Source organism: Paraburkholderia tropica (genome assembly GCF_914484835.1).
Lineage (GTDB): Bacteria > Pseudomonadota > Gammaproteobacteria > Burkholderiales > Burkholderiaceae > Paraburkholderia > Paraburkholderia tropica_A.
Genome location: NZ_CAJZAR010000033.1, coordinates 1 through 111,734, shown reverse-complemented (window position 1 = coordinate 111,734; position 111,734 = coordinate 1). Strand labels below are relative to the sequence as shown.

Genomic DNA, 111,734 nt, shown 5'->3' with positions numbered 1-111,734 from the left:
AGCGCGCGCGCGAGCGTCGTTTCCTTGAGCACGCGCCAGCGCCGCGACGGGACACGCGTGGCGCGCGCCTGGGCGAGCGTCCACGCGCCCCACGCCGTGGGCGCGCAGGCGATGCGCGCGGCGTGACCGCAGCTCGCGACCGTGGCCGACACCTTCGCTAGCAGCGCGCGCACGCCACCGAACAACCGCAGCCCCGAGCCGACTTCGAGCAGCAAAGTATGTGACTGCGCGAACGACACCTTCGGCGTGTAGGCGAGCAGCGCCAGTGCGAGCGCCTCGAATGCGCGCTGCTCGCGCGCCGCATCGGGTTCGAGCAGCACGAGACCGGGCGCGAGCGCCAGCGCATGCGCGCGCGTCGCGCCGGGCTGCACGCCGAGGCGGAAGGCGTCGAGATCGGGGCTCAGGATGCGCGCGTGGTCGGCGAGCGCGTAGCAGCGCTCGGGCGGCGCGGCTTCATCGTGGCCGCTGTGATCGACGCGATCGACGCGATCGGCATGCTCATCCCGCATGCCCCGCGACGACAGTGACGGCGGCGGCAGGATCGGTCTGACGGCCTCCAGCGGCAACAACGGCAAGGTGACGGCGATCCACAGCATGGTGATGAGCCCCGGGCCACGGCAGCGCCGACGCCTCGCCCGGCTGGGGCAGCAGCGACGTCTGCAACGGCAAAGTAATGACGAGTGGCTGGGCGGGCGGCGGCCCGCGGCGTTTGAAGATATCGACGGAGACGGCGGCGAACTGCATCCAGGCGCGCCGGTTCAGACGCGTGTCCGCCTCGGGCGGCGGCACCGGCGTGCAGACCATGCGCAGCGGCGCCGGCGACGACTGGTTGCGCGCGGCGGGCGGCCGCATGAGAAACGCGAGCGCCTGCGAATCCTGCGCGGCGACCTGCAGACGGCGCACGGCGTCCGCGCGCGCCTTCGGCTGCCAGAGCATCACGGCGCCGATGCCGTCCTGCTTGAGCGCCTGCTCGGCCGCCCAGGGCGCCTCGTCCTCGCTCGCGCGCACCCAGACCACGCGGTCGAGCGCGATGCCCCACGCCTTGAGCGCGCAGGCGTACGGCTGCCACGGCGGCGCGACGAGCAGCACATGACGGCCCGCCTGCGCCGTGAGCGCGCGCAACGCAGGCGCGACGAGCCGCATCTCGCCGATGCCGCCCTGCTCGACCAGCAGTTCGGTCAGGCTGCCCGCGGGCCAGCCGGCGCCGGGCAACAGGGCGTCGAGCGCGGCGTGGCCGCTCGACACCGTGCGCTCGCTCGCGTACGCAAGCTGATCGCCCTGCCAGACGCGGCTTTGCAGCCGCGACGGCAGATGCGCGGTGAGCTGAATCGCGGCGGCCATGCGTGCGCTCCGTTGCCGGGTTGCCCTGTCGATCGGGAATAGTTCGCCCTGCCCGGCAATGAAGGGGCATGGCGAAGGGAGTTGGACGGGCGCATCGGGTGGCGCCGCAATCCTGTATATTTATACAGTATTTTGGCGTCTTCCTGGAAGGGAGTTTTTGAGACCGTTAGCCGGGATAAAGGGGATGGATGGCGGTGTGGGGAGGTTGGGGAAAACGCGGCGGTCGGCGTGCATGGAGGGCCGGCGAGCCGGTGAAAAACGGTCGCAAGCCGTCGCCAGCCAAAACAAAAAGCGAACTGATTTGACGCCGACAGCATGGAGACGCTACAATCCGCGGCTCCTCGGAGCGTAGCGCAGCCTGGTAGCGCATCTGATTTGGGATCAGAGGGTCGTAGGTTCGAATCCTATCGCTCCGACCACAGCTTCAAGCAAAAAGCCCAGCCTTAACCGGCTGGGCTTTTTGTTTTTCCGGCGCTTCCCGGCAGTGTGCGCAACGCACCCGCACCATTCGCCGGCACACCCAATGCTCCCGACTCCCTACAATGGCGACAAAAGACAACCAGCGCGAAACGACGCAATCCGACGCAATCCGCGCCTCGCGCCCCGCCCATTCCACAGGAGAGCCGTCCATGAATCTCATCCTCTGGCGTCACGCCGAAGCCGAAGATTTCGCGTCGAGCGACCTCGCGCGCCAGCTCACGACACGCGGGCGCAAACAGGCGCAAAACGTCGCGCGCTGGCTGCGCACGCGTCTGCCCGACGACGCCGTGATCCTCGCGAGCCCGGCCGCCCGCACGATCCAGACCGCCGAGGCGCTCACCGACCAGTACCGCGTGGTGCGCGAGATCGCGCCCGATGCCAGCGTCGACGCCGTGCTGACCGCCGCCGGCTGGCCCGACGGCATTGCGTCGACGGTCGTCGTGGTCGGCCATCAGCCGACGCTCGGCGAAGTCGCGGCGCACCTGCTGTCGCCCGATGGCGACCGCCGCGGCTGGCCCGTGAAGAAGTCCGGCGTGCTCTGGATCAAGAGCCGCGAGCGCAACGGCGACGGCGAAGCCGTCCTGCTCGCCGCCATCACGCCCGATCTGGTCTGATCCGGGTCGCCATCGTCCTCGCCCCCATCCGCTGAAACTGCGCCGATCCCGTCTGATCGGCGCCACACACTCCATGACGGCGCGTTACGCCGCGCGCCATCGTCGCCATGCCTTCGCGCGCCGATGAACGCGGCGCGCCCTGCCCGCCAGCCCCATCCCAGCGCCGCCCACATGCGGCAAACACCCCGCTCCAGCGCAGCACAGACCCCGATTCCGCCCGTCAGGCTTACAGAGCGTCATTGAATCGTCATTGCGTTTTCATGGAAACGTAACCGCGTATTACTAAATTGCCGGGAAAGTTCTCTTACTTCCCGACCAGGACGCCCCATGCGAGATCTGCCGACGCCCACCCTGCCGTTCGCCTCGAGCCTTTTCGAGTTGAATCGGCGTCTGCCGCGTGCCGAAGAAACGGTCACCGCGCAGCACCGACTTCAGGTGGCCTGGGCTCGCAGCGACGAAGAACTGCGCGAAGCGCAGCGCCTGCGCTACCGCGTGTTCGCCGAGGAAATGGGCGCGCGTCTGACCGGCCCGGCCGGCCTCGACGTCGACGCCTTCGACCACTACTGCGATCACCTGATCGTGCGCGACCTCGACACGCTCAAGGTCGTCGGCACCTATCGCGTGCTGCCGCCGCACGAAGCCACGCGCATCGGCCGCCTGTACGCCGAGAGCGAATTCGACGTGTCGCGCCTCGCGCATCTGCGCCCGAAGATGGTCGAAGTGGGCCGCTCGTGCGTGCATCCCGACTACCGCAGCGGCTCGGTGATCATGTCGCTGTGGGGCGGTCTGGGCGCCTACATGACGCACAACGGCTACGAGACGATGCTCGGCTGCGCGAGCGTGGCGATGGCCGACGGCGGCCACTACGCGGCCAATCTGTACGCCTCGCTCGGCGCTAGCGCGCTGACCGACCCGGAATACCGCGCCTTCCCGCACACGCCGCTGCCCGTCGAGGAACTGCGCACGGGCGGCAGCGCCGTGCCGCCGCCGCTGATCAAGGGTTATCTGCGCCTCGGCGCGAAGATCTGCGGCGCGCCGGCCTGGGACCCGGACTTCAACACCGCCGACTTCCTCACGCTGTTCCGCCTCTCGGACATCAACGAGCGTTACGCGCGCCATTTCCTCGGCGACGCCGCCGCGCGCTGAGCCGTCAGGACGTCACCAAACAAAACGCCCGGCCATGAAGCCGGGCGTTCTGCTTTTCCACATCGTCAGACAGTCACATCGTCAGACGGAGCGCGCGATCACTCCTCGGTGTACACCACGCGATACGGAATGCCGATCTTGCCCCACTCCGCCGCTTCCTGGACGAGGTTGTAGTCGGTGAGCGGATTGTTCTGCACCCACGCGTTCGGCAGCAGCACCTCGAAGCCCTCGCCTTCGCGCAAGACCTTGATGTGCGGCAGGCCGACGTCGGCGCGGCGGCGGCTCAGCAGCGCGGCGAGGCGCAGGCAGAACAGCAGCGGCCATTCGACGTCGCGCGCCTGCGAGAGCTTGCCGAGCTTGCCCACGTGGCCGAGCACGAGCGCCGCGAGGCGTGCCTGATCGGTGCGCGAGAAGCCGGGCATGTCGGCGTTGCTGGCGATATAGGCCGAATGCTTGTGATACGCGCTGTGCGAAATCGACAGACCGATCTCATGCAGCGAGGCCGCCCAGTTGAGGAAATTGCGGCTTTCCTCGCGGCGCTCCGCGTCGGGCTCGTCGAACTGGTCGTAGAAGCTCACCGCGAGTTCGGCGATGCGGCTCGCCTGCGCGCGATCGACGCCGTAGCGGCGCATGAAGCCTTCCACCGTGACCGTGCGCATGTCTTCGTGCTGCGAACGGCCCAGCAGGTCGTACAGCACGCCCAGACGCAGCGCGCCGTCGGTGGTGTCGACGTAATCGATACCCAGTTCGTCGAACACGGCGATCATGATCGAGAGGCCGCCCGCCAGCACCGGAATGCGGTCGGGCTTGAGCGCGACGAGCTTCAGGCGGTTGACGTTCTCCGCCTTGATCAGCGCGCGCTTCAGACGTTCGAGGCCGCCGCGCGAAATGCCGTGCGTCACGCCCGGATCGTTGAAGCCGTTCGCTTCGACGAGTTCGGCCAGCGCGCGCGCCGTGCCCGAGGAGCCGATCGCCTGGTCCCAGCCGGTCGCGCGGTAGTCCGACGAAATGATCTGGATTTCGCGCGTGGCGGCGAGTTCGGCCTGGCGCATGGTGTATTCGTCGACGTTGCCGGCCGGGAAGAACTGGCGGCTATGGCTCACGCAGCCGATATACAGGCTTTCCATGCGGATCGGCGTGTAGTGCGAACCGATGATGAACTCGGTCGAGCCGCCGCCGATGTCCACGACGAAGCGCTTGCCCGCGCTCGCCGGCACCGAGTGCGCGGCGCCCGCGTAGATGAGGCGCGCCTCTTCGCGGCCCGCGATCACTTCGATCGGGAAGCCGAGCGCGGCTTCGGCTTCGACGAGGAATTCGCGCGAGTTCTTGGCGACGCGCAGCGTGTTGGTCGCCACGGCGCGCACGTGATCGGGATGGAAGTCGCGCAGGCGCTCGCCGAAACGCTTGAGCGCGTCCCAGCCGCGCACCTGCGAGGCGCGGTCGAGCTGTTTGTCTTTCGACAGGCCCGCGGCAAGGCGCACGGGTTCACGCAGGGCGTCGACCGGATAGATCTGGCTGCCGGCATCGGTTTCTTCGACCCGGCCAACGATCAGACGAAAGCTGTTCGAACCGAGATCGACGGCGGCAAGCAGTTGCGGATTGTTGACCATCGAGGGGGCGGGCTCCATGCGTGCGAACGCGGTCATGCGGGCTCGTTGAGCGACGGCCGCGTTGTCCAAATATGCCATTTTAAGCGTACCCGACTTCGTCATGTCGCACCTCGCGCGAGTGACGGTCAGAAACGCCCGTAACGGGACCTTCGGGGACACCCTGACCCAGTGTGCATGATTAGTGCGCAAGGTGTCGAACACGTGAAAATGCGGCGTAGAATTTATGACACACCAATTGTCACAATAAAGTCATATTACTGTGAGAATTTCCGAGCGTCCGTTCGAATCATCCCCCGAAATTCCGCTTTCACTGCCAATGTCCATCCGCTATCCCCTTCTCAACCGCGAACTGGGCATTCTGGGATTCAACGAGCGTGTGCTCGCACAGGCCGCCGACCCCTCCGTTCCCTTGCTGGAGCGCTTGCGCTTCATCTGCATCACCAGCAGCAATCTCGACGAATTCTTCGAAGTCCGCATGGCCGGACTGCAGGAGCAGATGCGCGACAACCCGGGCGTGCTCTCGCCCGACGGCATGTCGCTGCAACACGTCTACGAGCTCGTGGTCGAGCGCGCACAGCGCCTCGTGCACCGCCAGTACCGCATGCTGCACGACACCGTGCTGCCCGCGCTCGAAAACGAAGGCATCTACTTTCACGGCACCGACGCCTGGAACGAAGCGCAGACCGCCTGGGCGCGCAAGTACTTCCTCGACGAGCTGCTGCCCGTGCTCACGCCGATCGGGCTCGATCCCGCGCACCCGTTCCCGCGCGTGCTCAACAAGAGCCTGAACTTCGTGGTCGAGCTCGAAGGCAAGGACGCCTTCGGCCGCCAGGCGGTGATGGGCATCGTGCAGGCGCCGCGCGCGCTGCCGCGACTCGTTCGGATGCCGCAGGAACTGTCGGGCTTCCAGCACGGCTTCGTGCTGCTCGGCTCGCTGCTGCAGCGCTTCGTGGGCGAGCTGTTCCCGAGCCTCGTGGTGCGCAGCTGCAACCAGTTCCGCATCACGCGCAACAGCGAGCTGTTCGTCGACGAGGACGAAATCACCAATCTGCGCGTGGCGCTGCAGGGCGAGCTGCCCGCGCGCCATCTCGGCAATGCGGTGCGGCTCGAAGTATCGGCGGAGACGCCCGTGCATCTCGTTCGGCGTCTGCTCGACGAAAGCGGCCTGGACGAGAAGGACTGCTACTACGTCGACGGCCCCGTGAATCTCGTGCGCCTCATGCAGCTGCCCGAGATGGTCGATCGCCCCGATCTCAAGTTCGTGCCGCACGTGCCCGCGATTCCGCAGCGCATCGCCGCGAACAGCAATATGTTCGACGTGATCGATCAGGGCGACGTGCTGCTGCATCATCCGTACGAGAGCTTCCAGCCCGTGCTGGAACTGCTGCTGCAGGCCGCCAACGATCCGAACGTGGTCGCGATCAAGCAGACCATCTACCGCACCGGCACCGACTCGCCGCTGATGGACGCGCTCATGCAGGCCGCGCGCAACGGCAAGGAAGTGACGGTGGTCGTGGAGCTGCTCGCGCGCTTCGACGAAGAAACCAACATCAACTGGGCCTCGCAGCTCGAAGCCGTGGGCGCGCATGTGGTGTACGGCGTGGTCGGCCACAAGTGCCACGCCAAGATGATGCTGATCGTGCGCCGCGTGCCCGTGAACGGCCGCATGCAGTTGCGCCGCTACGTGCACCTCGGCACCGGCAACTATCATCCGCGCACGGCGCGTCTCTATACCGACTTCGGCCTCATGACCTCGGAGCCCAGGACCTGCGAGGACGTGCATCACGTGTTCCAGCAGCTCACCGGCATCGGCGGCGAACTGCAACTGCACGAGCTGTGGCAGTCGCCGTTCACGCTGCATCCGAAGCTCATCGAGTCGATCCGCGCCGAAGCCGAGGCCGCGCGCCAGGGCAAGAAGGCACGCATCGTCGCGAAGATGAACGCGCTGCTCGAACCGACGGTGATCGATGAGCTATACGAAGCTTCGCAAGCCGGCGTGAAGATCGATCTGATCGTGCGCGGCGTGTGCTCGCTGCAGCCGGGCGTGCCGGGACTCTCGGAGAACATCACGGTGCGCTCGATCGTCGGGCGCTTCCTCGAACACCATCGCATCTACTACTTCTACGCGGGCGGCGCGGAAAACGTCTATCTGTCGAGCGCCGACTGGATGGATCGCAATCTGTTCCGCCGCGTCGAAGTCGCGTTCCCGATTCACGACCGGCGTCTGAAGCGCCGCGTGATCGCCGAAGGGCTGTCGTGCTTCCTCGGCGATAACCAGTCGGCGTGGCTCATGCAGAGCGATGGCCATTACAAGCGCCGCCGCGCGGGCAAGGCCGTGCGCAACGCGCAGATGAGCCTGCTCACGAAGTTCTGCTCGTGAGGGTTTAATTAAGCCTGGGCCTTCGCTCAAGGCGTAAAAAAAGCCGCTTCGATCGAAGCGGCTTTTTTATTGGGCGCCGGAAAAACGATACGCCGTGAACGACACTGCGCTCAAACCGGCGCGGGCTGACGCCGCGTCGTGCGCGCGGACGGAAAGCGCACCGTGAACGTACTGCCGCGCCCTTCCTCGCTTTTCACTTCGAGCGCCGCGTCATGGCGCTGCAGCACATGTTTGACGATGGCGAGGCCCAGCCCCGTGCCGCCCGTGTCGCGCGAGCGGCTGCGGTCCACGCGATAGAAGCGCTCGGTCAGGCGCGGAATGTCGTTGGCCGGAATGCCGAAGCCGGTATCGGTGACCGAGAACACCGCCTGCCCGCCTTCCGCGCGCCAGGCCAGATGCACCTTGCCGCCTTCCGGCGTGTAGCGCACGGCGTTGGTCGCGAGATTGCCGAGCGCGCTGAGAATTTCGGTTTCCGAACCGGTCAGCGAGAGCCCGTCGTCGAAATCGAAGCTGATCCGGTGATGGCCGCCCGAGAGGCTTTCCGCGTCCTCGCGCACATGGCCGAGCACCGCGCGCATGTCGATCATCTGATCGCCCGGCGAACGCCCTTCGCCTTCGAGTTTCGCCAGCACGAGCAGATCGGTCACGATGTGACGCATGCGCGACGCCTGCTGCTCCATCAGGTCGAAATAGCGGTTGCGCTCGTCTTCGGAAAGCGGCAGCTCGCGCATCGTTTCGAGGAAGCCCGAGAGCACCGTGAGCGGCGTCTTCAGTTCGTGCGAGACGTTGGCGACAAAGTCGCGGCGCATGGCGTCGGTGCGTTCAAGCTCGGTGATGTCCTGCGAGAGCACGAGCTTGCGGTTGTCGCCGTACGGAAACACCTGCACGGAAAGCACGTTCTGCCGCTTCGCGCCCATGCCGCGCATGATCAGCATGTCCCGATAGTCGTGCGAATTGAGGTAGCGCACGAAGTCGGGCTGACGCACGAGATGCGTGATGTGCTGGCGCAGATCGCGTTTGGCGTCGAGGCCGAAATGGACTTCGGAGATCGCGTTGCACCACTCGATCTGATCGTGATCGTCGAGCATGGCCACGCCGTTGGGCGAGGCCTGGATGGCCTGGATGAAACGCGAGTGCTGCTGCTCGACCTGGCGCACCTGGGCATGCCAGCGCTTCGCGAGCTTGTGCAGACGGTAATAGATTTCGCCCCACACGCCCGGCGCGCTCGGCACTTCGCCGTAGACCGGCGCGTCGAGCAAACGCCACAGGCGCTGTTTGTGGAAGGTGCTGAAAACCATTTGCGCGGACAGCGCCAGCACGGCGACGACCAGCGCGAGCTTCACGCCGAACAGCACGCCGACGCCCGTGCAGAGGAGCGCGAGCAGCACGATCGAGACGAGGGCGCGCCCCCAGATGATGTTCATGTTCCTGCGATCGATGAGAAGAGGAGACCGGACCGGGGCGCGGCGGATACGGAAAGCACCGGAGTGCGCGAGTCAGACTGAAGTCAGCCTGACGTCAGCCTGGAGCCAGCCCGAAATCGGCTTGACGTCAGCCGAAATCGCGACCGCCACCGGCGTACTGCGGCCCGGCCTCAGGCGGCCGGGCACCGGAGCGGCGAACCGCCCCGCTTCCTCAGATGCCCGCTCAGTGTCAGCTTCAGGCGCTCTTGGCGAGACGGTAGCCGCTACCGCGCACCGTTTCGATCATAGCATCGCAGCCCGCGGGCTTAAGCGCCGCACGCAGACGTTTGATATGCACGTCGACGGTACGCTCCTCGACGAACACGTGGTCACCCCAGACCTGATCGAGCAGCTGCGTGCGGCTGTGCACGCGCTCCGGGTGCGTCATGAAGAAGTGCAGCAGGCGGAACTCGGTCGGGCCGAGATCGAGCTTGATCTCCGAGCCTTCGGCGGCGGCCGCGACGCGGTGCGTGGCCGGATCGAGCTTGAGACCGTTGATGGCGACCACGTCTTCCGTGAGCTGCGGCGCGCGGCGGCGCAGGACCGCCTTGATGCGCGCCATCAGTTCCTTCGGCGAAAACGGCTTCGTGACGTAATCGTCGGCGCCGATTTCGAGGCCGAGCACCTTGTCCTGCTCGTCGCCGCGCGCGGTCAGCATGATGATCGGAATATGCTTCGTGCGCTCGTTATTGCGCAGATCGCGCGCGAAATTGACGCCCGACTTGCCCGGCAGCATCCAGTCGAGCAGGATGAGGTCGGGCAGCACGTCGCTGATCAGGTTCTGCGCCTGTTCCGCGTTATACGCGCGGATCGGGCAATGACCCGCGTGTTGCAGGTTCACGGAAATCAGCTCGGAAATCGCGGGCTCATCTTCGATGACGAGAATGCTGCTGGGCATCGGCACCTCTGGCACTAAGACCTGTTAAACCGTTGTTACGTAATGTGAAGGATCAGCTCAACGCTTCGCGTTCGAGCGCGTCGCGCGACTTGTGGCGCACGTCGGTGCCCTTCACGATGTAGATGATGAATTCGGCGATGTTCTTCGCGTGGTCGCCGATCCGCTCGATCGCCTTGGCGATGAACAGATAGTCGAGGCCCGCGGAAATCGTGCGCGGATCTTCCATCATGTAGCTCACGAGCTTGCGCACGAACGCACGGAATTCCTCGTCGATCGCCTTGTCGTCGCGCACGATCTGCGCGGCGGCCACGGTGTCGAGGCGCGCGAACGCGTCGAGCGCGCGGCGCAGGATCGACACGGCCATCTCGCCCGAGACCTTGATCTCGGCGATATTGACCGCGCGCGAGGCGCCGTCTTCCATCAGCCGCTTGGTGCGCTTGGCGATCTTTTCGGCTTCGTCGCCGGCGCGCTCGAGGTTCGTGATGGTCTTCGAGATCGCGAGCACGAGACGCAGGTCGCGCGCAGCCGGCTGACGGCGCGCGATGATGTTGCTGCACTCCTCGTCGATCTCGACTTCCATCGTGTTGAGGCGGTCTTCGGCGGCGATCACGCGCTCGGCGGCTTCGCCGTCGAACTCGTTGAGGGCCTGCATCGCCGTGATGATCTGCGATTCCACGAGGCCGCCCATTTCGAGCACCTTCGAGGAAATCAGGTTCAGGTCGGCGTCGAACTGGCTGGACAGATGCTTGTCGGACATGTCGTTTCTCCCTTCTTGCGCTGGCTGGATCACCCGACGGTGATTAGCCGAAGCGGCCGGTGATGTAGTCTTCCGTTTCCTTGCGGACCGGCTTGATGAAGATCTTCTCGGTGTCGCCGAACTCGATCAGCTCGCCGAGATACATGTACGCAGTGTAGTCCGAGCAACGCGCGGCCTGCTGCATGTTGTGGGTGACGATCACCACCGTGTAGTCGCTCTTGAGTTCCGCGATCAGTTCTTCGATGCGGCCCGTCGAGATCGGGTCGAGCGCCGAGCACGGCTCGTCGAGCAGCAGCACTTCGGGACGGATAGCAATGCCGCGCGCGATGCACAGACGCTGCTGCTGGCCGCCCGAGAGGCCGTAGCCGCTCTGGTTGAGCTTGTCCTTCACTTCGTTCCAGAGCGCCGCCTTGGTGAGCGCCCATTCGACGCGGTCGTCCATTTCCGGGCGCGACAGCTTCTCGAACATCTTCACGCCGAACGCGATGTTGTCGTAAATCGACATCGGGAACGGGGTCGGCTTCTGGAACACCATGCCCACGCGCGCGCGCAGCAGCGAAATGTCCTTGTTGTAGGTGAGCAGGTTCTCACCGTCCATCAGGATCTCGCCTTCGGCGCGCTGCTCGGGATAGAGCGCGTACATCTTGTTGAAGGTACGCAGCAGCGTGGACTTGCCGCAGCCCGACGGGCCGATGAACGCCGTCACCTTGCCTTCGGGAATCTGCAGGTTGATGTTCTTGAGCGCGTGGTACTTGCCGTAGAAGAAGTTCAGGTCCTTCACTTCGATCTTCGGCTTGCCGAGCATGAGACCGCTTTTGCCCTGGGCGGGGTCGAGGCCCGAAGGGGCGGTGCCGTTTGCAGCGGGATTGAGGTGACTCTCTGCCATATTCATCGGATGACTCCGCCCTTACTTTTTCGAAAAGATGGTGCGCGCGAGGATATTCAGACCCAGCACGCCCAACGTGATCAGGAACACGCCGGCCCAGGCAAGCAACTGCCACTGCGAGAACGGGCTCATCGCAAACTTGTAGATGGTGACCGGAAGGTTCGCCATCGGCTGATTCATGTCCATGCTGAAGAACTGGTTCGACAGCGCCGTAAAGAGCAGCGGCGCGGTTTCGCCGGCGATACGCGCCACGGCGAGCAGCACGCCCGTCACGATGCCCGCGATCGACGCCTTGAGCGTGATCGACAGCACCATTTTCCACTTCGGCGTGCCGAGCGCGAAGGCCGCTTCACGCAGCGCATTCGGCACCAGCTTCAGCATGTTTTCGGTCGTGCGGATCACGATCGGGATTTCCAGCAGCGCCAGCGAGATCGCACCGGCCCAGCCGCTGAAGTGGCCCATCTTCGCGACCACGAGCGCGTAGACGAACAGGCCCACGACGATCGACGGCGCCGACAGCAGAATGTCGTTGATAAAGCGCGTGATGCTCGCGAGCCAGCCCTTCTGGCCGTATTCGGCGAGATAGACGCCCGCCAGGATGCCGATCGGCGTGCCGACGAACGTCGCCAGCGCGACCAGTTCCAGGCTGCCGACGATCGCGTTGGCGAGACCACCGCCATCGGTGTTCGGCGGCGGCGTCGACTGCGTGAAGAGTTGCACCGACAGACCGCCCACGCCGAGCGAGAGCGTCGTGTAGAGAATCCACACGAGCCACAGCAGACCGAAGGCCATGGCACCGAGCGACGCCGTCAGCGCGATGGCGTTGGTCACGCGGCGGCGGCTTTGCAGCTTGCCGCGCATGCGTTCGAGTTCGGGGCCGTAGATGGCGCCCGGGATTTTCAGCATCGGCTCGCTCATCGCGCACCCTCCGACTTTTCAAGGCGCAGCAGCATGATCTTCGAGATCGCCAGCACGATGAAGGTAATCACGAACAGGATCAGGCCCAGCTCCATGAGCGCGGCGGTATGCAGACCCGGGCTCGCTTCGGCGAACTCGTTGGCGAGCGCCGAGGTGATGCTGTTGCCCGGCGAGAACAGCGAGACGTTGTCGAGCAGGTTCGTATTGCCGATCACGAACGTGACGGCCATGGTCTCGCCGAGCGCGCGGCCGAGGCCGAGCATCACGCCGCCGATCACGCCGGTCTTGGTGAAGGGCAGCACGATCTTCCACATCACTTCCCACGTCGTGCAGCCGATGCCGTAGGCCGACTCCTTGAGCAGCACGGGCGTGACTTCGAACACGTCGCGCATCACCGAGGCGATGTACGGAATGATCATGATCGCGAGAATGACGCCCGCGCACAGAATGCCGATGCCGATCGGCGGGCCCTGGAACAGCGGGCCGATCAGCCAGACGTCGCCGAGCAGATGGCCGAGCGGGCGCTGGAAGTATTGCGCGAAGATCGGCGCGAACACGAGCAGGCCCCACATGCCGTACACGATCGACGGGATCGCGGCCAGCAGTTCGATGGCGATGCCGAGCGGGCGGCGCAGCCAGGCCGGCGACAGCTCAGTGAGGAACAGCGCAATGCCGAAGCTCACCGGCACGGCGATGATCAGCGCGATGAGCGACGTAGCGATCGTGCCGTAGATGGGCACGAGCGCGCCGAACTGGTCGCTGGGAGGATCCCAGTCGGCCGTCCAGAGGAATGAGAGACCGAACTTCTGGATCGTCGGCATCGAAGCGACGATCAGCGACACGATGATGCCGCCGAGCAGCAACAGCGTGACGATGGCGGCGCCGCGGGTGAGGCCGCCAAAAATGATGTCCCCTGCCGGGCTGGGCGCTTTCTGCTGCGCGGCGTTGCCGGGCGGGTTCGAGACGAGCGGGACGTCGGACATGATGACCTGTTTCCAGTTGCCGCAAGCGAGGCTCGCGACGTTGATGCGGTTCCAGAACCGCCAACCGCCCTGCGCCGGTCCAGCGACCGGTCGATCAGCACGCAGGGCGGCACATCGTAGCGGGTGTATTTACGGAAATATTGCAGAATTATTACAGCTGCATAACCAGTATCCCGGAAGCAGCACGGGCCGCACGCGCGAAGCGGGCGGCCCGGTGAGCTACACGGTCGGTCCGCTTACTCGGCGATAGCCTTGCCGCTTGCGTCCTTGACCTTTTCCTTCCACTGCGACTTGATCTCGCTCACGACCGATTGCGGCAGCGAGATGTAGTCGAGGCTGTCGGCGGCCGGCGTGCCGTTCTTGAACGCCCAGTCGAAGAACTTGAGCGTTTCCTTGCCTTGATCCGGCTTGTCCTGTGCCGTGTGCAGCAGCACGAACGTGGCGCCCACGACCGGCCATGCTTCCTTGCCCGGCTCGTTCGTCAGGATCTGGTAGAACGACTTCTTCCAGTCGGCGCCGGCGGCAGCGGCCTTGAACGTGTCCGTGCTCGGCTCGACGACCGCGCCCGATTCGTTCTTCATGGCAGTGTAGACCATGTGATTTTGCTTGGCGTACGCCCACTCGACGTAGCCGATCGCGCCCGGCAGACGCTGCACGAAGGCGGCGACGCCGTCGTTGCCCTTACCGCCCGTACCCGTCGGCCAGTTCACGGTCGAGCCTTCGCCGACCTTGCTCTTCCACTCGGTGTTGACCTTCGACAGGTAGTTCGTCCAGATGAAGCTGGTGCCCGAACCGTCTGCGCGGCGAACCACGGCGATGTCCAGATCCGGCAGCTTGACCTTCGGGTTCAGCGCGGCGATCGCCGGGTCGTTCCACTTCTTGATCTTGCCGAGGTAGATGTCGCCGAGCACCTGGCCCGACAGCGTGATTTCACCCGCCTTGATGCCCGGCACGTTGATCGCCGGCACGACGCCGCCCACCACCGTCGGGAACTGGAACAGGCCTTCCTTCGTCAGTTCGTCGTCCTTCAGGGGCGCGTCCGAACCTGCGAAGTCAACCGTCTTGGCGACGATCTGCTTGATACCGCCCGACGAGCCGATGCCTTGGTAGTTCACCTTGCCGCCGCCCGACTTTTGATAGGCATCCGCCCATTTCGTGTAGATCGGTGCTGCGAAGGTGCTGCCCGCGCCGGTGATGTCAGCAGCGTGGGCTGCCATCGCGAAGAGCGCGCCAGCAACGCCAGCGAGCGCGGTTTGCATCAATTTCATGAGACCTCCAAGTGTGTGAGCGGATGAACGACAGGGCGAAGAATAGGGCCTCTCTGTGACAGTACTGTGACGATTCATGAAGCGTTCGTGACAGTACGATTACCGCCTGAAAGTCGGGACCTGGAGAAGTTAGGCGTTTGCTTCAAAACCGTGAAACCCCCGCCGGCAAGCCGTTGCGGCCGCCCTGCCCCGTCTGGCGGGCGTTTGGCCGCGCAGCGGGGTCCGAATGCATCAACCGCCGAGGGACGGATGAAAGCGATTTGAAAACGCGCGATTAGCGTTCGCAAACGTTTTGGAACGTTCGCTCGAACTGCGAAATTTCTGCTGAAGAATGCGGTGCGCCGCACATGAAAAAAGCGATGCGCGACGCATTGTCGCGCCGTGCATCGCTTCTTTTTGACGGCCTCGCGTACCTCAACCGCATCGGTCGAGTCCGCTCAGGCCAGGTGACGCTGTCCTGGGTCCAGGATCAGGCGATCGCGCGCTTCACCGTGTCGGCGATCGACTCGGCGTAATGGAGCGTGTCGCGCTCGTCGCGCGCTTCCACCATCACGCGCAGCACCGGCTCCGTGCCCGAGGCGCGGATCAGCACGCGGCCCTTGCCCTTGAGCTCGGCTTCGGCGTCGGCGATCGACTTCTGGATGGCCGCGTTGCCCTTCCAGTCGGCGCCCTGCGCGATGCGCACATTGATGAGCTTCTGCGGAAACAGCGTGACGCCGTCGATCAGCTGATCGAGCGTCTTGCCGCTGCGCTTGATGGCCGCGAGCACCAGCAGCGCGGACACAATGCCGTCGCCGGTCGTGTGGCGGTCCAGCGAGAGGATGTGACCCGAGCCTTCCGCGCCGATCTGCCAGCCGCGCTCGCGCAGTTGCTCGAGCACGTAGCGGTCGCCCACGTTGGCGCGCACGAACTGCACGCCGAGGCGGTCGAGCGCCTGCTCGACCGCGAGGTTGGTCATGAGCGTGCCGACCGCGCCCTCCACCTTGCCGTCGGTCGCGATACGGTCCTTCACGAGCACGTAGAGCAGTTCGTCGCCGTTGTAGAGACGGCCCTGGGCGTCGACCACCTGGAGACGGTCCGCGTCGCCGTCCAGCGCGATGCCGAGGTCCGCGTGATTGGCGCGCACCGCGCGCACCAGCGCGTCCGGCGCCGTCGCGCCCACGCCGTCGTTGATGTTGAAGCCGTTCGGCGACACACCGATCGGCACCACATCGGCGCCCAGCTCGTGGAAGACGTGCGGCGCGATGTCATAGGCCGCACCGTTCGCGCAGTCGATGACGAGCTTCATGCCGCGCAGATTGAACGCCTGCGGGAACGTGCTCTTGCAGAACTCGATATAGCGCCCGCCCGCATCGTGCAGGCGGCGCGCGCGGCCGAGTTGCTCGGACGGCGCGCAGTCGAGCGGCAGTTCGAGCTGCTCCTCGATCTGCGTTTCGACGTCGTCGGGCAGCTTGTTGCCGTCGGCCGAGAAGAACTTGATGCCGTTGTCGTAGTACGGATTGTGCGAGGCGCTGATCACGACGCCCGCGGCAAGACGCAGCGCGCGCGTGAGATAGGCGATGCCCGGCGTGGTCATCGGCCCGGCCAGCATCACGTCGATGCCCGCGGCCGACAACCCCGCTTCCAGCGACGCCTCCAGCATGTAGCCCGAAATGCGCGTGTCCTTGCCGATCAGCACGGACGGACGCGGCCCCGACACCGGCGCGGCGCCGGCCAGCACCTTGCCCGCCGCGTAGCCCAGCCGCAGCACGAAATCAGGCGTGATCGGCGCGACACCCACCTTGCCGCGCACCCCATCGGTTCCGAAATAACGACGTCCCATACCTCAAACCTCTCTTTGGTTCTATTTTGCGGCGCCTGCGCGCCGCGTTTTCATGCTGCCGTGCTGCCCTGTACTGCGCGATGGCGGCCTTCTTCAAGGCCTTCCTGATCGCCTGCTTCTCGCCCGCTCTCTCGCCCGCTCAAGCGCGTTCGGCGGCGCGCATGGCGCCCCACACCTTGAGCGCGTCGACGGTCGGCGCCACGTCGTGCACGCGGATGATCGCCGCGCCCTTCTGCGCCGCGCAGACCGCCGCGGCCACGCTGGCCGCCACGCGCTCCGGCGCGGGCCGGTTCACGAGCGCGCCGAGCATCGACTTGCGCGACATGCCCGCAAGGATCGGATACGGTGCGACGCCTTGCGGCACCGCCGGCGCGGTTTGCGGCAACTGCGCCAGCAGCGCGTAGTTATGCTCGATCACCGACTTGCCGAAGCCGAAGCCCGGATCGACGCTGATGCGCGCCTTCGCGACGCCCGCCGCTTCGAGCTCGGCGCAGCGTCCGGCCAGAAACTCGCGCACCTCGCGCACGACATCGTCATAGTCGGGCTCGCCGACCTGCATCGTCTGCGGCTCGCCGAGCATGTGCATCACGCACAGCCCGCAGTCGCTTTCGCGCACGGCCTCGACGGCGCCGGGCATACGAAAGCCCCAGATGTCGTTGATCAGGTCCGCGCCCGCCGCAATCGCGTGGCGCATGACGTCCGGCTTGTACGTGTCGATCGACAGCGGGACATTCGCGCCCTTGAGCCGTTCGATCAGCGGGATCACGCGTTCGAGTTCTTCATCGAGCGGCACGGGCGGCGCGCCTGGGCGCGTCGACTCCCCGCCGATATCGATGATGTCCACGCCGTCGAGCATCATCTGCTCGGCGCGGCGCAGCGCGTCGTCGAATGCCACATAGCGGCCGCCGTCGGAAAACGAATCGGGCGTCGCGTTGAGAATCCCCATCACGAGCGGTCGCTCGAAGGTCAGCGTGAAACGGCCGCAGGCGAGCGGCTCCGGGGCAAGCTCAGGGTGAAGATTATTACCCTGTGAGGTCAGATTGGGCACGTCAAGAAACGTCAGAGGTGTAACGAAATGCGGTCGCCCGCAAACGCCAGCCCGAAGGCTCGCGCGGCGCGGCGACCATCAATGCAGCCAGAAATGCAAAACGGGCCGATGTGAAGATCACACCGGCCCGCAACTTTACTCGATCTGACGCACTACCGGCGATCAGGCCGGCGCAGTGGCGCTGCTACCGGGCTTGACTTCGGTGCCCGTGCTGCTGCCACCCGAGGAAGCGTCGCCCGCGGAGGACGGGCTGCTCTTCGGCGAGCGCGGCGGACGGCCGGCCATGATGTCATTGATCTGATCGGCGTCGATCGTTTCCCACTCCATCAGCGCGGCGGTCATGGCTTCGACCTTGTCGCGGTTTTCGTCGAGCAGACGCTTCGCGAGGCTGTACTGCTCGTCGAGCACGCGGCGGATTTCCGCGTCGACCTTCTGCTGCGTGGCTTCCGAAATCACACGCGTGAAGCCCTTGCCGAATGCGCCGCCGTCGTTGTCGTCGTCGGCGTAGACCATCGGTCCGAGCGCGTCGGTCATGCCGAAGCGCGTGACCATTGCGCGGGCCGTCTGCGTTGCCTTGTTGAAGTCGTCCGAGGCACCCGTGCTAATCAGGTTCATGAACAGCTCTTCCGCCACGCGGCCGCCGAACAGAATCGCCAGACGGTCCAGCAGATAGTCCTTCGAGTACGTTTCGTTGTCGTGCTCGGGCAACTGCCACGTCACGCCCAGTGCACGGCCACGCGGAATGATCGTGACCTTGTGGACCGGATCAGCCTTCGGCAGCAGCTTCGCGATCACGGCGTGACCCGACTCGTGATACGCCGTGGCACGCTTCGCTTCTTCGCGGATGACGGCCGACTTGCGCTCCGGACCCATGAAGATCTTGTCCTTCGCGTCTTCGAAGTCCTGCATTTCGACGATGCGCTTGCCGCGACGCGCCGCAAACAGCGCAGCTTCGTTCACGAGGTTCGCGAGGTCGGCGCCCGAGAAGCCCGGCGTGCCGCGCGCGATGACCGCTGCGTCCACGTCGTTGGCGATCGGCACCTTGCGCAGGTGAACCTTCATGATCTGCTCGCGGCCGCGGATGTCCGGCAGACCGACGTAGACCTGGCGGTCGAAACGGCCCGGACGCAGCAGCGCCTTGTCGAGCACGTCCGAACGGTTGGTTGCCGCGATCACGATGACGCCCGAGTTCGCCTCGAAGCCGTCCATTTCCACCAGCATCTGGTTCAGCGTCTGCTCGCGCTCGTCGTTACCGCCGCCCATGCCAGCGCCACGATGGCGGCCGACCGCGTCGATTTCGTCGATGAACACGATGCAGGGCGCGTGCTTCTTGGCCTGCTCGAACATGTCGCGCACGCGGGCCGCGCCCACGCCGACGAACATTTCGACGAAGTCCGAACCCGAGATGCTGAAGAACGGCACCTTCGCTTCGCCGGCGATGGCGCGCGCGAGCAGCGTCTTACCGGTACCCGGAGGGCCGACCAGCAGCACGCCGCGCGGGATGCGCCCGCCCAGCTTCTGGAATTTTTGCGGATCACGCAGGAAGTCGACGAGCTCGGACACTTCTTCCTTCGCTTCGTCGCAGCCCGCGACGTCGGAGAAGTTGACCGCGTTGTTGTTCTCGTCGATCAGACGCGCGCGCGACTTGCCGAACGAAAACGCCCCGCCTTTGCCGCCACCCTGCATCTGCCTCATCATGTAGAACCAGAACACGATGATCAGGAGCGTAGGCCCGAGGTAGTACAGCGCCGAGACAAGCGCGTTCGGCTCTTCGTCGGCCTTGCCGCTCACCTGCACGCCGTATTTCATCAGGTCGCCGACCATCCAGATGTCACCGGGGGAGACGATCTGGTATTTCTGGCCGTCGGCCGGAGTGACCGTGAGGTTCCGCCCCTGCACCACGACGCTCTTGACCTTGCCGTTCTTCGCGTCGTCCATGAACTGCGAATAGGAAACGCCTTCCTGGACACGGGGCTTGTCGAACTGCTTGAACACCGTAAACAGCACCAGTGCGATTACCAACCACACCGCTGCCTTCGAAAACATGTTGTTGTTCAAAGCACCACTCCTTCACTCATAGACGGGCGCCTACATTTGCCTTGCGACACCACCAAAGCATTCTAATCCAGTACGCAGGGGCTCGCCATAACGTTTCGCTAAGGTCGGGATAGCCCGCGCGCCTTGTCGGAACTGCCTTTCGGGGCGGCGCGAAGCTTTTTCGCACCGCTTTATGACAGTTCTTGCAAAACGCCTGCTGCACTGGAACCGATTCTTTCGCGTTGCCCGGTTTAACGGGGTCGCTTCAGATGTTTGCCCAATATAAACGTTTCGGACGATTTATCGCGCGAAGCCTTCGGTTTGCGCGCGGCCACGACCTTGAACTGATGCTTGAAGTTCTCGACGATCTGGCTGTAACCACTGCCGTGAAAGCATTTTACTAAAAGGGCACCATCGGATTTCAGATGATTCTGCGAAAACTCGAGCGCGAGATCGCAAATATGCTCGATGCGCGCGGCGTCCGCAGACGCGACCCCCGATAGATTGGGTGCCATGTCCGAAATTACAAGGTCCACCGGACGGCCGGCCAGCGTTTCTTCGAGTTGCGCGAGCACGGAGTCTTCGCGGAAGTCGCCTTGCAGGAACTGGACGTCGGCGATCGGCTCCATGGGCAGGAGGTCGAGCGCAATGATCGTGCCGTCGATGCCGCCCTGACGCTGCTCGTCGCGCTTCGAGCTCTGCACGAGCTTGTTACGTGCGTACTGGCTCCAGCTGCCGGGCGCTGCGCCGAGGTCGACGATCACCATGCCAGGACGGATCAGTTTGTCCTGCTCGTCGATTTCCTTCAGCTTGTAGGCGGCGCGGGCGCGATATCCCTCCCGTTGCGCCATCTTCACGTACGGATCGTTAATATGGTCGTGCAGCCACGACGTGTTGAAGCGGTTTTTTGCCATTAAAGATGAACTCTTGCTGCGTGATGTCGCGCTTTTAGCGGATAATACGCGTTTAATTCGTGCGGCCGTCGCGGCCCGTCCGGTTTCTGTGGCGTGTTTGCACCGCCGCGCCTGCCGGTCTCTGCCCGCGCCGCGCCGTCCTCCACGGTTTTTCCGTTGTTTCCGACGCGCCTTTCGCCCGGCGGCCCCTCGTTGTGTGGCCGCGATTCATGGCGAGCGCCGTCATTTTAGTCGAGTCTGCCACATCCCATGCCCGCCCTCACTCTTACTGCCGAACAGCGCTCCGAATTTCGTTCCGCGGCTCACGCGCTCAAACCGGTCGTGCTCATCGGCGCCGAGGGACTGACCGACGCCGTCCTCAAGGAAATCCAGGTTCACCTCGACGCGCACCAGCTCATCAAGGTGCGCGTGTTCGGCGACGAGCGCGAAGAGCGCCTCGCGATCTACGAAGAGATCTGCGACCGCCTGAACGCGGCGCCCATCCAGCACATCGGCAAGCTGCTGGTGATCTACAAGCCCGAGCAAGCCAAGCCGAAGACCACCCTGGCCCGCGCCGGCGCGCGCGGCACCGTGTCGCGTCCGGCCGGCGATGTGCCGAGCGCGCGCGAAGCCGGCAAGCGCGGCGCCTCGCCGCGCGTCGTGAAGGTCGTCAAGCCGTCGGACAACCCGATGCGCAAGCCGAAGAAGCAAAGCGTCACGGTCAAGGGCAACGAGCGCGTCACGCAAGGCGGCAACGTCAAGCGCGCCAAGAAGCGTCAGACCAGCGCGAAGCGTTCGCATCAGAACGCCAAGTAAGCGGGCTCGGGCGGTACATCGCCCGACTGCCTGAAATAAAAAAGCGCGGCACGCATGCCGCGCTTTTTTCATTGCGCGAGATCGCGTCGCGCGCACCCGACTTATCGGCGCACACCGCGCGCCGAAGGCAGCAGCCACACAAGCCACGCACCCAGCAGGCTCTGCACCAGATAGAACAGGCTCGAAATGCCGTGCAGCATGCCGAAGCGGCTCGCATAAGCCGAATGCGCGATGTCGATGCCGGCCTGCGCCGCGTTCATGCGCATGGCGTTCATGAACGGTTGCAGCGCGTAATAGCCGACCACCACGCACAGCAGCATGCCGATCAGCAGCCAGCGCAGCCGGCGATACCCCACCTCGCCGCGCTTCACGAACACGTTCGCGAGCACCAGCAGCAGCACGCCGCTCACGAGCCCGATCATGCCTTCGATGCGAAATACCTGCGCCGCGATCGCGCCCGCCGACATGCGGTCGAGCGACGCGAACAGCACGGGCGCCACCGCATAACCGATAGTCAGCTGGCTGCCGACCCACAGCATCGCGATCAGCGCGAACAGCCTGTGCGGCACGAGCGACGCGCCCGGGCGGGCAGCAGCAATGTCGGCGCTCACGTCATTCTTCACGTCGTGACCCATGATCGGCGCCTTCTCAGATGTAACGAACCTCGATGACTTCGTACTCGCGCACGCCGCTCGGCGCCTGCACCGCGGCCACGTCGCCTTCCGACTTGCCGATCAGCGCGCGCGCGATGGGCGAGCTCACCGAAATGAGACCGTGTTCGAGGTCGGCTTCGTCGTCGCCGACGATCTGGTACGTGACGGTATTGCCCGATTCGAGGTCTTCGAGATCGACGGTCGAACCGAACACGACGCGGCCTTCGGCCTCCAGCGTCGACGGGTCGATGACCTGCGCAGCCGCCAGCTTCGATTCGATTTCAGCGATGCGGCCTTCGATGAAGCCCTGCTTTTCCTTCGCGGCGTCGTATTCCGCGTTTTCGGACAGATCGCCCTGGGCGCGCGCTTCGGAGATCGAATTGATGACCGCCGGACGCTCGACGGATTTCAGGCGCTGCAGTTCTTCGCGAAGTTGATCTGCGCCGCGCTTGGTCAAGGGAATCGTGCTCATAAACAACTCGTTCAGCCGCTTGGGGCCGTATTGATGCCGCCCGCACATGCGCGGACGGCCATAAAAAAAATTCCGCGGTTAAGTGCATCCCGCGAGGGCGGCGGCGCACATTAGCGCAGCCTGAAAACCCTGTTGGGACGCCGCTTAACCGCGGCACATTCAGCTTTTTGCCTGCCTCGTTCCGTATTGGGCAGGCAAAGGTAGCCTTAGTTTAGGCGAGCGTGGAGGCCTTGTAAATCATAGACTTCCAGGTTCTTCAGGTAGCGCAGACCCTCGACGGCGGCGCGCGCGCCGGACATCGTGGTGTAGTACGTGACCTTGTTCGCCTGCGCGCTCATGCGGATCGAACGCGAGTCGGCGATCGCCGCGCGGGTCTCGTCGACGGTCGTGAACACGAGCGAAATCTCACCGTTCTTGATCATGTCGACGATGTGCGGACGGCCGTCCTTCACCTTGTTGACGACCTTGACCGGCACGCCGGCCGCTTCGATCGCCGCAGCCGTGCCGCGCGTCGCGACCAGACCGTAGCCGAGTTCGTGCAGCATGCGCGCGACTTCGACGGCCTTCGGCTTGTCCGAATCCATCACCGTGATGAAAACGGTGCCCGACTCGGGCAGGCGCGAACCGGCTGCGAGCTGCGACTTGAACAGCGCTTCGCCGAAGGTCTTGCCCACGCCCATCACTTCGCCGGTCGAACGCATTTCGGGTCCGAGCACCGGGTCGACGGTCGGGAACTTGATGAACGGGAACACCGCTTCCTTCACGCTGAAGTACGGCGGCACGACTTCCTTCGTCACGCCCTGCTCCGCCAGCTTCTGGCCGACCATCGCGCGCGCCGCGATCTTCGCGAGCGGCAGGCTGGTCGCCTTCGACACGTACGGCACCGTACGCGAAGCGCGCGGGTTCACTTCCAGCACGTAGATGATGTCCTTCTTCGAACCGTCGTCCTGCGGCACTTGCTGGATCGCGAACTGCACGTTCATCAGGCCGACCACGTTCAGCGCCTTCGCCATTGCGGCGGTTTGACGCTTCAGTTCCGTGACCGTTTCCTGCGACAGCGAGTACGGCGGCAGCGAGCAAGCCGAGTCGCCCGAGTGCACGCCTGCCTGTTCGATGTGCTCCATCACGCCGCCGATGAACACGTCCGTGCCATCGGAGATGCAGTCGACGTCGCATTCGATCGCGTCGTTCAGGAAGCGGTCGAGCAGCACCGGCGAATCGTTCGATACCTTCACGGCCTCGCGCATGTAGCGTTCGAGGTCGCGCGGCTCGTGGACGATTTCCATTGCGCGGCCGCCCAGCACGTACGACGGACGCACGACGAGCGGGTAGCCGATTTCGTCGGCGAGCTTGAGCGCTTCGTCTTCGGCGCGCGCGGTGCGGTTCGGCGGCTGGCGCAGACCGAGGTCCTGCAGCAGCTTCTGGAAGCGCTCGCGGTCTTCGGCCGCGTCGATCATGTCCGGCGAGGTGCCGACGATGGGCACGCCGTTCGCCTCGAGGTCGAGCGCGAGCTTCAGCGGCGTCTGGCCGCCGTACTGCACGATCACGCCAACCGGCTTTTCGAGGTCGACGATTTCGAGCACGTCTTCGAGCGTGAGCGACTCGAAGTACAGACGGTCGGACGTGTCGTAGTCGGTCGAAACGGTTTCCGGGTTGCAGTTGACCATGATCGTTTCGTAGCCGTCTTCGCGCATCGCGAGCGCAGCGTGAACGCAGCAGTAGTCGAACTCGATACCCTGGCCGATCCGGTTCGGGCCGCCGCCCAGCACCATGATCTTCTTGTTGTTCGTCGGGTTCGCCTCGCACTCGTCCTCATAGGTCGAGTACATGTAGGCGGTCTTCGTGGCGAACTCGGCCGCGCACGTGTCCACGCGCTTGTAGACCGGGCGCACATTCAGCTCGATACGGCGCTTGCGCACGTCGGCGGCGTTCGAACCGAGCAGCTTCGCCAGACGGCGATCCGAGAAACCGCTTTGCTTGAGGTAACGCAGCTCGTCCTTCGAGAGGCTTTCGAGCGTGCGGCCCTTCGCCGCTTCTTCCTTCTGGATGATCTGTTCGATCTGCGCGAGGAACCACGGATCGATCGCGGTTTCTTCGAAGATCTCTTCGCGCGTCATGCCCACGCGGAACGCGTCGCCCACATACCAGATGCGGTCCGGGCCGGCTTCGCCGATCTCGCGGATGATCTCGTCGCGGCTCGTGGTCTTTTCGTCCAGACCGTCGACGCCGACTTCGAGACCGCGCAGCGCCTTCTGGAACGACTCCTGGAACGTGCGGCCAATCGCCATCACTTCGCCGACCGACTTCATCTGCGTCGTGAGGCGCGAATCGGCTTCGCGGAATTTTTCGAACGCGAAACGCGGAATCTTCGTGACGACGTAGTCGATGGTCGGTTCGAACGAAGCCGGGGTCGCGCCGCCGGTGATTTCGTTCTTGAGCTCGTCGAGCGTGTAGCCGACGGCCAGCTTCGCCGCGACCTTGGCGATCGGGAAGCCCGTGGCCTTCGAGGCCAGCGCCGACGAACGCGATACGCGCGGGTTCATTTCGATCACGATCATGCGGCCCGTGCGCGGGTCGATCGAGAACTGCACGTTCGAACCGCCCGTGTCCACGCCGATTTCGCGCAGCACCGCCAGCGAGGCGTCGCGCAGGATCTGGTATTCCTTGTCGGTGAGCGTTTGCGCCGGCGCGACCGTGATCGAGTCGCCGGTGTGGATGCCCATCGGGTCCAGGTTTTCGATCGAGCACACGATGATGCAGTTATCCGCCTTGTCGCGGACCACTTCCATCTCGTATTCCTTCCAGCCGAGCAGCGACTCTTCGATCAGCAGTTCGCGCGTGGGCGAGAGGTCGAGACCGCGCTTGCAGATCTCTTCGAACTCTTCGCGGTTGTACGCGATGCCGCCGCCCGAACCGCCGAGCGTGAACGACGGACGGATCACGACCGGATAGCCGCCCGTGCCGGTCTGCTCGGCGATCTCGCCTTGCACCTTGAGCGCCTCTTCCATCGAGTGCGCGACGCCCGACTTCGCCGAACCGAGACCGATCTTGGTCATCGCGTCCTTGAACTTCTGGCGGTCTTCGGCCTTGTCGATCGCTTCCGGCGATGCGCCGATCAGCTCGACGTTGTACTTCGTCAGCACGCCGTGGTGATGCAGGTCGAGCGCGCAGTTCAGCGCGGTCTGGCCGCCCATCGTCGGCAGGATCGCGTCCGGGCGCTCCTTCTCGATGATGCGCTCCACCACTTCCCACGTGATCGGCTCGATGTAGGTGACGTCGGCCGTGTTCGGGTCGGTCATGATCGTCGCCGGATTGCTGTTGACGAGGATGACCTTGTAGCCCTCTTCACGCAGCGCCTTGCATGCCTGCGCGCCCGAATAATCGAACTCGCACGCCTGGCCGATGATGATCGGACCCGCGCCGATGATGAGAATGCTCTTGATGTCTGTCCGCTTGGGCATAACGCTCTCGCTAAATATTCCTGTGTCTTTTACGTCTGGCGGCTCGCCTGCTCTGCTTGCCGCCGGGTGCGCGCGTGGGCCGGTCTGGATTCCGGCTCGCTGCGCACCCTGCTCTGCTCGTTCCTGCGGGCCTCGGGCTTACGCCTTGGCCTTGTCCATCAGCGCCGTGAAGCGGTCGAACAGATAGCCGATGTCCTGCGGGCCGGGCGACGCTTCCGGGTGGCCCTGGAAGCAGAATGCCGGCTTGTCGGTCAGCTCGAAACCTTGCAGCGTGCCGTCGAACAGCGACACGTGCGTGACGCGCGCGTTGGCGGGCAGCGTGGCGGCGTCGACCGCGAAGCCGTGGTTCTGCGACGTGATGACCACGCGGCCATCGGTCAGATCCTTCACCGGATGGTTCGCGCCGTGGTGGCCCGTCTTCATCTTGAGCGTCTTCGCGCCGACGGCGAGGCCCATGATCTGGTGGCCGAGGCAGATGCCGAACGTGGGGATGCCGCGCTCGATGAACGCCTGCGCCGCCTTGATCGCGTAGTCGCACGGTTCCGGATCGCCGGGGCCGTTCGAGAGGAACACGCCGTCCGGGTTCAGCGCGAGCGCGTCTTCAGCCGTGGCTTGCGCCGGCAGCACCGTGACGTCGCAGCCGCGCTCGGCGAGCATGCGCAGGATGTTCTGCTTCACGCCGTAGTCGAACGCCACGACCTTGTACTTCGGCGCCGACTGCGTGCGGTAGCCTTCGCCCAGACGCCATTCCGTGGTGTTCCACGTATAGGACTTGTCGGTCGAGACGACCTTCGCGAGGTCCATGCCCGCGAGGCCCGGGAACGAGCGCGCGAGTTCGATAGCCTTGGCTTCGTCGTCGGAACCGGCGAGGATCGCGCCGTTCTGCGCGCCCTTGTCGCGCAGGATACGCGTGAGCTTGCGCGTATCGATACCGGCGATGGCGACCACGCCTTCGTCCTTCAGATAGTCGCCGAGCGTGCGCTCCATGCGGAAGTTGGAGGCGAGCACGGGCAGGTCACGGATGATCAGACCGGCGGCATGGACTTTCGTGGCTTCGACGTCTTCGGCGTTGACGCCGACGTTGCCGATATGCGGATACGTCAAGGTGACGATCTGGCGAGCGTAGCTCGGGTCGGTCAGGATTTCCTGATAACCGGTGATGGCCGTGTTGAACACGACTTCACCGATCGTATGGCCGGACGCGCCGATCGAATAACCACGAAAGACCGTGCCGTCGGCGAGCGCGAGCAGAGCGGGAGAGAATGACGGCAACACGGGAGACTCCTTGGGGGAGCACCCTGTGCCGACCTGTTATCCGACGTTGCGATCTTGCGACCTGGAGCGGCTGCGGCGTCGGCATCCTGTCTGGTGGGATCGGGACGCGCGCGCGGCGCACTCGTTGCGCGGCTCAACCGTGCGTCTGGCAGTCTGGGCGCCGGGCCTGAAGGTGCGTTTGTGACGCTCGATCGGGCGGCAGCCGGCCATTTTGACGGTAAAGCGCGGGCGGCGGATGAACGGATGGGGGGAGGTAGGCGCTAGGGTGCGGGTTGATAAGCTCAAACCTTGAAATTATAGCGCGAAATTGCCCTTTCCTTCAAATTTCGAGATGACGCCGGACGAGCGGCGCGGCGGCGAGCGCCGGATCGGCGCCCTTTCGAGTGCCCTTTCGAGTGCCCTTTCGTGCACCCTTTCCACCGCCGTTTCAAATATAGGCGGCGCGGCGCGCACGGCAAGGGGATGCCGGATCGGGTACGACCCGCGGACGCCGAACGCCGACAGGCTCGCGCCCTTCCATCTCGCGGCCGCTTGCGCTTATTGCAATAACGGACCCACCAACGAAAACGCCGCCACCTGGCGGGGTGACGGCGTCAAAAGGCTAGTAGTGATCGGAGCGAAACACCATGCGTTGCCCCCGCAACACATGGCTGAGCACCCTACGCGGCCGCTATTTGGACGTGTGCTTCTGCGTGTGGGTGTCGGCCTTCGAGCGGCTCGCCGTACCCTTCGACGCCTTGCTGGGCGCTGCGCTGGAGGACTTCGCCTTGACCGGTTCGGAAACCTTGACGACATCGTTATGCGCGCGACCGTGCTTCTTATCGTAGCGCGACTTCGAGCCGGTGTCTGCAATACGGGTGCCGATGCGCTGCACGCCACCACCGGAAACGTTCGTTGCCAGACGCTCGGGGCCCGGCTCGCTCGGTATCGACTTGCCGACCGGCACGTGCAGCACCAGCACCTGACCCGGCGAAACCAGGTCGCGATGCGTACGGTTCCACGCCTTGAGCTGGCCGACCGAGACGCCATAGCGGCCCGCGATCGTTTCCATCGACTGCTTGCGGCGCACGCGGATCAGCATCTTGCGCGTGTCGGGCACGTCCGGCTCCATCGCGAGCACGGCGCTTTCCGCGACGTCGGCGCTGATGTCTTCGTCGTCGCCGTCGTCGGTGCGCGGCACCACGAGCGTCGAGCCCGCCTTCAGGCGCATGCCCGACGGAATCTTGTTGACCGACATGAGCGTGTCCGCGTCCACGCCGATCTTCTGCGCGATGGCCGCCGGCGTGGCGCGCGAGTCGGTCGTGTAGACGGTCCACGACGAAAGCTGGCCCGAATACGACTTCAGGTTGCGCTCGAACGCGCTGGCGTTATCGAACGGCAGCAGGATCTGCGGATCGGTCGCGCCGAGAATGACCGGCTTCTTGAACGACGGATTGAGCGAGCGGAACTCGTCCGGCGCCATGTTCGCGAGCTTGGCGGCGACGTCCACGTCGATGTCGTGCGACGTGGTGACGGTGACGAAATACGGGTGGTTCGGGATCGAAGGCAGCGTGAGGCCGTACTGCTGCGGATTCATCACGATGTTCTTGACCGCCTGGAGCTTCGGCACGTAGTTGCGCGTCTCGTTGGGCATGCGCAGGCTCTGGTAGTCGGTCGGCAGACCGGCGGCCTGGTTGCGCGCGATGGCGCGCTGCACGTTGCCCTCGCCCCAGTTGTACGCGGCGAGCGCGAGATACCAGTCGCCGAACATGTCGTGCAGACGCGAGAGGTAATCGAGCGCGGCGCTGGTCGAGGCCAGCACGTCGCGGCGCTCGTCCTGCCACATGTTCTGCTTGAGGTTGTAGGTGCGGCCCGTGCCCGGCACGAACTGCCACATGCCCGCGGCCTTCGCGACCGACAGCGCCTGCGGGTTATAGGCGGATTCGATGAACGGCAGCAGCGCGAGCTCGGTCGGCATATGACGCGCTTCGAGCTCCTCGACGATGTGGTACAGATATTTTTGCGAGCGCTCGGTCATGCGCGCCACGTAGTCGGGGCGCTCCGCATACCACTGCGCATTCATGTCGACCAGATCGCTTTGCAGATCGGGCATCTGGAAGCCGCGACGAATGCGGCCCCAAAGATCGGCGTCGGGACTCGTGAGCTGATCGACCGAGCCGTTATCGACGTTAATCGTTTCTTTCGCTGCGGAAGTCTTACGGATCTGGTCGGCGCGCGCCTGGGGATCGGCGGGAGAAAGTGAGCTGGCTGAATTCGCCGCAGGCCCGCCGCTCGCGCACGCGGCGAGCATGAGGACCAGCAGCGCACTGAGGATAAATCGCATGAACGTCTACATCCGCAAGGCTGGAATTTGCAGCCGATAGTACGGAACGCACACGTTTCCGTCAATCGGAATAATTGGAAAAAGCCATGAAAATCCGCAGCTTGGGTGCAGTTCCATACGTTTGGGATGAGCATACCCACGCATGGCGCTGGGTCAGCGGAACCTGTTCTTCCACTCGCGCATCAGCGTGAATGCGGCCAGGCGGTCGGGCACCGTTTCATGCAGCGCTTCGGCCAGCGTGGCCTGCACGGCGGGATCGTCGGCGCGCAGAAAGGGATTCACGGCACGCTCGTGAGCGATCGTGGTCGGCAGCGTCGGCACGCCGCGTTCGCGTAGCGCGGAAGCCTTCGCGCTCCAGTCGCGCAGCGCGGCGTTGCCGGGATCGCAGGCGAGCGCGAAACGAATGTTAGAGAGCGTGTATTCGTGGGCGCAATGAACCTGGGTGTCGCCAGGCAGCGCCGCGAACGAATCGAGCGATGCGAGCATCTGCGCGGGCGTGCCTTCGAAAAGGCGGCCGCAGCCGCAGGCGAACAGCGTGTCGCCGCAAAAGAGATGGGGCACGGCGTTGCCCGCCCCCGCCGCCTGGAAATACGCGATGTGGCCGCGCGTGTGGCCCGGCACGTCCATCACCTTCAGGTCGAGCGCGGACGCCTGCGGGGCGAGCCCGATACGCACCGTGTCGCCGCCACGCACGCGCGTGACGAACGGATCGAGCGGGCCGAGCGCCTCGCCGACCGGGCCGTAGACGGGCACGCGCTCATCCGAAAGGAGATCGGCCACTCCGCCGACGTGGTCGTTGTGGTGATGGGTGAGTAAAATAGCGCAGAGCCGCCAGCCTCGTTTCGCCACATAATCGCGAACCGGCGCGGCGTCGCCCGGATCGACGGCCACGGCATTGCGGCCATCCGACACGACCCAGATGTAGTTATCTTCAAAAGCCGGAACCGGCACGTATTCGAGCGCAGCGGATGGTGCGCCTGCGTGCTCAAGCGGACTCTTCATGGGGCGACGTACTCTTCGACATGTCTGACCGAACGATTATAGACTGGCCCGCCTGGACTGCTTCGCCCGCCGGAAGGTACGTGCTCGACTGGGAGCAGGAGCAACTGGACCGCATGGTGTCGAACATTTTCGGCTACCATGCGCTGCAAATCGGCCTGCCGCAACTCGACGCGCTGCGCGAAAACCGCATGTCGTGCCGCGCGCTCGTGCTCGACGGCGCCAGCGCGGCCAGCGCGCCTTATGTCGTGCCGGGTGCTGCATCTGGCACGACAATCAACGGCGGCCGCATCGACACGAGCGCCGCGCCCTCGCTGCATGCCCCCGCCGGGCGCAGCACCGTCTGGTGCGATCATCTCGATCTGCCGTTCGAGGCGCAGAGCGTCGACCTGATCGTGATGCCGCACACGCTCGAATTCACGAGCGACCCGCACCGTCTGCTGCGCGAAGCCGAACGCGTGCTGATGCCCGAGGGCCAGCTCGTGATCGTCGGCTTCAACTCGCTGTCGCTGTGGGGCGCGCGCCAGTCGGCGGGCAAGCTCACGGGCCGCCCGTTCCTGCCCGCGCGCCAGGATCTGATCGCGTTCACGCGCCTGAAAGACTGGATCAAGCTGCTCGGCTTCGAGCTTGAGCGCGGGCGCTTCGGCTGCTATCGTCCGCCGCTTTCGACCGACAAATGGCTCGGCCGCTATGGCTTCATGGAAGCCGCGGGCGACCGCTGGTGGGCGATTTTCGGCGCCGTCTATATGGTCACGGCAATCAAGCGTGTGCGCGGCATGCGTCTCGTCGGATCGCTGAAGGTCAAGAAACCGGTGCTGGCGCCGAGCCTGAAGGCCGCGGCCACCACCCCTTCCCCTACTCGCAACAAGGACTCATGAGCACACCCGACTTCGTCGAAATCTTCACGGACGGCGCCTGCAAGGGCAACCCCGGCCCCGGCGGCTGGGGCGCGCTGCTGCGCTTCGGCGCGCAGGAAAAGGAACTGTTCGGCGGCGAGGCCGGCACGACCAACAACCGCATGGAGCTGATGGGCGTGATCGCCGCGCTCGAGGCGCTCAAGCGTCCGTGCAAGGTGATCGTGCACACCGATTCGCAATACGTGCAGAAAGGCATCAGCGAGTGGATCCACGGCTGGAAGAAGAAGAACTGGATGACCGCCGCGAAAACGCCGGTCAAGAACGACGACCTCTGGAAGCGCCTCGACGCGCTCGTCGCGCAGCACGAGGTGGAATGGCGCTGGGTCAAGGGCCACGCCGGCCACCCGGAGAACGAGCGCGCCGACGCGCTCGCGAACCGCGGCGTCGCCACCCTCAACGAACTCTGAGCCACTAGAACGCCGCGCGCCCTGGCTCCGGCCGCGCGCGCCGCCCACGCAATCCTGTTTCAAACGCCATGCGCCAGATCATTCTCGATACCGAAACCACCGGCCTGAACGCCCGCACGGGCGACCGCATCATCGAAATCGGCTGCGTCGAGCTGCTCAATCGCCGGCTCACCGGCAACAACCTGCACTTCTACATCAACCCCGAACGCGACAGCGATCCGGGCGCGCTCGCGGTGCACGGCCTGACCACCGAGTTCCTCTCGGACAAGCCGAAGTTCGCCGAAGTCGCGAACGAGATTCTCGACTTCATTCGCGGCGCGGAACTCATCATTCACAACGCGCCGTTCGACATCGGCTTTCTCGATGCCGAGCTTGCGATGGTCGGCAAGCCGCCGCTCAAGCAACATTGCGGCGACGTGATCGACACGCTCGTGCAGGCCAAGCAGATCTTCCCGGGCAAGCGCAATTCGCTCGACGCGCTGTGCGACCGCTTCGGCATCAGCAACGCGCACCGCACGCTGCACGGCGCACTGCTCGACTCGGAACTGCTCGCCGAAGTCTATCTGGCGATGACGCGCGGCCAGGAAAGCCTCGTGATCGACATGTCGAGCGCACACGATGCCGACGACGCGACCGCCACGCCGCGCGTGCGCTTCGAGACGCTCGCGCTGCCCGTGATCGCCGCGAGCGCCGACGAGATAAGCGAACACGACGCCCTGCTCGACGGTCTCGACAAGCAGATCAAGGGCACCTCGGTCTGGCGCACGCAGCCCGTCGTCGAAGAAAATTCGGGTACTGTGCAAAATACTTAAAAAAGGGCTTTACAAGACTGAAAATGCCCGGCATAATTTGAATCTCTTCGGGTGGTTAGCTCAGCGGTAGAGCACTGCCTTCACACGGCAGGGGTCACTGGTTCGATCCCAGTACTACCCACCAGGATTCTGGTGTTGGTAAAGACAAGCACCGAAGATAAAAAGCCCCGTTGCGCAAGCAACGGGGCTTTTTTCATTGCCGCTCGCGTTCGGCAATCGTCGCGTCGATCATCGCTTCGGATTGCTGATGAATCACTTCCACGCGAGCGCCCCGCTACGACGCGCCATCCGCATCCATGCCCGCCAGCCCGATGCCGCGCGCCATACCCGTCGCGGCAAACACCATCACGATGAGCAGCAGCGTCTGCCACCGCCCGATGCGCGCGTACTGCGGCGCGCGCGTGAGATCGGGCACGTCGCCGTTTTTGACGGCGTTGCGCCAGCGCAGCAGCGCCATCATCGGCACGATTTCCAGCGCGAGGATCAGCACGAGCGCGCCCATCTTCACGTGAAAGAGCGGTTCGTGGAGATAGTAGTCGGCGCCCTTTTCAAAACCGCCGAACGCGCGCATCGCGCCCGTGATGATCAGCACGACCGCCGAGCCGCCCCAGCCGTTATCGGCGCTGAAGATGGCGGGCAGCGCTTCGGTCGAGGTGCAGCGGCGCAGGCCGCGCGAGCGCCGCACGATCGAGGCGAGCGCGAAACCAAAAGCCAGCAGATGGATGGCGGCAAGCAACCAGCGGACAAGCATGGCGACTCCTTCGAAGCGACGATGGATCGGCAAGCTGCGGCGGAGCGCGCTCCGCGGATACGGCAGGAATCGGATCGGCCGGAAGTGAATCGACTGAAAGCCGAGCGACGGCAAGCACAACGAATAGCAGAAACGCGAAAAGCGCGGCGGCGAACCGCGCTCGCGGATCAGACCTGCTTCAGCGCGGCATCCAGCGCGCGAGCGGCCACGCGGTCGCCTTCGGTCATGAGACGCAGGCGGAACACGGTCTGACGATTGTGGCCCGCCGCCGCCGGCGAGTCCCACATCAATTCGATTTTCGGACGGCGTTCGTGCGTTGGCGCGGCCGAGGCCGCCTGAACCGGCACGAGCGCGGTAATCGGGGCAGCCTGCGTGACGGGTTCAGTCGACGACGCGGCGATCGCGGCTTCGGATTCGAGCGGCGCGGCCGTCGTCACCGGCGCGCGATCCGGGACACCCTTCCCCGCCTGCGCGCCATGCGGCCAGCGCACCGACAATTCGCGCGCGTCGTACTGGCCGAGCTTGCGGCTTTCGAGCCAGACCACCGTGGTGCGCGTCGCGACATCGATCGACACGGCATAGCGCCCGATCGCAAAGCGCCGCGCCGCGAAATTCGACCGCCACAGCGCGCGCGGACGGCAGATCCACACGACGGCTGCGTACAGCGCGGGCAACACCACGAGCCAGCCGTTGGTCTCGGCGGCCGCATGCACCGCGCGCCGCCAGCCCGCCAGCCACGCGAAGGCGCCAATCGACCAGAGCGCGAACAGGCAGCCGAAAATGCCGAAGACACGCAGCGCCTGGCGCAGCCACTGCGGCAGCGGATGGAACGGCCGCTCCATGCGCGCCTTGGCGCCCGGCAGCACGATCAGCAGAAACAGGAACACGAGATTCAGGCACGCGACCGGCGACGAGGCCATCCCCTCGAGCGCCGCGATGAAATTCATCTGCGCCATCGAGTGGAGCCAGCGCGCAAGGATCACGAGACCGATCGCACGCAACGCGAACATCGTGCCGGCACCAGGAACGGTGACGGCGCGCGTCGGTCGGGTTCTTGCCAAGGCACTTCTCCTGTGTCGCTGTCGTAAAAAGAGGCCGCCCAATTTCGCGGAACGGCCATTATAGGGACATTGCCGCCGCGCCTCCCACTCGTCGCCGGTGAGGACCGTTGTGTGCGGCGTAAATGTAACAACGCCCCAGTGCGAAGCACTGAGGCGTTGTGAAAATCCGTGCGAGCCGTCCGGGGGACGGCTCAAACCACACGCTTAGCTGGCGTTGACTTCGCGCAGCACGGTGCGGCGCTTCTGGCGCAGCATTTCTTCGTACACGGCGACGTAGTTCTTCGCCATGACCTTCGACGAGAAACGCGATTCGAACGCGCCACGCACCTTCTCGCGCGACAGCGTCGGCAGGCGCTTGACTGCGGCGACTGCGCTGATTTCGTCTTCGACGACGAAACCCGACACGCCGTTGTCGATCACTTCCGGCACCGAACCGCGCTTGAACGCGATGACCGGCGTGCCGCAAGCCATGGCTTCGATCATGACCAGACCGAAGGGCTCCGGCCAGTCGATCGGGAACACCAGCGCGTGCGCGTTGCCGAGGAATTCACGCTTTTCGTGCTCGCCGATTTCGCCGATGTACTCGACGTGCGACTGCGCCATCAGCGGCTTGATGACTTCTTCGTAGTAGGCGCGGTCGGCCTTGTCGATCTTGGCGGCGACCTTGAGCTTCATGCCAGCCTGACCGGCGATGCGGATCGCCTTGTCGAGACCCTTCTCCGGCGAGACGCGGCCGAGGAACGCGAGGTAGCCCGGCTCGACGTTGTCGATCGGACGCAGCACGTCTTCCGGCAGGCCGTGGTAGACGGTCTGCTGCCAGTTGGCTTGCTGCAGCGGCAGGCGCTGGTTGTCCGAGATCGAGACGACCGGCACGTCGCTGAACGCGTTGAAGATCGGCTGCAGTTCCGGCAGGTCCAGGCGGCCGTGCATCGTCGTGACGAAGGGCACTTCCTGACGCTGGAACAGCGAGAACGGGTAGTAATCGATGTGGAAATGCAGCACGTCGAATTCATGCGCGCGGCGGCGCACTTCTTCGAGCAGCAGCATGTGCGGGGCCATCACGTCGCGAATCGTCGGGTCGAGGCGCAGCGCCTGCGGCCAGAACGCTTCGAGCTTCGCCGAGGTGATCGAATCGCCGCTCGCGAACAGCGTAACATCGTGACCCTGTTCGACCAGCGCTTCGGTCAGGTAGGAGACCACCCGTTCCGTGCCGCCGTAGAGCTTGGGAGGAACCGCCTCGTGCAACGGAGCGATTTGAGCGATTCGCATAGTGGTGAACTCCTTCCTCGTAATAAATCGGGCAAAGTACTGCAAGTTTGACAATCGACCTCGCGAGCCGCGGCATCCATGCCGCTCGCCCTGCCAGGCGTTCTGTACCGCTGACCGCGCCGGATGCCCGGCACACTGACCGACGCAGTTCTTTCGTAACGGATCGTCACGCGCGGCGGCTCAGGCGGTAAACGCGCAGGGTTCGCGGTCGTTGACACACAAGCTGTCAAATTCCCTACGCCATTCGAGTCGGCATTATCCGGGTTTGCACCCATGGCCGGCTAGAACATTTCAAAGTCTTTACGTTGTTACAAACTGGAAACACTCCACAACCCACTGTTTTTAAAGACAGTTATAGATTGATGGGACGTTTCCGGGCGGCGCACCGCGCTCGCATCCGAAACCGGAGCGTCGAATGCTGCCTGGCGCGCCCCGCAGCGCGTTCGTACGATTTTTCTTACGATTGCCGCGCGGCGACCAGGTCCATCCTGGGATGATTCGGATCGCACGATGCGAAAACGCCTCGACGAATCCCGAACGCAATCCATAATTGTATCTCTAAAAAGGCCGGGAAAACCTGCTGAACCTCGGCCACGACACCTTGCAGGAAGGCACACCGATTGCCACGCAGTCGCGATAAGATGCGCGCGCATCGGGCACGGGGCATGCGCCCCGCGTATTGGATGTTTACAATGCGGGTATTCCGTCAGGTTTGCCGTTGCGCCTTCCTATCCCTTTTTCCACCTCGTACGGACAAAGCTCCGTCAGACCGACCACCGATCAATTGGAACATCTGACCATCGCCCAGCGTAACGCCCACAACGCAAAGCTCGCGAGCTATGCGCGGCGGCCGCTCGCGTTCCTTTTCCGCTACATCAAGCGCCACCCGTTCGCCCACGCCGTCGTGCTGGCCAGCGTGTTCGCGGCCGTCGGCTGCGCGCTCGCCTCGCAGTACGCGATCAAGCATCTGATCGACGTGCTCGGTACCGGCCGCCACCATCCGGGTCCGCTGTGGACCGCGTTCGCGATCCTCGTGGGCCTGATCGCCGCCGACAACCTGCTCTGGCGGGTCGGCGGCTGGTTCGCCGCGCACACTTTCGTCGCCGTCACCGGCGACCTGAGGCGCGACCTGTTCCAGTACCTGAGCGGCCACTCGCCCACTTATTACGCGGAGAAGCAACCCGGCACGCTCGCGAGCCGGATCACCGCCACCTCGAACGCCGTCTACACCGCCGAGAACACCACCGCCTGGAACGTGCTGCCGCCGTGCATCGCGGTGGCGGGCGCGATCGTCATGATCATCGCCGTGAATCCGCTGATGGCGGGCGGTCTGCTGCTCTGCTCGGCGATTCTCTCGGTGATCCTGTTCAAGCTGGCCGGGCGCGGCTCGGCGCGTCACCACACGTTCGCCTCGCGGGCGGCGGCGGTGGACGGCGAGCTCGTCGACGTGATCGGCAACATGGCGCTCGTGCGCGCCTTTGGTATGACGTTTCGCGAGCAGAAGCGCTTCGGCTCGACCGTCAAGGCCGAACTCGACGCGCGCCGCCAGAGCCTGCTCTACCTCGAAAAGCTGCGTCTGCTGCACGCCGTGATCACGGCCATGCTGTCGGCCGGCCTGCTCGGCTGGGCGCTGTGGCTCTGGGATCAGGGCAAGGCCACCTCGGGCGACATCGTGCTCGTGAGCTCGCTGGGCTTCACGATCCTGCACGGCACGCGCGACCTGGCCGTGGCGCTCGTCGACGTCACGCAGCACGTGGCGCGTCTGGCCGAAGCCGTACAGACGCTGCTGGAGCCGCACGGCATGCCCGACCGCGACGACGCGAGCGAGCTCGTCGCGCAAGGCGGCCGCGTGGAGTTCGAGGGCGTGACCTTCGCCTACCCGCATCGCAAGCCGATTCTCGACCACTTCGACCTGCGTATCGAAGCCGGTCAGCGCGTGGGCCTGATCGGCAAGTCGGGCGCGGGCAAGACCACCGTGCTCGCGCTGCTGCAGCACTTCTACGAGACCCAGGGCGGCGCGATCAAGATCGACGGCCAGGACATTTCGCATGTCACGCAGGACAGCCTGCGCCACGCCATCGCGCTGGTGCCGCAGGACATCTCGCTGCTGCACCGCTCGATCTACGAAAACATCGCCTACGGCCGCCCCGAGGCGAGCCGCGAGGAAGTGCTCGCCGCCGCCCGCGAGGCGCGCTGCGCCGACTTCATCGAGGCGATGCCCGAAGGCTACGACACGATCGTGGGCGACCGCGGCGTGAAGCTCTCGGGCGGCCAGCGCCAGCGCATCGCGATCGCGCGCGCGATCCTCAAGAACGCGCCGATCCTCCTGCTCGACGAAGCCACTTCGGCGCTCGACAGCGCCTCGGAAGAAGCGATCCAGCAAGCGCTCGACCGCCTGATGGTGGGCCGCACCGTGATCGCCATCGCGCACCGTCTGTCGACGCTGCAGAACTTCGACCGCATCATCGTGATGAGCGCGGGCAAGGTGATCGACGACGGCAATCCCGAGGAGCTGCGCAACCGTCCGGGCCTGTATCGCGAGCTGCTCGCGAAGCAGTACGGCAAGGGCTCGACGCTGCATCTGGGCAGCAAGAAAGCCGACGAAAAGCACGTTGCCTGACTTGTTCGCGCACTGATCTTCGCAAACATCGGGCACAAAAAAAGCCGCTTCCTTCGAAGCGGCTTTTTCTTTGCTGGCGAGTGTGTCAGGCGTGACGCGTCACGCCGTGCGCTACACGCTACGCGCTCCGTCGCGCGGGCACGTCCGTGAGATCGCGCATGAAGCGGTCGCGCCAGACCGAGACGTTGTTCTCGCGCAGCTGCACCATCATGTCGTTGTAGCGCGCGAGGCGCTCCGCCAGCGGCATCGCCAGCGCCTTGCCTAGCGCGTCGGCCATGCCGTCGATGTCGAGCGGATTGACGATCAGCGCGCCGCCCAGCTCCTGCGCCGCGCCCGCGAACCGCGACAGCACCAGCACGCCCGGATTCTCGGGATCCTGCGCGGACACATACTCCTTCGCGACGAGGTTCATGCCGTCGCGCAGCGGCGTGACATAGCCGACGTGCGAGGCGCGGAACAGCGCCGCGAGCACGGCGCGCTCGTACTGGCGATGGATGTACCAGATCGGCGTCCAGTCGAGTTCGGCGAAGCGTCCGTTGATGCGCCCCGACTCCGCTTCGAGCCGCAGACGGATGTCCTGATACGCATGCAGATCGGCGCGCGTGGGCGGCGCGATCTGCACGAACGAGACCTTGTTGCGCTGCGCCGGCGCGCCTTCGAGCAGCCGCTCGAAAGCACGGAAGCGCTCGACCAGACCCTTCGAATAATCGAGGCGGTCGACGCTCATGATGACCTTGCGGCCATGCAGCGCCGCCTTCAGCGTGCGCACCGGCTTGCCGCGCTCGCCGGCCTTGGCGAGTTCGGCGACTTCGTCGGGATAGACGCCGATCGGATAGTCGTTCGCGGCCAGCGTCTTGCCGAAGGCCGTGATCTGCGTGAGACCGTCGGCGCGCTTTTCGACCGAGCCGTCCGCCTCGTTGACGATGTAATCGCAGAACGCGCGCAGATCGGGCTTGGTCTGAAAACCGAGCAGGTCGAACGAACACAGCGCCTCGACCAGTTCGCGATGCGGCGGCACCGCCAGCAGCACCTGCGAGGCCGGAAACGGAATGTGCAGGAAGAAGCCGATGCGGTTCTTCACGCCCGCCGCGCGCAACGCCTGCGCGAACGGGATCAGGTGATAGTCGTGGACCCAGATGACGTCGTCGTCGTGCAGGAGCGGCACGAGCTGCTGCGCGAGCCACGCGTTCACGCGGCAATAGCCTTCGTAGTCGTGGCGGTCGTACTGGACCAGATCGCTGCGATAGTGGAACGCGGGCCACAGCGTGGCGTTCGAAAAGCCGCGGTAGTACTGGTCGTAATCGCGGCGCAACAGGCCGATGGTCGCGAACGTGACGGGGCCGCGTTCCTCGAGCTGGATGTGCGGCTGGCCGGACGACAGCACGTCGCCGCTCCAGCCGAACCACATGCCGCCGGTTTCCTTGAGTGCGTCGTACACGCCGACCGCGAGACCGCCCGCGGCCGGGCCGCCTTCGGAGATCGGCGCGACCCGGTTCGACACGATGATCAGTCGGCTCATGAGATGCGGGTTCCGTGCTGGGAGAAAAACAGATGCGCCGGACCAGCCGGCGCGAGAAGCGGATAAAGCAACGCGCGAGACGCCATCAGGCGCCGCGCGCCGGGGCGACCAGTGCGGCGAGCCAGGCGAGCAGCGCCTCGACCGAGTCGACGCGCGTGCGCGCGATCGTGTCGCCGCCGCCGACCTTGATCGACAGGCCGCCACGCTCGTTGACCACGGCGAAGCCCTTTTCGTCGGTCAGATCGTCGCCGGCGAACACCGGCGTGCGGCCCGCGAACGGCGGCTCGTCGAGGAACGCGCGCATCGCGCGGCCCTTGTCGACGTCCTTGGGCTTGATTTCGTAGACCATCTTGCCGGGCTGGAGCACGTAGGCGTCGGCGAATTCGGCGGCGAGCGCCTCGGTGGCCGCGCGCGCCACGTTCTCGTGCTCGGGCGCGTTGCGGTAGTGCAGCGCGAGCGCCGCGCCCTTGATCTCCAGCAGCGTGCCCGGATGCGTGCGCACGACTTCCGCGAGCACCTGCTCCATGTGCAGCAGGCGCGCGTCGTGGAATCCGACGCGCTGCGTGTCGCCGTTCGCGTCGCGGCGCTCGGCGCCGTGCAGGCCCGCGATCGGCAGATCGGGCATGCCGAGAAAATCGTCGATGCTCTCGATGCCGCGCCCGGAGACGATCGCCACCGCGCCATGCGTCGCGCGGCGCAGCTCGGCGAGCAGCGCCAGCATGTCGGGACGCACGAGCACGCCGTCGGGCGTGGGCGCGAGCTCGACGAGCGTGCCGTCGAAATCGAAGAAAAATGCCGTCTTGTCAAACGGCAATCCTGCGGGAAGTGCTTGCGGAGTTGCTTGCATCAAGTGTGTTTCGCCCCTCGGCGCGTGCGCCGGGTATAAGTTCGGCGGCGCGCACGCCTGCCGGGGAAAGTGTGCGAATCTTACCGCGCCTGCCTCTAATTATCGAGAAAACGGCCCGGCAGACGCGTTTTGACACACTTTCTTGCACAAAAAGCGGCCTGGACGCCTCGTCCGGCTGGCGTCGCCTGCGCGCTTTCCGATGCGGCGGCGATGCGACATTTCGTCCCCGTTTTATCGACAGGACGGCGCCGCGCCGGTGCACGCGCGGCAGCGAGGCCGCAATTTTGCTACAGTCCACCGGCATGACGCACGGCCGGGCGCACCGTCCAGCCCGGCGAGCGACGCCGCCCGTGCCGCTCGACACCCTCGAAGCATCGCCTCCCGAGACAGCCTGAGACCGCCTTTGAACCGCCCGTTCGCCGCCTCCCGCCCCTTGCAGCTTGCTCGCCGATCGGCGTGCGTCGCGCAGCGGCTTGGCGTGTCGCTCGGTTTGTCGATCTCCGTGGCAACGGCCGCCGCGCTGCTCGGCGCGTGCTCGCATCCCGCCGAACCCTGGCAGCTGACGAACGTCAGCGGTCACCTGCCCGACCTCGCCTTCACGCTCACCGCCGACAACGGCCAGCCGATGACCGCCAGCGACCTGCGCGGCCAGACCGCGCTCGTCTACTTCGGCTACACGCATTGCCCAGACGTCTGTCCCGAGACAATGGCGCGCCTGACGCAGGTCATAGCAAACCTCGGCCCCGACGCGCAGCGCGTGCGGATACTCTTCATCAGCGTCGATCCCACGCGCGACACGCCGCAAGCCCTGCACGCCTACGTGAGCGCCTTCGATGCGCAACACGCGCTCGGCCTCACCGGCAGCGACGCGCAGATCGAGGCGCTCGCGAAACGCTATCGCGTCGCGTATCAGATGGAAAAGCGCGATCCCGACGGCAGCTACGAAGTCACGCACAGCTCGGCCGTCTATGTGTTCGACGCGCAGGGCCACGCACGCCTGCTCGCGACCGACAAGGACTCACCCGCCGCGATCGCGCAGGACGTGCGCCGCATCATCGACGCGCCCGCATGAAGACCCGATAAAGACCCAACGGGCGCGCCGCGAACCCTGAACCGATTTCCCGTACCACCCGCAACAGGAACTGCCATGACGATGAAACTCAAGTCCCTCACCGCAACGCTCGGCTGCGCCCTCGCCTGCTCGTTCACCGCCTTCGCGCCCGCCGCCCACGCGGCCGACGCGGCGATCAGCGCGCAGAACGCCTGGGTGCGCTGGCTGCCGAACGACCTGCCGGCGGCGGGCTACGTCACGCTCAAGAACGACGGCGACAAGCCGCTCGATCTCGTCGACGTGTCGAGCGACGACTACGGCATGGTGATGCTGCATCAGACGGTGTCGAACGGTTCGACGCAGAAGATGGTGATGGTGCACAAGGCGACCGTGCCCGCGCACGGGACGCTGGCGATCGCGCCGGGCGGCTATCACCTGATGCTCGAGCAAGCGAAGCACAAGGTCGCGCCCGGCGACACGGTGCACATCAAGCTGAAGTTCTCGGATGGCGCCACGCTCGATGCGCCGTTCGCGGTGAAGCCGCCGTCGCAGCAGTAAGGCGGCGTTGACGCTTCAACGCGCGCGATGAAGCCGACCAGAAGCCCGCGATGAACCAGCGAAGAGAATCGCGATGAACCTGCTCTACTGGCTCGATCCCTGGGAGCCCTCGCCGACCGTCGTGATCGCGATCGGCGTGGCGGCGCTGCTGTTCGTGCGCGGGCAACACAAGGCGCGCGTCACGCTCGCGCGCCGTCTCTCGTTCTGGTTCGGGCTCGGCGCGCTCTACGTCGCGCTGCATACGCGGCTCGATTACTTCTTCGAGCACGAGTTCTTCATGCACCGCGCGCAGCATCTCGTGCTGCATCACCTCGGGCCGTTCTTCATCGCGCTGGCGTATCCGGGCGCAGCGCTGCGCGCGGGCATTCCGTTCGCGTGGCGCCAGCGCTTCGTGCGGCCCGCGCTCGCGGCGCGTCCCGTGCGTCTCGCGCTCGATGTGGTGATGCATCCCGTCGTCGCCGTGACGCTGTTCGTCGGGCTGATTTATTTCTGGCTGCTCTCGCCGATCCACTTCGTCGCGATGCTCGATTGGCGTCTTTATCGCGTCATGAACTGGAGCATGGTGATCGACGGGCTGCTGTTCTGGTGGCTCGTGCTCGATCCGCGGCCCGCGCCGCCCGCGCGCCTCGCGCCCGGCAAGCGCGTACTGGTGGTGATCGCCGCGATTCCGCCGCAGATCGTGCTCGGCGCGTTCATCTTCTTCACCTCGCACGAGCTGTATCCGATCTACTCGATCTGCGGACGCGCGTTCACCTGGCTCTCGCCGATGCGCGATCAGCAGATCGGCGGCCTGCTGCTGTGGATTCCGGGCTCGATGATGAGCGTGATCGGCGCGCTGATCGCCCTGCGTCACTGGATGCGGCTCTCGGCGCGCGGACGTCTGCAACGCGCGCAGCCGAAGCGAAGCCGCGCGCAGACGCGCGCGGTGCAGGTGAAATCCGCTGATTGACGGCGGATTGACAGCGGATTGCCGAGTGAATGACGCCTTGAGCCGCCTGTGTCGCGGCGATGCCGGCGTCAGGCCGAGCGCATCCACACGTGCGGGATGCCGTCCTCGTCGTGAATCTCCGAAACGGGCGTGAAGCCGAACGCGCCGTAGAACTTCTGCAGATGCGCCTGCGCGTGCAAACGCGTCGGCACGCCGGGCCATTGACGCGCGATGTGGCCGATCGCGCGTTCGAGCAGCCCGTTGCCGAGCTTGATGCCGCGAAAAGCCGGCGACGTCACCACGCGGCCGATGCGCACGTCGGTGTCGTCGGCGCTCGGCACCAGCACGCGCAGATAGCCCGCCAGCGCACGCACGCCATCGCGCTCGCCCCAGGCGAACAGATGCCACGCGGTATCGTCCTCGCCGTCGATGTCACCGTAGACGCAGTTCTGCTCCACCACGAACACATCGGAGCGCAGTTTGAGCATGGCGTAGACGTCACGCGCGCTGAGCGCATCGAATGCTTTCCATTGCCAGTCGAGTTGAGCGGTCGGCAATGCGGGGGACTGCGCGGTCATAGGATTTCCATCGAAGCTTGCTGAAAGGCAGATTATGCCTCGCGGCGCGAGCGCGCCACAAACGCATCCTCGCCCGCACAACGCGCCCGCGCTATTTGCGGCGGCGCGGCGTCTCGTACTTGCGCCAGTACTGGAACGGCTCCTCGTGCAAATCGATATCGAGTTCGACGATGCGCGCCTGCATGCGCTCCTGCGCATCGGCAATCGCGCGGTTGTAGACGGCCGGCGCGATCTCTTCGAGAAAGAAGCCCAGCAAACCGCCCGCGGCGATATTGCCGATCGGCGCCTCCATATTGGCGTCGAAGTAACGCTGGATCGATGCAATCGCGGCGGCGCGCTCGTCGTCGGGGAGTTCGATGGACATGGCGGAGATCCGGTGGGAAGCGATCCGCTATTGTGCACGCGCCACGAAGCGTGCGAATGGCGAACGAGGACCGAACCCGAAGCGGAAAAAGAAAAAGCCACCCGAAGGTGGCTTTTTCTGGAACTACTTGGAGGCGCGAGCCGGAGTCGAACCGGCCTACACGGCTTTGCAGGCCGCTGCATAACCGCTTTGCTATCGCGCCAAAAGCGGACTGTTCGATGTTTGGCGCGCAGAAGACTGCTTGCGCTCACAACCACCGACAGATTTTTGCGACGGCCTTGCGGCCTGCCAAACAAAAGGGGAAGCGCTGCTTCCCCGATAAGCTGGAGCGGGAGACGAGTCTCGAACTCGCGACCTCAACCTTGGCAAGGTTGCGCTCTACCAACTGAGCTACTCCCGCATTTTTACTGCTTCACTACTCTTTACTGCCGACACTTCGTTTCACATTTCTGCAAAACGCCGCATCCAGAATCTGGAGCGGGAGACGAGTCTCGAACTCGCGACCTCAACCTTGGCAAGGTTGCGCTCTACCAACTGAGCTACTCCCGCGTATTTGCTGCCTTACTGCATTCGCCGTTGATTGACTGCTTATCTTCGGCTATTTCCTGCTATCTCCACCGCATCTGCTTCGTTTGCTGCTTGTCGTGCAGCGGAGAAGTGAGATTATGTATAAGCCGCTGAATCGTGTCAACCCCTTCGGCTGAACTTTTTAAAAAAAGATTCGAGGGGGTGGCGCGAAGGCGTTGAGCGCAGGCGTTGAAACACCGTGCGCCCGCCCCTGCTCAGAGGCTGCCGCGCTCGCGGATCTGCGGCCACGCGAGCTTCATGTAATAGAGCATCGACCAGATCGTCAGCACCGCGGCCACGTAGATGAGCCACGTGCCCCACACGCGCGAATCGAACAGCGTTGAGCCGCCGAGCGTGAGCGGCGCGTAGAACAGCAGCATCGGAATCGCGACCATCTGGCACGCGGTCTTGAACTTGCCGAGCTGATTCACCGCCACGCTTTTCGACGCGCCGATCTGCGCCATCCACTCGCGCAGCGCCGAAATCGCGATCTCGCGGCCCACGATCACCAGCGCGATCACCGCATCGAGACGCTGCAGATGCACGAGCACGAGCAGCGCGGCCGTAACCATCAGCTTGTCGGCGACCGGATCGAGGAACGCGCCGAACGACGAGGTCTGGTTCCACTTGCGGGCGAGATAGCCGTCGAACCAGTCGGTGAGCGCCGCGAGGATGAAGATCCACATGGCTGCGACGTTCTGATGCATCGGGCTCAGCACCGACTGCGGCAGATAGAACACGCCTACCACGAGCGGAATCAGCACGATCCGCAGCCACGTCAGGAGAATCGGGATATTGAACGGCATCGGCGCGCGCAGTCTGTCAGGGGATGTTGCAATTATGGGAGATGCAATTGTGCCGCGTCGCCGGGACCGCCACAAGCAAGCGTAAGGTTCGCGCCCGCGCGCCGCCCTGTTTCGGGCGCGCGCGGACGTAGCGCTCAATGCAACTGTTGATAGATCTGCTCGGCCAGCGCGTGCGAAATGCCTTCGACGCTCGCCAGGTCCTCGACGCTCGCCGCCATCACGCCGCGCAGGCCGCCGAAGCGCGCGAGCAGACGCTGACGCCGTTTCGCGCCGACGCCTTCGAGTTCTTCGAGCCGCGACGTCTGACGCGTCTTGCCGCGCTTGGCGCGCATGCCCGTGATCGCGAAACGGTGCGCCTCGTCGCGGATCTGCGCGACCAGCATCAGCGCCGCGCTTTCCTTGCCGAGTTCGAGCGGCGCGCGGCCATCGGCGAATACGAGTGTTTCGAGGCCGACCTTGCGCCCTTCGCCCTTGGCTACGCCGACGAGTATCGCAGGGTCGAGTCCGAGTTCGTCGAACACCTGCCGCGCGATCTCGACCTGCCCTTTACCGCCGTCGATCAGCACGATGTTGGGCAAGGTGCCGCCCGCCGCGACCGGTTCCGCGCCTTCGGGCGTCGCGGAAGGATTGGCGGGATCGGTGCTTTGCAGCGCCTGCGCCTCGTCGGTTTCGTTGCGCGCCGACTGCGCGACCATCTTCTCGTAACGTCGCGTGAGCACCTGGCGCATGGCCGCGTAATCGTCGCCGCCCGTGATGCCCGTGATGTTGTAGCGCCGGTACTCGCCCGACTGCATCTTGTGATGGTGATAGACCACGCACGACGCCTGCGTCGCCTCGCCCATCGTGTGGCTGATGTCGAAGCACTCGATGCGCAGATGCGCGAGATCGTCGAGTTCGAGGCCGAGCAGTTGCGCGAGCGTGCGCGTGCGCGCCTGCTGCGAGCCTTGTTCCGAAAGCAGCCGCGCGAGCGCGAGGCGCGCGTTCTGCTCGGCCATCGCGAGCCACGCGCGCTTCTGGCCTTGCGGCTGGCGCAGCACCGCGACCTTGTGGCCGGCCTGTTCCGAGAGCACGTCGACGAGTTCGCGGTTCGCGGGCGGATGGCTCACCACCAGCACTGGCGGCACGCGATTGCCGAAGTAATGCTGCGCGATGAAGGCGTCGAGCACTTCGGATTCGATGCCGTTCGCGCGGGCTGCGCGTTTCGAGGATTTCGGCTTTGCGGCGGCTTCGTCGTCGGGAGCGTCGGCGGTGTCGGTGGCTTCGGTTTCGCTGCCGAATTCTTCCGCGATCGCGAGCGGATCGGGTTGATCGCCTGCGTCATCGCTGTCGTCGCCGGTTTCCTGCGCGCCCGCCTGCTCCTCGTCTTCTTCCTGCGCCGCCGCGCCCGCGCTCGCCACCAGCGCCTTGCGCGCCAGCGACGGCAGCGACTTCAACGCCGTCGCCGCAGCCACCGCCTCCTCGCCGATCGCTTCGGCCACGCCGCCTTCCTCGTCGGTCAGCGCGCGCTCGACGTGGGCCGGAAAGTACGCCTTGTCGCCCAGATGGCGGCCGCCGCGCACCATCGCGAGATTCACGCAGACGCGGCCGCCCAGCGCGACCACGGCCAGAATATCGACGTCGCTTTCGCTGCCCGTTTCGATCGCCTGCTGATGCAGCACCGTCGACAGCGAACTCATCTGGTTGCGCACCGCCGCGGCCTGCTCGAACTTCAGCTCGGCGGCGAACCCGTGCATCTTCGTCTCCAGCTCCTTCATCACCTCGTTCTGGCGGCCGAGCAGGAAACGCGACGCATTGCTCACGTCGCGCGCGTAATCGTCCTGGCTGATCGCGCCGACGCACGGCGCCGTGCAGCGCGCGATCTGATGCAGCAGACACGGCCGCGTGCGGTTGTTGAACACCGAATCCTCGCAGGTGCGCAGCTGAAACACGCGCTGCAGGATCTGGATGCTCTCGCGCACCGCGTAGGCGCTCGGAAACGGTCCGAAGTACTGGTTGTTGCGATCGACCGCGCCCCGGTAATACGCCATGCGCGGGAACTTGTGCCCCGTGAGCTTGAGGAACGGATACGACTTGTCGTCGCGAAACAGGATGTTGTAGCGCGGCGCGAGCGCCTTGATCAGGTTGTTTTCGAGCAGCAGCGCTTCGGCTTCCGAGCGCGTGACCGTGGTCTCGATACGCGCGATGCGCGTCACCATCATGGCGATGCGCGGCGACAGCTGCGTCTTGTTGAAATAGCTCGAGACGCGCTTCTTCAGGTCGCGCGCCTTGCCCACGTAGAGCACCGCGCCGTGCGTGTCGTAATAGCGATAGACGCCGGGCAGATGCGGCAGTTGCGCCAGCACTTCCTTCGGGTCGAACGCTTCGGCGGCGGGAGCGGCGGGTACGTCGGGGGCGCCGGCGGAATCGGCGGGATCGTTGGAATCGGTCATCCAGTCTGGGGGACGTCTGAGAGCGTCGATGTGCGTCGGTGAATGCTTGCGCGCCGACGGGCGGAGCACCACCGCGCGCGCAACGCGACGCGGTCATGCGGCTGTCCTAGAATCGCAAGTTTAGATCATTCCGCGCGGGCCAGAACCAGCCGGCCCGCCGCCGCCAGCCACGCAGCCCCTACGCCAGCCATGTCCAACGCTCCCCGCTCCGCCGCGCCCGGCGCCCCATCCGAGGCCGACGCGCCCCTCGCCTGCGATATCTTCTGCGCCGTGATCGACAACTTCGGCGACATCGGCGTGTGCTGGCGTCTCGCGCGCCAGCTCGCGCACGAACACGGCTGGGAAGTGCGCCTGTTCGTCGACGACCTGCACGCCTTCGAACGGCTCTGCCCCGCGCTCGACGCGTCGCGCGCGACGCAGACGGTCGAAGGCGTGCGCGTCGAGCACTGGCACGAGCCCGATCACGCGGGCGAGACGCTGCGGATCGCCGACGTGGTGATCGAGGCGTTCGCCTGCGAACTGCCGTCGGTGTACGTCGCGGCGATGGCCGAGCGCACGCCCACGCCCGTGTGGCTCAATCTCGAATACCTGAGCGCCGAGGACTGGGTCGCCGATTTCCATCTGCGGCCCTCGCCGCATCCGCGCTACGCGCTGCTCAAGCACTTCTTCTTCCCCGGCCTCGGCACGGGCACGGGCGGCGTGCTCAAGGAGCGCGATCTCGACGCGGCCCGCGCCGCCTTCGAAGCCTCGCCCGAAGCGCGCGCGGCCTGGTGGCAGCGCGCGACGGGCGGGCCGCCGCCCGGCCCGGAAGCCACGGTGATCTCACTGTTCGCCTATGAGAATCCCGCCATCGACGCGCTGCTCGAACAGTGGCGCGACAGCCCCACGCCGATCGTGCTGCTGGTGCCGCAAGGCCGCATCTCGGGCGCGCTCGCGCGCTTTTTCGGCATGGCGGCGTTCGGCGCGGGCGCGCGCGGCGAGCGCGGCTCGCTCACGGCGCACGGCCTCGCCTTCACCGAGCAGCGCGGCTACGACGCGCTGCTCTGGGTCAGCGACCTGAATTTCGTGCGCGGCGAGGATTCGTTCGTGCGCGCGCAATGGGCGGCGCGGCCGTTCGTCTGGCACATCTATCCGCAAGCCGACGACGCGCATCTGCCCAAGCTCGACGCCGCGCTGGAGCACTACGCGCGCACGCTCGACGCCGCGCCGCGCGCCGCGCTCGAACGCTTCTGGCATGCGTGGAACGGCAACGCCGGGCACGCGGCTGGCGCGCCTGAGGGGAGCACTGCTGGGAACACTGAGGGAAACACTGAAGGGAACGCCGCCACCGCGCCGGACGGGCTCAATTACGGCGAGGTCAACTGGCCCGATCTCGCCCGCCATCTGCCCGCCTTGAAGGCGCGTGCGCACGGCTGGGCAGCCGAACTGGCCCTCACTGGCGATCTCGCCGGAAATCTGGCCGAATTCGCAAAAACTCAGTTAAAATAAGCGGTTACCCGGCGGCAGCCGTCTCAAGCGCAGTCTCCGCAGACTCAAGCGGCCTCGATTTCCGCGCGCCTTGCTGGTTCCAGCAAGGGGCCGCAACGAACCGCTTGCGACGTTTGCCGTCGCGCACACCCAAAGCTATCTAATCTGGACAGGACAGTTTTTTATGAAGACCGCACAGGAACTCCGCGTCGGCAACGTCGTGATGATCGGTAACGACGCCATGGTCGTGCAGAAGGCCGAGTACAACAAATCGGGCCGTAACGCCGCCGTCGTGAAGATGAAGTTCAAGAACCTGCTGACTGGCGCGGGCATGGAAACCGTGTACAAGGCGGACGACAAGTTCGACGTCGTCGTGCTGGACCGCAAGGAAGTGACGTACTCGTACTTCGCCGACCCGATGTACGTGTTCATGGACGCCGACTACAACCAGTACGAAGTCGAAGGCGACATGATGGCCGACGCCCTCAACTACCTCGAAGACGGCATGGCTTGCGAAGTCGTGTTCTACAACGAGAAGGCCATCTCGGTCGAACTGCCGACCGTGCTCGTGCGCGAAATCATCTACACGGAACCGGCTGTCAAGGGCGACACGTCGTCGGGCAAGGTTCTGAAGTCGGCCAAGCTGAACACGGGCTTCGAACTGCAAGTGCCGCTGTTCTGCAATATCGGCGACAAGATCGAAATCGACACGCGTACGAACGAGTACCGCAGCCGCGCCTAAGCCTCGCGAGGCGAACGGCAAGGCGAGCGCGTCCGCATCGATGTTCGGCGGATGCAATCGCGAAAGCGCCCTCCGGGGCGCTTTTTCTTTTTTTGCCGAACGTGTATGTTTGTGAGTGCCATGGGAAAACCTTACCGGTTTTGCCTGAGCGCAAAGCGCGAGTCACATCGGCGCAGCAAGGCAAGGCGCTCATGGCATGGTTTCTGCTGGTTTATTTGTGGGATAGCCATTTTTCATCATGGCTGCCGCAGCACTCTTCCCTGAACCAGGAGAAACCGATGAACAACGACATCGCAGAAGGCAAGTGGAAGCAGCTGATCGGCAAGGCCAAGGCCGCCTGGGGCGAGCTCACGGATGACGAGCTGGCCAAGGCGGAAGGCCGCGCCGATCGCCTCGCCGGACTGATCCAGGAACGTTACGGCAAGACACGTGACGAGGCGGAACTGGAGGTACGGCGCTGGTTCGACGCGCATCGGCCGTTCGACTGAGCGGCGCGGCGGCATAGCGGCTGCTTCGATTTGCGGAAACCGCCGGTGGCCCGGCATGAACGGCGGCCGGTGTTGGGGGTAAAAAAACGGCCCGGCGCGGCGGATTGCGGCGCTCAGGGCCGGCGCAGCGCGCGGCGTGTCGGCTGCCGGATCCGCGACGTTCAGCGGCGGGTCCGCGAAACGAATCAAGGCAAACGACAGCGGACGAACCTGGCGGCAAGGCCGCTGCAAGCGAGCGCCAATCTGGGAGGACCGGAACTGAATAACCTGCCTCGGGACACTTCGGTGATCTCGTTGAACTCTTCCGTATCGCGCCGCGCCCGTGCGTGCCGCGACGCCGCGCGGGGCTTGTCCGCCGCGTGCGTCCGCGTGCGCGCGCATCGCGCTTGCGCTTATCCGTCAGCCCTTGCGCCATGCCACACGCCCTGATTGTCGAAGACGATCCCAATAGCCTGTCCGGCCTCTCCGCCATCCTGGCCGCCGACGGCTTCTCGGTCGATACCGCCGCCACGCTCGCCGACGCGCGCGCGGCGCTCGGACGCTTCATCCCCGACGTCGTGCTCGTCGACCTGAACCTGCCCGACGGCAGCGGCCTCGAACTGCTCCCGCATCTGCCCGCCCAGCCGCCCGGCGGCGCGCTGCCCGTGATCGTGATGACCGGTAACGCCACGGTCGAAAGCGCGATCGAAGGCCTGCGCCACGGCATCTGGGACTATCTGCTCAAGCCGGTGAACATTCCGCGCCTGCGCAGCCTGCTCGCGCGCATTCCGCGTCCGTACGAACTCAGCGAAGAAGTGCGCACGCTGCGCGCGACGCTGCGCAACCTCGGCCGCTTCGGTCCGATGCTCGGCCGCAGCAGCGCGATCCAGCACGTCTACGACGCAATCGAGCAATTCGCGCCTACCGAGGCGGCGATCCTCGTGCACGGCGAGCCCGGTACCGGCAAGGAAGTCGCCGCGCGCACGCTGCATCAGCTGAGCCGCCGCCGCAAAGGGCCGTTCGTGGTCTGCGACGCGCGCGCGCTGACCGCCGAGTCCGCGGGCGGCCGGCCGCTCGCGAGCATCCTGTTCGGCCATGAGCGCGGCGCGTTCAGCGGCGCGGAGCAGCGCGAACCCGGTCTCGTCGATCAAGCGGCCGGCGGCACGCTGTTCATCGACGAACTCACCGATCTGCCGCGCGCCCAGCAGGAAGCGCTGCTGCGCGCGCTCGACTCGCAGACCTTCATGCGCGTCGGCGGCAGCAGCGAAGTGGGCACCGATTTCCGCCTCATCGCGGCCACGCGCGTGTTCCCGCGCGACGCGGTCCAGCAAGGCGTGCTGCACGAGGATCTGTGGCTGCGTCTCGATGCCGCCGCCGTGCAACTGCCGCCGCTGCGCGAGCGCGACGAAGACGCCGCCCTCCTCGCCGCCGCCTGCGTCGACGCGCTCAATCTCGACGCGCATCAGCGCGGCCTGACGGGCACGACGCGGCTCGTCTCGCCGGCCTTCATCCGCGAATGTCTGGGCTACGACTGGCCGGGCAACGTGCGCGAATTGCACGAGCGCGTGCAGCGCGCGTGGCACGCGTCCGGCGAAGTGCTCGAAACGCTGCAGGCCGAGGAAAGCAACGGCGCCGCGGCGCGCGACGGCAACGGCAACCGCGTGCAGGTGACGGTGGGCACGCCGCTCGCCGATGTCGAGGAAATGCTGATCCGCGCGACGCTCGACGCCGTGGGCGGCACGCGCCATCGCGCGGCATCGCTGCTCGGCATCAGCCCGAAGACGCTCTACAACAAGCTGCAGCGCATGCGCTTGAACTGATCCAACGGATCCGCGCGACGGTGCGCGCGCTTCAAAGTGCGCACGTAAAAAAACGGCGGCCCTTCGCTTCGGAAGGGCCGCCGTTTTGCTTTCTGGCGGTGTGCCGCGCGCTCAGCTCAAGGCAGCACGCTGCGCAGCAAGGCCTGCGCCGAGAGATACGCGGGATCGGCCACCAGTTTGTCCCAGCGCAGCGCCTTGCCGCGCGGCAGCAAACGCCGGATGCGCTTCGACGACGCCTTGCGCTCGCGCGACGGCTCGTCGGTGCGCAGCGCGTCGAGCACCTTTTCGGCCTCGTGCGGCTGGTTGCAGACCAGCACCATGTCGCAGCCCGCGTCGAGCGCCGCGCGCGCGCCTTCCGCGAGCGTGCCGCCCTGGCGCGCCGCTTCCATCGACAGATCGTCGCTGAAGATCGCGCCCGGAAAACGCAGACGGTCGCGCAGGATTTCCTTGACCCAGACGCGCGAAAAGCCCGCCGGTTTTTCGTCGACCTTCGGATAGATCACGTGGCCGGGCATGACCGCCGCGAGCGACAGGCCGAGCCAGTCGTACGGCAGCGCGTCCTCGCCGAGAATCGATTCGAGCGGACGCTCGTCGACCGGCACCGCGACGTGCGAGTCGGCGGTCGCGAAACCGTGTCCCGGAAAGTGCTTGCCGCAGTTCGCCATGCCCGCGAGCGCGAGGCCGTGATTCAGGCTCTTGGCGAGCAGCGTGACCACGCGCGGATCGCGATGGAACGCGCGGTCGCCGACCACCTTCGACTGGCCGTAGCCCAGATCGAGCACCGGCGTGAAGCTCAGGTCGATGCCGCAGGCGCGCAGCTCGCTCGCGAGGATGTAGCCGACCGAGGTCGCCAGCTTGGTCGCGAGCAGCACGTCCTTGTCCCACAGCGCGCCGATGCGGCCCATCGCGGGCAGCACCGTGAAGCCGTCGGTGCGAAAGCGCTGCACGCGGCCGCCTTCGTGATCGACGGCGATCAGCAGATCTTCGCGCACGGCGCGGATCGCGTCGGTCAGCGCGACGAGCTGCGCGCGGTTCTCGTAGTGGCGCGCGAACAGGATCACGCCGCCGGTGGAGGGATGCGCGAGGCGGCGCACGTCGTCTTCGTTGAGCGACGTGCCGACCACGTCGAGCATGACCGGTCCGGGAATGAGTTTCATCGATCGTTGGGCGTTGAAGGCCGCGCCACGCGAACGCGCGCGGCGCGAAGGGATGAATGGGATCAGCAAACGGAAATCAGCGCGCGGCAGATTGAACCGGCGGCCGGTCGGTCTCGGCGACCACGAACGAGACAGCGTAATCGCGCTCGTCGGTGATCGTCACGTGGGTCGTGATGCCGCGCTCCTCGAGCCATTGCACGAGGTCGCCGTTCGCCACCATGTAAGGCTTGCCGCCGGGCGCGTTGAGCGTCTGCACGGCGCGCCAGGTCATCGGCATGTGCATGCCGAGGCCGATCGCCTTCGAGAACGCTTCCTTCGCGGAAAAACGCGTGCACAGATACGCAAGCCCGCGCGTGGCCGAGCGGGCCTTGCGCGCCTCGTAGACCGCGAGTTCCTCGGGCCCGAGCACGCGCTGCGCGAAGCGCCCGCCGGTGCGCTCCATCACTGCCTGCACACGGCTCACCTGGATGATGTCCGTGCCGATGCCGTAAATCGCCATGTAATCCTCGTGATGAACGTGATCGCGATGCTGCGGATAAGCGCGCCGCGCAGCGGCGGCGCGGCGGCGTTACGCGTGCTGCGCGGCGAGACGCGACGACACCATGATCGCCTTCATCTCGCGCACCGCGTTTTCCCAGCCGACGAACACCGCATGCCCGACGATCGCGTGGCCGATATTGAGTTCGTGGATGCCTTCGATGGCCGCGATCGGCTGCACGTTCGTGTAGTGCAGACCGTGGCCCGCGTTCACCTTCAGGCCGAGGCTCACGCCGCAGTTCACGCCCGCCACCACGCGCTCGAATTCGCGCTGTTGTTCGGCGGCTTCGTGCGCTTCGGCGTAACGGCCGGTGTGCAGTTCGATCACGGGCGCACCCGCGGCCTGCGCGGCGCGGATCTGCGTTTCGTCCGCGTCGATGAACAGCGAGACGCGGCAGCCCGCGGCGGCGAGTTGACGGCAGGCGGCGGCGACGGCTTCGAACTGGCCGGCGACATCGAGGCCGCCTTCGGTCGTGAGTTCCGCGCGCTTCTCGGGCACGAGGCAGACGTCGTGCGGCTGGATCTCGCAGGCGATGTCGAGCATTTCGGCCGTCACCGCGCATTCGAGGTTCATGCGCGTCTTGAGCAGCGGACGCAGCGTGCGCACATCGGCATCGACGATATGACGGCGGTCCTCGCGCAGATGCAGCGTGATCGCATCGGCGCCCGCTTCTTCGGCGAGCAGCGCCGCGCGGATCGGATCGGGATAAGCGGTGCCGCGCGCGTTGCGCAGCGTTGCGACGTGGTCGATGTTGACGCCGAGGTCGATCACGTTGGGCGAAGTCAGAAAGAAGCTCATAGGTTCTGCAGGTCGATCAGGATCTGGCGCGTCGCGAGCGGCGTGCCGCCAAGGTAAGTATTCAGCAGGAAACGCATCAGCGCCTTGCTCTGCGTGACGGTCTGGGGACGATGGTAATCGTCCTCTTCCATGTCGAGCAACGTCTGGCCCGAGAGCACCGGCCAGTGCGCGGGCCACTCGTCGGAGGCTTCGCGCACGCCGCGCTCGGGATCGAACACGTAGCGCCCTTCGGCCACCACGGTCTTGCGGTTCACGGTGCGGTTGAGCGCGAGCGCGTAGCCGGTGTCGCGCAGCAGCACGCGTTCGAACGAGCGCAGCACCTGCACGGGCGGCAGATCGTGCGCGAGGCGCGTGAGCGTGACGACGTAATGATTGAACAGCGCGGGATGCGGATCTTCACGCGCGAGGAACTTCACCAGCAGCTCATTGACGTAGAAGCCGCACAGCAGCGCGTCGCCGGTCAGCGGCAACATGCCACCGACCCATTCGGCGCCGGTGAGCGTGCGCACCTCGCCCTTGCCGGTCCAGTTCAGCGTGAGCGGCTGGAAGGTTTGCAGCACGCCGCGCAACGCCGAATGCGGACGCTTCGCGCCCTTCGCGACGAGCGCGACGCGGCCGTGATCGCGCGAGAGCACGTCGATGATCAGGCTGGTTTCGCGATACGGATAGCTGTGCAGCACGAAGGCCGGCTGCTCGGCGACGCGATAGTCGGAAGCCGTGCTGCGCGGCGTGCGCGGCAGTTGCGAGCGCGCGGTGGTCTTGCGGGGCGCGCGCGGTTCGGCGCGGCGTTCGAGCGTGGCGTCGGCGCCCTCGCCCAGATCGTCACGCGACGACGAAGTGGCCTTCAGCGCGGGTTTCGCGCGCCGGCTGCGCGCGGGCGGCGTGCGTGCGCCACCGCCGGACGGCGACTCGAAGTCGTCGTCGGCGCGCGAGTTCACGTCAGGCGCGTCGGGCGCGTCGGGCGCGTCGGGCGCGTCGGGCGCGTCGGGCGCGGACCAATCGTCGTTCAGGGTTCCGGTTTCGCCGTCGCTCATCCCGTCGCTCATCCTGTCAGTCGTCGCGGATCGGCGGATCGGATCACTCGTAGCCGTAAGCGCGCAGACCGGCTTCGTTGTCGGCCCAGCCGCTCTTGACCTTCACGAAGGTTTCCAGATAGACCGGACCGTCGAACAGCTTTTCCATGTCGAGGCGCGCCTCGGTGCTGATCTGCTTGAGCTTGGCGCCCTTCTGGCCGATCACCATCGCCTTCTGCGTGTCGCGCTCGACGAGAATCGTCGCGAAGATGCGGCGCAGACGCCCTTCCTGCTCGAACTTCTCGATCACCACCGTGCTCGTGTACGGCAGTTCGTCGCCGGTCCAGCGGAACACTTTTTCGCGCAGGATTTCGGCGGCGAGGAAGCGCTCGCTGCGATCGGTCAGGTCGTCTTCGCCGTAGATCGGCTCGCCTTCGGGCAGATACGGCTTGAGCACCGCCAGCAGACGCTTGATGTCGTCGGTATTTTTCGCCGACAGCGGCACGATCTCGCGGAATTCGCGCAGCTTCTGCACGCCTTCGATAAACGGATAGAGCGTGGCCTTGTCCTTCACCGTATCGATCTTGTTGGCGATCAGGATCGCGGGCGCGTTCGGCGGAATCAGGTCCAGCACCTTCTGGTCGTCCGGACCGAACTTGCCGGCTTCGATCACGAACAGCACGGCGTCGACCGAGCTGAGCGTCGAGGTCACGGCGCGGTTCAGCGAGCGGTTCAGCGCGGTGCTATGGCGCGTCTGGAAACCCGGCGTGTCGACGAAGATGTACTGCGCGTCTTCGGTCGTGTTGATGCCGGTGATGCGGTGGCGCGTGGTCTGCGCCTTGCGCGACGTGATGCTGATCTTCTGGCCCACGAGGGCGTTCATCAGCGTGGATTTGCCAACGTTGGGACGGCCGACGATCGCGACCATGCCGCAACGAAAACCGGCAGGAGTAGTGGTGGGAGCGTTCATGATCGGATCGGAGAATGGATGCGACAGATTGGGCTGCAACAGACAGGATGCGACAGATGCGGCGCGCGCGGACGACGCGCGCGCTCGACAGGTTCAGTGACCGGCGTCGGCGGCGCGCACGGGCAGCGCCGCGCCGACTTCGGCGCTCGTCTCGACGGCGCCGGACGAGGTGCTGGATGCGTCATTCGACGCGCCCGTATCACCCGAAGCGCCATTTTGCGCCTCGCGGCTGCGCGTGGCGCGCGATGCGATCGACCCGGCCGACGGCACGCCGTCGAAGGCTTTGTCGGCGGGCTTTTCAGCGGATTTTTCGACGGGTTTTTCAGCGCCCTTCTCGGTGCCCTTTTCCGCACCTTTTTCCTGCACGTGCGCGGCGCGGATCACCGCGAGCGGCGCGGCCAGCGACACCGGAGCGCGCTCACCCGCCTCGCCCGTCGCCGCCGCAACAGCAGCAGGCACGCCCAGAATGGGCCGGTCGCCGCGCGCACGGCGTTCCGGCGAGCGCAGATCGAGCGCGCCCTGCACGCCGGTCACGCCCGGCACGACTTCGGGTTCGGGCTTGGGCGCGCGGGCGCCCTTCGAACGGCGCGGCTTGGTCACCAGCGCGGGCGCGGCGGCCACGACCTCGTCGAGCGCCTTCTTCGCGGCGGCCTGTTCGGCCGCGCGGCGGCTCGCGCCCGAGCCCGACACCTTCACGTCGAGCTTGGGCACCGTGCATTCGACTTCGAATTGCTGATTGTGCGCCGCACCATGCGTGGCGACCACGGTATAGGTGGGCAGCGCGATCTTGTGACCTTGCAGGTATTCCTGCAGCAGCGTCTTGGCATCCTTGCCGAGCGTGCGCGGGTCGATGTGATCGAGAATCGGCACGTAGAGGCGCTTGATGACCGTCTGCGCGGCATCGAAACCGCCGTCGAGGAAGATCGCGCCGAAGATGGCTTCGAGCGCGTCCGCGAGGATCGACGGACGACGGAAGCCGCCGCTGCGCAGCTCGCCTTCGCCGAGACGCAGGCCGTCGGCGATATTGAGGGCCTGAGCGATCTCGTAGAGCGACTGCTGCTTGACCAGATTCGCGCGCACGCGCGAGAGGTCGCCTTCGTCCAGCTTGCCAAAACGTTGGAACAATAGGGCCGCCACCGCGCAATTCAGGACCGAATCGCCGAGAAACTCGAGGCGTTCGTTATGCGTGGCACTGTGACTGCGGTGGGTGAGAGCCTGGCGCAACAATTCCGCATTGCGAAATTCGTAGCGCAGTCGGCTTTCCAACGGAGATTGGGGCATGGGGAGAGTATAACGCGCCCGCCGCCCCCGGCGAAAACGCGGGGCGGCGGGCGAAAAACCATGATGAAGCGACCTTACCGCGGGTTCTTCAAGTAGCGCGCGAAGATGCGGGACGACTCGTTCGCGCGCTCGATGCTGGCTGAGCGTGTTGCAGCGGCGAGCCGCAACACGCGCCCATCACTCGAACGAACCGATGCGCTTCAGACTGCTGAAGTTCATCCAGATGAAGAACGCGCGGCCGACGACGTTCGCGTCGGGCACGAAACCCCAGTAACGGCTGTCGGCGCTGTTGTCGCGGTTATCGCCCATCATGAAGTAATGGCCGGCCGGCACCTTGCAGATCACGCCGCGTGCGTTGTACTGGCAGTTGTCGCGATACGGATAGTCTTCGGCGCCCACGATGAACGGCGGCACGGCGGGGTTGTTCAGGATGTTGTTCTTGCGGCCGTTGCCGAGATCTTCCGTGAACTGCTTCGCGTAGCCGATGCGCTCTTCGTCGAAGTAATCGGCTTGCGGCGCTTCGGGCACCGGCTTGCCGTTGATCGTGAGCTGCTTGTCCTGATACGCGACCACGTCGCCGGGCAGGCCGATCACACGCTTGATGTAGTCGACCGACTCGTCTTTCGGATAGCGGAACACCACCACGTCGCCGCGCTCGAGGCCGCGGCCCTGCGTGATCTTCGTGTTGGTGATCGGCAGACGGATGCCGTAGTCGAACTTGTTCACGAGGATGAAGTCGCCCACCAGCAGCGTCGGCACCATCGAGCCCGACGGAATCTTGAACGGCTCCACGACGAACGAGCGCACGAGGAACACGATCAGGATCACGGGAAAGAAGCTCGCCGTGTATTCGAGCCACCACGGCTGGCGCAGCTTTTCGTTACGCAGGTTTTGACGCGTTTGCGGCGCGTTCTCGTCGGCGAAACGCTCGCCCACACGCTGCTGCTGACGGTCGAACTCGGCGACGGCCGCATCGGCGGCGAGGCGCCGGCGCGGCATGAAAACCAGCTTGTCTGCAACCCACGCGATGCCCGTCAAAACGACGAGCACAAAAAGGATCAGCGCAAAATTCATGTAGAGGTCCGTTGTTCGGGCTTATTTGTCTTCGACGCGCAGGATCGCGAGGAAGGCCTCCTGAGGAATTTCCACGGAACCCACCTGCTTCATCCGCTTCTTGCCTTCTTTTTGCTTTTCGAGAAGCTTCTTCTTACGCGAGATATCGCCGCCGTAGCACTTGGCCAGCACGTTCTTGCGCAGCGCCTTGATGTTCTCGCGCGCGATGATGTGCGCGCCGATCGCCGCCTGAATGGCCACGTCGTACATCTGGCGCGGAATGATCTCGCGCATCTTCGCCGCCACTTCGCGGCCGCGATACTGCGACTGCGAACGGTGCACGATGATGGACAGCGCATCGACCTTGTCGCCGTTGATCAGCATGTCGACCTTCACGACGTCCGCGCTGCGGTTTTCCTTGAACTCGTAGTCCATCGACGCGTAACCGCGCGACACCGACTTCAGGCGGTCGAAGAAGTCCAGCACGATTTCCGCCATCGGGATTTCGTACGTGAGCTGCACCTGGCGGCCGTGGTACTGCATGTTGATCTGGCTGCCGCGCTTCTGCGTACAGAGCGTGATGACCGAACCCACATAGTCCTGCGGCATGTACAGGTTGACCGTGACGATCGGCTCGCGGATTTCGGCGATCCTCGACGGCTCCGGCATCTTCGCCGGATTCTCGACCTTGACCAGCGTACCGTCGGCCTGGACCACTTCGTACACCACGGTCGGGGCCGTGGTGATGAGGTCCATGTCGAACTCGCGTTCGAGACGCTCCTGCACGATTTCCATGTGCAGCAGGCCCAGGAAGCCGCAGCGGAAGCCGAAGCCCAGCGCCTGCGACACTTCCGGCTCGTATTGCAGCGAAGCGTCGTTGAGCTTGAGCTTTTCGAGCGATTCGCGCAGCGCGTCGTACTGGTTCGCCTCGACCGGATAGAGACCCGCGAACACCTGCGGCTTCACTTCCTTGAAGCCCGGCAGCGGTTCCGGCGCGGGACGGTTCACGAGCGTGACGGTGTCGCCGACCTTGGTGGCGGCGAGTTCCTTGATGCCCGCGATGATGAAGCCCACCTGCCCCGCCGACAGCGATTCCAGGTTGCGCGACTTCGGCGCGAACACGCCGACGTGCTCGACCGGATACTGCGCGCCAGTGGCCATCAGCTTGATCTTGTCCTTCGGACGCAGCGTGCCGTTGACGATACGCACGAGCATGACCACGCCGACGTAGTTGTCGAACCACGAGTCGATGATCAGCGCCTGCAGCGGTGCTTCCGGGTCGCCCTTGGGCGGCGGGACCTTGGCGATGATCGATTCGAGCACGTCGTCCACGCCGAGGCCGGTCTTCGCACTGCAGTGCGTGGCGTCGGTCGCGTCGATGCCGATCACGTCCTCGATTTCCTCGATGGCGTTTTCGGGGTTGGCGGCGGGCAGGTCGATCTTGTTGAGCACGGGCACGACTTCCACGCCCAGCTCGATAGCCGTGTAGCAGTTGGCCACGGTCTGCGCCTCGACGCCCTGGCTCGCGTCCACCACGAGCAGCGCGCCTTCGCACGCGGACAGGGAGCGGCTGACTTCGTACGAGAAGTCGACGTGGCCAGGCGTGTCGATCAGGTTCAGGTTGTAGACCTTGCCGTCACGTGCCTTGTACGTGAGGGCCGCGGTCTGCGCCTTGATCGTGATGCCGCGCTCGCGCTCGAGATCCATCGAGTCGAGCACCTGCGCTTCCATTTCGCGGTCGGACAAGCCGCCGCACAGTTGGATGATGCGATCGGCGAGCGTCGACTTGCCATGGTCGATGTGCGCAATGATCGAGAAGTTGCGAATATGATCCATTCAGTGCCGATCAAGCGAAAAAGGCGCGCCCCAAACGAAAGCTGGGCACGCCTCGTAAACAGATGAAAAACCGAACTATTTTAGCCGAAATAGGTGTCGGCAGGCGAACGGTGCTGAGAAGTAACGGATAGTTCATGCCAGGGCCCGTTCCGTTGCGGGCCGCAGCCTTATTCCACCGGTGGCGCGGGCTGTGGCGCGGGCGCCGCGCCCAGTCCCAGCGTGGCGCGCACGCGCGCTTCGTCGAGCCGGTAGTGGCACAACTCGATGCCGTCGCAGACCAGCACCGGCACGAGTTCGTCGTAGCGCGCCTGCAGCGCGGGGTCGGAATCGACATCGATTACGTCGACCTGCGCACCCGCCGCCGCAGCCAGCGGCTCGAGCGCCACGCGCATCTCCTCGCACAGATGACACCACGCGCGGCCATACAGCACGAGATGCGCGCTCGCCCGCGCAGCCTTATCCGGCTGCGTCGGCGGCGCGGAGCGCATGGGCGTGTGCATCGGGCTTACTTCTGCGCCGGATTGCGCGGGCGGATCGGCACGAACTGCGTGTTGTCGCCGCGTCGCACGAGAATCGCCACCATCTTCTGCGGGTCGAGGTGCGAGGTCGCGTCCTGGAACTGCTTCGCGTTGACGACATCGGTGTCGCCCACGCGCAGGATGATGTCGCCCTTTTGCAGACCGGCGCGCGCAGCCGGGCCGTCCACCGTATCCACGACCACGCCGCCCTTGATCTTGAGCTGGGCGAGCTGGTCGGCCGGAATGTCGGTGACCGAGAGACCCAGCGCGTTCGACGGCCGCGGCTTCGGCTCCGGCGCCTTCTTCGGGTCGGCCTTCGTGCCCTTGTCCGCCTGCATTTCGGCGATCGTGATCGGCAGGTCGCGCGTCGCGCCCTTGCGCCAGATCGTGACGGTCGCCTTGGTGCCCGGCTTGGTGTCGCCCACCATGCGCGGCAGATCGGTCGCGGTTTCGACGTTCACGCCGTTGAACTTCAGGATGATGTCGCCCGGCTGGATGCCCGCCTTGTCGGCCGGACCGCCCGGCTCGACGCTCGACACCAGCGCGCCCTGCGCCTTCGGCAGACCGAGCGAATCGCTGACGTCCTTCGTCACTTCGCCGATCGCCACGGCGATGCGGCCGCGCGTGACCTTGCCCGTCGACTTGAGCTGATCCGCCACGCGCATCGCCTCATCGATCGGAATCGCGAACGAAATGCCCATGAAGCCGCCCGTGCGGCTGTAGATCTGCGAGTTGATGCCGATCACCTCGCCCTGCATGTTGATCAGCGGACCGCCCGAGTTGCCGGGATTCACGGCCACGTCGGTCTGGATGAACGGCAGATAGTCGCCGGTGTCGCGGCCCTTGGCGCTCACGATGCCCGCGGTGACGGTGTTTTCGAGGCCGAACGGCGAGCCGATCGCCACGACCCACTCGCCCACGCGCACCTTGTTCGAGTCGCCGACCGTCACGGCCGGCAGGTTGTTCGCCTGGATTTTCACGACGGCCACGTCGGTGCGGTCGTCCACGCCGATCAGCTTCGCCTTGAATTCGCGCTTGTCGGTGAGCGTGACGTAGATGCTGTCCGCGTCGTCGACCACGTGCGCGTTGGTCATGACGTAACCGTCGTTCGTCATGATGAAGCCCGAGCCCACGCCGCTGCTTTGTTCGGAGTCGTTGCCGCCGTCGGGACCGGAGTCCTGGTCGCCGCCGCCCTGGCCGCCGCGCGGCGACGCGCCTCCGCCCTGGCCACCTTGCCCGCCTTGTCCACCTTGAGGACCTTGCGGCAACGGAATGCCGAAGAAGCGGCGGAAGAATTCCGACATGTCGCCGTTATCCATGCCCGGCGGCAGGCCGCCGCGCTGCGAGAGCGTCACGCGCGTGGTCGTGCGAATGTTGACGACGGAAGGCCCCACCTTGTCGACGAGATCGGTGAAGTCGGGCAGATTGGCGGCAGGCGCCGCCGATGCCATGTGCGGGGCGAGCGGCAGGCACGCCGCCACCACCGCGGCCGCGAAAAATTTGCGCAGCGGGAGGATCGTCATATCGTAGTCAGCCCGTAGTCAGCCGCAGGATTTACTTGGAAGCCTTGTATTCTATGGCAGATGCGAACTGCTGCAACGTGGCCTGGGGCACCTCGCCGAGCAACGTGATCCAGTAATCGCCATTGCGCTTCACCAGCACGTGCGTCGCGCCCGTGCTGCCCGCGCCTTCCTTGCGGCTGTTGTGCTCGACCGGCTCGACGAAAATCGAGACCGCCGAGAGGCCGTCCGAGAACACAGCCTGATCGACCGGGATCGGCGGATCGTTCGCGTCGCGCGCGGCCATCGGGCGGCGCAGCTCGCGAATCTTGCGGAAGCCCGGCACGTTCTGCGCGAAGGTCCAGCCCTGCGCTTCCATATCGACGCTTTGCAGCGGCGGACGCACCACGGTCCAGCCCGTGAGATTGCGCATGCCGCTGGCGATCGGCGCCTTATCGACCGGCACGCCGATGCTCACCTGCGTAAACGACAGTTGCTGGAGCACCTGGCCGTTCGACGGATCGAGCAACTGCGAACGCAGCAGCAGGCCGGTTTTCGCGTCGGCCCACAGCTTGTAGGCAAAGCGATAGGCGTCTTTCGGATCGAGTTCGATCACCTGGCTGTCGATGCCGGCCACGCGGTCGGTGCCCAGCATCTTCGGATCGTAGACGGACAGCACTTCGTTGCCGCTCGTGGCGAGCAGCGCCGGGAAGGCGTCCTTGTTCTGGCGTTTTTCGACGACGCAGAGCTTGCGCTCCGGCACGAAGGTGTAGAGGTCGTCGTTGTGGCGCAGCATCTTGCGCGGCTTGCCGTCGAGGCTTTCGAGCTGCTCGAACTCGCCGTCGACTTTCGTGGCGTAATGCGTGACGCGCGACGACTGCACGAAGTTGCCGCGCTGATACACGAAGGTGCCGATGTAGTTCTGCTGCTGCGCGGCCTGCTGGATGCGGTCCAGCCACTGCGCCGCACTCTGGCGCGTGGCGGGGTCGACCGCGGAAGCGGCCGACGCGCCCTGCGCGTGAGCGCGCGGGGCGACAGACAGAGCGGTGAACATCACGGCCGCGCAGCACAGGTATGCCGGCAACCGCCCCCAGAATGTATTGTTATTCAACCGCACTGTCTGCATCAGACTCACTGGCCTTGCGTGGTAAGGGCCGCAGAGCGGATCAGCGGCATGGAATCCGACATGACCGGCTGCTGCGCGAACTGCTGGTGCGCTTCGAGATAAGCGTCGAGGCGCGCGTCGCGAATGATGTTGCCGTCCTGCACGGCGGCCGTCTGCACGGGCACCGCGTTCATGGCCACACGCTGCACGTTGTCGCCGGCGGGCTGCATCGCGGCGATCTGCGGACCGCCCGCCATGCCGACGCCGCGCATTTGCGGCACGACGATCCACGTGAGCGTGGCGGCTGCGGCGGCCAGGGCCAGCGACGGCACGACGCGGCGGCGCAGCGCGAGAATGCGCGCGACGCGGCCGTCATGCGACGCCGACACAGCCGACGATGCGGGCAACGCCGCAGGCGCCAGCACGTGCGGCTCGGCCTCGAAGCGGGCCGCGAAGCCCGCCATGAACGACTGGCTCGCCGCCGGGCTCATGGCCAGGTCGTCGGAGCGCAGCGCGTCGCCGATCAGGTGATACGCCGACCAGGCCTTGCGGTCCTCGTCGTCGAATCCAGAAAAAATGACGTTCAGATGCGCGTCACCCGCCAATTCGCCGTCGGCGAAAGCGGACAGTTGCTCGCCGCGCGAACCTGACACCGATTGCATCGAAACCGACCCCATGATGCTCCCCATTTTCTTACAGAGCCCCGCAGTGACACACCCACTCTAGTGAATTACGTCCGTGCCCGGCGCGAGACTGGCTTACCAGCGCTTGCCTTCCGGTGTGTCCAGCAACGGACGCAATTTTGCCGCAATGGCTTCGCGAGCGCGGAAAATTCTCGATCTGACGGTCCCGATCGGGCAACCCATCATTTCGGCAATTTCCTCGTAGCTCAAACCTTCTATTTCCCGAAGCGTAATGGCGGTGCGCAACTCTTCCGGTAAAACCGCCATGGCAGCATTGACCGTCTGGGCGATCTGCTTGCTCATCAACATCGATTCGGGCGTGTTGATATCCCTTAGTTGATCGGCGTCCGAGAAAGTTTCCGCTTCTTCAGCATCAGCTTCGGTAGAAGTGGGAGCACGGCGCCCCTGGGTCGCAAGGTAGTTCTTCGCCGTATTGACAGCAATACGGTACAACCACGTATAGAAAGCGGATTCGCCACGGAACTGCGGCAATGCCCGGTACGCCTTGATGAAGGCGTCCTGGGCCACGTCCTCGACCTCCGCGGGGTCCCGCACGAGGCGCGAGATCAGGCGGATGATCTTGCGATGGTACTTGGAGACCAGCAGTTCGAACGCGGCCTTGTCGCCTTTCTGCACGCGCTCGACCAGCACCTGGTCAATTTCTTTTTCGCTCACCTGAAAAATCCGTTAGCTCATGGAAGTGGACGCGGGGGCACCATTGTAGCGTTACCGCCACGGCGCCACGTTACGCGCGTTACAGCGGTTACAGTCGTTACAGCGCTCTGGCAGAGCGCGCGCGGACGCAGAACGAAAACAAATGGGGACGCCGCAGCAAACGGCAAGAGAAAGGCCAGCAAGAAAGCGCAAATAAATGCGTCGATGGCGGCGCGACCCGGGCGACGGCCTACGCCAGGCCAAGCCGACGCCTGAAAGCCTAGCGGCCGGAAGCGCTGCGCGCGCTCACGGCGAGCACGCGAAAAGTCTCGACGTCGACCGAATCGGCGGCGATCAGCAGCGTCTTGCGGCGCGCGCCCTCTTCCACCACCAGCGCGAGCAGCGCCGCGCCCCATTGCGAGGCGCCGATCAGGCGGCCATCGGCAAGACACGCGCCGGAGCGCGCGAACGCGGCGAATCGATCCGTCCCGATTTCGATGAAAGCAGGCTGGGCGCGGCACCACGCCGCGAAACCGAGCCCGCCCACCGCGCCGAGCGCCAGAGCGGGCGCAACGGCATGCCACGCGCCGAACCACGGCGCGAGCGCCGTATGGAAGGCTGCGCACGCAACCGCGAGACCCAGCAGCAGCGCCGCGCGCATCGTCCAGGACGCGCGCACGGCGTGGCGCGGCACGTGCAAACGCCTCGCCGCAGAAATGTGAACGCGGCCGCCCGGATGAACCGGAGCGGCCGCGGAGTCGCGCGAGGCGATCATGGGAGTCTCAGCCGAGGCTGGCTCGACGGCGTATCAGGCGCCGGTCAAACGTGGCGCTTGAACACCAGCGTGCCGTTCGTGCCGCCGAACCCGAACGAGTTCTTCAGCGCGACGTCGATCTTCATGTCCCGCGCGGTGTTCGCGCAGTAGTCCAGGTCGCAAGCCGGATCCTGGTTGAAGATGTTGATCGTCGGCGGCGAAATCTGGTTGTGCACGGCGAGCACCGTGAACACCGACTCCAGACCGCCCGCGCCGCCCAGCAAGTGGCCGGTCATCGACTTCGTCGAGTTCACGACGATGTCCTTCGAGTGGTCGCCGAACGCGCGCTTGATCGCGGTGGTTTCCGCGAGGTCGCCGAGCGGCGTCGAGGTGCCGTGGGCGCTGAGCCAGTTCACTTCGTTGGCGTTCACACCCGCGTTCTTCATCGCGGCCAGCATGCAGCGGCGTGCGCCGTCGCCGTCTTCCAGCGGAGCGGTCATGTGATAAGCATCACCGCTCATGCCGTAGCCGCCGATTTCCGCGTAGATCTTCGCGCCGCGCGCCTTCGCGTGTTCGTACTCTTCGAGCACCATCACGCCAGCGCCTTCGCCCAGCACGAAACCGTCGCGGTCCTTGTCCCACGGACGGCTGGCCGTCGCCGGATCGTCGTTGCGCTGCGAAAGCGCACGTGCTGCCGCGAAACCGCCGATACCGAGCGGCGACACGGTCGATTCCGCACCGCCCGCGATCATCACGTCGCAGTCGCCGTATTCGATCAGACGCGACGCTTCGCCGATGCAGTGCAGACCGGTCGTGCACGCCGTCACCATCGACAGGTTCGGGCCCTTCAGGCCGAACTTGATCGACAGATGGCCGGAGATCATGTTGATGATCGATGCCGGCACGAAGAACGGCGAAATACGGCGCGGGCCGCGGTTGAGCAGTTCGGTTTGCGTGACTTCGATCATCGGCAGACCGCCGATGCCCGAGCCGACGTTCACACCGATGCGCTCAGCGTTGGCTTCGGTGACTTCGAGGCCGCTGTCCTTGAGCGCCTGCATGCCCGCAGCGATGCCGAAATGGATGAACGTATCCATATGGCGCGCTTCTTTCGCCGGCATGTACTCTTCGACGTTGAAGCCCTTCACCTCGCCGGCAAAGCGGGTCGAGAAGTTCGTCGCATCGAACTTCGTGATGTTGGCGATGCCGGACTTGCCGGCGACCAGATTGGCCCAGCCGTCGGCAACATTATTGCCAACAGGCGAAATCAGCCCCAGGCCTGTAACAACAACTCGACGGCGGCTCACGGTAACCCCTTTTCCATAGATGACAAAAACAAAAGCCACAGAGGCCACAGGAAATGCTCCTGTGAGCCCTGTGGCTAGTTGACCGGCAGATGCCCCGCAACAGGTGCGGCGGGCGTAAGCGGTTTCACGGGCGTGCGTCCTCTCGGACCGCCCGCGCGCAAGATGGGCGCGCGCGGTCCGAAAAGGAAAAGCGCCTTAGGCCTTGACGTTCGCGCGAGCGTAGTCGATCGCTTGCTGAACCGTCGTGATCTTCTCGGCTTCTTCATCCGGAATTTCCATGCCGAATTCGTCTTCGAGGGCCATCACGAGCTCGACGGTGTCGAGCGAGTCGGCGCCCAGATCGTTCACGAACGAAGCTTCGTTCTTGATTTCAGCTTCGGCGACGCCCAGTTGCTCGGCGACGATCTTCTTGACGCGCTGTTCGATGTTGTCCATTACCCCTCCAAGGGAAAAAAGTTAGCTCATGAATGCGAGTGCGCGCATTTTATCAGGTTTGACCTGGCAGAAAAGCGGCGCTCAAGGTTCCGGGAACGGCTATCCGCGAAGGCGTCCGAACGGTTGAACTCGCCGGACGCACCAAGGCGCGGATAGTACCTGATTCCGGTTAAGACATATACATGCCGCCGTTGACGTGCAGCGTCGTGCCCGTCACGTAGCCCGCCTGCGGCGATGCCAGGAAAACGACCGCGTGCGCGATGTCTTCCGGGCTGCCCAGACGGCCCAGCGGAATCTGCTGCTTGAGCGCGGCTTGCTGCTCGGCCGGCAGATCCTTGGTCATGTCGGTATCGATGAAGCCCGGCGCCACGCAGTTCACCGTGATGCCGCGGCTGCCGATTTCGCGCGCGAGCGCGCGGGTCATGCCCGCGACGCCAGCCTTGGCCGCCGCGTAGTTGGCCTGGCCCGGGTTGCCCGACGAGCCGACCACCGACGTGATATTGATGATACGGCCCGTGCGCGCCTTCATCATCGGGCGCAGCACGGCGCGCGAGAGGCGGAACACGGCCTTCAGGTTCGTGTCGATCACCGAATCCCACTCGTCGTCTTTCATGCGCATCGCCAGGTTGTCCTGCGTGATGCCTGCATTGTTGACGAGGATCGCCAGACCGCCGAATTCCTTCACGGTGGCGTCAATGAGCGCTTCAGCCGCAGCCGAATCGTTGACGTTGAGCACCGCGCCACGGCCCTTCAGGCCCGCTTCCGCGAATGCCGCCGTGATCGCCTGCGCACCGCTTTCGCTGGTCGCCGTGCCGATCACCGTCGCGCCCTGGCGCGCCAGTTCGAGCGCGATCGCCCGGCCGATGCCTCGCGAGGCGCCGGTCACGATCGCGGCCTGATTGTCGAGAGTCTTTTCCATCGTTCGAATCCGTTACTGATTGCGTTGAGTCGCCCGGTCGGGCCGATCAGCCCTTGACGAGCGCGAGCACTTCTTCGAGCGACTTCGGATCGGCTACCGAGGCACCGATCAGTTCGCCGTCGATACGCTTCGTGAGGCCCGCGAGCACCTTGCCCGGACCGCATTCGATCACGTGCGTGGCGCCCTGCGCGCCGATCGCCTTGACGCACTCGACCCAGCGCACCGGACCGGCGGCCTGACGCACCAGCGCGGCGCGGATCTTCGCCGGATCGGTTTCGAAAGCCACGTCGATGTTGTTCACGACCGGAATCTGCGGCGCGTTCAGCGTGACGCCCGCGAGGTAGTCGCGCAGCTGGTCCGAAGCGGGCTTGAGCAGCGACGAGTGGAACGGCGCCGACACCGGCAGCGACAGCGCGCGCTTGGCGCCCTTCGCCTTGGCGATTTCGCAGGCCTTTTCGACCGCGGCCTTGTGGCCCGCGATCACGACTTGCGCCGGCGCGTTGAAATTCACGGCTTCGACCACGCCGCCGCTCGCGGCAGCGGCTTCGGTGCAGACGGCGCGCACGGTGTCGTCGTCGAGACCGAGCACGGCGGCCATGCCGCCCTCGCCCACCGGCACCGCGCTCTGCATCGCCTGCGCGCGGAAGCGCACGAGCGGCACGGCGTCGCGGAACGCGAGCACGCCGGCGGCGACGAGCGCCGTGTATTCGCCGAGGCTGTGGCCCGCGACGATCGACGGCGCCGGGCCGCCTGCCTGCTGCCACGCACGATAGACGGCATAGGCGGCCGTCAGCATGACCGGCTGGGTGTTGGTGGTGAGGTTGAGTTCTTCAGCCGGGCCTTCGGCGATCAGCTTGCCGATGTCCTGGTTGAGCGCGTCGGACGCTTCCTGCAGCGTTTCGCGCACGACGGCGCTATCGGCGAAGGCGTCGAGCATGCCGACGGCCTGCGAACCTTGACCCGGAAAAACGAATGCGAATTTCATGAGATCCTCAAAATTCGGTCAAAACGGAGAGGCGATGCGCTCGAATGGACCGCGACGGACCGCACGCCTTGCGTGCGGCCGGGTGCGGGAGCGCGAAAGCCCGCTCGCGAAATCAGAAGCGGATGACGGAGGCGCCCCAGGTGAAGCCGCCGCCCACACCTTCGATCAGCACGTTCTGGCCGCGCTTGATGCGGCCGTCGCGCACCGCGACGTCGAAGGCGAGCGGAATGGACGCCGCCGAGGTATTGCCATGTTCGCCCACGGTCACGACCATGCGTTCGGCGGGCAGGCCGAGCTTGCGGCAGGTGCCCTGCATGATGCGGATATTGGCCTGGTGCGGAATCAGCCAGTCGATCTGGTCGGCGCGCAGTTGCGCCTTGTCGAGCGCCTCGATCGCGACCTTTTCCAGCACGTTGACGGCGAGCTTGAACACCGCCTGGCCGTCCATGTGCAGGAATGCGTTACCCGCGATCACGCCGCCGTTCACGTGGCCCGGCGTGCACAGAATGTGCGCGTAGCTGCCGTCGGCGTGCAGCGCGCTCGAGAGCACGCCCGGTTCGTTCGAGGCTTGCATGACGATCGCGCCCGCGCCGTCGCCGAACAGCACGCAGGTCGTGCGGTCGTTGAAGTCGAGGATACGCGAGAACGTTTCTGCGCCGACCACGAGGGCCGTGCGGTGCTGACCGCTGCGGATCAGGCTGTCGGCCACCGAAACGGCGTACGCGAAGCCCGAGCAGACGGCCTGCACGTCGAACGCCGCGCCGTGATTGCGGATACCGAGCTTGTTCTGCAGCAGGCAGGCGGTGCTCGGGAACACGAAATCGGGCGTCGAGGTCGCGACGATGATGAGGTCGATGCTTTGCGGATCGACGTCGGCCGCGGCGATGGCGCGCTGCGAGGCGGCCAGCGCGAGATCGCTGGTGGTGACGTCGGGTGCGGCGAAATGACGGGCATGAATGCCGGTGCGGGCGACGATCCACTCGTCGCTCGTCTCGACGCCCTTGGCGGCGAGCCGGTCAGCCAGATCCTGGTTGGTAACGCGCTCCGGCGGAAGATAACTGCCCGTGCCGAGCACGCGGGAATAAAGAGTCGATTGAGCCATTATGCCTTCGAGGATGATGCGGCGGGCGGAACGCCACCCGCGGCCAGACCAGACGCGCCAGCCGGCGAATCCGCCGACGGAGCTTCCGGGGCCCCTGCCACGCCGTCGTTCTGCCCGCCCGCTGCCGTTCCGGCAGCACCAGCGGCCTGTTCGAACGAACCGGCGTTTTCTTCCATGGCGTGCGCGAGGCGCTCGAGCACGCCATTTTTGACGGCATCATACCCGCGTTTGATCGCCTGCTCAAACGCGTAGGTATCGGCGGAACCGTGGCTTTTGATGACGAGGCTCTTCAAGCCCAGCAAGGCGGCGCCGTTGTACTGGCGGTGATCGACGCGCTTCTTGAAGCGCATGAGCACCGGCAGCGCGGCAATCGCCATGAGCTTCGTGAGCCACGAGCGGCCGAACTCTTCCTTGATCATGTCGTTGAGCATCTGCGCGAGGCCCTCCGACGTCTTGAGCGCGACATTACCAACGAAACCGTCACAGACGATAACGTCGACGGTGCCCTTGTAAATGTCGTTGCCCTCCACATTGCCGCGGAAGTTCAGCGTGCTCGCGCGCAGCAGTTCGCCGGCGCGCTTGATGGTCTCGTTGCCCTTGATGACCTCTTCGCCGATGTTCAGGAGCCCGATGGTCGGACGGTCCTTCCCTTCGAGCGCGGCCACGAGCGCGTGGCCCATTTCGGCGAACTGCAGCAGATGCTGCGGTTCGCAGTCGACGTTCGCGCCAAGGTCGAGCATCATCGTGTAGCCGCGCGGATTGGGCAGCGCGAAGGCGATGGCCGGTCGTTCGATGCCGGGCAGTGTCTTGAGCACGTAGCGAGACACGGCCATCAGCGCGCCGGTGTTGCCAGCCGAGACACAAGCCTGCGCCTCGCCCTCTTTCACGCGGTTCAGCGCGACGCGCATCGACGAGTCTTTCTTCTTGCGAAGCGCGACTTCGACCGGATCGTCCATTTCGACGACCTCGGTGGCGGGAACGACGGAAAGTGCAGGGAGGTCCAGCGCCTTCAGCTTCTTGAGCTGGGCGCGGATCGCCGTCTCGAGACCAACGAGTTGCAGATGGGCGTCGGGATGCGAGCGGACGAAATGGACAGCGGCGGGCACCGTCACGGACGGGCCGTGGTCGCCTCCCATGCAATCTATCGTAAGCGTAACAGTCATGGAATGCGACGGATTTTCGGGCATAAAAAAGCGGCAGTTGAATGCCGCCTTTTTATGCCGTGCCGAGAAAATGTCAAGCGAACGGAATCGCCATGTGCGGCGCAACAAGCAGCCCCGGAGGACCGCAGCGCCGCACGCTGGAACGATTAGTCGTTCTTGGTCTTGACGACTTTCTTGCCGCGGTAGTAGCCGTTCGGGCTGATGTGGTGACGCAGATGCACTTCACCCGTGCTCGGCTCGACAGCCAGCGGCGCGCCCGTGAGGAAATCGTGCGAGCGGTGCATGCCGCGCTTCGACGGCGACTTCTTGTTTTGTTGAACTGCCATGATGAAACTCCTGAAAATTTTCCGAATTCTAACACAGCCCGATCCGGCCGCCGCCACCTTGGGGGATGGCCGGACTCCGGGACTGGGCCCACGAATTTAACTGCGCAATACTGCACGCCACCGGCGGCTCAGCTCAATGCTTGCTGCCGGGACCGTCCTTCTTGAGCGATTCGAGCGCCGCAAACGGGTTGACGCGCTCTTCCGTCTCGATTTCCTGCTCCGGCACGTCGTCGACGGAATCCACACCGTCCGCGCCATCGGCACCCGAGGCGAGACTTTCGTGAATTTCCGGACAGACTTCGTGCTTCGGCACGAGCGGCAGCGAGAGCAACAGCTCCTCTTCGATCAAGTCGACGAGATCGAACTGGCGTGAGCCTACGATCACTTCGACTTCATCGTCGTCGAGCGGAAACTCGTCCGCCTCCTCTTCCGTCTGGACGATACGGAAGATCGCATCTGCGTCGAATGCCTGCTCATAGGGAGCAAGGCAACGCTGGCACGAGAGCCACGCACTGCCGTGGACCGCGAGCCGCAGATAAGGTTGCGGCCCTTCTGTGCCGTTATCCTGCAATTCCTGCTGCGTGAAGCCGGCGGCTTGCCACGTGAACGCGGTGTCGCGATCGGGCGCCTCGGCCGGGACTTCGTTTAACATGCGCGGCAGCTGCGACAGGCGCACTACGCCTGCTGCTTCGCGCCCGCTACGCGCGAATTCGAAGATATCGAGGTCGCGTGGATTGAGCGCGCCGCTCTTGCTCGATTCCGCGCCGGCAGGCTTACCAGATTGTTCGGTCATGTGCGCTCTCCCGCTTCAGACATGCGGCCTGCAAGCGATGCAAAGAAGCAGACGCTGCCGGCCTGCGTATTTCAAACGCATTAAAAATTCTTGCACTTTTCTTGCTGCATTTTTCTTGCATTCGGCACGCCCGGGAGGCTTATCGCGCCTCGCCTTCAGCGCTGACCCTGCTTAAATTTACCGTACCCGCGGAAGGTCCACACGCGGACGTACAGATAGAGCGTACCGATGAAAAGCCCAAAATCATAACGCCTTTATCTTTGTGAGTCAAACAGTTAGGCTCACGTCCGCAAGCCTCTGTGCGGCCAGCGTTTTTCGACGGCGGGCAGCCATCCGCCCCCTCTTTTTCGGCCACGCCGCACGGGCCGCCACCAATCTTCAAGACTCGACGACCGATCATGCAGGAATCTTCCTCGCCCGCTGCGCCCGTTGCGCCCGCCGTCCCCGCTCCGCAGACGGGCCGCCCCGCGCTGATACTCGCCTCCAGCTCGCGCTACCGCCGCGAACTGCTCGAACGCCTGCGCATTCCGTTCGACACCGCCGTGCCCGATCTCGACGAAACGCCGCAACCCGGCGAAACGCCCGAAGCCACCGCGCTGCGTCTCGCCGAAGCCAAGGCCCGCGCCGTGGCCGCCGCCCTGCCCGCGACCACCGGCCGCGCGCTCGTGATCGGCTCCGACCAGGTGGCGACCTTCGACGGCCACCAGATCGGCAAGCCCGGCACGCACGACCGCGCGCTCGACCAGCTGCGCAGCATGCGTGGCCGCGAAGTGTTGTTCCATAGTGCCCTCAGTCTGCTCGATACCGCTACTGGCCAAACGGATACCGTCGATATCGTGACGAAGGTGCGCTTTCGCGATCTGCCGGACGCCGCCCTCGACGCCTATCTGCGCGCCGAACAGCCCTACGACTGCGCGGGCAGCGCCAAATCCGAAGGCCTCGGCATCGCGCTGCTCGAAGCCATCGAATCCGACGATCCCACCGCCCTGATCGGCCTGCCGCTCATCGCGCTCACGCGCATGCTGCTGGCCGCGGGCTATCCGCTGCTGGAGACCCAGGCATGACCGCGCAAAATACGTCGAAAGGCACGCTCTATCTGATCCCGAACACGCTCGGCGACGGCGACGAAGCCGCGCTCGCCTACGTGCTGCCCGCGCCCGTGCGCGAGCGCGCCGGCGCGCTCGCGAGCTATATCGGCGAAAACGCCAAGAGCACGCGAGCCTTCCTGAAGCGCGTCGGCACCACGCGGCCGATCCAGGAAATCGAGATCAGCGAACTGAACGTCAACACGCCCGCGGGCCAGGTCGACAAGCTGCTCGCGCCGCTGCTGAAGGGCATCGACACAGGCCTCGTGTCCGAGGCGGGCGTGCCCGCCGTGGCCGATCCGGGCGCGCTGCTGGTACGCCGCGCGCACGAGCGCGGCATCAAGGTCGTGCCGCTCGTCGGCCCGAGCTCGATCCTGCTCGCGCTGATGGCGTCGGGCCTGAACGGCCAGAGCTTCGCGTTCCACGGCTATCTGCCGGTGGACGCCAACGAGCGCATCAAGAAGCTGCGCGAACTCGAACAGACCTCGCGCAAGGCGAAGCAGACGCAGATCTTCATCGAGACGCCCTATCGCAACAAGACGCTGCTCGACGCGCTGGTCGCGACCTGCGCACCCTCGACGCTCGTGTGCGTGGCCGCCGACCTCACGCTACCGACCGAGACGATCCTGAGCCGCGCGATATCCGAGTGGAAAAAGCCGCCCACGCCCGATCTGCACAAGCGGCCCGCGATCTTTCTGATGCTGGCGAACTGATCCGGGCGCATAACCACGCCCCAAAAACAAACGGCCGCTGCGCAATCGCCAGCGGCCGTTTTTGTTGCGATGAACGCGCCGAAGCGCTTTAACGCAACGACATCTTCGCGCCCGAGATCAGCGAATGCATCGCCGATGAACCGACGCTTGCGCCAAAGCGCTTCGCCACGCGGTCGGAAATGCTCTGCTTGACCGTGTAATCGACCACGTCGGGCGCCTTGATCACCTCGCGCGCCACGTAGTCGGTGTCGCCGTAACCGTCCGCGAGACCCAGCTCGACACTCTTCTGACCGGTCCAGAACAGGCCCGAGAAAATATCCGGCGAATCCTTCAGGCGCGTGCCGCGCCCGGCCTTCACCGCGTCGATGAACTGCTGGTGGATCTGGTCGAGCATTTCCTGCGCATGTGCATCCATCTTCGGCGTATCCGGCGAGAACGGGTCGTAAAAGCCCTTGTTCTCACCCGAAGTGCGCAGGCGGCGCTCGACTCCGAGCTTGTCCATCAGACCCGTAAAGCCGAAGCCGTCCATCAGCACGCCGATCGAACCGACGATGCTCGCCTTGTTCACGTAGATCTTGTCGGCGGCCGCCGCGACGTAATAGCCGCCCGACGCGCACATGTCGCCGACCACCACGTAGAGCGGAATGGCCGGATATTTGGCGCGCAGACGATGGATTTCGTCGTTGATGATGCCGGCCTGCACGGGCGAGCCGCCCGGGCTGTCGATGTGCAGGATCACGCCCGCCGTGCCGTCGTCGTCGAAGGCGCTGTCGAGCGCGCTGTTGATATCGTCGGCGTTCGCGGCGGTATCGGACGAGATCTCGCCGTCGAGCGAGACGAGCGCCGTGTGCTTGCCGGTGCCCTCCACGCGCGCGCCGGAAAAGTCGAGCAGCGCCCAGGCGATCAGCAGAAAGACGGCCAGAAACGCAAAGCGGAAGAAGATTCTCCAGCGCCGTGCCGCCCGTTGCTCGACGATCGCGGCCATGGCGATGCGCTCGAGCGCGTCACGCTCCCAGCCGGTCTTGCCGGCTTCGGATTTGCCGGAGTGCATCGGGCGGTCCGGCTCGTTCTGATCAGGGGTCGGATTGTCTGACATGCGTGCGGTGAGAATCAGCGAAAAATCACAAAGGGGTCGGACTCAGATCGGCGTCCGGCAGCCAGAATACCGCACGGCCCTCGGGCGTGTCGCGTTCCTCGACGCGCACCGGACGCAGCCGTCCGCCGCGGCACGGGCCGCCGACGCACTTGCCCGTCTCGGGTTCGTAGATCGCGCCGTGCGTGGCGCACATCAGATAGAGACCCGACGACTCGAAGAACTGCCCTTCGACCCAGTCGAGCTCCATCGGCACGTGCGCGCAGCGGTTCAGGTAGCCGTAGACCTCGCCGGCGTAGCGAACGAAAAAGACCACGGCGGGGCCGCCCGCGTAGGTCGCGTCAAGTCGCTTGCCGGCGCCGCCGTCGGCGAGTTCGTCGGCCGCGCAGACGCGCACTGCCGCGAGGCTCGCCTCGTTCGCGGGCAGGCTCATGCGTGCTCCCGCAGCCAGGCCGAGAGCGCCGGCACGTCGGCGGCGATGTATTGGGGCGCGAGCGCTTCGAGCGAACTCGACGCGTGCGCGCCATACGCCACGCCCACACCCGCCGCGCCGGCATTGGCCGCCATCTGCAGGTCGTGCGTGGTGTCGCCGATCATGACCGTGCGGCCCAGATCCTGCCCCAGTTCGCGCGTCAGTTCCTGAAGCATGGCCGGATGCGGCTTCGAGAAGGTTTCGTCGGCGCAGCGCGTGCCGTCGAACAGGCTCGTCAGGCGCGCGTCGGCGAGCGCGCGGTTCAGGCCCACGCGGCTCTTGCCCGTCGCCACCGCAAGCAGATAGCCGGTGTCGCGCAGTTCCGTGAGCATCTCGCGCACGCCCGCGAACAGCTCCGTCTCCTGATCCTTGAGCAGATAGTGCACGCGATAACGCTCCACGAGGCGCGGATAGTCGGCGGGCGCGAGCGTGGGCGCGGCGATCTGCAACGCCTCGCGCAGGCCGAGGCCGATCACGTAGCTGGCCGCCTCGTCGCCGGGCACGGGCAAGCCGAGGTCGCGGCACGCGGCCTGGATGCTGCGCGTAATGTGGGCGGTCGAGTCCATCAACGTGCCGTCCCAGTCGAACACAATCAGGTCAAATTGCTGTCGAGCCATACGGTCCTTCTCCAAACACTGTTGTTTTTTCGTCCGGCTTGTTCTCCGGCTTTTGCTCCGGCTTGTTCTCCGGCGTCATCCCCGGCGCGGCGCTGCCGCGTCATTCCGGCTGCGCGGCGGCCTGGCTCTCGCCGTCCGCGCCTTCGCGCTGCGCACGCAGTGCGTCGACGAAACTGCGCAGTTCCGGCGGCAGCGGCGCCTCGAACTGCAGCGTCTCACCGGTGATCGGATGCGCGAGCTTGAGCCGGTGAGCGTGCAGGAACATGCGCTTGAGGCCCGGCTTCGCGCCGGTGCGCGCCAGCGCCTTGTTGAGCGCGAAGTCGCCGTACTTGGCGTCGCCGAGAATCGGCAGGCCCAGATGCGCCAGGTGCACGCGGATCTGATGGGTCCGGCCGGTCTTGAGTTCCGCTTCGAGCAGCGCATAGTGCGGCCAGCGCTCGACGAGATTGAACACCGTGTGCGACGGCATGCCGTCGGCCTGCACGCGCACGCGGCGCTCGCCTTCCGGGGTCAGATACTTGTGCAGCGGTTCCTTGACGGCACGACGGCGGCCCCAGTCGCTCGCCCAGTCGCCGTGGACGCAGGCGTAGTAACGCTTGTCGGTCTTGTTATCACGCATCTGCTCGTGCAGGCCGACCAGCGCCGCGCGCTTCTTGGCCAGCATCAGCACGCCCGACGTTTCGCGGTCGAGCCGGTGCACGAGTTCGAGGAATTTGGCGTGCGGGCGCGCCTCGCGCAATTGTTCGATCACGCCGAACGCCACGCCGCTGCCGCCATGCACGGCGACGCCCGCAGGCTTGTCGATCACGAGCATGGCGTCGTCCTCGAACAGCACGGGGAACTGGCCGGGCGGCACGGGCGCCGACTCCTGCTGCGTTTTTTCGGCGATGCGGATGGGCGGCACGCGCACGAGGTCGCCGAGTTCGAGGCGGTACTGCGCATCGACCCGGCCCTTATTCACGCGCACTTCCCCGCTGCGCAAAATGCGATAGATGTGGCTTTTCGGCACGCCTTTGCAGACGCGCAGAAGAAAGTTATCGATCCGCTGACCGGCTGCGCCATCGTCGATTTCGACGATGGAAACCTGGTCGGCTGCGACCTGATTCTGGGATGTTTTGCCTAACCCTTTCATTCTGAATATAATTTGCCCAACGCTGACGCGACGGTAGGCCAAACGGCCAAAAAGTTCCAGAACCATCCGATGGATACCCAAGGAGGTTCGACCGGACCTGAACCGCGCTGCATGCGTAGGCAGCAAGCGATAAACGGTTATTTTACTTGCGCCCGGGGCAGGTTGCTCACCCCGAAAGAAGAGATGCAACGAGTTGCACGCACGGAAATCCGCACGGCAGGGACGGCGCCCACAGGCACGTTCGGTCGGCGCGGCCTCCGACGGTAACGGAACATTGGTATAAAGAATTCATCCGCGGCGTGGCGCCGCGCGGTCGAAGTGACCGCGACGCCACGCCGCGGTGGCGAAAATACGGCGAGCGCCCGAAGCGTCCCGGCAACGTGCGGGACATGGCGACGTCAAAGGTGGCGAGACACCCCGAGGGGGAAGACGGGCGTTCCTGAAGGCTTCCCATACGCGGTCCTGCTTGGATAGCCAGGCCGCGAAGCTGATCCAGCCGCAAGCGCGCGCGGTTCGCCGCTGCGGTTTGTCTTCTGTTGCGATCGTGCAAGGCGCAGTATGTCGCCGCCGCGCGCAGCAGTCGGATCGGAAGCACAGGAAATCCGTGCCGTCGCACTTCCACGGCATGTCTGGCCGCTTGTTGAAGACGTATTTCGCATGTGCCCACGCGGCCCGTCCATGGCAACACAACGCCGGACCGGACCCACAGAAGGCAATTCTCCTCCCCAACGTTCCTGCTCCAGCGTGCTTGTGACAACACAATAAGGCGCGGCTTGCCGCTGCCGGCTTTCGTTCTGCCCGTCGAAGCGTCGGGCGCCGCGAGAGCCGCGCGCAACGCCGCACTGGAGCCGTTCAATGAAACGCATGCTGTTCAACGCGACACAGCAGGAAGAACTGCGTGTCGCCATCGTCGATGGACAGAAGCTCATCGACATCGACATCGAAACCGCCGGGCGCGAACAGCGCAAAGGCAACATCTACAAGGGCATCGTGACCCGCATCGAGCCCTCGCTCGAAGCGTGTTTCGTGAACTACGGCGAAGACCGCCACGGCTTCCTGCCGTTCAAGGAAGTCGCCCGCCAATACTTCCGCGACGGCGTGGACATGCGCGGCGCGCGTATCCAGGACGCCCTCAAGGAAGGCCAGGAACTGATCGTCCAGGTCGAAAAGGAAGAACGCGGCAACAAGGGCGCAGCCCTGACCACGTTCATCTCGCTCGCCGGCCGCTATCTGGTCCTCATGCCGAACAACCCGCGCGGCGGCGGCGTTTCGCGCCGCATCGAGGGTGACGACCGTCAGGAACTGCGCGAAACCATGGCGCAGCTGCAACTGCCGGAAGGCATGAGCATCATCGCGCGCACGGCCGGCATCGGCCGCTCCGCCGAAGAGCTCCAGTGGGACCTGAACTACCTGCTGCAACTGTGGCGCGCCATCGAAGCGGCGTCGCAGGCAGGCACGTCCGGTCAGCCCATGCTGATCTATCTGGAATCGAGCCTCGTGATCCGTGCGATCCGCGACTACTTCCAGCCCGACATCGGCGAAATCCTCATCGACACCACGGAAATCTATGACCAGGCGCGCGCCTTCATGGATATCGTGATGCCGGACAATGTCAGCAAGGTGAAGCGGTATCACGACGACGTGCCGCTTTTCTCGCGCTTCCAGATCGAACACCAGATCGAAACGGCGTATTCGCGCACGGTGCCGCTGCCCTCGGGCGGCGCGATCGTGATCGACCACACCGAAGCGCTGGTCGCCATCGACGTGAACTCGGCCCGCGCCACCAAGGGCGCCGACATCGAGGAAACCGCCGCGCGCACCAACCTCGAAGCCGCCGACGAAGTGGCTCGCCAGCTGCGTCTGCGCGACCTGGGCGGCCTGATCGTGATCGACTTCATCGACATGGAGTCGGCCAAGAGCCAGCGCGAAGTCGAGCAGCGTCTGAAGGATGCGCTGCGCCACGACCGCGCACGTGTGCAGATGGGCAAGATCTCGCGCTTCGGCCTGATGGAGCTGTCGCGCCAGCGTCTGCGCCCGGCCCTCTCGGAAGGCAGCCACGTCACCTGCCCGCGCTGTAACGGCACGGGTCATATCCGCGATACGGAATCGTCGGCGCTTCAGGTCCTGCGCATCATCCAGGAAGAAGCGATGAAGGAAAACACCGCGGCGATCCACTGCCAGGTGCCGGTCGAAGTGACCGCCTTCCTGCTGAACGAAAAACGTTCGGAAATCAACAAGATCGAGTCGCGCTTCAAGGTCGGCGTCGTGCTGATCCCGAACAAGCATCTCGAAACGCCGCACTACAAGCTCGAGCGTCTGCGTCACGACGATACGCGCCTCGACGATCCGCGCGCCTCGTGGAAGCTGGCCGAGGAAGCGGCGCGTGAGCTCGAATCGGAAACCGGCTACAGCAAGCGCAACGCCGAAGCCAAGCCGAAGCAGGAAGCCGCGGTCAAGGGCATCACGCCGGACCGTCCGGCGCCGTCCGCGCCCGTGAAGCCGGTGGAAGCCATTCCGGCGGCGGCACCCGTTGCGGCCGCACCGGCCAGCGGCGGTTTCTTCGGCTTCATCAAGCGCCTGTTCGGCGGCGCACCGGCTGCGGCTCCCGCACCGGCGCCGGCCCAGACGCAGGAAAAGGCTGCACGTCCGGCACGCGAAGGCCGTCCTGAGCGTGGCGACAAGGCCGCGTCGGGCGATCGCAACCGCAACCGCCGCACCGGTGGCCGCGACGCGGCAGGCCGTGGCGAAGGCACCGGTGGCACGAGCGGCACGCGCGGCGGTCAGCCGTCGGGCCGCCGCGAGGAACGCGAACCGCGCGAGCAACGCGAAGGCCGTGAGCCGCGCGAGGCACGTGAAGCCCGCGAACCGCGTGAACAACGCGAGCCGCGCGAAGCACGCGAAGGCCGTGGCAATCGTGAAGCGCGTGAACCGCGTGAAGCACGTGAGCCGCGCGAAGCCCGCGAGCCGCGTGAACCGCGCGAGCAACGCGAACCGCGTGAAGCACGTGGCGAGCGCGAACAGCGCATCGAACGCGTCGAACGTGGTCAGGACCGCAGCGAAACCGGCGAAACGCCGGCACGCGGCGAGCGCCGTGAACGCGGCGAGCGTGGCGAACGCCGCCGCTCGCAGCAGAACGAGGCCGCCGAGGCGCAGGAAGCCCGTATCGAAGCCGCGGGCGTCGGTGCCGACAGCGAAACCGCAGAAGCCGCTCAAGCCGCTCTGACCGATGGCGTGAGCCAGTCGGGTGCCGATGACGATGGCGCATCGCCGCAAGGTGAAGAGCGCCGCCGCCGTCGTCGCGGCCGCCGTGGTGGCCGTCGCGAACGCGATGCGGAAGGTACGGCAATGACCGATGGCGCGTCGGAAGACGGCGCATCGGGCGAAGAAGGTGTTGACGCAGGCATCGACGCACCGGCAGCGGAACACGCCGCCGTCGAGTCGATCAAGACGGAAACGACGGTGCAGACCGTGGTGACGGAAGCTGCGGTCGTGACCGCCCTGCCGGTCGCCGCTGCCGAAGCGGTCGAACGTGTCGAAGCGAAGGCCGTGGAAGCCGCGCCGGCAGCGCCGCAAGTCGCTCCCGCGCCGGTTGAAACCGTCGCTCCGGCCGCCGTGGAAACGGCTGCGCCCGTCGCGCCGGCCGCACCTGTCGAGCACGTTGCACCGGTCGCACCGGTCGCCGTCGAACCCGCAGCACCGGCCGCACCGGTCGAAGCTGCGCCGGTTGAAGCAGCGGCTCCGGTCGTCGTGGCAGTTCCGGCAGAAACGCCGGCCCAAGCGCCTGCCGTCGCCGCCGAAGTGCCGGCACCGCGTGAAGACCGCGTCGAAGCGCCGAAGTCCGAGGAAGCTGCACCGGCTGCCGCCGCTGCACAAGCCGAGCCGGTCGAAACGCGCGTTGCTCCGGTTGAGACCGCACCGGTCGAAGCCGCCCGTGTCGAGACCGCCCGTGTCGAAACCGCGCCTGTCGTCGAGCCGGTGGCTCAGCGTCCGGTTCAGGTGACGACGGTCAGCGCCGTCGCGGCGGAATCGCTCGACACGGTGCTGGCTGGCGCCGGCCTCGTTTGGGTGAACACCGACGCTGGCAAGCTGCGCGCCTCGCAAGACGCTGCCGCGCAAGTGGTCAAGCCCGCGCGCGTACCGCGCGAGCGCAAGCCGCTGCCGCCGGCCGACAGCACGCCGATGCAGCAAGTGGAAACCGACCGCCAGCCGTAAGGCGGCCGGCGGACCGGGTAGCGCCCGCAAGACGCGCCCGGTCCGCCTCCACCGGCACTCGCATCGCAGTGCAACAAAAGCCCGCCACCTATCGGCGGGCTTTTTTTTGATATATCAGCGTTCTCCCTTGTCCATGGGCAAAGTGCGCTTCGGCTAAAATCAAACTATCGCGAGTTTGAGACCAGCGAGTTCGAAACCACTATGTCCCGACGCATCATCCCTGTTGCTGACGCCCGTTCGCTGCCGCCCCGGCTGGCGGCCGACGCCGTGCGCGCGCCAACCGGCGAGGTGTTCGACGCGCTCGCGCGGCCGCTGCGCGATCTGCGCATCTCGGTGACGGACCGCTGCAACTTCCGCTGCGTCTACTGCATGCCGCGCGCGGTGTTCGACAAGGACTACCCGTTCCTGCCGCATTCGGCGCTGCTCTCGCTCGAGGAAATCGAGCGGCTGGCGCGGCTTTTCGTCGCGCAAGGCGTCACCAAGATCCGCCTCACGGGCGGCGAGCCGCTGTTGCGCAAAAACCTCGAATTCCTGATCGAGCGGCTCGCGGCGCTGCGCACGGTCGACGGCACGCCGCTCGACCTCACGCTGACCACCAACGGCTCGCTGCTGGCCCGCAAGGCGCGCGCGCTGCGCGACGCGGGTCTCACGCGCGTGACCGTGAGTCTCGACGCGCTCGACGACACCCTGTTCCGCCGCATGAACGATGCCGATTTCTCGGTCGCCGACGTGCTGGGCGGCATCGAGGCCGCGCAGGCCGTGGGGCTCGCGCCGATCAAGGTGAACATGGTCGTCAAGCACGGCACCAACGACAGCGAAATCGTCCCGCTCGCGCGCCACTTCCGCGGCACGGGCGTGACGCTGCGCTTCATCGAATACATGGACGTGGGCGCCACGAACGGCTGGAACATGGCCGAAGTGCTGCCGTCCGCCGACGTGGTCGCGCGCATCGCCGAACACTTCGCGCTCGTGCCGCTCGACGCACACAGCGCGGCCGAAACCGCGCAGCGCTGGGGTTACGCCGACGGCGCGGGCGAGATCGGCACGATCTCCAGCGTGACGCGCGCGTTCTGCGGCGACTGCACGCGCGCGCGCCTCTCGACCGAGGGCAAGCTGTACCTGTGCCTGTTCGCGTCGATGGGCTACGACCTGCGCGCCCTGTTGCGCGGCGACGCGACCGACGCCGGCATTGCCAGCGCGATCGCCCAGGTCTGGCAGCAGCGCGGCGACCGCTACTCGCAGCTTCGCGGCAGCGCCGACGCGCCCGCAGCCAGCGAGGAACGCCGCATCGAAATGTCCTATATCGGCGGCTGAGCCGCGCATGAACGCACCCCTTCCTGCTTCGTCGATCACCGGCCTCGTCCTCGCGGGCGGCCGCGGCCAGCGCATGGGCGGCGCCGACAAAGGCCTGCAGATGCTGCACGGCCAGCCGCTCGCCGCGCACGTGCTCGCGCGCCTCGCGCCGCAGGTGGGCGCGCTCGCGATCAGCGCCAATCGCAACCGAGACACCTACGCCGAACTGGGCGCGCCGTGGCATGCGCGCGTGATCGGCGATACGCTGCCCGACTTTCCCGGTCCGCTCGCGGGTTTGCTCGCCGGCCTGCGCGCCGCCGCTCAAAGCGAAGTGCGCACCGAATGGCTGCTGAGCGCGCCCTGTGATTCGCCGTGGCTGCCCGCCGACCTCGCCGCGCGCCTCGCCGAGGCCGCTTGCGCGCAAGGCGTGCCGATTGCCACCGCGACCACGACCGACGCGGCGGGCGAGGTCTCACTGCATCCCGTTTTTGCGCTCGTGCACGTCTCGCTCGCCGACGACCTCGCGGCCTTTCTGGACGCGGGCGAGCGCAAGGTGCGTGCGTGGTACGCGCGCCACAAGGCGGCCGAAGTCGCGTTTGCCGACGAGCGTGCGTTTTACAATATCAATTCCTTTCAGGAACTCGCCGACCTCGACCGTGCCTGACGTGCGCAACCGGACACACGCCGCGCGCCGCCAGCTGCCGGCCCACCTGGCCCGCCTCCCAGGACGATCGCCGCACCCATTGTGCGGATGCGACGCTTCTCCACTCGATGACCACGCTTAACACTTTCTCCGGTAGCGCCGCGAGCCTCAGCCAGTTCGATCCACAAGCCTTGCCCGTCAGCGCCGCTCAAGCCATCGTGCTGCAGTGGGTGACGCCGCTGGCCGGGAGCGAACGCGTGCCGCTGCGCGAAGCGCTCGCGCGCGTGCTCGCCGTGGACGTGATCTCGCCGATCGACGTGCCCGCGCACGACAACTCGGCGATGGACGGTTACGCGTTCGACGGCGCGGCGCTCGCCGCCGAAGCGCAAGACGGCGCGCTCGCGCTGACGATCGCCGGCAAGGCGTTCGCGGGTCACCCGTACACAGGCGGCGTGACGCCCGGCGCATGCGTGCGCATCATGACCGGCGCGCCGATGCCCGCTGGCTGCGACACCGTCGTGCCGCAAGAACGCGTGAAGCGCGTGGAACCGACGCATGCCGGCGAATCCGGCTCGATCCGCTTCGCCGCCCGCGAGGTCGCGCCCGGCGCGAACCGCCGCCGCAAGGGCGAAGACCTCGCACGCGGCGGCGTGGCGCTGCGCGCGGGCCGCGAGCTGCGCGCCTCCGATATCGGCTTGCTCGCCTCGCTCGGTCTCGTCGAAGTCGAAGTGAAGCCGCGCCTGCGCGTGGCCTTCTTTTCGACCGGCGACGAACTGCGCTCGCCCGGCGAGCCGCTCGACGCCGGCTGCATCTACGACAGCAACCGTTACACGCTCGGCGCGATGCTGCGCCGCCTGAACGTCGAAGCCATCGACCTCGGCATGGTCCGCGACGAACCCGACGCGCTCGCCGCCACGCTCAAGCAAGCCGCCGCCAGCGCCGACGTCGTACTGACCTCGGGCGGCGTCTCGGTCGGCGAAGCCGACTTCACGCGCACGCAACTGCAAACGCTCGGCGACGTCACGTTCTGGGGCCTCGCCATGCGTCCGGGCCGCCCGCTCGCGTTCGGCCGCATCTGGTCCGGCGGCCGTGCGGGCGTGGGCCGTCCGGCGCTGCTGTTCGGCCTCCCCGGCAATCCGGTCGCGACCATGGTGAGCTTCTACCAGATCGTGCGCCCTGCCCTGATCGCCATGTCGGGCGCGACACCGCCACCCGTGCCGCTGATCCCCGCGCGCTGCGAAGCGCCGATCAAAAAACGCGCGGGCCGCACCGAATTCCAGCGCGGCGTCGCCGAACGCGACGCGCGCGGCCAGTGGTGCGTCACGCCCACGGGCTCGCAAAGCTCCGGCGCACTCAGCACGATGAGCGAGGCCAACTGCTTCATCGTGCTCGCCCACGAATCTACCGATCTCGACGCCGGCGATGCCGTCGACGTCATGCTCTTTGACGGGCTCGTCTAGCGCGCGCGGCCCTTTTCCAGCCATCCTGTACACGCTACGTCCATTCGACCTACGGACCGACTTCCATGAAAAAACAGATCTCGTTCATCGCCGCGGGGCAAACCGCCAAAGCGCTCATCCTCGTGTACCTCACGTTCAGCGTGCCGATCGTGCTGCTCGTCGCAGTGGTGGCGTTCTTCCGCTACGGCACCTTCGAACTCGGCACCGTGTTCAGCGCGCTGATCCTCAATGCGATCGTCGGCTTCGTGCTGCTGTGGATCGCCTGCCATCTCTACAACTGGGTGGCGTCGCGCTTCGGCGGCATCGAGATTCATCTCTCCGACGTGCCAGAGGAAGCGTAATGGCCGCCACGATCCGCGCGGCCACGCCCGGCGACGTGAGCGCCATGCACGCGCTCATGTACCAGCTCGCGGAATTCGAAAAGCTCACGCACCTGTTCACCGGCACGCCCGAGCTGCTGGCCGACGCACTGTTCGGCGCGCACCCGGCCGCCGAAGCACTGGTGGCCGACGACGCGGGCAAGATCGTCGGCTATGCGCTGTTCTTCCACAACTATTCGACGTTCCTGGGCCGCCGCGGCCTGTATCTCGAAGACCTCTACATCGAACCGTCGCAGCGCGGCACGGGTCTCGGCACGGCCATGCTGCGCCAGCTCGCAGCCATCGCCGTGGAGCGCCAGTGCGCACGCTTCGAGTGGAGCGTGCTCGACTGGAACGAGCCGGCCATCCGCTTCTACGAGAAGATGGGCGCGACGGTGTTCCCCGATTGGCGCGTAGTGCGCGTGACGGGCGACGCGCTCGACAAGCTCGCCGCGCCGGGCTAAAGCGCTCGCCTCACCCCGCAAGGCGCGAAAAAAACGGGCCGTCCGCAGCGATGCGGGCGGCCCGTTTTTCTTAAGGGCATATCGATACTGCGTCTATTCGTCTCCGTTGCGCAACGCGTCGCCGAGCAGATTCGACGCCTCCTCGCCCGGCAAGGCCTCCACGTCGCGCAACTTGCGGTTCATCGCGCGCGTGCGCACTTCGGCGGCCTCGATCGAGCGCGTGACCGTTTCCAGCTGCGTTTTGGTTCGCGCAAGCACGTCGCCGAACTTGCCGAACTCGGTTTTCACAGCACCCAGCACCTGCCACACCTCGCTCGAACGCTGCTCGATGGCGAGCGTGCGGAAACCCATCTGCAAGCTGTTGAGCAGCGCCGTGAGCGTGGTCGGCCCGGCAACGGTCACGCGGAAATCGCGCTGGAGCACATCGGTCAAACCCGGGCGACGCAGGATTTCGGCGTAAAGCCCTTCGGTCGGCAAAAACAGCAGCGCGAAATCGGTCGTGTGCGGCGGCGCGACGTATTTCTCGGCGATGGTGCGTGCTTCCGCGCGTATGCGCGTTTCGAGCGCGCGCCCCGCTTCCTCGATGCCGGCGAGATCGGCGCGCTCCTGAGCGTCGATGAGCCGCTCGTAGTCCTCGCGCGGAAACTTCGCATCGACGGGCAGCCAGACCGGCGCGCTGTCCGCGCCGCCGGGCTTGATGCCCTTGCCCGGCAGGCGGATCGCAAACTCCACGCGTTCGCTGCTGCCCGGCACGGTCGCCACGTTCTTCGCGAACTGGTCAGGCGTGAGCATCTGCTCCAGCAGCGCTTCGAGCTGCACTTCACCCCACGTGCCGCGCGTTTTCACGTTCGTGAGCACCTTTTTCAGATCGCCCACGCCCGCCGCCAGCGTCTGCATTTCGCCGAGGCCGCGATGTACCTGCTCCAGCCGGTCCGAGACCAGCTTGAACGATTCGCCCAGACGCTGTTCGAGCGTGGCATGCAGCTTTTCGTCGACGGTTCGGCGCATCTCTTCGAGCTTCGCCGCGTTGTTCGCCTCGATGTCCTTGAGGCGCTGCTCGAGCGTCGCGCGCACTTCGGCGAAGCGCCGGTCGTTGGCCTCGGTCAGCTGCGCGAGCTGCTGACCGAGCACGGTGCCGAAGTGGCGCAGCGCCGTGGCCTGCTCCTCGCGCGCCTGCTGCGCCTGCACGTGCAGGCTCTGGCGCACGGCGTCGAGCTGCTGCGCGTTGCTCTCCGTGAGCTTGACGAGCTGTTGCGCGAAGCCATCGATCTGGCCGTTCTGCACAGTCGCGATGCTCGTGAGATGCGCCGCCAGCGCCTGCTGCACCTGCGCGAAACCGCCGCCGAACTCACTGCGCGAAGTCTGCGCCGTGCGCGCGATCTCGTTGCGCAACTCGCGCTCGATACGCTCGGCCGCACGCGTCTGCGTCTCGGTCGAGGCGGCGACGCGGTCGCTCAATTGATCGAGCGCGTCGAGCGCCGCTTCGTCGTGCGAACCGCCGCGCGCGCGCAGCAGCACGATCACGGCAAACGCCAGCGCGGCGAGCGCCGCTAACGCCAGCGCCATCAACCACTCAGCACTCATGCGCGCGCTTTCCCGATCACGCCCGGATTGATCGCATTGGGCGGCTGGCCCGCACGCGGCCCGAGACCGAGCCCGGCGATCAGATTGTCGGCGGCGAGGTTGGCCATGGCGCGGCGCGTGGCGTCGCTCGCGCTCGCGATGTGCGGCGTGAGCACGACGTTATCGACTTCGAGCAGCGCCGGATGCACGCTCGGCTCGCCTTCGAACACGTCGAGGCCCGCCGAAGCGATACGGCGCTCGCGCAGCGCCTGCGCCAGCGCCGCGTCGTCGACGATGCCGCCGCGCGCGATATTCGTGAGCGTAGCCGTGGGTTTCATCAGCGCGAGTTCGGCCGCACCGATCGTGTGATGGTTTTCCGGCGTGTACGGCAGCACCAGCACGACGTGATCGGCCTGCTTGAGCAGGTCTTCCTTCGCGCGGTATTCCGCGTTCAGTTCGCGCTCGATCTCGGGCGCGACGCGCGAACGGTTGTGATAGATCACGCGCATGTTGAAGCCGCGCGCGCGGCGCGCGAGCGCCTGGCCGATGCGGCCCATGCCGATCACGCCGAGCGTCGCGCCATGCACGTCCGCGCCGAGGAACATGTCGAACGACCACTTCTGCCACTTGCCCGCGCGCAGATAGTGCTCCGATTCGGTCACGCGGCGCGCGGCGGCCATCATCAGCGCCCAGCCGAAGTCGGCGGTGGTCTCGTTGAGCACGTCGGGCGTGTTGGTGCCGAGCACGTTCGCGGCGTCGAACGCGGCCATGTCGAAGTTGTTGTAGCCCACGGCCATGTTCGAGACCACGCGCAGACGCGGCGCGGCGGCGAAGGTCGAGGCGTCGATGGGGTCGCCCATCGTGATCGCACCGTCCTTGTCGGCGAGACGCGCCTTGAGCGCTTCGGCGGACAGCGTTTCGCCGTTGTTCCAGTCGACGTCGACATACTGCTTGAGACGGTCGATCACGTCAGGAAAGATCGGGCGCGCCACGAGAATCTTTTGCATCGTTGCTCTCCACACTGCTGAGGTTGATCCGCACGCCGCTGTGCCGCGCGCGGTTGGCTGGTCCGCCAGGGTCTCGATATCGGCGCTATTTTCCCGCGCCTGCACGCGCCGGCATAGTCAGCCGAATGGCTAATGCGCGAATCGGGGCAAATCGGTGCGAATCGGCGCAATCCCGCCCGGCTCAAACGAAAAAGAGCCAGGTCGCGGCCGCGAACACGGGCGTGAGCACCGCGCACGACCAGCCAAGATAGCCGAAGAAGCCCGGCATGCGCACGCCGCGTTGCTGCGCGATGGCCTTGACCATGAAGTTCGGCGCGTTGCCGATGTAGGTCACCGCGCCCATCCACACGGCGCCCGCCGAAATCGCGGCGAGCGTTTTCGCGCCGCCCGTCATGAGCGCCTGCGCGTCGCCGCCCGCGAGATTGAAGAACACGAGATACGTGGGCGCGTTGTCGAGAAACGACGACAGCAGGCCCGTCGCCCAGAAGTAAAGCGCGTCGTTCGGGCGGCCCGGCGCATCGTTGACGAAAGCGATCAGCGAGGCGAACGCGCCCGCCTCGCCCGCGCGCAGCATCGCGATCACCGGCGTGATCGTCACGAAAATACCTGCGAACAGCTTCGCCACCTCGACGATGGGCGCCCAGTCGAAATCATTGTCCGCGCGCGCCTCGCGCGACGTGAACACGAATGACACGATCGCCAGCACGATCAGCCCGGCGTCGCGCACGACGTTTTGAAGTTCGAGCCGCGCACCCGGCAGATCGACGCCGATACCCGGCTTCCAGACGCCGCTCGTCAGCACGAGCGCGATCACGCCCGCGAGCAGCGCGAAGTTGGCCTTGCCGCCGATGCCGAGCCGTCCGGTGTCGGGCGTCGGATCGAGAAACGGCGCGCGCACCTCGTCCGCGCGCCGGAACAGCCACGTATCGATCACGAAGAACACAGCGAGCAGCACGCCGCAGACGAACAGCATCGGCAGCGCGAGATGCTGCGCCGTCCAGAAGAAGCCGACGCCATTGAGAAAACCGAGGAACAGCGGCGGATCGCCGAGCGGCGTGAGCGAGCCGCCCGCGTTCGCCACGAGGAAGATGAAGAACACGACCACGTGCGTGTTGTGGCGGCGGTTGTCGTTGGCGCGCAACAGCGGGCGGATCAGCAGCATGGCCGCGCCGGTCGTACCCATCACGCTCGCGAGCACGGCGCCGAGCGCGAGGATCGCGGTATTGGTGCGCGGCGAGCCACGCAGATTGCCGTACACGCAGATGCCGCCCGCGATCGTATAGAGCGCGCCGAGCAGCACGATGAAGGGCAGATATTCGTCGACGAGCGCATGCAGAAAGAGCGGATACGTGGCCGCGATGCCGTGCGACGCCGCGAACGTCGCGAGAAACGCGAGCGCCCACGCCGCCGAGATCTTGCCGAAATGCTGATGCCAGAACGTGGCCGCGAACATCGGAAACAGCGCGATCGAGAGCAGCATGCAGGCGAACGGCAGGCCCCAGGTCGCGGAGAGCGCCGCGCCGTCCACGCCCGCAGCGCCCGCCCCGCCCGATGCGTGCGCCGTGCCCGCGCAACACGCCAGCACGGCCGCGAGCGCGAATCGCCTTGCCGGTGTCGAAACGCGTGCCGCGCGCGGACCCGTCAACGCGTCACGCACCCTGCACGACGATCACGTGCACGCGATACGGCCCATGTGCGCCGAGGACGATGGTCTGTTCGATGTCGCCGGTGCGCGACGGCCCCGAGACGAAATTGACCGCGCGCGGCAACTCGCCGCGTTCGGCGCGCATGAGCGCGAAGGCATCTTCGTGACCCGCGACGATACGCGAAGCGGGCACGACGGCGATGTGCGTTTCGGGCAGCAGCGCGCCCGAGGCCCACGTTTGCGGCCCCGACAGCAGCACCAGCGTGCCGGTCTCGGCGGTCGCGCAGAAGCAGCCCGTGAGGCCGACGAGATCGCGATCTTCGGGTTTGCGGAACGCGACCGTGAGGCCCGCTGCGGCCCAGTCGAACGATTCGAGCGTCTCCCAGGCGACGGCCTGCATGGGCAACTGGAGCGAGGCGAGATAGCGCGCGGCGGCGGCGGGCACGTCGGCGAGCTGCGCGACTTCGTCGACCGTGGACGCCATCTTCTTCGCCTCGACGACAAAGCGCGCGACGAGGTCGCCGTCCATCGGCGGACGCGGCCCTTGCGGATGGCGCGCGAGATAGTCGGCGACGGCTTCCCGTTCGTGCGCGGCGGGCGTCGCGTCGCGACCCTGAGCCGCGCGGATGCGCGCGAGCATGCTGCGGCGGGCGGCCGTGGTATCCATGTGCGTCCTCGTCAGATGAAGAAAAGCGACGCGCCGATTATACCGGGGCGTCGCTCGCATTCAGGCGCGTATCAGGCACGCATACGGCGCACGAAGCATGCGCCGCCTGTGTGGTTCGTGCGCAAATTTACTTGCCCGCGGTCTCCACTTCCGTCGGCTGCTCGATGCCGAACACCTGACGCAGATAGGCCAGATACGCCTTGTCGTCGCACATGTTCTTGCCCGGCGAATCGGACAGCTTGGCGACCGGCTGACCATTGCAGCGGACCATCTTGATGACGATCTGCAGCGGCTGATAACCGAGGTCGTTGGTGAGATTCGTGCCCACGCCGAACGCGAGACGGCAACGGTCCTTGAAGCGCTCGTACAGACGCAGCACCTTCGGAATGTCGAGCGCGTCCGAGAAGATCATGGTCTTCGTGCGGCCGTCGACGCGGTTGTCCTCGTAGTGCTTGAGCAGGCGCTCGCCCCACTCGAACGGATCGCCCGAATCGTGGCGCGCGCCGTCGAACAGCTTGCAGAAGTACATGTCGAAGTCGCGCAGGAAAGCCTGCATGCCGTAGACATCCGACAACGCGATGCCGAGGTCGCCGCGATATTCCTTCGCCCACATCTCGAAGCCGTAGATCTGCGAATCGCGCAGACGCGGTCCGAGCGCCTGGCACGCCTGCAGATACTCGTGCGCCATCGTGCCGAGCGGCGTGAGGTTGTGCTTCATCGCGTAGTAGACGTTGCTCGTGCCCGTGAACTGCTCGCCGAGATCTTCCTTGAGCGTGAGGATCACCTCTTCGTGCCAGCGCTTCGAGAAGCGGCGGCGCGTGCCGTAATCGGCGATCTTGCAGTCGGCGAACTCGGGCTTCGCGCCGAGCAGCTCGATCTTGCGGCGCAGGCGCTCGCGGCCCTCTTCGTATTGCGGATGATGCTGCGTGTTGCGGAAATACACCTCGTTGACGATCGCGAGCACCGGAATCTCGAAGAGGATCGTGTGCAGCCACGGACCCTTGATCTCGATGTCGATCTCGCCGTTGTTCTTCGGCGACGGCGTGACGGAGATGTACTTCTCGTTCAGATGGAACAGCGCGAGGAAGTCGACGAAATCGCCCTTCACGAAGCGCATCTTGCGCAGATATTCGAGCTCGGGCTCGGCGAAACGCAGGCGGCAGAGCTTGGAAATCTCACTGCGGATTTCGTCGACGTACGGCACGAGATCGACGTCCGGCGTGCGGCAGCGGAAGCGATATTCGACGTTGGCCGCGGGGAAATGATGCAGCACCACCTGCATCATCGTGAATTTGTACAGATCGGTATCGAGCAGCGAAGTAATGACCATGATTGACTAGCCGGACTGCAATCGGAGGATGCACGCCTCGTTTTCCGAGCCGCCGTCGCGCCTTTTGGGGCTGGCGGCGGCGCCGGGGACGGCGGACATCAGCGGTGCGCCCATGTTACCCGAATGCGGCATTCGGACGCGGGCTTGCTTGCACGACCGTGGCGCGCGCATGGATATTGCGCAAGGAATCGGCCGCCGGTTCAAGCACATGCCGCGCCGCATAAACTAATCACGAAACGATATAAAAGGCGCGCCGGCGGTGTGGATAGGGAAATTCCCATTCAGTTACAATACCGCTTTTGGCGCGCGTCAATCCAGCGCCATCCCCAATACAAAAGCTTGCAGGAGCTGCCTGAATGACCCACGTTGTGACCGAAAGCTGCATCAAGTGCCGCTATACCGACTGCGTCGATGTGTGCCCGGTGGACTGCTTTCGCGAAGGTCCCAACTTCCTCGCGATCGACCCGGACGAGTGCATCGACTGCGCCGTGTGCGTGGCTGAGTGCCCGGTGAACGCCATCTACGCCGAAGAAGATGTGCCTGGCGACCAGCAGGACTTCATCGCGCTGAACGCCGATCTCGCCAAGAACTGGCCGAGCATCACGAAAACCAAGGCTGCCCTGCCGGAAGCCGAGGAATTTAAGGACATCAAGGACAAGCTCGCGCTGCTCGAGCGCTAAGCCACGGTCCGGGGCCGCATCGTCTCGCCACGTCGCGTCGCTGAAGACGGTCAACCCGTCGAACAATCCTTTTGAAGGAGGATTGTTTTAAAAAGATGGCGACAAGGTGTTGACAGACTCCGCCAAGCCCCATAGAATCTCGTTCTCTGCTTTTGTTGATCCCCGATAGCTCAGTCGGTAGAGCGCCGGACTGTTAATCCGTAGGTCCCTGGTTCGAGCCCAGGTCGGGGAGCCAAGATTCGCAAAAGCCCGTTCGCGTTGGCGACAGCGCACACGGGCTTTTTCATGAAGTTAAAAAGTTGTAGATGTACTGCTGTTCCCCGATAGCTCAGTCGGTAGAGCGCCGGACTGTTAATCCGTAGGTCCCTGGTTCGAGCCCAGGTCGGGGAGCCAAAATATCGAAGCCGTTGCGTTTTTGCGCAACGGCTTTTTTCTTTTGGTCGTTCACTGTTTGCGCGAACCCGCCGTCGCCTCGCCTCCCGTCCCGCTCCCCTGCCGATGCACCATGGCATAATCTGCCAATCCCAGTCTGCCATCGAGGGCGCTGCCATGCCGACCCGAAACGTCGTTCTCACGGACCATCAGGCAAAGCTGATCGACACGCTCGTCAATTCGGGGCGATTCCAGAATGCGAGCGAAGTCCTGCGTGCCGGCCTGCGCCTGATCGAGCGCGACGAAGCCGAATCGCAGGCGCGGATCGAAGCACTGCGCGACGCCGCGCGCACCGGTCAAGCCAATGCCGATGCCGGCCGCGTTCACGTGTTCGCTGCCGGGCAAGGTTTGGCCGAACATCTCGACGGCCTTGCCGACAGCGCCGTGGCAACGGCCCGCGCGACGAAGCGCGCACAGTGACGCGCCGCAAGATCCTCTGGACAATTCACCTCACCGAATCGGCGCAATCCGATTTTCAAGACATCGTGCGCTGGACCGCCGAACGCTTCGGCCCCTCTCAGGCACGCAGTTACGCCACGACGCTCTCGCTCGCCCTGCAAGCGCTCACGGCCGGGCCGGCTATCCCCGGCGCACGTGAACTCGACGAGATCGCTCCAGGCTTGATGACACTTCACGTCGCTCGCCAGGGCCGCAAAGGCCGCCACTTCGTCATGTTTCGCGTCAATCCGCGAGAAGCGCGAACGATCGACGTACTGCGCATTCTGCACGACGCGATGGATCTGCCCGAGCACGTGTAGCTTCCCCCTGCCACCCCACCCCGCCCTGCCCGATAATAACCACTCGTCATCCTCGGGAATTCGCATGAAATCCATCCGCCTTGCCTCGACGCTCGCCGCACTCGTCTGCGCATCGGGCATCGCGCACGCCGAACAGATCGGCAGCGTGAACACCAACTTCCGCATGACCGGCTCCGATAAGGTCGTCGTCGAGGCCTACGACGATCCCGCCGTGACCGGTGTGACCTGTTACGTGTCGCGTGCGCGCACCGGCGGCGTGAAAGGCACACTGGGCATCGCCGAGGATCCGACCGAAGCGTCGATCGCCTGCCGCCAGGTCGGTCCGATCAGCTTCGGCGCCCCGCTCAAGCAACAGGCCGACGTCTTCAACGAGCGCATGTCGTTTCTCTTCAAGACGCTGCACGTCGTGCGCGTGGTCGACACCAAACGCAACGCGCTCGTCTATCTGACCTACAGCGACCGCGTCGTGAGCGGCAGCGCGAAGAACAGCGTGACCGCCGTGCCGATGCCCGCCGGCACGACCATCCCGGTGCGCTAAACTGGACTGTCACGCCGCCTGAAACCCGACCGCGCGCCGCCGCTATGAACCTTCCCCGTTTTCGCGATTCCGCCCGTTACTGGCGCTCGCCGCTGTTGCCCGGCGGCGATCTGCTCACGGCCGAATATCACGATCACGAGTTCTCGCCGCACTGGCACGAGGCGTATACCGTGCCGGTGATCGAGGACGGCGCGGAGTGCTTCCGCTACCGCGGCGCGCATCATGTGGCGGAAACCGGCACGGTGCCGGTCATCAATCCGGGCGAGGTGCACACGGGCTCGCGCGCCGTCGACGAAGGCTGGCGCTATCGCGTGATCTACGTGCCGGTCGATTATCTGCACGGGCTCGCGGCGCAAATCGCGGGTCGTGCGCAGCCGCTGCCCTGGTTCGCCGCTGATGTGATCCGCGACCCCGATCTCGCGCAACGGCTTTCGTACGCCCATCGCCTGCTCGAAGCCGATGCCGATGCTCGGCGCGCCGATCCCGCAACGGGCGGCGACACCGGCGCGCCCGCGCAGCCCGAACCGGACCTGCTCGCCGTCGAAGGCGCCTTGCTCGACGCGCTCTCGGCGCTGCTCACGCGCCACGCGCGCACGCGTGAAGCGCCGATCGGGCCGCACACGAACGATCCGCGCGTCGAGACCATGAAGGCGCTGCTGGCCGCCGATCTGCCCGCGCCGCTGCGCGTGGCCGATCTCGCCCAGGCCGTCGGCCTGTCGCCGTTCCACGCCACGCGCCTCTTCACCCAGGCGACCGGCCTGCCGCCGCACGCGTGGCGCACGCAGGTGCGCCTGCAGCGCGCACTCGGCCCGCTGCGCGCGGGCGCCTCGGTCGCCGACGTCGCCGCCGCCAGCGGTTTCGCCGATCAGAGCCACTTCACACGCCACTTCCGCCGCATGTTTGGCGTGCCGCCGGGACGCTGGCAGCAGTCCTGAGCCCTCATCGGCGACGACTGAGCGCGGCGACGCCGCAAGATCGTACAAGCCACCCGACGCGCCGCTCGCTATGCTGCTTTCCGAATCAGGAGAGACAGCTTGACCACCCATCCCCATCGATACAAGGAATTCGCCGCCGGTGTGCGCGACACGATCCCCATGATGATCGGCGCGGCCCCGTTCGGCATGATTTTCGGCACGCTCGTGACGTCGGGGCCGCTCGCGCTCTGGCACGGCCAGTTCATGTCGCTCGCGGTGTTCGCGGGCTCGGCGCAGTTCATCGCGGTCGGGCTGATCGCCTCGCACGCGAGCTACGCCGTGATCTGGGCCACCACACTGATCGTGAACCTGCGCCACGTGCTGTACGGCGCGACGCTCGCGCCCTACGTTTCGCATCTGCCGCTGCGCTGGCGGCTCGCGCTCGGCGCGGTGCTCGTCGACGAAGTGTTCGCCGTCGCCTGGGCGCATTACCGCCGCCATCCGCCCGGCGACGATGTCTCGCCGTGGCACTTCCTCGGCTCGGGTCTTTCGATGTATCTGAACTGGCAGATCTGGACCGCCGCCGGCCTGCTGTTCGGCGCGGCGTTCCCGGGGCTGCAGACGCTCGGCCTCGACTTCGCGATGGTCGTCACCTTTATCGCGATCGTGGTGCCGCAACTGGTGGCGCTGCGCTTCCTGGCCGCCGCCGTCACCTCGGGCGTGCTCGCGTTCTACTGGCAGGCGTGGCCGTACAAGCTCGGGCTGCTCTGCGCGGTGCTCGCGGGCGTGGCGGTGGGCGTCGCGCTTTCGCTGCCGCGCAAGCCGCGCCGCAACCCTGACGCCGACGCCCAATCGCGCGCACAAAACCAGACCGGCGAGCCGCGCCAGGCGCGCGCTCCGCGCGACGCACACGCCGTCGCGGGAGGCAGCCAATGAACCCGATCGACCACCCGATGAACTATGTCGTCCTGATCCTCGGCATGGCGCTGATCACGTGGATCGTGCGCACCGCCGTCTTCGTGCTCGGCGAGCGGCTCGTGTTTCCGCCGCTCGTGCGCACCGCGCTCGGCTTCGTGCCCGTGACCGTGCTCACGGCGATCATCGTCCCGATGGCGGTCTCGCCGCACGGCCAGGGCGCCGAACTGAGCTGGCGCAATCCGCAACTCGTCGGCGCATTGGCGGCGATCGCCGTGAGCGCGCTGACGAAACGTCCGCTGCTGACCATCGCCGTGGGCCTCGGCGTGTTCTTTCTCTGGCAAGGCGTCGTGCTGCGCTGAATCACGCGATGAACCCGCGCAAACAACCCTGAAAACGGTGAATCCGCGGCCCTTCGCGGCCGCCCATTCGCACGTTCCTTTCAATCGCCCGCTCAAGTTTCTCCGTCGCGCGCCGTTAAACCGTCGAAGCCTGCCTTGGCGCAGTGGCCAGCCGAAGCCCTGGCCATAGCCAGGCAACGCCAGGAATAAATCGGGGCAACCAGAATGGGGAATATCACCCTTAACCTCAAGGAAGAAACGCTTGCGTCGCTACGCAAGGACTTCGACGCGTTCCTGCGCGTCTCGCTGAAGCTCGACCCGCAGTTTCTGACGCCGTCGTTCGAGGACTTCCTGCGCGCGAAGCTGCTCGACAACATGACGCCGCTCACCGAGCAGGCGGTGCAGCGACTCTTGCAGGGCGGCCAGTACGCATGGGCCAAGCGCACGCTCGACAAGGAGTTTCCCGAAGTCGTCTCGATGCTGCTGCGGCAGGCGGGCGATTTTGGCTTCGGCGTGGCGTCGCGGCCTGAGTGGACGCCCGACGAGCTGACGAAGAAGTGCCGCGAGTGGGCAGCCGCCATCGTGCAGGAAGCCCAGGGCGAGGAAGCGCAGATCGACCCGCTGGCCGCGCAGATCAAGTCGGGCGTGCAGGACATCCAGACGCTCGAAGAGATCATGCAGACGCCGGCGTGGCGGCTCGCGGAATCGGTGCGTCAGCGCGTTTATGAGGCGAAGATCGGCTGCGAACAGGCCACCGGCTCGCTCGCGCGCGAACGGCTCGGCGAGCTGCGCGGCCTGCTGCGCCTCGGCATCGCGCACGGCACGTTCCAGAAGCAGGAAGCGCAGCAGATCATGGAATATCTGCGTCTGTTGAAGCCGGAAATCTTCGTCGAGGAACCCGACGACGTCTTCACGCGCCTCGCCGCCTGGCTGCGCAACTTCTTCGTGCCGCCGCCGAAGAACCAGCCGCGCTAAATCCCACCCGCCAGCCGGGGCGCCGCGTCGTGCCACACGCCAGCAACGCCGCGCCCTAGTCCCACATTTTCCGCAGTTTCGCGCCGATCTCGACCTTGGCGCGCGCCGCCGCGGCCAGTCCCGCCGCGCTCGGCGCGCTCGCCACGGGCGGCGCCGGCCACGCGCACGATTCGAACAGCGGCAGCATCGTCGGCGCGATGAAGCGCGTGCGCGACGCCCACACGTGCCGGTCGCCCAACGCCGACTGGTTGTGCACATAAAAGCGCTGCGGCACGACGATGTGCAGATCTTCCTTCGCACGCGTCATCGCCACGTAGAGCAGACGGCGCTCCTCTTCCAGTTCCTCGTCGCTGCCCGCGCCCAGATCGGACGGAATGCAGCCGTCCACGCCGTTGAGCACAAACACGTTGCGCCACTCCTGCCCCTTGGCCGAATGGATGGTCGAGAGGATCAGATAGTCCTCGTCGAGCAGCGGATCGGCCGATTCGGCGCTGGTCGCGTCGGGCGGATCGAGCGTCAGTTCGGTGAGGAAGCGCTCGCGCGACGGGAAGGTGCTCGCGATGCTCTCCATCTGCAGCAGATCGGCCATGCGCACCTGCGCGTCTTCGTGATTGCGTTCGAGATGCGGCTCGTACCAGCGCCGTACGCGCTCGAACTCGGCGGGCCAGGGCGTGGCGCGCGCACCGATGCTGTCGATGAGCGCCGTGAACGCGGCCCAGTCTTCGGCCGCGCGCGGCGGCGGCGCGAACGCGGCGAGCGCCTCGGCGGCGCGATACGCGCCCGTGCAGGCCGCGACCTGATCGAGCAGGCGCGCGGCCGTGGCCGGCCCGACGCCCGGCATCAGCTGCGTCACGCGAAACCCGGCCACGCGGTCGAGCGGATTCTCGGCCCAGCGCAGCACCGCGAGCACGTCTTTCACATGCGCGGCGTCGAGAAAACGCAGGCCGCCGAACTTCACGAACGGGATGTTGCGCCGCGCAAGCTCGATTTCGAGCGTCGCGCTGTGATGCGCGGCGCGAAACAGCACGGCCTGCTGCTTGAGCTTCATGCCGCCCTCGCGCGCCTCCAGAATCTGCTCGACGACGTAACGCGCCTGGGTCGCTTCGTCGGCGACCGTGACGAGGCGCGGACGCTGCTGCGACGCGCGGTCGGTCCACAAGTTCTTGGTGTAGCGCTCGGTGGCGGCGTCCATCACGGCGTTGGAAGCCGCGAGGATCGGCTCCGTTGACCGGTAGTTGCGTTCCAGCGTGACCTGACGCGCGGGCGGATCGAACTGCGCGGGGAAATCGAGGATGTTGCGTACCGTTGCGCCCCGAAACGAGTAAATTGCCTGCGCATCGTCGCCGACCACGGTCAGGCCGCGGCCGTCGGGCTTGAGCGCGAGCAGGATCGACGCCTGCAGCCGGTTCGTGTCCTGATATTCGTCGACGAGGATGTGATCGAAACGCGCGGCGAGATCGGCCGCAATCGCGGGTTCTTGCGCCATATGCGCCCAATACAGCAGCAAATCGTCGTAATCGAGCACGTTCTGCTTTTGCTTGGCATCGACGTAGGCGGCGAACAGCGCGCGCAGTTGCGGCTCCCATTCGAGGCACCACGAAAACGAGCGCGCGAGCACGTCGGCAAGCGAGCCGCCCGTGTTGACGACGCGCGAGTAGATCGCCAAACAGGTAGATTTAGCCGGAAATCGCTTCTCTTTCGCCGACAATCCCAGTTCATGGCGCACGAGGTTCATCAGATCGGCGGAATCTTCACGGTCGTTGATCGTGAACGCCGGCGACAAGCCGATCTGCTCGGCGTACTCGCGCAGCAGCCGCGCGCCGATGCCGTGAAACGTGCCCGCCCACGTGAGCCCCTGCGCAAGCACGGCGGCCGCGCCCGGCACGCCGGCGGCGATGCGCGAAACCCGCCGCGTCATTTCCTGCGCCGCGCGGCGCGAGAACGTTAGCAGCAGGATGCGGTGCGGATCGGCGCCGTTCACAACCAGATGCGCGACGCGGTGCGCGAGCGTGTTGGTCTTGCCCGAGCCCGCACCCGCGATCACGAGCAGCGGCTCCGGCAGCGTCGCGCCCGGCGCGAAGGCCTGCGGGCCGCCATGCTCGACCGCCGCGCGCTGCGCTTCGTTGAGCTTGGCGAGATACGCCGCGACATCCTGAGCGACGGCGTGGGCAACGTCGCTGGGTTGATCGGCGCGAGGATCGGAGGAAGCAGCGAGGGAAACGGCGGTGGACACGGGCGGGCGCGGAGAATCCGTAAGAGGCAGCGACGCATACTGTATATCCATACACCTTCGCGCCGCAAGCGCCGGATTTCACGGGGATTCTGCCGCGATCTGGCGACATTTATGCACCAACTCCGCGACACGATGCAAAACGGCGGCGCCCGTTGCCGGGACGCCGCCGCCGTCTACATCGACTCAATCGGCTTAATCGACTTAATCGACTTAATCGGCTCAAGCGGAGCGCGTCACGGCTGCTGCGCGCCGCCCTGCTGTTGCGCCGACTGGCCACTCATCTGGTCCTTCATTTCCGAGTCGTTGGCCTGACGGTCGGCCTTGCGGTTAATCTTCGCGTCCTTGACTTGCGACTTGTACTGCGTCTTGGCCTGCTTTTTCGCGTCGCCGTATTCGGTGCTCGCCGACTTCTTGGCGCTGCGGTATTCGGCGCTGGCCGCCGCGTTGGCGTTGCGCTTCTGCACCAGCGGGTCGGTCGGCTGCGGCGCGGTCAGATTCTGGGGCGCGGGCGCCGGTTGTGCGATCCCCGCGGCCGCCGGGGCCTGGCTCGGCGCCATGGCCGGTGCGGCGCCCGGGGCCATCGTCGGCGCTTCCCCGCCCGCCGGCGTGGCGGTCTGGGCGAAGGCGCCCTGCGCGAAGGCAGCGGCGGTGGCGGCAATGGCGGTAGCGGTCAGCAGCTTGCGAATCTGGGTCATGGCGTATCCTCTTTGCAGTGGTTCCGGGAATGACGTGCAACGGTTTTGCAACGGGCGTGCCCGCCGCTGACGCGTTGCCGTGCTGCCGTCTTCCCGCTCGATGGAGCCGCCCGGTCAGACAAACCTGACATCGTGGGCGGTCTCGTTTCGGTGAACCGATTCTCGTCTGAAGATCCGCGCGCCGTCCCGCGACGTTACGCAGCGTTTCATTTGCTGACGAATTCATAACATCTGGCCCCGACATGTAACCAGGCCAACCTCGACGCATCCCAGGCCCCGCGCCGCGCGATCGCTTATGATGCTCACCCTCCGCGCCGCCACGGCGCGCGCTTTTGTCCCGACGCATTTGCCTTTAACCGATTTCCACGCGCCATGCCCAATCTCGATTTCACGCTGACCGGCGACTACGTCGAACTCCACAACCTGCTGAAGATCACCGGTCTCGCCGACAGCGGCGGCTCGGCCAAGCAGATCGTCTCGTCCGGTGCGGTCAAGGTCGACGGCGAAGTCGAACTGCGCAAGACCTGCAAGATCCGCGCGGGCCAGTCGGTACTGCTCGGCGACACGCGCATCGCGATCCACGAAGCGCAGTAGCGCCCGACGCGGCGGCTGCCATCCATGCCGCCCCTGCCTTTGATGCACCACGCGGGTGCTTTTTGTCTGAAAGACAGGTAACCTCGACGGGTAGGCTCGCAACCGCTTGAGCCGCCCCTGCCTGCCCTCACGGACGCGATCCCCAGGCACTTTCCGACGCGGCGCGATGATTCGCGCCGCTTGCCTTTCATGACCCGAACGACCTCCACCGCGCGCAACGACCGCGCCAGCCGCGCCATCGCGCCGCCCTCGCTCAAGCGCCACGCCGCCGACACCGCACGTCTCGCCGCGCCGCTCGCCATCGCCCAGTTGTCGCAGATGGCGATGAGCGTCACCGACACCGTCCTGCTCGGCTCGCTCGGCGCGGGCGCGCTCGCGGCGGGCGGCCTCGGCGCGAATCTGTTCTTCGTGGTCGTGACGGTGCTGCAAGGCGTGCTGACCTCGGTCAGCGTGAGCGTCGCGCAGGCGCGCGGCGCCGATGATCTGCATCGCGTGCCGCACATCTACTGGACCGGTTTCGCGCTCTCGCTCGTGCTCGCGCTGCCCGCGTTCGCGCTGCTGTCGTTCGCGGAGCCGCTGCTGCACGCGCTCGGCGAGCCGCCCGTGCTCGCGCGCCAGGTCGGCGAATATGCGGCGGTGCTGCGCTGGGGCGCGCCCGCGAGCCTGATTGGCGTGGGGCTGATGCGCTCGTTCCTGCCCGCGATCGGCGCGGCGCGGCGGCTGCTCTGGATCTCGATCGCCAGCGTGTTCTTCAACGGCTTCCTGAACTACGGGCTGATCCACGGCGCCTGGGGCCTGCCGCGCCTCGGCTTTCTCGGCTCGGCGGCGGCCACCGCGGTCACGATCTGGCTCACCACCTTCGTGCTGATGGCGCTGCTGCATCTGCGCCCGTCGCATCAGCATTTCGTGGTGGCGCGCCGCCCGAGCGCGCCGATGATGGGCGAACTGTTCGCCATCGGCTGGCCCGTGGCGATCACCTACGCCGTCGAGGCGACGCTCTTTCTCGCTACCGGCCTGCTGATGGGCCTGCTCGGCGCGACGCCGCTCGCCGCGCACCAGATCGCGCTGAACGTCGCCTCGGTGATGTTCATGGTGCCGCTCTCGATCGGCCAGGCGGGCAACGTGCGCGTCGGTTACTGGATCGGCGCGGGCGTGCCGCGCGCGGCGCGTCATGCGGGCTTCGTCGCGCTGGCGCTCGGCGTGGGCTTCATGTCGATGTCGGCGCTCGTGATGGTGCTCGCGCCGCACTGGATCGTCGGGCTCTATCTGCATCTCGACGATCCGGCCAACGCGCAGACCGTCGCGCTCGCCACTTCGCTGCTCGGCGTGGCCGCGATCTTCCAGATCGTCGACGGCATGCAGACGGTCGGCTCCGGCTGCCTGCGCGGACTCAAGGACACGCGCATTCCGATGCTGGCCGCGACGCTCGGTTACTGGGGCATCGGCTTTCCGGTGGGCTATGCGCTGGCGTTCCACTTCGGTTACGGCGCGCTCGGCCTCTGGTGGGGGCTCGCGGCCGGTCTCGCGAGCGTGGCCGTGCTGATGACGTGGCGCTTTCACCGTATAAGCCTGCGCGCGGAAAACGAGGCGACGCACTCGCAGACGGCGTAAGCGGCCTCAACAGCCACGGCGGCTCGCGCGAACGACACGCGGGCCGCAAACCCGCGCGCCGTCCGGGCCACCTGGCGCGAGCGGTTAGAATACGCGGCTGGCGCCCGCAGCCGTCCGTCCCACGAGGGCGGGAAAACATCGCGCGACGCGATCGTCGGGAGCACCGACATCGGCGCAAGATCGCGCGGGATCGACGCACAATCCGCGCTCGATCGACGCAAATTGATCAACACGCCAGATCGACGGACTGCGCAAGCGCGACGCGCGCCGGCCACCCCGGCAACGCGAGCAAACCGCCCCTTTCGGACACACCGCACACAACGCGCACACGCCGCGCCGCCATCAAGAAAACGAACCCTCTCACGGACCACGCTTCCATGCTCGCCCCGATTACCCGACTGTTCCCGCTCTGGGCCGTGCTCGTCTCGCTCGCCGCGTATTTCAATCCGGGCGTCGTCGCGCCCATCGCGCCGCACGTCACCACGCTGCTGATGATCATCATGCTGGCGATGGGCGTGACGCTCTCGTTCGCCGATTTCCAGCGCGTCTTCACGCGTCCCGCGCCCGTGGCGGCCGGCATCCTGCTGCACTACCTCGTGATGCCGCTCGCCGCGTGGGTGATCGCCAAGGCGCTGCACATGCCCGCCGACCTGACCGCGGGCATGGTGCTCGTCGGCAGCGTGGCGAGCGGCACGGCCTCGAACGTGATGATCTATCTCGCGCGCGGCGACGTCGCGCTCTCAGTGACGATCAGTGCGCTCTCGACGCTCGTCGGCGTGTTCGCGACGCCGCTGCTCACGCGCCTCTACGTCGATGCCTCGATCGTCGTCGACGTGCACGGCATGCTGATGAGCATCCTGCAGATCGTCGGCCTGCCGATCGTCGTCGGGCTGATCGTGAACCGGCTCGCGGGCGGCCTCGTGCGCCGCGTCGAACCGGTGCTGCCGCTCGTCTCGATGGTCTCGATCCTCGCGATCATCGCCGCCGTGGTGGGCGGCACGCACGCGAGCATCGCGACGGTCGGCCCGGTCGTGGCGCTGGGCGTGGTGCTGCACAACGGCATCGGCCTGCTCGGCGGCTACTGGGGCGGACGTCTGCTCGGCTTCGAGGAATCCGTGTGCCGCACGCTCGCGATCGAAGTCGGCATGCAGAACTCCGGCCTCGCGGCGACGCTCGGCAAGCTCTACTTCTCGCCGCTCGCCGCCCTGCCGGGCGCGCTGTTCTCGGTGTGGCACAACCTGTCGGGCTCGCTGCTCGCGGGCTACTGGGCCGGCAAGCCCGCGCGCGGCAGCGAGCGCGACGCCGACGAGGCGCGCAGCGCCAATGCAGCGGCCGGCACGGCGCGACGCGGATAACGCGACGCACAACCTAAAGCGATACACAACCGGGCGCGCGCGCCAGCGCATTCATCACGCTAGCCGCGCTGCGCGCCCCATCCCGGACGGCGCGGCGACTTCGCGCAACGACGCACCCAACGCAACATCACGCACCAACGCGCCGCCATCGCCGTCCATCGCGCTGTCCATCGCGCCAGCCGCGCGACCCCGCCGCCCCACCCCGGCCCGAGCCGCTCGCTGCGCACTTCGCAACGCACGGCTTCGTCCCATCCGCCGATCCACACGCGCTCGCCCGGCGCGAACGGCAGCGCCTCGCCGGGCGCCAGCCAGTAGTCCTGCGCGTCGCCTTCCACGGTCAGCAGCACGCGCCCTTCGAGCACGCCCACCACGCCGCCTTGCGCGCAGCGCACGCGCCGGCATACGCCGCGCGGCACGTCGAGCGTTTCGGTGCTTTCGCGCCGCGCCTCCACTCCGTTGATTGCCCGATCCATCGCGCGCTCCTTCTCCCGCCGTTGATGATGCAGGCAGTATGGCGCGCCGCCGCCCGACGACGTTTCCAGCCGACGTGAAACGAGGCGCGCGCCTCGCGCCGGACGACATCCGACGCGCGCCGCAGTCCGCCGCTTCCCGATAGAATCGTGACGAAAAGACACATGTCTGCGAACCAGCCAGTCCGCGTCCCGCACCGGCGGCCGACCCCGAGGAGATCCCGCTTGCACGCGCCCGCCCTGCACTCCGCCGCCGCCCACGCCGACGACGCTTCGGACGCTTCATGCGCCTGGGCAATGCCACCGGATTCATCGGCGGACTCAGCAGCAACGTCGGCAAGCGCCGCCGCGCGCCGCCGCGCCCTCGCCTCCGGCCACGCGCGCCCGTTCGCCACGCTCGCCGCATGCCTGTGCCTCGCGCTCGCCGCGGGCTGCGCGACGCGTCCGCCCGCCAGCGACTATCCGCGCAAGTCCTCTGCCGCGATGTCCGCCGCCGACGCCCACGCCACGCCGCTCGGCGCCGCGCTGGCCGCGCCCGAGGCCGCGCACCCGGACCAGTCGGGCTTCCGCCTGCTCGCCACCGGCACCGACTCGCTGCAGATGCGCGTGGCGCTCGCGCGTTCGGCGACGAAGACGCTCGACATGCAGTACTACATCGCCAACGAGGACACCACCGGCAAGCTGCTGCTCGGCTCCGCGCTCTATGCGGCCGATCGCGGCGTGCGCGTGCGCATGCTCGTCGACGACCTGAACTTCCACGACATCGACCGTCTGATGGCCGCGCTCAACAGCCATCCGAACATCCAGATCCGCGTGTTCAATCCGTACGGCAGCACCAGCGAGTCGATGTTCAGGCGCACGCGCAACTTCTTCACGAACGTCGACCAGTTCACGCGCCGCATGCACAACAAGGCGACCATCGTCGACAACGAACTGGTGATCGTGGGCGGTCGTAATCTCGGCGACGAATACTTCAGCGCGAGCCCCACGCTGCAGTTCACCGATCTCGATGTGCTGGGCGCCGGGCCGGTCGCGCACGCGGTCTCCGAGAGCTTCGACGCGTACTGGAACAGCGCGGTCTCGTATCCGCTTTCCGTGATCAATCATCAGAAGTTCGACGCGCACGACCTCGACAGCGCGCGCGACGACCTGCGTCAGCACTGGCGCGAAACCGCCGAGCCGTACAACGCGAAGCCGCTCAACGCCACGCCGCTCGCGCAGCAGATCACGCGCGGCGAACTCGGGCTCGTGTGGGCGAAGTGGAATTTCGTGGCCGATTCGCCCGACAAGATCGCAGGCGCGCGCGATGGCGACGAACACGGCCAGATGGGCGACGCGATGCGCTCGCTGCTCGACCGAATCCAGCAGGCGAACCGCAGCGTGCTGGTGTTCTCGCCGTACTTCGTCCCGCACGACGCGGGCGTGCAGGCGATCCGCGACCTGACCGCGCGCGGCGTGCGCGTGGCGATCCTCACCAACTCGCTCGCGGCCACCGACGCCATTGCCGTGCAGGCCGGCTACAGCCCGTACCGCGTGCCGATGCTCAAGGCCAACGCCGAGCTTTACGAGTTCAAGCCGATCCAGGCCGAGCGCTCGGAGCAGCGGCGCTTCGGCATCGTCGGGTCGCGCTCGCGCGCGAGCCTGCACGCGAAGGCCTACGTGATCGACGACAGCACGCTCGTGATCGGCTCGCTCAATCTCGATCCGCGCTCGGCGAACCTCAACACCGAACTCGCACTCTCGATCGAAAGCCAGCCGATCGCGCACGAAGTGACCGGCTATTTCGCGCTCGCGAGTTCGCCCAAAGCGAGCTACCGCGTCACGCTCGCCACGCCCGCGCAGCTCGCGTCGATGCACGGCAGCGCGATCTCCTCGCCGCTCGTCTGGACCGACGAGGAAGACGGCGCGATCCGCACCTACAACCTCGATCCTGGTGCGGGTTTCTACCGAAATCTGCTAACCGGGCTATTCTTGCTGTTGCCGGTCGACAACCAGCTCTGAATCAGCTCTGATCTTCAGCGCGGGCGAGTCGGCCAGGCCTCGACGTCCGCCATCACAGCCAGCCGCGAGCGCCGTCCCGCCCTGCATGCGTTGTTCCGCATGCCCCGGGCGCGGCCCGCCCGCACCGGCCTCGCGCCGCGCAGCCACGCGCTGCGACGCCGTCGCCCAGCCATCACGCGGATCGAACCCGTCACGAAAGCGGCGCGCGCCTTCGATGCAGCGCCGCGTCATTCACCGGAGTCACCCATGACCGCATCTCAAGACAACGTCCGCATGGAGCGCGACACGTTCGGCGAAATCGCCGTGCCCGCCGCGCAGCTGTGGGGCGCGCAGACGCAGCGCTCGCTGCAGAACTTCCGCATCTCGACCGAGAAGCAGTCGCCGGAACTGATCACCGCGCTCGCGACGATCAAGCGCGCGGCCGCCGAAGTGAACCACGGCCTCGGCGTGCTCGACGAAGCCAAGGCGCGCGCGATCGTGCAGGCCGCCGACGAGATCATCGAAGGCAAGCATGCGGGCGAATTCCCGCTCGCCGTCTGGCAGACCGGCTCGGGCACGCAGACCAACATGAACCTCAACGAGGTGATCGCGAACCGCGCGAGCGAGCTGCTCGGCGGCGAGCGCGGCGAGGCGCGCAAGGTGCATCCGAACGACGACGTCAATCGCGGCCAGTCGTCCAACGACGTGTTCCCGACGGCCATGCACGTCGCGGCCGCCGTCGGCATCGTCAAGCATCTGCTGCCCGCGCTGAAGACGCTGCGCGACACGCTCGCGACCAAGTCGCAGCAATTCGGCGACATCGTCAAGATCGGCCGCACGCATCTGCAGGACGCCACGCCGCTCACGCTCGGCCAGGAGTTTTCGGGTTACGTCGCGCAGCTCGATCACGGCATCAAGCACGTGGAAACCACGCTGCCGCATCTCTACGAACTCGCGCAGGGCGGCACGGCGGTCGGCACCGGCCTGAACGCGCATCCGCAGTTCGCGCACAAGGTGGCCGAAGCCATCGCGAAGCTGACGGGCGTGCCCTTCGTCACGGCGCCGAACAAGTTCGAGGTGATGGCGGCCGCCGACGCGCTCGTGTTCGCGCACGGCGCGCTCAAGACCGTGGCCGCGAGCCTCATGAAGATCGCCAACGACGTGCGCTGGCTCGCGAGCGGCCCGCGCTGCGGCCTCGGCGAACTGTCGATCCCCGAGAACGAACCGGGCAGCTCGATCATGCCGGGCAAGGTCAACCCTACGCAGTCCGAAGCGCTCACGATGCTCTGCTGCCAGGTGTTCGGCAACGACGTGGCCGTGAACATCGGCGGCGCGAGCGGCAACTTCGAACTGAACGTGTTCCGCCCGATGATCGCGCACAACGTGCTGCAATCGATCCGCCTGCTCGCCGACGGCGCGCTGAGCTTCAACGATCACTGCGCGGTGGGCATCGAGCCGAACCGCGATCGCATCGACACGCTGCTCAACGAGTCGCTGATGCTGGTGACGGCGCTCAATCCGCACATCGGCTATGACAAGGCCGCGCAGATCGCCAAGAAGGCGCACAAGGACGGCACCACGCTCAAGGCCGCCGCGCTCGCGCTCGGCCACGTGACCGAGCAGCAGTTCGACGAGTGGGTGAAGCCCGGCGAGATGGTCGGCAACCTGAAGGGCTGAGTGCCGGCTTGAGTGCAGAATAAGCCCTTCATGAAGGGCTGAAATGCAAAACGGGCGGCGAGGTTTCTGGCCTCGCCGCCCGTTTTTTTTCACGCATCCTGTGCGTCAGACCACGCCCTTCGCCACTTCCTCGGGCTTCAGTTCGACGATCGCATCGAGCGCTTCCTTCACGTCGAGCGCGTATTTCGCGAGGCGCTTCTGCTCGTCGGTTTCCGGCACGAAGGTCGGCACGGGAATCGGATTGCCGTTTTCGTCGACGGCCACGAACACGATCAGGCAGTCGGTCGTCAGGCGCAGCTGGCCGCTTTTCGGATCGCCCGCGTGCACGGTGATGTGGATGTGCATCGAGGTGCGGCCCGTGGCCACCACGCGCGCGCGCAGCTCGACCATGTTGCCGACGAGGATCGGGCGGCGAAAGCGGATGTTGCCCACGCTCACCGTCACGCAATAGCGGCCCGACCAGACGGCCGCGCAGGCGTAAGCGGTTTCGTCGATCCACTTCATCAACGCACCGCCGTGGACTTTGCCGCCGAAATTCACGGAGGTCGGCTCGGCAAGAAAACGGAACGTCGTTTCCGAACGGTCCAGCGGCTGGGAAGGCGTACTCATATCGGCTCCGCTCGTGTGGGGGTTCCGCTTGCGCGGCGTGGAATCGTCGCGGCGATTCGTTTATAGGAGCGAACGATTATACGAGCGCATCAAGGCAATCGCAGCCGTGCTTTTGGTACGGGTGTTTTGCGGATCCGTTGAAAACCCGGGGCATTTTTTTTTGCGCGTCTCGCCCGTACCTCTAGCGCGTCACGCCGCCGAAAACCGCGCGCGGTAGTCGACCGGCAGCACGCCGTAGCGCCGCTCGAACGCGCGGCGCAGGTTCTGCTCGCTGCCGAAGCCGCAATCGGCGGCGATGCGCTTGACCGGCCGGCGCGACTGCGCGAGCGCGTGCGCGGCGGCTTCGACGCGCATCGCGGCCACGGTGCGCGCGGGCGTGCGCCCCACCGCTTCCACGTAACGGCGCGCGAAAGTGCGCGGACTCATGCGCGCCTCCTCGGCGAGCCGCTCGACGCTCAGCTCGACGTGCAGATTCGCCGCCATCCAGCCGTGCAGCGTCTCGAACGCGCCGCCCGCCGCGCTCTGCGCCTCCAGCGCCTCGCTGAACTGCGCCTGCCCGCCCGGCCGCTTCATGAACACGACGAGGCGGCGCGCCGCCTGCATCGCGACCGCGTGGCCGTGGTCCTCCTCGATCAGCGCGAGCGACAGGTCGATGCCCGCCGTCACGCCCGCCGAGGTCCAGACCGCGCGGCCGTCGCGCTCGTCGCGCAGCCAGATCGGCTCGGGATCGACGTCGATTTGCGGATAACGGCGCGCGAGCTGCGCGGCGTTGCGCCAGTGCGTGGTGGCGCGGCGGCCGTCGAGCAGGCCCGCCGCAGCCAGATAGAACGCGCCCGTGCAGACCGACGCGACACGGCGCGCGCGCGGCGCCGCCGCTGCGATCCACGCGACCAGGGCGGGATCGGGCACGGTCGTGTCGTCGATGGGAATGCCGGGGACGATCAGCGTGTCGATGGCGGCGGCGTCGAGCGAATCGAGCCGTTCGGTGACGACGGGCAAGCCCGCGAAAGTCGGCAGCACGCCGCCCGCCAGCGAGGCAACCGTGACGCGGTAGGCGCGCGGCGCAGTGGGGGAATGCGTGGGCGAATGTGTGGATGAATGCGCGGATGCGGCCGTGTCGCACAAGGCCGCGCGCACCGCCAGCTCGGCGCGCCAGAACGCCTCAACGGGACCGCAGGCATCGAGCAGCACGAGTTCGGGCGCGACCGCGAAAACCACGTGCCGCACGGGAGAAGAGTCAGACATGGCGCCAACCTGCGACGTAACCGGGAACGTCCCATCATCGCACGGGCGCATGTGGCAGTCAGGTCAATCTGGCATCAATTACTGCCACAGCATTCGGATGGCGATCAGTTGCGAACCGAAATGCCCTGATCGATCGTGCCGTACATGGTGATGCCGCTCGCGCTGCTGCTCGCCGGCGTGCCGCCTGCGCAGGCCGCGCAGAGCAGCGTGAGCGTTGCGAGGGCGCTGAGGACCAGAATCCGTTTCATGACTGCCTGTTTGCTTCAAGTGATGCACCGATTTTAGCGCGCGGGCCGCCAGCGCCTCAGTTTCGCGGGCGCATCGACACTTCACGTCGCGCTGAAACGTCGAATGGCGAGGTTCGCTACAGTGACGATATGGGCCGCCGCAGCGCGCTGCGGGCGGCCACCGTCCGTTTCCAAAGTCATCGAAGTCATCGACGCACCCGACGCACACGAAAGGAACCGCCATGATCCTGCCCGCCAGCGACGACACCCAGCATTTCCCCGGCCTCGCCCGCGTCGCCGCCCTGCTCGCCGATCCCG

Annotated in this window: 102 protein-coding genes, 7 tRNA genes and 1 pseudogene; 41 read left to right on the top strand and 69 right to left on the bottom strand. The window is 65.9% G+C overall.

The window, feature by feature from the left end:
• Together LDO54_RS06965 and imuA are read right to left on the bottom strand one after the other, a co-directional pair.
• Positions 1–509: pseudogene (locus LDO54_RS06965) on the bottom strand (hypothetical protein); the annotation flags it as partial.
• Positions 499–1,341: a translesion DNA synthesis-associated protein ImuA gene (gene imuA / locus LDO54_RS06960; RefSeq protein ID WP_224008448.1), complete on the bottom strand. Its 843-nt coding sequence runs from the start codon at positions 1,339–1,341 to the stop codon at positions 499–501. The gene imuA and the pseudogene LDO54_RS06965, both read right to left, overlap by 11 nt.
• A 342-nt stretch (positions 1,342–1,683) precedes the next feature.
• Between imuA and LDO54_RS06955 the strand changes: the two genes are divergently transcribed.
• The 3 genes from LDO54_RS06955 (at position 1,684) to LDO54_RS06945 (ending at position 3,581) form a co-directional block, all read left to right on the top strand.
• A tRNA-Pro gene (locus tag LDO54_RS06955) sits at positions 1,684–1,760 on the top strand.
• 210 nt (positions 1,761–1,970) lie between these two features.
• Positions 1,971–2,435, top strand: coding sequence for a phosphohistidine phosphatase SixA (gene sixA / locus LDO54_RS06950; RefSeq protein WP_224008445.1), 465 nt, complete (start codon positions 1,971–1,973; stop codon positions 2,433–2,435).
• Positions 2,436–2,762: 327 nt separating this feature from the next.
• Positions 2,763–3,581: a GNAT family N-acetyltransferase gene (locus tag LDO54_RS06945; protein ID WP_224008442.1), complete on the top strand. Its 819-nt coding sequence runs from the start codon at positions 2,763–2,765 to the stop codon at positions 3,579–3,581.
• A gap of 98 nt (positions 3,582–3,679) precedes the next feature.
• On the opposite strand, the gene ppx is transcribed toward LDO54_RS06945, so the two are convergent.
• The gene (gene ppx, locus LDO54_RS06940; RefSeq protein ID WP_224008439.1) at positions 3,680–5,269 is read right to left on the bottom strand and encodes an exopolyphosphatase; all 1,590 of its coding nucleotides are present in this window, start codon (positions 5,267–5,269) and stop codon (positions 3,680–3,682) included.
• 238 nt (positions 5,270–5,507) lie between these two features.
• Here ppx and ppk1 point away from each other — a divergent pair, with 238 nt between their 5' ends.
• Positions 5,508–7,571, top strand: a complete 2,064-nt coding sequence (gene ppk1, locus LDO54_RS06935; RefSeq protein WP_224008436.1) for a polyphosphate kinase 1 — start codon at positions 5,508–5,510, stop codon at positions 7,569–7,571.
• A gap of 110 nt (positions 7,572–7,681) precedes the next feature.
• Here the strand turns inward: ppk1 and phoR are convergent, their stop codons facing one another.
• The 7 genes from phoR to pstS all read right to left on the bottom strand — a co-directional run bounded on the left by phoR (position 7,682) and on the right by pstS (position 14,744).
• Positions 7,682–8,995, bottom strand: coding sequence for a phosphate regulon sensor histidine kinase PhoR (gene phoR / locus LDO54_RS06930; protein ID WP_224008433.1), 1,314 nt, complete (start codon positions 8,993–8,995; stop codon positions 7,682–7,684).
• A 235-nt stretch (positions 8,996–9,230) separates the two neighbouring features.
• Entirely contained in the window at positions 9,231–9,932 is a 702-nt protein-coding gene (gene phoB, locus LDO54_RS06925; protein WP_042261377.1) for a phosphate regulon transcriptional regulator PhoB, read from the bottom strand.
• A 52-nt stretch (positions 9,933–9,984) separates the two neighbouring features.
• The gene (gene phoU, locus LDO54_RS06920; protein WP_224008430.1) at positions 9,985–10,689 is read right to left on the bottom strand and encodes a phosphate signaling complex protein PhoU; all 705 of its coding nucleotides are present in this window, start codon (positions 10,687–10,689) and stop codon (positions 9,985–9,987) included.
• Between the two features lie 43 nt (positions 10,690–10,732).
• Complete coding sequence (pstB, locus tag LDO54_RS06915) at positions 10,733–11,494, bottom strand: phosphate ABC transporter ATP-binding protein PstB (protein WP_405045003.1); 762 nt, start codon at positions 11,492–11,494, stop codon at positions 10,733–10,735.
• 102 nt (positions 11,495–11,596) lie between these two features.
• Entirely contained in the window at positions 11,597–12,493 is an 897-nt protein-coding gene (gene pstA / locus LDO54_RS06910) for a phosphate ABC transporter permease PstA (RefSeq protein WP_224008427.1), read from the bottom strand.
• Entirely contained in the window at positions 12,490–13,476 is a 987-nt protein-coding gene (pstC, locus tag LDO54_RS06905; RefSeq protein ID WP_065061350.1) for a phosphate ABC transporter permease PstC, read from the bottom strand. Before pstC ends, pstA begins: the two co-directional genes overlap by 4 nt.
• Positions 13,477–13,712: 236 nt before the next feature.
• Positions 13,713–14,744 carry a phosphate ABC transporter substrate-binding protein PstS gene (pstS, locus tag LDO54_RS06900; protein WP_224008426.1) on the bottom strand — a complete coding sequence of 344 codons (1,032 nt, stop codon included), beginning with the start codon at positions 14,742–14,744 and terminating at the stop codon, positions 13,713–13,715.
• A 347-nt stretch (positions 14,745–15,091) separates the two neighbouring features.
• Between pstS and LDO54_RS06895 the strand changes: the two genes are divergently transcribed.
• On the top strand, positions 15,092–15,259 hold the full coding sequence (locus LDO54_RS06895; protein ID WP_224008422.1) for a hypothetical protein: 168 nt from the start codon (positions 15,092–15,094) through the stop codon (positions 15,257–15,259).
• Here LDO54_RS06895 and glmM read toward each other — a convergent pair.
• The 4 genes from glmM to LDO54_RS06875 form a co-directional block, all read right to left on the bottom strand.
• Complete coding sequence (glmM, locus tag LDO54_RS06890) at positions 15,214–16,566, bottom strand: phosphoglucosamine mutase (RefSeq protein ID WP_224008420.1); 1,353 nt, start codon at positions 16,564–16,566, stop codon at positions 15,214–15,216. The genes LDO54_RS06895 and glmM overlap by 46 nt on opposite strands.
• A gap of 139 nt (positions 16,567–16,705) precedes the next feature.
• Positions 16,706–17,512, bottom strand: a complete 807-nt coding sequence (gene folP, locus LDO54_RS06885) for a dihydropteroate synthase (RefSeq protein WP_224008494.1) — start codon at positions 17,510–17,512, stop codon at positions 16,706–16,708.
• A gap of 264 nt (positions 17,513–17,776) precedes the next feature.
• Positions 17,777–19,672, bottom strand: coding sequence for an ATP-dependent zinc metalloprotease FtsH (gene ftsH, locus LDO54_RS06880; protein ID WP_224008418.1), 1,896 nt, complete (start codon positions 19,670–19,672; stop codon positions 17,777–17,779).
• 230 nt (positions 19,673–19,902) lie between these two features.
• Complete coding sequence (locus tag LDO54_RS06875; RefSeq protein WP_224008400.1) at positions 19,903–20,565, bottom strand: RlmE family RNA methyltransferase; 663 nt, start codon at positions 20,563–20,565, stop codon at positions 19,903–19,905.
• 249 nt (positions 20,566–20,814) lie between these two features.
• Here LDO54_RS06875 and LDO54_RS06870 point away from each other — a divergent pair, with 249 nt between their 5' ends.
• Positions 20,815–21,360: a YhbY family RNA-binding protein gene (locus LDO54_RS06870; protein WP_224008398.1), complete on the top strand. Its 546-nt coding sequence runs from the start codon at positions 20,815–20,817 to the stop codon at positions 21,358–21,360.
• Positions 21,361–21,461: 101 nt separating this feature from the next.
• On the opposite strand, the gene LDO54_RS06865 is transcribed toward LDO54_RS06870, so the two are convergent.
• From LDO54_RS06865 to gloB, 6 genes are all read right to left on the bottom strand, one after another.
• Positions 21,462–21,929: a DUF4149 domain-containing protein gene (locus LDO54_RS06865; protein ID WP_224008491.1), complete on the bottom strand. Its 468-nt coding sequence runs from the start codon at positions 21,927–21,929 to the stop codon at positions 21,462–21,464.
• Positions 21,930–22,008: 79 nt separating this feature from the next.
• Positions 22,009–22,485, bottom strand: a complete 477-nt coding sequence (greA, locus tag LDO54_RS06860) for a transcription elongation factor GreA (RefSeq protein WP_224008396.1) — start codon at positions 22,483–22,485, stop codon at positions 22,009–22,011.
• Between the two features lie 206 nt (positions 22,486–22,691).
• Positions 22,692–25,946, bottom strand: coding sequence for a carbamoyl-phosphate synthase large subunit (gene carB / locus LDO54_RS06855; RefSeq protein WP_224008393.1), 3,255 nt, complete (start codon positions 25,944–25,946; stop codon positions 22,692–22,694).
• A 138-nt stretch (positions 25,947–26,084) separates the two neighbouring features.
• On the bottom strand, positions 26,085–27,221 hold the full coding sequence (gene carA, locus LDO54_RS06850) for a glutamine-hydrolyzing carbamoyl-phosphate synthase small subunit (RefSeq protein ID WP_224008390.1): 1,137 nt from the start codon (positions 27,219–27,221) through the stop codon (positions 26,085–26,087).
• A gap of 670 nt (positions 27,222–27,891) precedes the next feature.
• Positions 27,892–29,544 (bottom strand): transglycosylase SLT domain-containing protein, encoded by a 1,653-nt coding sequence (locus LDO54_RS06845; protein ID WP_224008387.1) that lies wholly within the window; start codon positions 29,542–29,544, stop codon positions 27,892–27,894.
• A gap of 153 nt (positions 29,545–29,697) precedes the next feature.
• Positions 29,698–30,546: a hydroxyacylglutathione hydrolase gene (gene gloB, locus LDO54_RS06840; RefSeq protein WP_224008384.1), complete on the bottom strand. Its 849-nt coding sequence runs from the start codon at positions 30,544–30,546 to the stop codon at positions 29,698–29,700.
• Positions 30,547–30,566: 20 nt separating this feature from the next.
• Between gloB and LDO54_RS06835 the strand changes: the two genes are divergently transcribed.
• The 4 genes from LDO54_RS06835 (at position 30,567) to LDO54_RS06820 (ending at position 32,803) form a co-directional block, all read left to right on the top strand.
• Positions 30,567–31,421: a class I SAM-dependent methyltransferase gene (locus tag LDO54_RS06835; protein ID WP_224008380.1), complete on the top strand. Its 855-nt coding sequence runs from the start codon at positions 30,567–30,569 to the stop codon at positions 31,419–31,421.
• Complete coding sequence (rnhA, locus tag LDO54_RS06830) at positions 31,418–31,867, top strand: ribonuclease HI (protein WP_224008378.1); 450 nt, start codon at positions 31,418–31,420, stop codon at positions 31,865–31,867. The genes LDO54_RS06835 and rnhA overlap by 4 nt, the downstream gene beginning before the upstream one ends.
• Before the next feature lie 68 nt (positions 31,868–31,935).
• A complete protein-coding gene (gene dnaQ / locus LDO54_RS06825; protein ID WP_224008375.1) occupies positions 31,936–32,679 on the top strand; it encodes a DNA polymerase III subunit epsilon in 744 nt (247 codons plus the stop codon).
• A 49-nt stretch (positions 32,680–32,728) separates the two neighbouring features.
• Positions 32,729–32,803 (top strand) — tRNA-Val (locus tag LDO54_RS06820).
• Between the two features lie 150 nt (positions 32,804–32,953).
• On the opposite strand, the gene LDO54_RS06815 is transcribed toward LDO54_RS06820, so the two are convergent.
• The 3 genes from LDO54_RS06815 to LDO54_RS06805 form a co-directional block, all read right to left on the bottom strand.
• Complete coding sequence (locus tag LDO54_RS06815; RefSeq protein ID WP_224008372.1) at positions 32,954–33,430, bottom strand: DUF2214 family protein; 477 nt, start codon at positions 33,428–33,430, stop codon at positions 32,954–32,956.
• A gap of 167 nt (positions 33,431–33,597) precedes the next feature.
• Positions 33,598–34,491: a hypothetical protein gene (locus LDO54_RS06810; RefSeq protein ID WP_224008370.1), complete on the bottom strand. Its 894-nt coding sequence runs from the start codon at positions 34,489–34,491 to the stop codon at positions 33,598–33,600.
• 204 nt (positions 34,492–34,695) lie between these two features.
• Positions 34,696–35,760, bottom strand: coding sequence for a glycosyltransferase family 4 protein (locus LDO54_RS06805; RefSeq protein WP_224008367.1), 1,065 nt, complete (start codon positions 35,758–35,760; stop codon positions 34,696–34,698).
• A gap of 784 nt (positions 35,761–36,544) precedes the next feature.
• Between LDO54_RS06805 and LDO54_RS06800 the strand changes: the two genes are divergently transcribed.
• Positions 36,545–38,380, top strand: coding sequence for an ABC transporter ATP-binding protein (locus LDO54_RS06800; RefSeq protein ID WP_224008365.1), 1,836 nt, complete (start codon positions 36,545–36,547; stop codon positions 38,378–38,380).
• Between the two features lie 118 nt (positions 38,381–38,498).
• Here LDO54_RS06800 and otsA read toward each other — a convergent pair whose 3' ends face one another.
• The gene (otsA, locus tag LDO54_RS06795; RefSeq protein ID WP_224008362.1) at positions 38,499–39,899 is read right to left on the bottom strand and encodes an alpha,alpha-trehalose-phosphate synthase (UDP-forming); all 1,401 of its coding nucleotides are present in this window, start codon (positions 39,897–39,899) and stop codon (positions 38,499–38,501) included.
• Positions 39,900–39,984: 85 nt separating this feature from the next.
• Entirely contained in the window at positions 39,985–40,746 is a 762-nt protein-coding gene (gene otsB / locus LDO54_RS06790; RefSeq protein WP_224008488.1) for a trehalose-phosphatase, read from the bottom strand.
• Between the two features lie 496 nt (positions 40,747–41,242).
• Between otsB and LDO54_RS06785 the strand changes: the two genes are divergently transcribed.
• The 3 genes from LDO54_RS06785 to LDO54_RS06775 all read left to right on the top strand — a co-directional run bounded on the left by LDO54_RS06785 (position 41,243) and on the right by LDO54_RS06775 (position 43,304).
• Positions 41,243–41,818, top strand: coding sequence for an SCO family protein (locus tag LDO54_RS06785; protein WP_436975520.1), 576 nt, complete (start codon positions 41,243–41,245; stop codon positions 41,816–41,818).
• 75 nt (positions 41,819–41,893) lie between these two features.
• Positions 41,894–42,355, top strand: a complete 462-nt coding sequence (locus LDO54_RS06780; RefSeq protein WP_224008360.1) for a copper chaperone PCu(A)C — start codon at positions 41,894–41,896, stop codon at positions 42,353–42,355.
• 73 nt (positions 42,356–42,428) lie between these two features.
• A complete protein-coding gene (locus LDO54_RS06775) occupies positions 42,429–43,304 on the top strand; it encodes a cytochrome c oxidase assembly protein (protein WP_224008357.1) in 876 nt (291 codons plus the stop codon).
• A gap of 68 nt (positions 43,305–43,372) precedes the next feature.
• Here the strand turns inward: LDO54_RS06775 and LDO54_RS06770 are convergent, their stop codons facing one another.
• The 7 genes from LDO54_RS06770 to uvrC all read right to left on the bottom strand — a co-directional run bounded on the left by LDO54_RS06770 (position 43,373) and on the right by uvrC (position 48,027).
• On the bottom strand, positions 43,373–43,861 hold the full coding sequence (locus LDO54_RS06770; protein WP_224008354.1) for a GNAT family N-acetyltransferase: 489 nt from the start codon (positions 43,859–43,861) through the stop codon (positions 43,373–43,375).
• A gap of 91 nt (positions 43,862–43,952) precedes the next feature.
• Complete coding sequence (locus tag LDO54_RS06765; RefSeq protein ID WP_224008351.1) at positions 43,953–44,225, bottom strand: DUF2164 domain-containing protein; 273 nt, start codon at positions 44,223–44,225, stop codon at positions 43,953–43,955.
• 128 nt (positions 44,226–44,353) lie between these two features.
• Positions 44,354–44,427 (bottom strand) — tRNA-Cys (locus LDO54_RS06760).
• Positions 44,428–44,549: 122 nt separating this feature from the next.
• Positions 44,550–44,625: transfer RNA gene (locus tag LDO54_RS06755), tRNA-Gly, on the bottom strand.
• 73 nt (positions 44,626–44,698) lie between these two features.
• Positions 44,699–44,774: transfer RNA gene (locus tag LDO54_RS06750), tRNA-Gly, on the bottom strand.
• Positions 44,775–45,007: 233 nt separating this feature from the next.
• Entirely contained in the window at positions 45,008–45,598 is a 591-nt protein-coding gene (gene pgsA, locus LDO54_RS06745; RefSeq protein WP_224008349.1) for a CDP-diacylglycerol--glycerol-3-phosphate 3-phosphatidyltransferase, read from the bottom strand.
• A 134-nt stretch (positions 45,599–45,732) separates the two neighbouring features.
• Positions 45,733–48,027, bottom strand: a complete 2,295-nt coding sequence (uvrC, locus tag LDO54_RS06740) for an excinuclease ABC subunit UvrC (protein WP_224008347.1) — start codon at positions 48,025–48,027, stop codon at positions 45,733–45,735.
• Positions 48,028–48,216: 189 nt separating this feature from the next.
• Between uvrC and earP the strand changes: the two genes are divergently transcribed.
• The 4 genes from earP (at position 48,217) to LDO54_RS06720 (ending at position 52,523) form a co-directional block, all read left to right on the top strand.
• A complete protein-coding gene (gene earP / locus LDO54_RS06735) occupies positions 48,217–49,515 on the top strand; it encodes an elongation factor P maturation arginine rhamnosyltransferase EarP (RefSeq protein WP_224008344.1) in 1,299 nt (432 codons plus the stop codon).
• A gap of 163 nt (positions 49,516–49,678) precedes the next feature.
• A complete protein-coding gene (efp, locus tag LDO54_RS06730) occupies positions 49,679–50,236 on the top strand; it encodes an elongation factor P (protein WP_224008341.1) in 558 nt (185 codons plus the stop codon).
• 278 nt (positions 50,237–50,514) lie between these two features.
• Positions 50,515–50,724, top strand: a complete 210-nt coding sequence (locus LDO54_RS06725; RefSeq protein WP_224008469.1) for a CsbD family protein — start codon at positions 50,515–50,517, stop codon at positions 50,722–50,724.
• A gap of 413 nt (positions 50,725–51,137) precedes the next feature.
• A complete protein-coding gene (locus tag LDO54_RS06720; protein ID WP_224008338.1) occupies positions 51,138–52,523 on the top strand; it encodes a sigma-54-dependent transcriptional regulator in 1,386 nt (461 codons plus the stop codon).
• Between the two features lie 116 nt (positions 52,524–52,639).
• Here LDO54_RS06720 and nagZ read toward each other — a convergent pair whose 3' ends face one another.
• The 22 genes from nagZ to LDO54_RS06610 all read right to left on the bottom strand — a co-directional run bounded on the left by nagZ (position 52,640) and on the right by LDO54_RS06610 (position 73,412).
• A complete protein-coding gene (gene nagZ / locus LDO54_RS06715) occupies positions 52,640–53,680 on the bottom strand; it encodes a beta-N-acetylhexosaminidase (RefSeq protein ID WP_224008335.1) in 1,041 nt (346 codons plus the stop codon).
• Positions 53,681–53,756: 76 nt separating this feature from the next.
• On the bottom strand, positions 53,757–54,179 hold the full coding sequence (gene acpS, locus LDO54_RS06710; protein ID WP_224008332.1) for a holo-ACP synthase: 423 nt from the start codon (positions 54,177–54,179) through the stop codon (positions 53,757–53,759).
• A gap of 69 nt (positions 54,180–54,248) precedes the next feature.
• Positions 54,249–55,016, bottom strand: coding sequence for a pyridoxine 5'-phosphate synthase (gene pdxJ / locus LDO54_RS06705; protein WP_224008329.1), 768 nt, complete (start codon positions 55,014–55,016; stop codon positions 54,249–54,251).
• A complete protein-coding gene (gene recO / locus LDO54_RS06700; RefSeq protein WP_224008326.1) occupies positions 55,013–56,062 on the bottom strand; it encodes a DNA repair protein RecO in 1,050 nt (349 codons plus the stop codon). Before recO ends, pdxJ begins: the two co-directional genes overlap by 4 nt.
• A gap of 31 nt (positions 56,063–56,093) precedes the next feature.
• The gene (gene era / locus LDO54_RS06695) at positions 56,094–56,999 is read right to left on the bottom strand and encodes a GTPase Era (RefSeq protein WP_224008323.1); all 906 of its coding nucleotides are present in this window, start codon (positions 56,997–56,999) and stop codon (positions 56,094–56,096) included.
• A 93-nt stretch (positions 57,000–57,092) separates the two neighbouring features.
• Positions 57,093–58,280 carry a ribonuclease III gene (rnc, locus tag LDO54_RS06690; protein ID WP_224008320.1) on the bottom strand — a complete coding sequence of 396 codons (1,188 nt, stop codon included), beginning with the start codon at positions 58,278–58,280 and terminating at the stop codon, positions 57,093–57,095.
• A gap of 177 nt (positions 58,281–58,457) precedes the next feature.
• Positions 58,458–59,354, bottom strand: coding sequence for a signal peptidase I (lepB, locus tag LDO54_RS06685; RefSeq protein ID WP_224008318.1), 897 nt, complete (start codon positions 59,352–59,354; stop codon positions 58,458–58,460).
• A 21-nt stretch (positions 59,355–59,375) separates the two neighbouring features.
• Entirely contained in the window at positions 59,376–61,169 is a 1,794-nt protein-coding gene (gene lepA / locus LDO54_RS06680) for a translation elongation factor 4 (protein ID WP_224008315.1), read from the bottom strand.
• Positions 61,170–61,336: 167 nt separating this feature from the next.
• Positions 61,337–61,669 carry a glutaredoxin family protein gene (locus LDO54_RS06675; RefSeq protein WP_224008306.1) on the bottom strand — a complete coding sequence of 111 codons (333 nt, stop codon included), beginning with the start codon at positions 61,667–61,669 and terminating at the stop codon, positions 61,337–61,339.
• 5 nt (positions 61,670–61,674) lie between these two features.
• Positions 61,675–63,210 carry a DegQ family serine endoprotease gene (locus LDO54_RS06670; protein WP_224008287.1) on the bottom strand — a complete coding sequence of 512 codons (1,536 nt, stop codon included), beginning with the start codon at positions 63,208–63,210 and terminating at the stop codon, positions 61,675–61,677.
• A gap of 31 nt (positions 63,211–63,241) precedes the next feature.
• Positions 63,242–64,312 (bottom strand): MucB/RseB C-terminal domain-containing protein, encoded by a 1,071-nt coding sequence (locus tag LDO54_RS06665; protein WP_224008285.1) that lies wholly within the window; start codon positions 64,310–64,312, stop codon positions 63,242–63,244.
• 5 nt (positions 64,313–64,317) lie between these two features.
• Complete coding sequence (locus LDO54_RS06660) at positions 64,318–64,968, bottom strand: sigma-E factor negative regulatory protein (protein ID WP_224008283.1); 651 nt, start codon at positions 64,966–64,968, stop codon at positions 64,318–64,320.
• An 81-nt stretch (positions 64,969–65,049) separates the two neighbouring features.
• On the bottom strand, positions 65,050–65,649 hold the full coding sequence (rpoE, locus tag LDO54_RS06655) for an RNA polymerase sigma factor RpoE (RefSeq protein ID WP_027795258.1): 600 nt from the start codon (positions 65,647–65,649) through the stop codon (positions 65,050–65,052).
• A gap of 259 nt (positions 65,650–65,908) precedes the next feature.
• Entirely contained in the window at positions 65,909–66,322 is a 414-nt protein-coding gene (locus tag LDO54_RS06650; protein WP_224008281.1) for a hypothetical protein, read from the bottom strand.
• A gap of 125 nt (positions 66,323–66,447) precedes the next feature.
• Positions 66,448–67,689: a beta-ketoacyl-ACP synthase II gene (gene fabF, locus LDO54_RS06645; protein WP_224008279.1), complete on the bottom strand. Its 1,242-nt coding sequence runs from the start codon at positions 67,687–67,689 to the stop codon at positions 66,448–66,450.
• A gap of 195 nt (positions 67,690–67,884) precedes the next feature.
• The gene (gene acpP, locus LDO54_RS06640; protein ID WP_004197638.1) at positions 67,885–68,124 is read right to left on the bottom strand and encodes an acyl carrier protein; all 240 of its coding nucleotides are present in this window, start codon (positions 68,122–68,124) and stop codon (positions 67,885–67,887) included.
• Between the two features lie 169 nt (positions 68,125–68,293).
• Entirely contained in the window at positions 68,294–69,043 is a 750-nt protein-coding gene (gene fabG, locus LDO54_RS06635; RefSeq protein ID WP_224008277.1) for a 3-oxoacyl-ACP reductase FabG, read from the bottom strand.
• Between the two features lie 46 nt (positions 69,044–69,089).
• Complete coding sequence (gene fabD / locus LDO54_RS06630) at positions 69,090–70,028, bottom strand: ACP S-malonyltransferase (protein ID WP_224008275.1); 939 nt, start codon at positions 70,026–70,028, stop codon at positions 69,090–69,092.
• A gap of 112 nt (positions 70,029–70,140) precedes the next feature.
• Positions 70,141–71,130 (bottom strand): beta-ketoacyl-ACP synthase III, encoded by a 990-nt coding sequence (locus LDO54_RS06625; protein WP_224008273.1) that lies wholly within the window; start codon positions 71,128–71,130, stop codon positions 70,141–70,143.
• Entirely contained in the window at positions 71,130–72,293 is a 1,164-nt protein-coding gene (plsX, locus tag LDO54_RS06620) for a phosphate acyltransferase PlsX (protein ID WP_224008466.1), read from the bottom strand. Before plsX ends, LDO54_RS06625 begins: the two co-directional genes overlap by 1 nt.
• A 146-nt stretch (positions 72,294–72,439) precedes the next feature.
• Entirely contained in the window at positions 72,440–72,619 is a 180-nt protein-coding gene (rpmF, locus tag LDO54_RS06615) for a 50S ribosomal protein L32 (protein WP_018441573.1), read from the bottom strand.
• A gap of 133 nt (positions 72,620–72,752) precedes the next feature.
• Complete coding sequence (locus LDO54_RS06610; RefSeq protein WP_224008272.1) at positions 72,753–73,412, bottom strand: DUF177 domain-containing protein; 660 nt, start codon at positions 73,410–73,412, stop codon at positions 72,753–72,755.
• Between the two features lie 398 nt (positions 73,413–73,810).
• Between LDO54_RS06610 and LDO54_RS06605 the strand changes: the two genes are divergently transcribed.
• Positions 73,811–74,476 carry a Maf-like protein gene (locus tag LDO54_RS06605; RefSeq protein ID WP_224008270.1) on the top strand — a complete coding sequence of 222 codons (666 nt, stop codon included), beginning with the start codon at positions 73,811–73,813 and terminating at the stop codon, positions 74,474–74,476.
• Positions 74,473–75,210: an SAM-dependent methyltransferase gene (locus LDO54_RS06600; RefSeq protein WP_224008268.1), complete on the top strand. Its 738-nt coding sequence runs from the start codon at positions 74,473–74,475 to the stop codon at positions 75,208–75,210. Before LDO54_RS06605 ends, LDO54_RS06600 begins: the two co-directional genes overlap by 4 nt.
• Before the next feature lie 88 nt (positions 75,211–75,298).
• Here LDO54_RS06600 and LDO54_RS06595 read toward each other — a convergent pair whose 3' ends face one another.
• From LDO54_RS06595 to LDO54_RS06580, 4 genes are all read right to left on the bottom strand, one after another.
• Complete coding sequence (locus tag LDO54_RS06595; RefSeq protein WP_224008266.1) at positions 75,299–76,306, bottom strand: S49 family peptidase; 1,008 nt, start codon at positions 76,304–76,306, stop codon at positions 75,299–75,301.
• Between the two features lie 25 nt (positions 76,307–76,331).
• Entirely contained in the window at positions 76,332–76,736 is a 405-nt protein-coding gene (locus LDO54_RS06590) for a Rieske (2Fe-2S) protein (RefSeq protein ID WP_224008264.1), read from the bottom strand.
• On the bottom strand, positions 76,733–77,392 hold the full coding sequence (locus LDO54_RS06585) for an HAD-IIIA family hydrolase (protein WP_224008262.1): 660 nt from the start codon (positions 77,390–77,392) through the stop codon (positions 76,733–76,735). The genes LDO54_RS06590 and LDO54_RS06585 overlap by 4 nt, the downstream gene beginning before the upstream one ends.
• Before the next feature lie 100 nt (positions 77,393–77,492).
• Positions 77,493–78,524, bottom strand: coding sequence for an RluA family pseudouridine synthase (locus LDO54_RS06580; protein WP_224008463.1), 1,032 nt, complete (start codon positions 78,522–78,524; stop codon positions 77,493–77,495).
• Between the two features lie 855 nt (positions 78,525–79,379).
• Here LDO54_RS06580 and LDO54_RS06575 point away from each other — a divergent pair.
• The 6 genes from LDO54_RS06575 (at position 79,380) to LDO54_RS06550 (ending at position 86,955) form a co-directional block, all read left to right on the top strand.
• Positions 79,380–82,736 (top strand): Rne/Rng family ribonuclease, encoded by a 3,357-nt coding sequence (locus LDO54_RS06575; RefSeq protein WP_224008260.1) that lies wholly within the window; start codon positions 79,380–79,382, stop codon positions 82,734–82,736.
• 201 nt (positions 82,737–82,937) lie between these two features.
• Positions 82,938–84,050, top strand: coding sequence for a GTP 3',8-cyclase MoaA (gene moaA / locus LDO54_RS06570; protein ID WP_224008259.1), 1,113 nt, complete (start codon positions 82,938–82,940; stop codon positions 84,048–84,050).
• A gap of 7 nt (positions 84,051–84,057) precedes the next feature.
• Positions 84,058–84,693: a molybdenum cofactor guanylyltransferase MobA gene (gene mobA, locus LDO54_RS06565; RefSeq protein WP_224008257.1), complete on the top strand. Its 636-nt coding sequence runs from the start codon at positions 84,058–84,060 to the stop codon at positions 84,691–84,693.
• A gap of 107 nt (positions 84,694–84,800) precedes the next feature.
• Complete coding sequence (moeA, locus tag LDO54_RS06560; RefSeq protein ID WP_224008255.1) at positions 84,801–86,132, top strand: molybdopterin molybdotransferase MoeA; 1,332 nt, start codon at positions 84,801–84,803, stop codon at positions 86,130–86,132.
• Positions 86,133–86,197: 65 nt separating this feature from the next.
• Complete coding sequence (locus tag LDO54_RS06555; protein WP_065061294.1) at positions 86,198–86,473, top strand: hypothetical protein; 276 nt, start codon at positions 86,198–86,200, stop codon at positions 86,471–86,473.
• Entirely contained in the window at positions 86,473–86,955 is a 483-nt protein-coding gene (locus LDO54_RS06550) for a GNAT family N-acetyltransferase (RefSeq protein ID WP_224008247.1), read from the top strand. The genes LDO54_RS06555 and LDO54_RS06550 overlap by 1 nt, the downstream gene beginning before the upstream one ends.
• A 93-nt stretch (positions 86,956–87,048) precedes the next feature.
• Here LDO54_RS06550 and rmuC read toward each other — a convergent pair whose 3' ends face one another.
• From rmuC to pncB, 5 genes are all read right to left on the bottom strand, one after another.
• A complete protein-coding gene (gene rmuC / locus LDO54_RS06545; RefSeq protein WP_224008245.1) occupies positions 87,049–88,539 on the bottom strand; it encodes a DNA recombination protein RmuC in 1,491 nt (496 codons plus the stop codon).
• Positions 88,536–89,525: a 2-hydroxyacid dehydrogenase gene (locus LDO54_RS06540; RefSeq protein ID WP_224008243.1), complete on the bottom strand. Its 990-nt coding sequence runs from the start codon at positions 89,523–89,525 to the stop codon at positions 88,536–88,538. The genes rmuC and LDO54_RS06540 overlap by 4 nt, the downstream gene beginning before the upstream one ends.
• A 181-nt stretch (positions 89,526–89,706) precedes the next feature.
• Positions 89,707–91,110 carry a sodium:proton antiporter gene (locus LDO54_RS06535; RefSeq protein ID WP_224008460.1) on the bottom strand — a complete coding sequence of 468 codons (1,404 nt, stop codon included), beginning with the start codon at positions 91,108–91,110 and terminating at the stop codon, positions 89,707–89,709.
• 64 nt (positions 91,111–91,174) lie between these two features.
• Positions 91,175–91,837, bottom strand: a complete 663-nt coding sequence (locus LDO54_RS06530) for a LutC/YkgG family protein (RefSeq protein ID WP_224008241.1) — start codon at positions 91,835–91,837, stop codon at positions 91,175–91,177.
• A 127-nt stretch (positions 91,838–91,964) separates the two neighbouring features.
• Positions 91,965–93,167, bottom strand: coding sequence for a nicotinate phosphoribosyltransferase (pncB, locus tag LDO54_RS06525; protein ID WP_224008239.1), 1,203 nt, complete (start codon positions 93,165–93,167; stop codon positions 91,965–91,967).
• A gap of 356 nt (positions 93,168–93,523) precedes the next feature.
• Between pncB and fdxA the strand changes: the two genes are divergently transcribed.
• The 10 genes from fdxA to LDO54_RS06475 all read left to right on the top strand — a co-directional run bounded on the left by fdxA (position 93,524) and on the right by LDO54_RS06475 (position 98,720).
• Complete coding sequence (gene fdxA, locus LDO54_RS06520; RefSeq protein WP_065061288.1) at positions 93,524–93,847, top strand: ferredoxin FdxA; 324 nt, start codon at positions 93,524–93,526, stop codon at positions 93,845–93,847.
• Positions 93,848–94,006: 159 nt separating this feature from the next.
• Positions 94,007–94,082, top strand: a tRNA-Asn gene (locus LDO54_RS06515).
• Between the two features lie 82 nt (positions 94,083–94,164).
• Positions 94,165–94,240 (top strand) — tRNA-Asn (locus tag LDO54_RS06510).
• Positions 94,241–94,345: 105 nt separating this feature from the next.
• Positions 94,346–94,699 (top strand): type II toxin-antitoxin system ParD family antitoxin, encoded by a 354-nt coding sequence (locus LDO54_RS06505; protein WP_224008237.1) that lies wholly within the window; start codon positions 94,346–94,348, stop codon positions 94,697–94,699.
• A complete protein-coding gene (locus LDO54_RS06500; RefSeq protein ID WP_224008235.1) occupies positions 94,696–95,037 on the top strand; it encodes a type II toxin-antitoxin system RelE/ParE family toxin in 342 nt (113 codons plus the stop codon). Before LDO54_RS06505 ends, LDO54_RS06500 begins: the two co-directional genes overlap by 4 nt.
• Positions 95,038–95,101: 64 nt before the next feature.
• Positions 95,102–95,575, top strand: coding sequence for a CreA family protein (locus tag LDO54_RS06495; protein ID WP_224008233.1), 474 nt, complete (start codon positions 95,102–95,104; stop codon positions 95,573–95,575).
• Between the two features lie 44 nt (positions 95,576–95,619).
• On the top strand, positions 95,620–96,510 hold the full coding sequence (locus tag LDO54_RS06490; protein WP_224008231.1) for an AraC family transcriptional regulator: 891 nt from the start codon (positions 95,620–95,622) through the stop codon (positions 96,508–96,510).
• 159 nt (positions 96,511–96,669) lie between these two features.
• The gene (locus LDO54_RS06485; RefSeq protein ID WP_224008457.1) at positions 96,670–97,425 is read left to right on the top strand and encodes an AzlC family ABC transporter permease; all 756 of its coding nucleotides are present in this window, start codon (positions 96,670–96,672) and stop codon (positions 97,423–97,425) included.
• A gap of 17 nt (positions 97,426–97,442) precedes the next feature.
• On the top strand, positions 97,443–97,766 hold the full coding sequence (locus LDO54_RS06480; protein ID WP_224008454.1) for an AzlD domain-containing protein: 324 nt from the start codon (positions 97,443–97,445) through the stop codon (positions 97,764–97,766).
• 204 nt (positions 97,767–97,970) lie between these two features.
• The gene (locus LDO54_RS06475; RefSeq protein ID WP_224008230.1) at positions 97,971–98,720 is read left to right on the top strand and encodes a DUF4088 family protein; all 750 of its coding nucleotides are present in this window, start codon (positions 97,971–97,973) and stop codon (positions 98,718–98,720) included.
• A 55-nt stretch (positions 98,721–98,775) separates the two neighbouring features.
• Here LDO54_RS06475 and LDO54_RS06470 read toward each other — a convergent pair whose 3' ends face one another.
• Together LDO54_RS06470 and LDO54_RS06465 are read right to left on the bottom strand one after the other, a co-directional pair.
• Positions 98,776–101,004 (bottom strand): ATP-dependent helicase, encoded by a 2,229-nt coding sequence (locus LDO54_RS06470; protein ID WP_224008228.1) that lies wholly within the window; start codon positions 101,002–101,004, stop codon positions 98,776–98,778.
• A 182-nt stretch (positions 101,005–101,186) separates the two neighbouring features.
• Positions 101,187–101,648: a hypothetical protein gene (locus LDO54_RS06465; RefSeq protein WP_224008227.1), complete on the bottom strand. Its 462-nt coding sequence runs from the start codon at positions 101,646–101,648 to the stop codon at positions 101,187–101,189.
• A 372-nt stretch (positions 101,649–102,020) separates the two neighbouring features.
• Between LDO54_RS06465 and LDO54_RS06460 the strand changes: the two genes are divergently transcribed.
• The 3 genes from LDO54_RS06460 to panS all read left to right on the top strand — a co-directional run bounded on the left by LDO54_RS06460 (position 102,021) and on the right by panS (position 105,208).
• Complete coding sequence (locus LDO54_RS06460) at positions 102,021–102,242, top strand: RNA-binding S4 domain-containing protein (protein ID WP_224008225.1); 222 nt, start codon at positions 102,021–102,023, stop codon at positions 102,240–102,242.
• Between the two features lie 189 nt (positions 102,243–102,431).
• A complete protein-coding gene (locus LDO54_RS06455; protein WP_224008223.1) occupies positions 102,432–103,853 on the top strand; it encodes an MATE family efflux transporter in 1,422 nt (473 codons plus the stop codon).
• Between the two features lie 377 nt (positions 103,854–104,230).
• Entirely contained in the window at positions 104,231–105,208 is a 978-nt protein-coding gene (panS, locus tag LDO54_RS06450; RefSeq protein ID WP_224008221.1) for a ketopantoate/pantoate/pantothenate transporter PanS, read from the top strand.
• A gap of 59 nt (positions 105,209–105,267) precedes the next feature.
• Here panS and LDO54_RS06445 read toward each other — a convergent pair whose 3' ends face one another.
• Positions 105,268–105,681 carry a DUF2917 domain-containing protein gene (locus LDO54_RS06445; RefSeq protein WP_224008219.1) on the bottom strand — a complete coding sequence of 138 codons (414 nt, stop codon included), beginning with the start codon at positions 105,679–105,681 and terminating at the stop codon, positions 105,268–105,270.
• A gap of 294 nt (positions 105,682–105,975) precedes the next feature.
• Between LDO54_RS06445 and LDO54_RS06440 the strand changes: the two genes are divergently transcribed.
• Entirely contained in the window at positions 105,976–107,679 is a 1,704-nt protein-coding gene (locus LDO54_RS06440) for a phospholipase D family protein (protein WP_224008451.1), read from the top strand.
• A gap of 246 nt (positions 107,680–107,925) precedes the next feature.
• Positions 107,926–109,335, top strand: coding sequence for a class II fumarate hydratase (gene fumC / locus LDO54_RS06435; protein ID WP_224008216.1), 1,410 nt, complete (start codon positions 107,926–107,928; stop codon positions 109,333–109,335).
• A gap of 105 nt (positions 109,336–109,440) precedes the next feature.
• Here fumC and LDO54_RS06430 read toward each other — a convergent pair whose 3' ends face one another.
• From LDO54_RS06430 to LDO54_RS06420, 3 genes are all read right to left on the bottom strand, one after another.
• The gene (locus tag LDO54_RS06430) at positions 109,441–109,944 is read right to left on the bottom strand and encodes an acyl-CoA thioesterase (protein WP_224008213.1); all 504 of its coding nucleotides are present in this window, start codon (positions 109,942–109,944) and stop codon (positions 109,441–109,443) included.
• A gap of 189 nt (positions 109,945–110,133) precedes the next feature.
• Positions 110,134–111,189 (bottom strand): GlxA family transcriptional regulator, encoded by a 1,056-nt coding sequence (locus tag LDO54_RS06425; RefSeq protein ID WP_224008210.1) that lies wholly within the window; start codon positions 111,187–111,189, stop codon positions 110,134–110,136.
• Between the two features lie 104 nt (positions 111,190–111,293).
• Entirely contained in the window at positions 111,294–111,437 is a 144-nt protein-coding gene (locus LDO54_RS06420; protein ID WP_224008207.1) for a hypothetical protein, read from the bottom strand.
• Positions 111,438–111,734 lie beyond the last annotated feature (297 nt).

Excerpts from the sequence above, each read along its gene's own strand:
- LDO54_RS06465 (WP_224008227.1), bottom strand. The coding sequence starts at position 101,648 with ATGACCCAGATTCGCAAGCTGCTGACCGCTACCGCCATTGCCGCCACC.
- folP (WP_224008494.1), bottom strand. The coding sequence starts at position 17,512 with ATGGGGATTCTCAACGCGACGCCCGATTCGTTTTCCGACGGCGGCCGC.
- LDO54_RS06595 (WP_224008266.1), bottom strand. The coding sequence starts at position 76,306 with ATGTCAGACAATCCGACCCCTGATCAGAACGAGCCGGACCGCCCGATG.
- earP (WP_224008344.1), top strand. The coding sequence starts at position 48,217 with ATGTCCAACGCTCCCCGCTCCGCCGCGCCCGGCGCCCCATCCGAGGCC.
- LDO54_RS06530 (WP_224008241.1), bottom strand. The coding sequence starts at position 91,837 with ATGGATACCACGGCCGCCCGCCGCAGCATGCTCGCGCGCATCCGCGCG.
- LDO54_RS06835 (WP_224008380.1), top strand. The coding sequence starts at position 30,567 with ATGTCTGACCGAACGATTATAGACTGGCCCGCCTGGACTGCTTCGCCC.
- LDO54_RS06590 (WP_224008264.1), bottom strand. The coding sequence starts at position 76,736 with ATGAGCCTGCCCGCGAACGAGGCGAGCCTCGCGGCAGTGCGCGTCTGC.
- LDO54_RS06585 (WP_224008262.1), bottom strand. The coding sequence starts at position 77,392 with ATGGCTCGACAGCAATTTGACCTGATTGTGTTCGACTGGGACGGCACG.
- LDO54_RS06455 (WP_224008223.1), top strand. The coding sequence starts at position 102,432 with ATGACCCGAACGACCTCCACCGCGCGCAACGACCGCGCCAGCCGCGCC.
- uvrC (WP_224008347.1), bottom strand. The coding sequence starts at position 48,027 with ATGACCGATTCCAACGATCCCGCCGATTCCGCCGGCGCCCCCGACGTA.
- LDO54_RS06780 (WP_224008360.1), top strand. The coding sequence starts at position 41,894 with ATGACGATGAAACTCAAGTCCCTCACCGCAACGCTCGGCTGCGCCCTC.
- moeA (WP_224008255.1), top strand. The coding sequence starts at position 84,801 with ATGACCACGCTTAACACTTTCTCCGGTAGCGCCGCGAGCCTCAGCCAG.
- efp (WP_224008341.1), top strand. The coding sequence starts at position 49,679 with ATGAAGACCGCACAGGAACTCCGCGTCGGCAACGTCGTGATGATCGGT.
- fdxA (WP_065061288.1), top strand. The coding sequence starts at position 93,524 with ATGACCCACGTTGTGACCGAAAGCTGCATCAAGTGCCGCTATACCGAC.
- LDO54_RS06600 (WP_224008268.1), top strand. The coding sequence starts at position 74,473 with ATGACCGCGCAAAATACGTCGAAAGGCACGCTCTATCTGATCCCGAAC.
- LDO54_RS06490 (WP_224008231.1), top strand. The coding sequence starts at position 95,620 with ATGAACCTTCCCCGTTTTCGCGATTCCGCCCGTTACTGGCGCTCGCCG.
- LDO54_RS06805 (WP_224008367.1), bottom strand. The coding sequence starts at position 35,760 with ATGCGAATCGCTCAAATCGCTCCGTTGCACGAGGCGGTTCCTCCCAAG.
- recO (WP_224008326.1), bottom strand. The coding sequence starts at position 56,062 with ATGAGCGACGGGATGAGCGACGGCGAAACCGGAACCCTGAACGACGAT.
- LDO54_RS06675 (WP_224008306.1), bottom strand. The coding sequence starts at position 61,669 with ATGCACACGCCCATGCGCTCCGCGCCGCCGACGCAGCCGGATAAGGCT.
- sixA (WP_224008445.1), top strand. The coding sequence starts at position 1,971 with ATGAATCTCATCCTCTGGCGTCACGCCGAAGCCGAAGATTTCGCGTCG.
- LDO54_RS06625 (WP_224008273.1), bottom strand. The coding sequence starts at position 71,130 with ATGGCTCAATCGACTCTTTATTCCCGCGTGCTCGGCACGGGCAGTTAT.
- phoR (WP_224008433.1), bottom strand. The coding sequence starts at position 8,995 with ATGAACATCATCTGGGGGCGCGCCCTCGTCTCGATCGTGCTGCTCGCG.
- LDO54_RS06660 (WP_224008283.1), bottom strand. The coding sequence starts at position 64,968 with ATGGGGTCGGTTTCGATGCAATCGGTGTCAGGTTCGCGCGGCGAGCAA.
- LDO54_RS06670 (WP_224008287.1), bottom strand. The coding sequence starts at position 63,210 with ATGACGATCCTCCCGCTGCGCAAATTTTTCGCGGCCGCGGTGGTGGCG.
- LDO54_RS06815 (WP_224008372.1), bottom strand. The coding sequence starts at position 33,430 with ATGCTTGTCCGCTGGTTGCTTGCCGCCATCCATCTGCTGGCTTTTGGT.
- LDO54_RS06895 (WP_224008422.1), top strand. The coding sequence starts at position 15,092 with ATGAAAAAAGCGATGCGCGACGCATTGTCGCGCCGTGCATCGCTTCTT.
- rpmF (WP_018441573.1), bottom strand. The coding sequence starts at position 72,619 with ATGGCAGTTCAACAAAACAAGAAGTCGCCGTCGAAGCGCGGCATGCAC.
- pncB (WP_224008239.1), bottom strand. The coding sequence starts at position 93,167 with ATGGTCATTACTTCGCTGCTCGATACCGATCTGTACAAATTCACGATG.
- fabD (WP_224008275.1), bottom strand. The coding sequence starts at position 70,028 with ATGAAATTCGCATTCGTTTTTCCGGGTCAAGGTTCGCAGGCCGTCGGC.
- gloB (WP_224008384.1), bottom strand. The coding sequence starts at position 30,546 with ATGAAGAGTCCGCTTGAGCACGCAGGCGCACCATCCGCTGCGCTCGAA.
- acpP (WP_004197638.1), bottom strand. The coding sequence starts at position 68,124 with ATGGACAACATCGAACAGCGCGTCAAGAAGATCGTCGCCGAGCAACTG.
- LDO54_RS06665 (WP_224008285.1), bottom strand. The coding sequence starts at position 64,312 with ATGCAGACAGTGCGGTTGAATAACAATACATTCTGGGGGCGGTTGCCG.
- glmM (WP_224008420.1), bottom strand. The coding sequence starts at position 16,566 with ATGGGACGTCGTTATTTCGGAACCGATGGGGTGCGCGGCAAGGTGGGT.
- LDO54_RS06870 (WP_224008398.1), top strand. The coding sequence starts at position 20,815 with ATGCCCGCCCTCACTCTTACTGCCGAACAGCGCTCCGAATTTCGTTCC.
- fabG (WP_224008277.1), bottom strand. The coding sequence starts at position 69,043 with ATGGAAAAGACTCTCGACAATCAGGCCGCGATCGTGACCGGCGCCTCG.
- LDO54_RS06420 (WP_224008207.1), bottom strand. The coding sequence starts at position 111,437 with ATGAAACGGATTCTGGTCCTCAGCGCCCTCGCAACGCTCACGCTGCTC.
- LDO54_RS06550 (WP_224008247.1), top strand. The coding sequence starts at position 86,473 with ATGGCCGCCACGATCCGCGCGGCCACGCCCGGCGACGTGAGCGCCATG.
- LDO54_RS06495 (WP_224008233.1), top strand. The coding sequence starts at position 95,102 with ATGAAATCCATCCGCCTTGCCTCGACGCTCGCCGCACTCGTCTGCGCA.
- ppk1 (WP_224008436.1), top strand. The coding sequence starts at position 5,508 with ATGTCCATCCGCTATCCCCTTCTCAACCGCGAACTGGGCATTCTGGGA.
- pgsA (WP_224008349.1), bottom strand. The coding sequence starts at position 45,598 with ATGCCGTTCAATATCCCGATTCTCCTGACGTGGCTGCGGATCGTGCTG.
- LDO54_RS06470 (WP_224008228.1), bottom strand. The coding sequence starts at position 101,004 with ATGGATATACAGTATGCGTCGCTGCCTCTTACGGATTCTCCGCGCCCG.
- fumC (WP_224008216.1), top strand. The coding sequence starts at position 107,926 with ATGACCGCATCTCAAGACAACGTCCGCATGGAGCGCGACACGTTCGGC.
- era (WP_224008323.1), bottom strand. The coding sequence starts at position 56,999 with ATGAACGCTCCCACCACTACTCCTGCCGGTTTTCGTTGCGGCATGGTC.
- LDO54_RS06555 (WP_065061294.1), top strand. The coding sequence starts at position 86,198 with ATGAAAAAACAGATCTCGTTCATCGCCGCGGGGCAAACCGCCAAAGCG.
- pstS (WP_224008426.1), bottom strand. The coding sequence starts at position 14,744 with ATGAAATTGATGCAAACCGCGCTCGCTGGCGTTGCTGGCGCGCTCTTC.
- LDO54_RS06430 (WP_224008213.1), bottom strand. The coding sequence starts at position 109,944 with ATGAGTACGCCTTCCCAGCCGCTGGACCGTTCGGAAACGACGTTCCGT.
- rnc (WP_224008320.1), bottom strand. The coding sequence starts at position 58,280 with ATGCCCCAATCTCCGTTGGAAAGCCGACTGCGCTACGAATTTCGCAAT.
- LDO54_RS06540 (WP_224008243.1), bottom strand. The coding sequence starts at position 89,525 with ATGCAAAAGATTCTCGTGGCGCGCCCGATCTTTCCTGACGTGATCGAC.
- greA (WP_224008396.1), bottom strand. The coding sequence starts at position 22,485 with ATGAGCACGATTCCCTTGACCAAGCGCGGCGCAGATCAACTTCGCGAA.
- imuA (WP_224008448.1), bottom strand. The coding sequence starts at position 1,341 with ATGGCCGCCGCGATTCAGCTCACCGCGCATCTGCCGTCGCGGCTGCAA.
- dnaQ (WP_224008375.1), top strand. The coding sequence starts at position 31,936 with ATGCGCCAGATCATTCTCGATACCGAAACCACCGGCCTGAACGCCCGC.
- LDO54_RS06440 (WP_224008451.1), top strand. The coding sequence starts at position 105,976 with ATGCCACCGGATTCATCGGCGGACTCAGCAGCAACGTCGGCAAGCGCC.
- LDO54_RS06575 (WP_224008260.1), top strand. The coding sequence starts at position 79,380 with ATGAAACGCATGCTGTTCAACGCGACACAGCAGGAAGAACTGCGTGTC.
- acpS (WP_224008332.1), bottom strand. The coding sequence starts at position 54,179 with ATGGCGATTTACGGCATCGGCACGGACATCATCCAGGTGAGCCGTGTG.
- pstC (WP_065061350.1), bottom strand. The coding sequence starts at position 13,476 with ATGTCCGACGTCCCGCTCGTCTCGAACCCGCCCGGCAACGCCGCGCAG.
- LDO54_RS06720 (WP_224008338.1), top strand. The coding sequence starts at position 51,138 with ATGCCACACGCCCTGATTGTCGAAGACGATCCCAATAGCCTGTCCGGC.
- LDO54_RS06610 (WP_224008272.1), bottom strand. The coding sequence starts at position 73,412 with ATGACCGAACAATCTGGTAAGCCTGCCGGCGCGGAATCGAGCAAGAGC.
- LDO54_RS06770 (WP_224008354.1), bottom strand. The coding sequence starts at position 43,861 with ATGACCGCGCAGTCCCCCGCATTGCCGACCGCTCAACTCGACTGGCAA.
- rmuC (WP_224008245.1), bottom strand. The coding sequence starts at position 88,539 with ATGAGTGCTGAGTGGTTGATGGCGCTGGCGTTAGCGGCGCTCGCCGCG.
- LDO54_RS06725 (WP_224008469.1), top strand. The coding sequence starts at position 50,515 with ATGAACAACGACATCGCAGAAGGCAAGTGGAAGCAGCTGATCGGCAAG.
- LDO54_RS06480 (WP_224008454.1), top strand. The coding sequence starts at position 97,443 with ATGAACTATGTCGTCCTGATCCTCGGCATGGCGCTGATCACGTGGATC.
- moaA (WP_224008259.1), top strand. The coding sequence starts at position 82,938 with ATGTCCCGACGCATCATCCCTGTTGCTGACGCCCGTTCGCTGCCGCCC.
- carB (WP_224008393.1), bottom strand. The coding sequence starts at position 25,946 with ATGCCCAAGCGGACAGACATCAAGAGCATTCTCATCATCGGCGCGGGT.
- lepA (WP_224008315.1), bottom strand. The coding sequence starts at position 61,169 with ATGGATCATATTCGCAACTTCTCGATCATTGCGCACATCGACCATGGC.
- LDO54_RS06475 (WP_224008230.1), top strand. The coding sequence starts at position 97,971 with ATGGGGAATATCACCCTTAACCTCAAGGAAGAAACGCTTGCGTCGCTA.
- LDO54_RS06485 (WP_224008457.1), top strand. The coding sequence starts at position 96,670 with ATGATGATCGGCGCGGCCCCGTTCGGCATGATTTTCGGCACGCTCGTG.
- otsA (WP_224008362.1), bottom strand. The coding sequence starts at position 39,899 with ATGAGCCGACTGATCATCGTGTCGAACCGGGTCGCGCCGATCTCCGAA.
- LDO54_RS06425 (WP_224008210.1), bottom strand. The coding sequence starts at position 111,189 with ATGTCTGACTCTTCTCCCGTGCGGCACGTGGTTTTCGCGGTCGCGCCC.
- rnhA (WP_224008378.1), top strand. The coding sequence starts at position 31,418 with ATGAGCACACCCGACTTCGTCGAAATCTTCACGGACGGCGCCTGCAAG.
- LDO54_RS06845 (WP_224008387.1), bottom strand. The coding sequence starts at position 29,544 with ATGCGATTTATCCTCAGTGCGCTGCTGGTCCTCATGCTCGCCGCGTGC.
- LDO54_RS06605 (WP_224008270.1), top strand. The coding sequence starts at position 73,811 with ATGCAGGAATCTTCCTCGCCCGCTGCGCCCGTTGCGCCCGCCGTCCCC.
- nagZ (WP_224008335.1), bottom strand. The coding sequence starts at position 53,680 with ATGAAACTCATTCCCGGACCGGTCATGCTCGACGTGGTCGGCACGTCG.
- plsX (WP_224008466.1), bottom strand. The coding sequence starts at position 72,293 with ATGACTGTTACGCTTACGATAGATTGCATGGGAGGCGACCACGGCCCG.
- mobA (WP_224008257.1), top strand. The coding sequence starts at position 84,058 with ATGAACGCACCCCTTCCTGCTTCGTCGATCACCGGCCTCGTCCTCGCG.
- LDO54_RS06945 (WP_224008442.1), top strand. The coding sequence starts at position 2,763 with ATGCGAGATCTGCCGACGCCCACCCTGCCGTTCGCCTCGAGCCTTTTC.
- LDO54_RS06775 (WP_224008357.1), top strand. The coding sequence starts at position 42,429 with ATGAACCTGCTCTACTGGCTCGATCCCTGGGAGCCCTCGCCGACCGTC.
- LDO54_RS06875 (WP_224008400.1), bottom strand. The coding sequence starts at position 20,565 with ATGGCAAAAAACCGCTTCAACACGTCGTGGCTGCACGACCATATTAAC.
- phoU (WP_224008430.1), bottom strand. The coding sequence starts at position 10,689 with ATGTCCGACAAGCATCTGTCCAGCCAGTTCGACGCCGACCTGAACCTG.
- LDO54_RS06505 (WP_224008237.1), top strand. The coding sequence starts at position 94,346 with ATGCACCATGGCATAATCTGCCAATCCCAGTCTGCCATCGAGGGCGCT.
- phoB (WP_042261377.1), bottom strand. The coding sequence starts at position 9,932 with ATGCCCAGCAGCATTCTCGTCATCGAAGATGAGCCCGCGATTTCCGAG.
- pstA (WP_224008427.1), bottom strand. The coding sequence starts at position 12,493 with ATGAGCGAGCCGATGCTGAAAATCCCGGGCGCCATCTACGGCCCCGAA.
- lepB (WP_224008318.1), bottom strand. The coding sequence starts at position 59,354 with ATGAATTTTGCGCTGATCCTTTTTGTGCTCGTCGTTTTGACGGGCATC.
- pstB (WP_405045003.1), bottom strand. The coding sequence starts at position 11,494 with ATGCTCGGCAAGCCGAAGATCGAAGTGAAGGACCTGAACTTCTTCTAC.
- panS (WP_224008221.1), top strand. The coding sequence starts at position 104,231 with ATGCTCGCCCCGATTACCCGACTGTTCCCGCTCTGGGCCGTGCTCGTC.
- LDO54_RS06765 (WP_224008351.1), bottom strand. The coding sequence starts at position 44,225 with ATGTCCATCGAACTCCCCGACGACGAGCGCGCCGCCGCGATTGCATCG.
- LDO54_RS06580 (WP_224008463.1), bottom strand. The coding sequence starts at position 78,524 with ATGAAAGGGTTAGGCAAAACATCCCAGAATCAGGTCGCAGCCGACCAG.
- pdxJ (WP_224008329.1), bottom strand. The coding sequence starts at position 55,016 with ATGAGCTTCTTTCTGACTTCGCCCAACGTGATCGACCTCGGCGTCAAC.
- otsB (WP_224008488.1), bottom strand. The coding sequence starts at position 40,746 with ATGCAAGCAACTCCGCAAGCACTTCCCGCAGGATTGCCGTTTGACAAG.
- LDO54_RS06445 (WP_224008219.1), bottom strand. The coding sequence starts at position 105,681 with ATGGATCGGGCAATCAACGGAGTGGAGGCGCGGCGCGAAAGCACCGAA.
- ppx (WP_224008439.1), bottom strand. The coding sequence starts at position 5,269 with ATGGCATATTTGGACAACGCGGCCGTCGCTCAACGAGCCCGCATGACC.
- LDO54_RS06460 (WP_224008225.1), top strand. The coding sequence starts at position 102,021 with ATGCCCAATCTCGATTTCACGCTGACCGGCGACTACGTCGAACTCCAC.